The following is a 114381-nucleotide window of genomic DNA, read 5'->3' as shown; positions in this document are numbered from 1 at the left end:
CGGCTCGCCTGCGACACCGGTCTGTCCCGGGAGGGGCTGTCCCTCGTCAGGCCGCTCGGCGCGTTTCTCGGAGTCAACGGCAACCTGCACGACCACCTGGAGGTGGCCGAGTGCGGGGTGGTCCTCGCCCGTGCGCTCGGCGAGACGGGGCCGCTGCTGGACAACCAGACCGAGCTGTGCATCGCGCTGTGGGGGCTGAGCCGCTACCGGGAGGGCATCGCCGTCCTGCGGCAGAACAGGGAACTGGCCCGGAGCGTGGGCAACGCCGAGATCGAGGCCATCTGCGTGCGCGGCATCGGCGTCTTCCTCGGCGAGCTGGGCGAGTACCGGCAGGGGCTCGAACTGCTGGAACTCGCCGAGGAGATGCACCGGGCGCTCGGCGATCCCCGCCGGGTCGGCATCGCTCTGTACAACATCAGCTGGACGAGCGGGGTCCTCGGCGACTACGAGCGGGCCGCCCGTACCGCGGACGAGGCCGTCGACCTGATGCGCGGCGCCGGGGACGAGGTCCTGGAGGTGGACGCGTTGCTCAACGTGGCCCACGCACAGGCCGGCCTCGGCCGGCTGGAGGCGGGCCTCGCGGCGCTGGCCCAGGCCGAGCACCTCGTCGCCCGGCACCGCACCCGGCCACGGCTGGCCCAGCTGGCCGCCCGCTCGGCCGAACTCCTCGCCTTCGCGGGCCGTCACCGGGAGGCACGGGAACACGTCATCCGGGCGCTGCGCCTGGACCGCATGGAGAGTTCGCCGTTCCTCTCCTCGCGTGTGCACACCGCCGCCGGACTGGTGTACCGGGTGTGCGGCGAGTTCGAGGCCGCGCTCGACCACTTCCAGGAGGCGTACACCCTGGCCAGCGGCATCGGCCGCCGCCTGGGGGAGGCGCTCGCCCTTCAGGGCCGGGCCGACGCGCACGAGGCCCTCGGCGACGCCGCCCGCGCCCGGACCGACCGGGAACTGGCCCGGGCTCACTTCGAGGCGATGGGGGTACCGCGGGGGTTGCTGAGGACTTGCTGACTGAGGGCTGACCAAGGGCTGGCTGAGGGCTGACTGCGGTCAGCCGCGGACGACCGATGCCGCGACGGTCGGCGATTTGTAGCCCATCCCGGGGTCGGCGACCACGCCGTACCCGGCCGGGGAGTGCCCGTGGGAGCCGGAGGCGAACGGCAGCACGGCGGCGACGGCCAGCAGGGCGATGACGGCACGCTTGAACACGGGTCCTCCTTGGGTCGGTGAACGGCGGGAGCACGGCCGGCGTACGGCCGGCTCGCCGGCGGGAACCCGAGTGGGGTCGCCCCGCGCCACGGCGGTACCGGCATCCGGGGCGCGGGGCCCCGGGCGCCGGTTCCAGCCATGGCCGGGCCCGGGTCGCTGCCACCACCCTCGCCGTGACCTGTTCCGAAGGCGTACCGGGAGCGCTCCGCTCCTCTTCCCGGCGCCGGAGCAGGAACGGAACAGGCCTTTCCCACACTGCCGGTATGCGCACAGACCCCGTCATCGCCCGAGAGACCAGCGCCCGAGAGACCAGCGCCCGAGAGACCAGCGCCCGAGAGACCAGCGCCCGGGAAACCGTGGCCCGCGAAGTCATCGCCCGCGAGCCCGAGCCGTTGCACCACCTCGTGCACCGGCCGGGCCCCGCGCTCGGCGCCCCCGCCACGGCCGGGCCGGTCCGCCAGGAGTTCGGCCTCGCCACCGTGCTGCCGCTGCCCTCACCGCCCTTCGCCGAGGGCACCGGCCCCTGCCACGATCCGTGCGTCCCCGTCGAGATCCTGCGCAAGATGGCCCTCTTCGTCGCGCACCAGCACTTCGACGTGCCGGCTCGCCGCGAGACCGCCTTCGCCGAGGCCACCCTCGCCCTCGACCCCGCCGACGCCTGGCGGCGCGGCGCCCTGCCCGCCCAGCTGGACCTCGACCTGAGCGTCGATCCCGTCGACGTCGTCGGCGGCGTGCCCCGCGGACTGGTGTGCCGGGCCGGACTGCGCGTGGCCGACGTCCCGTGCGGCACCGCGAGCGCCCGGCTGGTGTTCCTCACCCCGGGCGTGTACCGCCTGCGCCGCGCCCAGGGCCGCTCCCGGGCCCTGGGCGGACCGGATGAGCTGGATGAGCTGGACGGGCTGGATCGGCTGGAAGGGCTGGAGGGAGCGGGTTCCCCGGTCGGTCCGGGGGACGTGGCCCGTACCGACCCCCGCGACGTGCTGCTGACCGGCGCACGGCACACCACGGACACGCTGGTCGCATACGTCCGCCCGCACCCCGGCCTCCTGCTGGGCCACATCCACGGCGTCGGCGACCATCTGCCCTCCCTGGTGCTGATGGAGGCCACCCGCCAGGCCGCCGTGCTCTTCGCACAGCGGGAGCGCGCGGTGCCCGCCGGTTCCTGCGTGCTGACGGAGTGGCAGGCCCGCTTCCATGGGTTCGCCGAACCCGACCTGCCCCTCCGGCTCGACCTGCGGGCTCGTCCCCGCGCCCCGCACCGGGCACCGGACGGACACCCCGCGCTGCTCGTCGACGTCCAGCTCACCCAGCGCACCCACCAGGTGGGGCACATCCGCATGACCGTCGTCCGGGACGGGTGAGCGCGGCCCGCAGGAGGGTCGCCGCGCACGGCCGGGCCATGGGACAACGCGCCGGAGAACGCGCCGGAGAAGAACGAGGAGACGGGGGACATGAATCGCTACCGCCTGCTGGGGCCGTTGGAGGCCGAACCGGCCACGCCGACGGCCGGAAAGGTCCGCACGGTGTTCGCCACCCTGCTGCTGCGCGCCCGGGAGGTCGTGCCCAGCAGCACCCTGATCGACGAGGTGTGGCCCGACGAGCCGCCCCGCTCGGCGTCCGGTGTGCTCCAGGTGTACGTCTCCCAGCTGCGCACCCTTCTGCTGCCGCCGGAACCCGGCTCCACGGTCCGGCCGTTGGTCCACGTACCGCCCGGCTACCGCCTGGACAGCGCGCCCGGCGACACCGACCTGGAGGTCTTCGCCCGGCTCGCCGAGCAGGGCCAGCAGGCGTACGACGCCGAGGACTTCACCGCCGCCGCCGACCGGCTCGGCCAGGCCCTCGCGCTGTGGCGCGGCCCGGCCTTCTCCGGGGTCCCGCAGGGTCCGCTGCTGTCCGCGGCGGCCGTACGGCTGGAGGAACAGCGGCTGACCGTGCTGGAGCGCCGGATCGCCGCCGAACTCCGGCTCGGCCGGCATGCCGCGCTGGTCGGCGAACTCCTCGCGCTCACCACGGAACACCCCTACCGCGAGATCTTCCACGCCCATCTGATGGTCGCCCTCTACCGCTGCGGGCGGCCCGGGGAGGCGCTGCACCGCTACGACCGGCTGCGCCACCTGCTCGCCGACGAACTCGGCACCGACCCCGGGCCCGGGCTGAGCCGGCTGTACCAGCGGATCCTGAAGGCCGACCCGGCGCTGCTCGCCACCCCGGCGGCGGACCGGGGCCCCGGCAACCGGCCCCGACTGCCGGATCGGGCATGGGAGTTCGTCGGCCGGGAGCGGCTGCTGACGGAGGCGGGTGCGCTGCTCACCGACCGTACCCGCTCCGGCCCGGCCGTGGTCCTGCTCACCGGGATGACCGGCGTGGGCAAGACGGCCGCAGCCCTCGAACTCGCGCACCGGCACGGGGGCGCGTTCCCCGGCGGTGCGGTGTTCGCGTCGGCCATGGCGGAGGAGGACCGCCCCGGTCGCGCCCTGCGAGCGATCTTGCGCGGCCTCGGCCCCGGCGCGGCCGACGGTGCGGGCGCGGATGTACGGCACCGGGTCGCGGAGGCGCTGCGCGCGCCGCGCCGCCTGCTGGTCCTGGACGGCCTCAACGGCCCCGACGCGGAAGCGGAACTCGCCGCCGTCACCGGCCTCCTCGCCGCCAACACCCTCCTGGTGACCACCCGCCACACCCTCACCGGCCCCGACGGAACCCATCGCCTCACGGTGGACCCCCTCCGCCCGGCGGAAGCGGAACGCCTGCTGCGGACGGTACTCAGCCCGGAGGCCGCAGCGGCCATGACGGAGAGCGCCCCGGCCCGTTCCGGTGGCGGCGCGTCCGGCGGTACGACGCGCCACGCCGGACCGGCCTCCGAAGACGCCTCTGCAGGTGCCTTGGCCCAGGTCGGCTCGGACTCTCTATCCGCGATGGGTTCCACCGAATTCGGTTCCGGGGATCCCGCGGTGTGCACCGGGCCGGGTTCCTCGCCTGCGGCAGGCTCCCGCAGACTCGGCCCAGGAACCTTCGCGGCCGACGCCGCGCGCGCTCCCGGATCCAGCGGCGTCGACGGCGAAGGGCTGGGGAGCGGCGCCGAGGTGGGACCGGGAGTCGTCGGCGCCGCGACCGGACCCGGAGCCGCCGATACCAGGGCAGGCATCGGAGCTACAGACTCCGAGCCGGGCCCCGGAGCCGCCGATGTCGGGGCCGGGATGGGAGTTGCTGATGCTCAGCCCGGACCGGGAGTCGTTGTCACCGGTGCTCGGCCCGGAGTTGCCGATGCTGGGTGCGGCTCCGGAGTTGGTGGTGCCGAGCGCGCGTCTGGAGTCGTCGTTACCGATGCCCGCCCCGGAGTTGCCGATGCTGGGCTCAGCCCCAGAGTCCGTGTCGCCGAGCCCGCACCCGGAGTCATGGACGCCGAGCCCGCACCCGGAGCTGCCGAAGCCGAGCCCGCGCCCGCAGCACCCGAAGCCGATCCCGGATCAGTAGCAGCCCCCGATGCCGAGGCCGGACCGGTAGCCCCCGATGCCGAGCCCGCACCCGTAGCCTCCGATGCCGAAGCCCTGCGGGAAGTCGTACGTGCCTGTGGGGGACTGCCCGTTGCCGTGCGGGCCGCTGGGGTGCGGCTGGTAGAGCGGCCGCACTGGACCCCGCGGACTCTCGCCGACGCGCTCGCGGAGCCCGGCGCCCTGCTCGACCTGCCCACCCGGGAACCGGACGCCCCCGATCTCAGGGCCCGTCTGCTCGGCGCCTGCCGGCCGCTGTCGGCTCCGGCCCGCCGGGCCTTCCGGCTCACCGCGCTCGCCCCGCGCCAGGGATTCCCGCTGTGGACGCTGGCCGCCCTGCTCGGCACCGACCCCGTCCGCGCCGCCGGCGCCGCCGCCGAACTCACCGCCGTCCACCTGCTGACGCCCCATCGGCCGGACGGCGCGGCCGAGCCGTGGTACGGCTGCCATCCGCTGCCACGCGCCCTGGCGCTGGACCTGTTGCACACCGAGGAGACGGCGCAGAGCCGCAGGTCCGCCGTACGGGGGCTGGCCACCGCCAGCGCGGCGATCGCCCGCCACGCCGACCGCCTGCTCGCACCGGGCCGTGGACCGGCGGACGAGCCCGCGCCGGAGGCGGCGCCCGGCTGGCTGGACCCGGCCCGGATCGTCGCGGGTGACCCGGCGGCCTGGTTCGCCGCGGCCCTGCCCGGCCTGACCGGTGCCGCCGCACACGCCCACGCCGCCCGGCTGTGGCCCGAGGTGTGGCGGCTGGCGAACGCGGCGAGCGGCTATCTGGAGGCCGTCGGACACTGGGACGCCTGGGCGGAACTGCTGCGCGCGGCCCGGGACGCCGGGCGCCGCGCCCGCCGCCCCGACGTGCTCGCCGGGGTCGAGCGCTCGCTCGGCGACCTGGCCTGGCAGCGCCGCCGTATCGAGGAAGCCGCCGCGCACTACCGGCAGGCCCTCGCGTACGCGGACCTCGCCGCCGGGGGCACCGAGGCGGGCCGGGCCCTGGTGGGGCTCGCCGACAGTGCGCTGAGCGTGGGGGACCTGGCCGGTGCCGAGGCACTGTACCGGCGGGCGCTGCGTCCCGTGGGGCCGGACGGGACCACCGGGGGCGACGAGCGCAGCCGTACCGACGCGCTGCGCGGCCTCGCCCTCACCGACCTGGCCGCGGGGCGGCTGCCGGAGGCGCTGCGGGGGTTCACCCGTTTCACGGAGGCGGCCGAGCGGCTCGGCGACGCCCGCTGGCTCGACTACGGCCACCGCACCGCCCGCCGCATCCTGCGCGACCTCACCGCCGCCGAACACACCCAGTACGCCGAACACACCCAGTACGCCGAACACGCCGAGCCGCCCGCGGAACCGCCCGCGCTGGAGGCCCGCCCCGGGGTCTGGCTCATCAGGGAACCCGTACCGGGCTGACCCCGGCCCGCACCGAACTCCCTCTCCTCGTCTCCCGCGATGAAGCCGGTCTGAAGCAGCCCCCGGCAGCGTGTCCGACCGGTCGCCCGTCCCTGCGGCGGGCGGCGCACCGCATCGCGGTTGACCGCCCCACCGGACAGCGCCCGACCGGACAGCGCCCACCGGACAGCGCCCACCGGACAGTGAACCGAGACACCGGGACCACGAAGGTGACCTGAAGATGACCACCGACCACACCACACTCTCCGCCGCCCCCGACCCCCGCCCCGGCGCCGATCTGTTCGCGCAGGCGCCCTGCCGCGGGCTGGACCCGGAGTTGTTCTTCCCCGTAGGCGAGGGCTTCGCCGCCGCGCAGCAGGTACGGCGTGCCAAGGCGGTCTGCGCCGGCTGCCCGGTGCGCCGCGCCTGTCTGCGCGAGGCCCTGCGGCTCGGGGACACCGAGGGCATCTGGGCGGGACTGACCGCCGCCGAGCGCCGCGAACTGCACCAACTGGCCCGTGCACAGGGGCCGCTGTCCCGCGCCGCCCGCGCGGCCGGGGAGCTGCTCGCCGGCCGCCCGGCCCGGGTGCGCAACGCCGAGCGACCCGCCGTCGCGCTCGCCCTGCTCGGCCACGGCTGGAGCGAGGAGCGCGCCGCCGGTGCCGTCGGGGTCAGCCCGCACGTGGTGCGGCAGGCCCGCGAGACGGTCCGGCAGCTGGACCGGATGCGCGATGCCGCATGAGCGGCCCGGCTCCCGTGCCCCGGCGCGTCTCGGAACTGCGTACCCGCCACCGGGTGATCCACGGCCACCGCATCGCCTTCCGCATGGCCGGCCGCGGCCCGGCGGTCCTGCTGATCCACGGCATCGGCGACACCTCCGACACCTGGGCCGACGTCCTGCCCGGGCTGGCTCGCGACCACCGGATCATCGCCCCCGACCTCACCGGGCACGGCGCCTCGGACAAGCCGCGCGCCGACTACTCGGTGGCCGGATTCGCCAACAGCATGCGCGACCTGCTCACCGTCCTCGGTATCGAACGGGTCACCCTGGTCGGCCACTCCCTGGGTGGCGGCGTCGCCATGCAGTTCGCCTACCAGTACCCGGAACGCTGCGAGCGCCTGGTCCTCGTCGGCACCGGCGGAGTCGGCCGCCAGGTCACCCCGCTGCTCCGGGCCGCCACCGTACCGGGCGCCGAACTCGCCCTCGCCGCCCTCCAGTTGCCCGGCATGCGGCTGCCGCTCGGGCTGCTGGTGCGGCTCGCCCGGCTGCTCGGCGACGGTCTCGCCCAGGACGCGCCCGAACTGCTCAGGGTCATCGAGGCGTTGCCGGACGGTCCGTCCCGGCAGGCCTTCGTGCGCACCCTGCGCTCGGTGGTCGACTGGCGGGGCCAGGTCGGCACCCTGATGGACCGCTGCTATCTGGCCCGCGGCATGCCGACGATGCTCGTGTGGGGCCGGAACGACGAGGTGGTGCCGGCGATCCACGCGGGCCTCGCCCACATGGCCATGCCGGGCAGCAGGCTGGAGATCTTCGACGGTGCGGGGCACTTCCCGTTCCGCAACGACCCGCAGCACTTCCTCGCCCTGCTGAAGGACTTCATCGCGCACACCGAGCCGGCCCGGTACAGCGCCGAGGAGTGGCGCACCATGCTCCGCGCCCGCCGCCCGCACCCGCGCAGCACCTCCGCCGCCCCACCGGCCCTCCCGCACGCCGTATGACCCGCACGCCGTATGACCCGCACACGCTGTATGGCCCGCCCGCCGCCGCGTGAAGCGGCCCTGAAGCCGCCCGGCGCAGCATCGACGCAGATCCAGGGGCAGCCCGCAGGCCCCGAGACATCCACGAGGGGAACAACCGTGCCCGCCTTCACCAACTTCACCGACCTGGTCCTCGACCGGGTCCGGCAGCACCCCGACCAGGACGCGTACGTGTTCCTGCACGACGACGGCGCCGACGTCCGGCCCGAGCACCTCACCTACCGCGAACTCGACACCGAGGCACGGCGGTTGGCCTCCTGGCTGCAAGGCCGCGGCCTGCAGGGCGAGCGGGTCCTCATGCTCTACGACCACGGGCTCGCCTTCACCAAGGCCTTCACCGGCTGCCTCTACGCCGGCGCCGTCGCCGTGCCCTCCCCGCTGCCCGGCGGCCACGGCCAGGCCTTCTCCCGGGTCACCGGCATCGTCCGGGACGCCGGCGTGCGCACCGTGCTCACCGACCGGGCCAGCGCCGAGGAGGTCACCGACTGGCTGGAGAGCGAGGGCCTCGGCGAGGTCGAGTGCCTGGTGACGGACGAGCCCGGGTACGGCGACCCGAAGGCGTGGCGGGCCCCCGAGATCGAACCGGACGACCTCGCCTTCCTGCAGTACACCTCCGGCTCCACCAGCGAGCCCAAGGGCGTGATGGTCTCCCACAGCAACCTGCTGGCCAACGAGGAGGTGCTCAGCGTGGTGCTGGGCACCGGCCCCGAGGACCGGCTCGGGTCCTGGCTGCCGTACTTCCACGACATGGGGCTGATCGGGTTCATCCTGCACGCCCAGTACCTCGGCACCACCCTCTTCCAGATGGCCCCGGTCTCCTTCCTCAAGCGCCCCCTGCGCTGGCTGGAGATGATCAGCCGCCACCGGATCACCGTCTGCGGCGGCCCCAACTTCGCCTACGACCTGTGCACCCGCCGCATCACCGACGAGCAGCTCGCCACCCTGGACCTGTCCTGCTGGAAGGCCGCCGTCAACGGCGCGGAGCCGATCCGGGCCTCCTCCATACGGGAGTTCGCCGAGCGGTTCGCGGCGGCCGGCTTCCGCGCGGGGGCCATCCACCCCGGTTACGGCATGGCCGAGGCCACGCTCGGCGTCACCGGCTCCGCGCCCGGTGTCGCCCCGCGCGTGCGGTCGGCCTCGGCCGAGCGGCTGGAACGCGACGAACTGGCCGACGCCGCGCCCGGCGAGACCAGCCGCACGGTGGTCAGCTGCGGCCGGCCGTACGGCTTCGACCTGCGCATCGTCCACCCCGAGACCCGTGAGGTGCTGCCCGAGGGCCGGGTCGGCGAGATTTGGCTGCGCGGCGCGAGCGTGGCCCGGGGCTACTGGCGTCGCGAGGAGGTCAACCAGGAGATCTTCGGCGCGCTCACCGGCGACGGCGAAGGACCGTTCCTGCGCACCGGGGACCTCGGTGTCCTCGACGACGGCGAGCTGTACGTCACCGGGCGGCGCAAGGAACTGCTCATCTTCCAGGGCCGCAACGTCTATCCGCAGGACATCGAACAGGCCGTCCAGTCGCTGCTGCCCGCGCTCGCCACCGGGCCCGGCTCGGTGTTCACCGTGGAGGCCGACGGTCGGGACGTGGCGGTGGTGCTCCAGGAGGTACGGCCCCGCGACGTGGCGGGCACCGACCTGGAGGCGCTGGTGCAGACCGTCCAGTGGGGGGTGTCCCGCGAGTTCGACGTCCCCGTCGGCGGAGTCCTGCTGGTGCGGCCCGGCACCGTCCGCAAGACCACCAGCGGCAAGATCCAGCGCGCCCTGATGAAGCAGCTGTTCTGCGCGGGCGAGATCACCGCGGTCCAGGAGGTGCTCACCCCTGAGGTGGCCCGCCTGATCGGCCGAGAGCTGCCCGCCGCAGTGGCCTAGCCGGACATCGGCACAGCCCCGCGCCCCTTCGGGGCGCGCCCGAAGCCCCTCACCGAGAGAAGGACGAACCTCGATGGACACGGTGCGGAACACCCCGGTGCGGCCCGCCCCGGCCCCGCCGGTCTCCCGGCCGGCGCCCCGGCCCGCGGGCGGTGACCGCCCCCACCCCGGTGAACTGGCCGTGCGGGAGCGGATCCGGCGGATCGAGGAGGCCTTCGGGGACCCCTGGGATCCGCACAACCCCACCGGGCACGCGGCGCTGCTGGAGGCCGATGCCCGGCGGGCCGTGCCGTGGCCGGGGCTGCGGGCGCTGGAACGGGCGGAGCTGACCGCCGATCTGGTGCCGGACCACCTCGGCGGCCGGTTCGCCCGCGCCGACGGGTTCGCCCGCATCCTGCGCCATGTCTTCCGCCGGGACGCCTCCCTCGGCGTCGGCCACGGCCTGATGTCGTACATGGCCGCGACCCATGTGTGGACCGCCGGCGACGCCCCGCAGCAGCGGCGCACCGCCCGGCTGCTGCTGGACGGCGGCTGGATGACCAACGCCTACCACGAAGTCGCGCACAGCAACGACCTGTTGCGCGAGGAGTACCGGGCCCACCGGGTCCGCGGCGGCTATCTGCTCTCCGGCCGCAAGCACGCCGTCTTCAACGGCGCCCGCGCCGACGCCCTCACCCTCATCTGCCGTACCGCCGACGGACCCGGCACCCGCAACTACTCGCTGCTGCTGGTCACCCGCGCCGGCCTCGACCCGGACCGGGCCCGGGAGCTGCCCCGGCAGCACACCCACGGCGTCCGCTCCTGTCATGTCGCCGGACTCGATCTGCGCGAGTGCCCGGTCGACGAGGACTGCCTGATCGGTGCGGAGGGCGACGGCGTCCGGCTGACCCTGCGCTCCTTCCAGGCCGTACGCGGGGTCGCCGCCTCGGCGCTGATCGGCGTCGCGGACACCGCGCTGCGCACCGCCGTACGGCATGCGCTGCGCGAGGCACCCGGCGAACGCCCCCGGCCGGTGCTGGCCGGTGCCTTCGCCGACCTGCTGCTGTGCGACGCGCTGGCGCTGGCTGCCACCCGTGCCCTGCACCTGCTGCCGGAGCAGACCAGCGTGCTGGCCGCCTGCGCCAAGTACCTGGTGCCCCGGGTGCTCGACCAGGCCCTGCACGACCTGTCCAGCGTGCTCGGCGCCCGCCGCTTCGAGCGCACGGGCGAAGCCGGTTTCTTCCAGAAGGCGGTCCGTGACCTGCCCGTGGTGGGTCTCGGGCATGCCGGCACCGCCGCCTGCCAGGCCATCGTCATCCCGCAGCTGCGGCATCTGGCGAACCGGTCCTGGCTGCGCGACGAACCGGCGCCCGCCCCGCTGTTCCGGCCCGGCGCCGATCTGCCCCCGCCGGCCGCGGCCGGCCTGCTGAGCCTGACCGCGCCCCACGAGACCGTCAGCGGCTGGCTCACCCGGGCCCGCGGGGCCGAACTCGGCCCGGCCGGGCAGGTGCTGCTCGCCGAGTTCCGCGCGCTCGGCGAGGCCTGCCGGGCCCTCGACCCCAAGGCCCCGCGGGGCGGACCGGCGCTGGCCGACCGGTATGCGCTGCTGCTCGCCGCGGCCGCGGTCGTCGCGGTGCACACCGAGAGCGACGACCCGTTCCTCGGGGACCCCGCCTGGGCCCGGGCCGCGCTCACCCGTATCGCCCACCGGCTCGGCCGCGCCGTCCCCGACCCGCCCGGACCCCGGGCGGACCGGCTCGGCGACGAACTGCTGCGGCGCGGCGCCGAGCAGCGCACCTTCGACCTCTACGCGACCCCCGTGCCCGGCTGACCTCCGCACACCCGTTTTCCGGACTCTGCCTGCCTTTTCCTGCCTTTTCCGAGGAGCCCCTTCCATGATTCCTGCCGCCACCGATCCCACCGTCGTCCACCTGCGCGGGTGGCTCACCGAACGCATGGCGGTCTATCTGCGCCAGGCCCCCGCCGACATCGGCGCCCAGGTGCCGCTGGCCACCTACGGCCTGGACTCGGTCGTCGCGCTCAGCCTGTGCGGCGATGTCGAGGACGAGTTCGGCATCGTCCTCGACCCGACCGTCGCCTGGGACTACCCGACGATCGAGGAACTCGCCGACCACCTCGCCGGGCTGGTGCCCCAACTGGCGCCAGTGACCGCCGGCCTGCCGGGGAGTGCCGTTCGATGAACGCCGTCGCCATCGTCGGCCTCGACTGCCGCTTCCCCGGCGCCCCCGGCCCGGCCGCCTTCTGGGACCTGCTGATGCGGGCCGGGGACGGCGGCGGCGAGGTCCCGCCGGACCGCTGGAACGCCGCCGACTTCCACGACCCCGAGGGCGGACCGGGCCGTACCAACACCACCCGGGGCGGCTTCGTCGGTGACGCCGACGCCTTCGACCACGAGTTCTTCGCGGTCTCGCCCAAGGAGGCGGGCGCGATGGACCCGCAGCAGCGGCTGTTCCTGCAGACCGTCTGGCGGGCCCTGGAGGACGCGGGCCAGCCCCCGCACCAGCTCGCCGATTCCGCAACCGGTGTCTACACCGGTGTCATGGCCGGCGAGTGGGGCCAGCTGCACCTGGCGCAGTACGACCACATCACCGCCCAGAGCGGCCCCGGAAACGGCTACTGCATGATCGCCAACCGGGTGTCGTACCACCTCAACCTCAAGGGCCCGAGCCTCGCGGTGGACACCGCCTGCTCGTCCTCGCTCGTCGCCGTGCACCTCGCGGTCAACGCCCTGCTGTCCGGCGAGGTGGACACCGCGGTCGCCGGCGGCGTCAACCTCCAGCTCACCCCCGCCCTCGGCATCTTCTACACCGCCGCCGGGCTCTCCGCCCCCGACGGCCGCTGCAAGCCGTTCAGCGCCGACGCCGACGGCATCGGCCGCGGGGACGGCGTCGGCGCCGTCGTCCTGCGCCGCCTTGAGGACGCACTCGCCGACGGGCAGCAGATCTACGCCGTCATCCGGGGCACCGCCGTCAACCAGGACGGCCGCAGCAACGGGCTGACCGCGCCCAGCCGCTGGGCCCAGGAGGAGGTCCTCGCCCAGGCGCTGCGCCGGGCCGGAGTCGAGGCCCAGCAGGTCGCGTTCATCGAGGCGCACGGCACCGGCACCGCGCTCGGCGACATGATCGAGTCCAAGGCGCTCGGCCAGATCTACGGACAGGGCCGTACCAAGCCGTGCGCGATAGGCTCGGTCAAGGGCAACATCGGGCACACCGAGGCCGCCGCCGGTATCGCCGGACTGATCAAGACGGCCCTCGCGCTGCACCACCGGATCGTGCCCGCGAGCCCCTTCGCCGCCCGCGAGAACCGCCGCCTCGACCTCGCCGGACTCGGTCTGAAACTGCTGAAGTCGCCGCTCAGGCTGGCCTCCGGCACCCAGTACGCCGGGCTCAGCAGCTTCGGCATGGGCGGCACCAACGCCCATGTCGTACTGGAGACCTCGCCCGTGCGCGCCCGCCGCCCGCTCGCCGCCGACGGCAGGCCCCGGCCGGTGGTGTTCACGCTCAGCGCCAACAACCCCGACGGGCTGCTGCGCAACATCCGCGCCCAGGCCGAGAACCTCTCCCGCCGCGCCCAGGAACCCCTGGCCCCGCTGGCCTGGAGCAGCAACAAGGTCCGTACGACCCTGCCGTACCGGTTCGCGGTCACGGCCCGCACGACCTCCGAGCTGGTGGACCGGCTGGGCGCCGCCGTCCGCGACGCCGAGGAACGCGCCGCGCTCACCGGCCACCCCGAGGGCCGTCACCAGGTCGCCTTCCTCTTCACCGGGCAGGGCGCCCAGTTCCCCGGCATGACCAAGGCGCTGTACCGGGACTCGGCCGCCTACCGGCGCCACCTGGACGACGCCGACGACGCCCTGCTGCCGCACGTCGGCCGCTCGGTGCGCGATCTGCTGCTCTCCTCCGACGAGGCGATCCACCGCACCGAGAACGCCCAGCCCGCGCTGTTCGCCGTCGGCTACGCCATGGCCCGCACCCTGGGCGGCCTCGGCATCGAGCCGGACGCCGTACTCGGTCACAGCATCGGCGAGTTCGCCGCCGCCGTGACCGCCGGGGCGCTGTCCCTGGACGAGGCGGCCTGGCTGGTCGCGGCCCGCGGCAGCCTCATGCAGAAGCTGCCCGAGGGCGGCGGCATGCTCGCGGTCCGCGCCGCCGCCGACGACCTCGCCGAACTCGTCGCGGCCGAGCCCGCAGTGGACGTGGCCGTGCTCAACGGACCCGAGGCCACCGTGTACTCCGGCGAACTGGAGGCGCTGAAGCGGATCGGGCGCGCGCTGCGCCGGCGCGGCGTCGACGCCACCGCGCTGCGTGTCTCGCACGCCTTCCACTCCTCGCTGATGCGGCCCATGCTCGCCGAGTTCAACCGGATCGCCTCCGCCTGCCGGCCCCGCCCGCCGCACCGCCCGTTCTACTCGACCGTGCTCGGCCGGGCCCTGGACGGCGAACCGCTGGACGGCGGCTACTGGACCCGGCACGTCAGCGACCCGGTCAGGTTCGCCGAGGCCGTCACCGAACTGGTCAAGGACGGACCGCGGCTGCTGGTGGAGATCGGACCGAAGCCCGTGCTCACGCCGCTGGTGCGCAAGCTGCGGCTCGCCGACGACCTGCTCTGCCTCAGCCCGGGCGCCGGGGAGGCGGCCGGCGGCCACGAACTCGCCGAGACCACCGCGGCCCTCTTCCGCGCCGGGCTCACCCCCCGCTGGGAGGACCTGTACGAGGAGGAGGAACGCAGCTTCCAGCGGCTGCGCCCGTACGAGTTCGCCACCGCCCACCGCTACTGGTTCAGAACCACCGGGGCGGCCGGTCCCGCGATCACGTCCGTCACCTCCGCCCCGGCACAGGGAGAGACCGTCGTCGACGGCCGTCCGGCCGGCACCACGGGGGAGCGGGTCGCCGACGCGGTGCTCGGCGCCATCGCCGAGACCGGCGGCTACGCGATGGGCGAGATCGCCCTGCGCGCCCGGCTGTACGAGGACCTCGGCTTCGACTCCGTGACGATCATGCAGCTCAAGGCGCGGGTCGAGGCGGGCCTGCCGGAGAGCGCGGAGCTGTCCGTGCAGGAGCTGCTGCCCCATCTGTCGTCGGTGGGCGCCCTCATCGAGTTCCTGCGCGAGCACACGGCCGCCACGGCCGCCTGACCTCGATCCCACCCGTCGACCCCCTTGCCCCTTTGCCACCCGAAAAGCCTCAAAGTCTGAAAGGCAGCCCATGTCCGTGACCGACGATCCGCAGGCGTACATCGCCTCGATCGGCACCGCCCTGCCCGGCGACCCCGTCGACAACCAGGACCTCGCCGCCCGCTTCGGCATCGACCCGGACTGGATCGAGGTGTTCATCGGCACCCGCACCCGGCACTTCGCCGTCGACCTCGACACCGGCACCCCCCGCCAGACCCTCGCCGAACTGGCCGCGCTGGCCGGCCACCGGGCACTGGCCGCCTCCGGCGTGGACCCCGACGACATCGGCTTCCTCGTCCTGGGCACCGCCACCCCGGACGCCCTGATGCCCGCCACCGTCAACCTGGTCGCCGACCGGCTCGGCCTGGACCATCTGCCCACCTATCAGCTGCAGTCGGGCTGCGCCGGCGCCGTGCAGGCCCTCGACCTCGGCCGCACCCTTGTCACCGGCGGCGGGCACAAGGCCGGACTGGTGCTCGGCGGCGACGTGTGCGCCAAACACCTGCCGCTGGACCAGGACTTCAGCCGCATGCCGGCCTCCGAACTGGTCAACTTCGTGCTCTTCGGCGACGGTGCGGGGGCCGCCGTCCTGACCGCCGAACCGACCGGTGCCCGGCTCGCCCTGCACCGCGTGCTCAACCTGCTCACCGGCCTGGGCCGGGAACCGGGGCAGACCGTCGAGTGGTTCGGCGTCGCCGACCGCACCTCGGACCGGCAGCCCATCCGCGAGGACTACAAGTCCATCGAGCAGGCCGTCCCGGTGATGGCCTCCGAGACCCTGTGGGAGCTGCTCGACGCGCAGGGCTGGAGCGACGACGACCTCGACTTCCTGCTGCCCCCGCAGCTGTCCGCGCGGATGACCGAGAAGATCGTCGCGCACATGGACGTCCCCGCCGCGGCCGAGGTGTCCTGCGTCGCCGACACCGGCAACACCAGCAACGCACTTCCGTTCATGCAGATGGCCCGGCTCCTGGACCGCATCGAGACCGGTCAGAAGGCGATCGGCGTGGCCATCGAGTCCAGCAAGTGGATCAAGTCGGGCTACGCCCTGGAGAAGGTCTGACCACCATGACGGAGATCACGGAACGCACCGTACGAACCGGACCGGACACCAACCCGGACGCCACCCCGGACACGAAGCCGGACACCGTGCCGCTCGACGGTGCCGGCGCGCTCGCCGCGATCCGCGGCTGGCACGCCGAGGCCCGGCTGGTCGAGCGCTATCCGCAGGTCCTCGCGCTGCTGCCGGGCCTCGACGCGGCCGCCCGCGGCTCGGTCGGACAGCTGCTGGCCCGGCTGGACGCCGAGGAGGTGCTGCGTCTGCATCCGCAGACGCCTGCCTTGACCGTGGCGATCACCGGCCACTCCACCCTGGCCGGGCTGGTCGCCCCGCTCACCGCTGAACTCGCCCGGCACGGACTGATGTTGCGTCACCGCCTGTCCGACTACGACGGCTGGGTGCGCGACCTCGGCGACCCGAAGAGCGAGGTCTACCAGGACGGCACCGACCTGGTGCTGTGCGTGCTGGACGCGGAAACCGTCTTCGACGACCTGCCGGTGCCCTGGCGGGTGGAGGACGCCGAGGCCGCCCTCACCGCCCGGCTCAGGCTGCTCGACTCACTCGCCGGCACCTACGCCGCCCACGGCACCGGCACCCTCGTCCTCAACACCCTTCCGCTGCTGCCCCGTTTCCTGCGCCGTCTGGTCGACCTGCGCTCACGCACCCGGCTGTGCATCGCGTGGCGGGAGTTCAACGCGGGCCTGCTGCGGCTGGGGGAGACCCACCCGAACGTCCTCGCCGTCGACCTCGACCCGCTGCTCGCCGCCGGCGGCCCCGCCGCCGATCCCCGGCTGAGCAGTTACGCCAAGGCCCGCCTGTCCGACGAGACCCTGGCCGGCTACGCCGTCGAGATCGGCCACCTCGCCCGCGCGCTCACCGGCCGTACCAAGAAGGTCCTCGTCCTGGACGCCGACGGCACCCTGTGGGACGGCATCCTCGGCGACGACGGCCCCGAGGGCATCGCCGCCGCCGGCAGCTTCCGCGGCGAGGCCTTCGGAGAGTTCCAGAAGGTGATCAAACAGATCGGCGCCCAGGGTGTCCTGCTCGCCGTGTGCAGCAAGAACGACCTGGAGCCGGTGCTGTCGGTGGTCCGTGACCACCCCGACATGGTGCTGCGCGAGGACGACTTCGTGCACATCACCGCCAACTGGCGGCCCAAGGACGGCAATCTGCTCGCCCTCGCCGAACGCCTCAACCTCGGCGCGGACAGCTTCGTCTTCGCCGACGACAACCCCTTCGAATGCGGCCTGGTCCGGACCAGCGTGCCCGGCGCCGCCGTGATCGGCCTCGACGACGAACCCGCCCTGCACATCGACAAGCTGCTCGCCGACGGCTGGTTCGACGTACGGGAGGTCACCGACGCCGACCGCGGCCGCGGCGCCCAGTACCGCAGTGACGCCGCCCGCCGCGACCTGCAGGAGGCCTCCGGCTCCGCCGAGGAGTACCTGACGAACCTCGGCGTCACCGTCACCTTCTCCGCGCCGGCCCCGCTGGAGATCGCCCGGGTCTCCCAACTCACCCAGCGCACGAACCAGTTCAACCTCACCACCGTACGACTGCGGCCGGAGCAGGTGCGCGAGCAGCTCGCCGATCCCGGCCGGCTGGTCCTCGCCATCCGCTCCGCCGACCGGTTCGGCGACAACGGCCTGGTCGGCGCGGTCTTCGCCCATCACGCGGACGACGGACTGCACCTGGACAACATCCTGCTCTCCTGCCGGGTCTTCGCCCGCGGCATCGAACAGGCCTGCCTCGCCGCCCTGCTGGAGGCGGCCCGCGCGACGGGGGTGCCCGCCGTGCACGGCACGTACCGGCCCACCAAGAAGAACCACCGGATGCGCGCCTTCTACCCCGACCACGGTTTCGCGACCTTCGGCGGGGACGAGGACGAACTCCGCTTCCGGCACGACCTCACCACCATCGCCCCCGCGCCCGCCCACGTCGACCTGACCGCCGACCTCACCGGCGCCTTCCACTAGGGACTGCACCCATGGCCACCCTCACCACCCAGGACGACTACCTGCTGATCCTGCGCGACCTCGTCGGCTTCCCCGTCGAGGCCGACGAACTCGACACCCCCTTCGACCGATTGCGCGGCTGGGACTCCGTGCATCTGCTCAAGCTCGTCACCGCCATCGAACGCGAGACCGCCGTACGACTGCCGGTCACCCGGGTCCTGGAGGCCCGCTGCCTCGCGGAGATCTTCGCTCTGGCGGTGACCGGATGAGCACCGGTGCCGTCCAGCGCCTCGTCCCGGAACGCCAGCGCCGGCACACCCTGTACTTCCTGGAGTACGCCTTCGCCCGGCAGCGCCCGGTCCTGATCGACACCGAGATCGACATGAGCGCCGTGGCCGGGCACCGGGCCGCCGCCCGCGCCGCGGGCCACCGGTTCTCACTGGTCAGCTATGTGGTGTGGGCGGGTGCCCGCGCGGTGGCCGCCCATCCCGAGGCCAACGCGGCCCTCACCGGCCGCCTCGCGCCGCGCCTCGCCCAGTACGAGGGCACCACCGCCAAGGTCGCCCTCGACAAGACCTACCAGGGCCGGCGCGCGGTGTTCTCGGCCCTCGTCCAGGACGCCGAACGCCTGACGCTGGAGCAGATCCAGCGGGTCGTCGACCGGCACCGCGACGGCGACGCCGAGCACTTCCCGCCGTTCGCGGGCGTCCGCAGGATCAACCGGCTGCCCGCACCGGTGGGCCGACTGCTCTTCCGCCGGCTGCTCAGCCGGCCGGCGGGCCGCCGCCGGGTCCTCGGCACCTTCTCGGTCAGCTGTCTCGGTCACCGGCCCGTCGACTCCTTCGCCGGCGCCGGCGGCACCGCCGTCACCCTCAACATGGGCCGGATGCGCGAGCGTCCGTGGGTGAAGGGCGGACGGCTGACCGTCGCCCCGGTCATGCGGCTGAACCTCACCTTCGACCACCGGGTGATCGACGGCGCACTCGCCGCCGACCTCCTGGCAGACATCAAAGCCAGTCTGGAGGGCTTTCATGACGGCACCTCCGCCGACCATCCCGCGGCCGGTACGGATCGGATCCCCCCGGTCCTGGAGCGTCGTCCATGACGACCTCGCCCGGCTGGGCACGGCGGTGCTGTACGCGCCGGCCGATGCGTGGCGACGGGACGAGCGGGACGAGACCGGTCTGCGCCGGCTGCTCGGCCGCGACTGGGACCGCTATCTGTCCTTCGGCCATCCGGGGCTGCGCCGCCAGTTCGTCGCCTCCCGCGCCCTGCTGAAGCAGGCGGCGGCGGTGGCCCTGCGGCTGGCTCCGGAGGACATCGAACTCGCCTACGGCCCCTCGGGGCGGCCGTATCTGCGCGGCTTCGACCAGATCGACCTCAGCCTCAGCCACACCGACGACATCCTGCTCGTCGGCATGACCACCCGGGGCCTGATCGGCGTGGACGTGGAGCGCTCCGACCGGCCCCTGTACGGCCCCGGTCTCGGCCGGCAGATCTGCACCCCGCACGAGCTGAAGCAACTGGCCCGGCTGCCCGAGCAGCGGCGCAACGCCGAACTGGTCCGGCTGTGGACCCTGAAGGAGGCCTACAGCAAGGCCATCGGACAGGGCATGCGGTTCCGCTTCACCCAGTTCGGCTTCGCCACCGACCCGGCCGACGGCCGGGTGCTGCGCCCCGACGGCGGGCGCGGCGGCGAGGAGTGGACCCTGCGCACCTTCGCGCTGCCTGAGGGCTACTGCGCCAGCGCGGTGGTGGAGAACGCCGGCTTCGGCCGGCTCGAGGACCCGGCCGCGGCCACCATGCTCGACCGCGACCTGGTCGTCGCCCTCACCAGCGCCCTGGCCGAACAGCCGGAGGCGGCAGCGCCCCCCGACGACGATCCCGGCAAGGAGACACCCCGGTGACCCACGATCCGCACATCCCGCATACCCCACCAGCGCACGATCTGACGGAACTGAAGAACTTCGTGCTGCTGCACGCCCGCGCCCTCGGCCTGGACGCCGAGGACGCGGTCGGCGTGCGCGCCCGCATCGAGCGCGACGACGGCAGCGGCGGTCCCGGCAGCTGGGCCGGGGAGTGGACGGCCGCCGCCGAGGCCCGTGAACGCGCCGGCGACCTGCCCGGCGCCGTCGCCCGTTACATCCTCGCGAGCTTCCCCTACCCCGACAGCCTCGCCCGGCACCGGGCCCGTACCCGGGGCCAGGAGGTCTTCGACCGCTGGCGCTCCGCCCTGCCCGGCGTCGGCCGCCTCGACGTACGCACCCCGGCCGGCACCGTCCGCTGCTACACCGCCGGCCTGGACACCGACCCGGCCCGCCCGGTGGTCGTGGTCACCGGAGGCATCGTCAGCGTCAAGGAGCAGTGGTCGCCGTTCCTGCTCCTCGCCGAACAGGCCCAGCTCGCCGTGGTCGTCGCCGAGATGCCCGGCGTCGGCGAGAACACCATGCCCTACCGCCGCGACAGCCACCATCTGTACGGCGCCGTCCTCGCCGCCCTCGACGGCCGCGCCGACACCTCCCGCGCCGTCCTGGTCGCGCTCAGCTTCAGCGGTCACCTGGCGCTGCGGCACGCCGCCCAGAATCCCGCGGTCCGCGGCATCGTCACGGTCGGCGCCCCCGTCGCCGCGTTCTTCACCGACCCGGCGTGGTGGCCGCGCATCCCCGACCTCACCCTGGACACCCTGGCCCGGCTCACCGGCGTACGCCGTCCCCAGCTGCGCGAGCACCTGCACGACTGGGCGCTCACCGAGGACGAACTGCGCGCCCTGGACATCCCCGTGACCTATGTGCGCAGTCTGCGCGACGAGATCATTCCCGGCGCGGACGCCGAGCTCCTCGCCCGGCACGTGTCCGAGCTGGAACTGGTCGAGTTCGACGACGTGCACGGCTCGCCGGGCCATGTCGACGAGGTCCGCGCCGCCCTCGCCCGTGCCGTCCTGCGCCTGACGGACCGTCAACCAACAGATGCCACGCCGACGGTGGGCTCGCTGCAGGGGAGCGGGACATGACCGAGCCGAACCCCTGCCTGCCGCACCCGCCCACCGGCGAGGCACCGCTGCGCCTGTTCTGCTTCCACCACGCGGGCGGCAGCGCGGGCGCCTTCCGCGGCTGGCCGGACCTGCTCGGGCCCGGTATCGAGATCGTGCCCGTGCAGCTGCCGGGCCGCGAGGGCCGGATCCGCGAGCCCCGCCACACCCGGCTCGACCCGCTGGTCGAGGAGGTCTCCGCAGCGCTCGACGGCCTGCTGGACGAGCCGTACCTGTTCTACGGCCACAGCATGGGCACCCTGCTCGCGCACGAGATCACCGCCCGACTCCCGGCCGGCGCCCGCCTGCCCGAACTCCTCATCGTCGGCGGCTTCCCCGCGCCCCACCTGGGCCACGCCCTGAACCTGCCGCCGGGCCTGGCCGACGCCGAGCTGACCACCCTGCTGCTCGGCCTCGGCGGGCTGCCCGCCGAACTCGCCGACAGGCCCGAGTGGCTGGAGGTGCTGCTGCCCATCGTCCGGGACGACCTCGCGGTCTGCGCCGACCACCGCCCCGCCCCGCCCGAGCCGCTGCCGGTGCCCATCCACGCCCTCGCCGGGCAGGACGACCTGCTCGTCGACGTGGACAAGGTGCTCGCCTGGCAGCGCCACACCTCCGTGTCCTTCCGCGCGGAGTCGCTGCCCGGCGGCCACTTCTTCGCCAAGGACCACCCCTCCGCCTTCTTCACCGCCCTCACCTGGGCGATCCGGGCCCGGCTGCCGCACGGCCCGGACCCGGTGCGGGCGGCGCGCTGAGCCGCCCCCTTCCGCGACCCAGGCCGGGCCCCACCCGGCCGGAACCGAGGTACTCCATGTCATCCACCTCCACCACCACCCCGGCGCCGACCGCGCCGGACCCCACGCCCGCCCCCGCCGCCGGCCCCCGCACCGTCCCCCCGCTGCGCGGGCTGAGCGGTGTCGCCCTGGCCGCGCTCGCGGTCGTGGGCCTGTTCGTGTGGATCGTCGGCGCGTCGATGAGCGCGCCCGAGCCGCACGACGTACCGCTCGCCGTGGTCGCCCCCGCTCCCGTCGCCGCGCAGGCCGCGGGCCGGCTGTCGGCCGCCCAGCCCGGCGCGCTCGACGTCAGGACGTACACCGATCCGGCGGGGGCCCGCCGGGCGCTGGAGAAGCAGGACGTGCAGGGGGTCCTCGCACTCGGCGTCCACGGGGACGAGGTGCTGGTCACGGGCGCCTCGGGCGACGCGGTCAGGCAGCTGGTGACCACCGTCGGCCAGAAGGCCGCGGCCCAGGGGCATGTGCCGCTGAAGGTGACCGACGCCGGCCCGCTGCCCAGCGGCGACCGGCACGGGCTGATCGCGTTCACCCTCATGGTGGCGCTCAGCCTGGCGGGCCTGGTCTTCCAGGGCCTGTTCGCGCTACGGCTGCCCACGCTCGGCCGCTGGACCTGGCTTGCGGCCTCGGCCGTCTTCTCGGCGGTGGCCGCAGTGATCGCCGCGAGCGTGGCGGACCTGGTCCTCGGCGCCTTCCCGGGCCGCCTGTGGCAGGTCGCCGGGGTGGCTGCGCTGCTGTCCTTCGCGACGGTGGCCACGGTGGCCGCCCTGCACCGGCTGCTGGGCATGCTCGCGTTCCCCCTGTCCACCCTGGTGCTGCTCCAGCTGGGCATCGCGACCTCGGGCGGCCCGGTACCGCGCGCCTTCCTCCCCTCCTTCTACCGCGCGCTGTCCCCGGCGATGCCCGGCGCCGCCGAGGTGCAGGCCGTACGCCGACTGGCCTACCTCCACGAGGCCCCGGTGGGCTCGTCCCTGCTCGTCCTGACGGCCTGGGCGGCGGCCGGCACGCTGATCGCCCTGCTCGCATGGCGGCTGCGGCAGGCCCCGGCGGCACGACCGGCGTCCTGAGGGGAGGGAGCACCGGTGCACCACACACTGCCGTACGACACCCGTACGACGCCCACACCCCGTCCTGGCGACGCGGCCGAGGCCCCGCCGCCGGCGCTCCTCGCGGGCGAGGACGACCACGACCCGGCCGAGGCCCACATCTGCCGCGGCATCGACTGACCGGCTGCTCCTCCGGCTCCGCCCGGACGGTGTGCACAAGGCCGTCCGGGCGGATGTCCGTTCAGCCGATCGGCGCGTAGAGGACGCCGAGCTTGTCGATCTCGTCGCCCGCGCGGCCGGTGAAGCCGACGATCTGCCAGCCGGACGGCGCGGTGAAGGTGGCGGAGTCCGAGGTCGCCGTACCGGCCGAGAGCGTGTGGCCCTTGTCCGTGGTGAACGCCGCCGAGAAGATCCGGGTACGGCCGTCCTTCTGACCCTCAGTCAGTGAAACCGAGGTGAGGTGTTCACCGGCGGCGAGGGTGAGGGAGGCGGCCGTACCGCCCGTGCCGCCGTGGCCGAGGACCGTGCCGTCGTCGTGGGTGAGGGACACCGCGTCCAGCCGGGCGCCGCAGCGCAGGGTGAGGGTGCGCGGGGAGAGGGCGGCGGGGAGGTCGCCGGCGTCGTCGAACGCCGTACCGTGCGGGCCGCCGAAGAAGTCGCTCGCCCGCAGACGGGGGTTGAGCGTGTAGGAGAAGCCGACGGTGTGCGGAAAGTGGTCGGAGAGGCTTCCGCCGCTGGAGTCGAGGAAATTCGCCCACTCGTCGTTGTAGCGGGTCGCGGTGAGCGAGAGGAGAGCGCTGCCGCGGTAGAGAACCTTGTCGACGACCTCGCAGTCATTGGTCGGCGCCGAGGTCGGGCAGAGCAGCGGGTCGGCGCCCTGCGTGGGGGCCGTGCCGCCCTTGACCAGCTGTACCCATGCGTCGGTGAGGTGGTTGCCGTCGACGAGGGTGCGGATGTTGTCGGCGGTCCGGGTGTAGCGGGTGTTGGTGTCGCCCATGACGATCACCGCGTTGCCGGCCGAGTTGGCCTGGATGAACTGGGACAGCTGCGTGATGTTGGCGCGGCGTGCGGCGAGCGCGTCGTCGGTGTCGTCGGCGTTGGGGTGGAGGTTGTACAGGTCGATGTAGACGCCTTCCGCCAGGCGCACCCGGGCCAGGGTGAAGCCCTTCGGCGTCAGGCAGTTGGTGCCCGTGCAGTCGTTCCACTTCACCCGCTCGAAGTCCTCGAAGGGGTAGCGCGACAGGGTGTTGAGGCCGTCGCCGATGCCCGCGCCGCCGCTGGTCGCCGTGCGGTAGGGGTGGTTGTCGTCCGCATACAGCGCCGCGTGGTAGTTGAAGTCCTCCTGGACGTTGACGATGTCGTAGCCCGCCAGCCGCGGTGAGATCAGCGGGGTGTCGGCCGCCGGATGGCTGGAGCTGAGGCCTTCCGGCAGGCCTGCCACGTTGTACGTCAGCACGTTGAAGGTGCCCGGGCCGGCGGCCTGCGCCGGCCCGGCGGACAGGGTGAGCCCGGCGAGGGCCAGCGCACCGGCCGCGAGGGCACCGAGGGGTCTTCTCATGGGTCGCATGCGACCCATGTTCATGTCAACTAGCCTGTTTTTGAAGGGTAGTTGAGAAAATTGTTCAACATTAATGCATGACGCCGAGGGGGGCGGCGGAGAACACGAGGGAGAACTCCGCCGGTTCGGCCCGCAGGTGGTACTGGGGCAGCGGGCCCGGACCGCAGGACTGGGAGCCGATGCCGTGCTGGCCGTGGTCGAGGTTGACCCACACGGCGTTCCCGGGGGTGAGGTCGGTGAGGTGCGTGGCGGCGTCCAGCTGCTCGGTGGTCCAGCGGCGGGCGGTCAGGCAGAACTCCGGGTCGCCCTCGATGCGCAGGCCGCCCAGCTCCGCCCAGCGGACGTCGATACGGGCACCGTTCTCCTGCGGGCGGACGTAGGGCGTCTGCATGTCGTCCACGGTCGACTGCCAGCGGCCCACCGCCGACGCCGTCCTGGTGTCCGGATACGCCTCGCCGGGACCGCCGCCGAACCACCGCACACCGTCGGCGGCGGGCAGGCCGAAGCGGATGCCGAGCCGGGGCAGCGGAACGGTCCAGTCACCCTCCGGGACGGTGGACACGGTCAGCCGCAGACGGTTTCCGTCCGACGTCCAGCGGTACACGGCCGACAGCCCCAGCTCCCGGGCGGCCGGTGCCACGCGCGTGCGGACCGTCAGGGCGTGCTCGCCGGTCTCCACCGCGTCCAGCCGGTGCCGCATCCGGTGCAGGCCGAGCGTCCGCCACAGCAGGCCGTAGCGCAGGTCGGGCTGCCACGGGGCGCCGTCGTCGTTGTCGGTGGTCGCCCGCCACACATCCAGGCCGAGCCCTGTGACAGGCACGCCGCCGACGGCCGTCAGGGCGCCGGTGCGGGCGTCGAAGGTACCGGGGCCGAGCGTGATCAGCCCGTCGCCGGACACCGGCCGGGCGGTCGCCGCGACCGGCGGCACCCGCCGCTGCGACGCCGCGACCTGGCCCCAGGCCACGACATGGCCCTTCGGCGCCCACGGGGCGTCCTCGGCGAGCGCCGCCCGGACCGTCCAGTGGGCCTCGCCGGCCGGCGCCCCGGCCGGCGGCGCGGGCAGCTTGACCTCGGCGGACTCGCCGGGCCCCAGCGCCGGCACCGACAGCACGCCGGACTCCACCGGCTCCCCCTCGACCTCGTACGCCCACGAGAACACCAGCGCCGACAGGCCGGCGAAGTCCTGCTTGTTGGTGATCCGGACCGTGCCGTCCCCGGCGTCGCCCGCGATGCCGACCGGTTCGATCACCTTCTTGTACTCCACCAGGCCGGGGGAGGGCCGCCGGTCGGGGAAGAGCAGGCCGTCGCAGACGAAGTTGCCGTCGTGCAGCTCCTCGCCGAAGTCGCCGCCGTAGGCGTAGCCCAGCTCCGGATGCGCGATGCCGTGGTCGATCCACTCCCAGACGAACCCGCCCTGCAGCCGCCCGTACGACTCGAACAGCCGCTGGTAGTCGGCGAGGCCGCCGGGACCGTTGCCCATGGCGTGCGCGAACTCGCAGAGGATGAAGGGAAGTTGCCTGCGCTTGAGTGAGCCGCCGTCCAGGCCGCGGCCGATCCGCTGGACCTCGGCGTGGTCGGCGTACATCCGGGAGTACAGGTCGGTGTCACGGCAGGTGGGGTCGCCCTCGTAGTGGACGAGGCGGGAGGAGTCCCGGCCCTTGATCCACTCGGCCATCGCGGTCAGGCCCCGGCCGGTGCCGGCCTCGTTGCCGAGCGACCAGATGACGACCGACGGGTGGTTCTTGTCCCGTTCGACCATGCGGGACGCCCGGTCGAGCAGGGCCGGGGTCCAGCGGTCGTCGTCGACGGGGTTGTCCCGCCAGCCCTGCTCGGTGAAGCCGTGGGTCTCCAGGTCGCACTCGTCGATCACCCACAGGCCGAACTCGTCGCACAGGTCGAGGAAGGCGGGGTGCGGCGGGTAGTGGGAGGTGCGGACGGCGTTGACGTTGTGCCGCTTCATCAGCAGCACGTCCTCGCGCATGGTGGCGAGGTCCAGCGCGCGGCCCGTCTCCGGATGCCATTCGTGCCGGTTGACGCCCTTGAACAGCACCGGCCTGCCGTTGACCCTGAGCAGGCCGTCCGACAGCTCCACGGTACGGAAACCGATGCGCAGCGGAACCCGCTCGCCCTCGGTGGCGAGCGTGCCCGCGTACAGCCGCGGCGCCTCCGCCGACCACGGTTCGACCGGCACGGTCACGCTGTCGCCGGTCGCGATGTCGAGGCCGAGTTCGGCAACGGTCACCCGGCCGTCCACGTCGGAGTCGACGCGCAGGGTGCCGGTGCCGGCGCGATGGTCGTAGGAGGCGTGCACGAAGAAGTCGAGGGCGGCGCCCGCCGGGCGGTGCAGCAGGGTGACATCGCGGAAGATCCCCGGCAGCCACCACTGGTCCTGGTCCTCCAGATAGGAACCGGCCGACCACTGGTGCACCCGGACCGCCAGCACATTGCCGGCCGTCTTCAGCAGATGGCCGACCGCGAACTCGTGCGGCAGCCGGGAACCCTTGAACTCACCGAGGTCGGTGCCGTTCAGCCACACCCGGGCACAGGACTCCACCCCGTCGAAGCGCAGGCTGGCACCGCCCTCGGCGAGGTCCGGCCAGTCCTCGGGCAGGTCGAACACGCGCAGATGGTCGCCGGTCGGGTTCTCGGTCGGCACCCGCGGCGGGTCGACCGGGAACGGGTACAGATGGTTGGTGTAGATCGGGGAGCCGTGCCCCTGCAGGACCCAGTGGCCGGGGACCGGGATCCGCGCCCAGCCACCGGCGTCGTACCCCTCCTCGGCGAAGGAGTCGTCCTCGGCGCCGGCCGTCGGCGACAGCCGGAAACGCCAGTTTCCGTTGAGGGACAGGGACGCGGCGTCCGAGGACGCGTACCAGGCGCGCGGTGGCAGCGCCCCGGAGCCCGGCGAGACGTCCTCGACGTAATCGGTGGCGGTGTGGGTGCGGAAAGACATCGGTCTCCTAGCTCAGCCCTTGATACCGGTCTGCGCGATCCCCTGCACCAGCCAGCGCTGGAGGAAGAGGAACACGAACAGCAGCGGCACGATGGAAATGGCGGCCGCCATGAAGATCTGGTGGAAGACGACGGTCTGGTTGGTGAGGTACGAGGAGAGCGCGACCTGGACGGTCCACGAGTTCGGATCCTGCCCGATGACCAGCGGCCACAGGAAGGCGTTCCAGCCGTTGATGAACGTGATCGTCGCGATCGCCGCGAAGAAGTTCAGCGAGTTGGGGACGACCACCCGCCAGTACGCGCCCCAGTGACCGAGACCGTCCACCCGTGCCGCCTCCTCCAGCTCCCTGGGGAACCCGAGGAAGTACTGCCTGAACAGGAAACACGTGAAACCGCTGAACAGCCCGGGAATGATCAGACCCCGGTAGCTGTCCACCCAGCCGAGGGACGACACCAGCACGAAGCTGGGCACGAAGGTCACCGAGGTCGGGACCATCAGGGTGCCCAGGACGACGTAGAAGATCTTGTTGGCGTGGCGGTACGGGATGCGGGCCAGGGCGTAGCCCGCGAGCGAGCACACGACGAGGATGCCGACGGTCATGGAGACGGCGACGACCAGGGAGTTCAGCAGCGACCGGGCGAACGGTACCGAGGGGTCGTCGAACAGCTCGCCGATGTTCCCCCACTGCAGGTGCGTGGGGAACAGCTCCCAGTGCTCCCCGGTGATCCGGGCGTCGGTGGACAGGGCGTTGCGGAGCAGCACGTAGAACGGGATCAGGAAGAGGAAGGCGGCGACACCGCTTGCGATGTAGAGGCCGGTGCTGCCCATCACTTGGCCGCTGCGTTTCGAGGTCACTTGGACTCCTCCCCCCTGCCGAAGCCCAGGATCTTGCCCTGGAACAGGGTGACGACGACGATCAGCGCGGTCAGGATGACGGCGCCCGCGCTGCCGGCGCCGTAGTCCTGCTCCTGGCCGAGGGCGGTGTAGTACAGCTCGACCAGCGGCGGTCGGCCCCAGGTCGTCCTGTCGAGCAGGTTGTAGAACTCGTCGAAGGCCTGGTACGCGGCGATGAGCAGCAGCAGGACCACCGCGGTCGATGTGGCGCGCAGCTGGGGCAGCGTGATGTGCCTGAAGGTCTGCCAGCCCGGCCTCGCGCCGTCGATGGTGGCGGCCTCGTACAGCTCCTGGGGGATGTTCTGCAGCGCGGCCAGGAAGAGGATCATGTAGAAACCGGACTGCAGCCACAGCCGCGCCGTGACGATGACCAGCCAGTACCAGGGCGGATCGGGGCTCGCCAGCCAGGCGATGCCGTCGATCCCGAACCAACCGATGACCGTGTTCATCAGACCGAAGCGCACACCGCTGAAGAGGGACATCTTCCAGATCAGTGAGGCGGCGACATAGCTGCACGCGGTCGGCAGGAAGAACACCGACCGGAAGAACGCCCGCATGAACGAGAGCCGGTTCACCAGCAGGGCGAGCCCCAGCGACACCGCCCAGGTGGTCGGCACGATGAAGGCGGCGAAGACGGTGAAGGTGCCGAGCGAATGGACGAACTTGGAGTCCGTCAGCATGTACGTGTAGTTGTCGAAACCGATGAACTTGTCCGGCGTGACCGTGTAGCGGGCGTCGAAGAAGCTGAGGTAGACGCTCCAGCCGATCGGCACGTAGATGAAGACGATCAGCCCGATGAGGAAGGGGCTGATGAAGAGCCAGAAGTTGAAGGTGCGGCTGCCCCGCAGGTGCCGCCACGTCCTGGCCGGTGCGGCCTTCGCGGGGGCAGGGCTCGCGAGGGCGGGCTTGGTGGTCGTCGACATGTCGTGGTCCGTCCGCCGGCCTATCCGAAGAGCTTCTTCAGCTCGCGGCGCACGGTCCTGTCGCACTTGCCGAGCGCCGCCTCCGGGTCGCCGTCCTTGCGGACGCAGTCGGCCATGATGTCCCAGGACGCGCTCATCATGGCCTGGGTCCAGCCGATGTTGTCGAAATGGCCGTACTCCTTGAAGAGCGTGACGCCCTGCGCGGGGAGACCGGACTTGAGCTTGGTGGCCGACGCGGCGATCGAGCTGCGCGGCGGGATGTGGAAGCCGTAGGAAGTGGCCCAGTCCTCCTGGTACTGCTTCTGGTCGATCCACAGCCACTTGACGTACTCCTTGGCCGCGTCGACGTTGCCGCCCTTGGCGTTGACGAACATCGACCAGCCGCCGTTGTAGACCGAGGGCTTGCCGGAGTCGACGGTCTTCGGGAACGGGAAGATCCCGAGGTCGTCGCCGAGCGCTTTCTGGAACTGCGGCATCGCCCACATGCCGCAGAACTGGATGGCACACAGGCCCTGGCTGAGCGAGGAGGGGTCCCAGTAGTCGGTCGGGGCGCCGAGGAGCAGATGGCCGCTGGTGAACAGCGTGCGCATCTTCTTCAGGCCCTCGACGACGCCGGGCGTGTGGTAGGCGATCTCGTTCTTGTCGTCGAGGGTGTCGGCGCCCGCCGACCAGATCAGCGGGTTGACGATCGCGTGCAGGTCGTTGCCGAGGTACAGGCCCTTGGTCGTGCCCGTGGTGAGCTTGGCGGCGGCCTCGATCAGCTCGTCGAGGGTCTTTGGGACCTTGACACCGGCCTTCTCGAAGAGCGAGGGCCGGTAGAAGAAGAACTGCGGGTCGTCGAGCATCCGGATGCCGTAGATCTTCCCGTCGACCGTGTGCGACTTGATGTCGGCCGGGTTGAAGTCGTCCTTGACCGGATCGACGAGGTCGCTCAGGTCCGCCGCCTGGCCGCTCCTGACCATCTGGATCTGCGGGTGGAACTCGAAGACGTCCGGCGCGTTGTCGGTCAGCAGCGTGGCGAAGAGCTTGCTCTCGTAGTCGGCGCTGGTGATCCACTGGGTGGACACATGGGCGTTCTTGTAAGCGGCGGCGTACCGCTTGACCGCCTGCTCCGTCCCCGGCTCGCCGTAGGCGTGGAACATCTGGGTGAGGCTCTTGCCCGAGCCGCTGCCGCCGCCCCGGCCGTTGTTGCTGCCGCATGCGGCGAGCGGGGCGGCCGCGGCCAGCCCGGCGGCGGCCCGGAGTATCGAACGACGGTCCCAGGTGCTGTTGCGCTGTGCCGACATGCTGACGTCCTTGTCTGTCGAAGTGCGGGTGCGGTGCGGGACGTTAACCTTCGGCTAATCCTTCGGCAAGGGGTTGAACGAAGTCTGTTCGAAGTGTTGTGCGCGGTTCGGGATGACGAACAGGCGTGGGAGCCAGGGGAGTTGAGGGCCGCCCCTACTGGTCGAAGACGTACGTGGTGATCGAGCGGGCGGCAAGGGTGGCGGAGACGGTTCCGTCGCCGACGGCCGGTTTCGCGGCCTTCGCCCAGCTCTCGCTCGCCGAGGTCCGCACCGCCCGCGCGGCCCGCACCGGTGCCTCGCTGCCGAAGTGCAGGTTCAGCGCGGTGTCGGTGGTGTTGTGGTTGTTCACCACGACCACCCACTGGCCGTCCCGTTCGTACGACGACACCTCCACGCCGTCCGGAGCCCCGGTCACGTCGTGCGCGACCGAGCCCGGCCGGACGAACTTGCTGTACTGGCCCAGCGCGTAGTAGCGCTTGGTGAAGTACAGCTTCTGGTTGCCGTTCGTCGCGTAGTCGGGGTCGTAGTAGATCAGGCCGTCGTTCCAGCCCTGGTCGTTGCGGGTGGCCGGATCGGCGCCGTAACCGCTTGCGAGCGCCACCCACCACTGGAACGCCGAGTCGTGCGCGGTCGCGAAGTCCTTGTAGATGATCCGCGACATCAGCAGGGCGTTGTCGACGGTCGGGTCGTACTCCTGGTTCCAGCCCGTGCCGCCCTTGCCGAAGCAGCAGATCTCGGTGGCCCAGGAGGTCCTGCCGAGCGACCTCGACGTCTCGTGGACCTTCGCGAGCTGTCCGTCGTCCGGGTTGTCGTACGTGTGGTGGGCCAGCTTGGCGACGTACCGCGCGGTGCCGGGCTGTGCCATCCACTGCGGCACTTCGCTGGTGAACTGCGTGGTCCTGCTGGACTCGTCGGCGATGATGCCGGTCCTCTGGTGCCGGGCCCGCTGTTCGGCGCCCAGCGCGCGCACGATGTCGTCGCGCTGGTCGACCGGCACCGGCATGCCCTCCTGGCCGCAGTCGGCGAAGCTGTTGTCCGGCTCGTTGAAGGGGCTGATGTAGTCGAGCCGTACGCCCTGCCGGGCGAAGTGGTCGGTCACATCGGCGACGTACTTCGCGAAATCGGTTTCGTTCTCCGCCTTCAACTGGCCGCCGCAGCTCCTGCCGTTGGTCGTCCACCGGGCCGGCGCGCTGTTGACGAAGCCGATCAGGTCCTTGACGCCGTACCGCGCGGCGTAGTCGAGGAACGTCCGGCCCCCCTTGTCCTTGCTCCAGTCGTAGGAGCCGTCGGGCTTGAGGAAGTCCTCGGCGGCCCGGGCCGGGGTGGTGACCGCGGTGCCCCCGCCGCCGATGTTGTAGCGGTACGAGCTGAGGTCCAACCCCTGCTCGGAGAAGAGGAGTCGAGCGATGCGCGCCTGGACCTTCGGGTCGAAGTGCTGGAGGTCGTTGACCCACCAGGCGCCGGACGCGCCGATGTCGTCGATCGTCTGCGCGGCGTGGGGGGAGACCTCGGCGGCGGCCGGGGTGGCCGTGGCGCTCGCGGGCGGGGAGGTGAGGAGGGCTCCGGTGACAGCCAGTGCGGCCGAGGCTGCCAGCAGCAGGGATCTCTTGCGGGAGTGAGACACGTGCATCCCTTCCGTCGTCATGAAGGCGGTGCGGTACGGCTCCTTGCGGGGACGGTGCGCTTGGCGGTGCCCTGGCGTGCCCATTCCTTTTGCGGGGCGCCCCGCTGCCCGGCGGACTGCAGCGCCCCCTCCAGCGCGAACGTGGCCGCGCCGAGGGACACCGGGTCGGTGGGGATCGGGGAGAGGACGATCTCGGTGGCGGCGAGCGGGCGGCGCAGCGCGTGCCGGGCGACGGCCTGGCGGACCTCGTCGAGCAGCGGCTCGCCCAACCGGGCGGCGACCCAGCTGCTGAGCACGACCACCTCGGGGTTGAGCAGGTTGATCAGATCGGAGATGCCGGCGCCGAGGTAACGGGCGGTGTCCTGGACCACCTTGACCGCCACCGGGTCGCCCGCGGCGACCGCGCGGGCCAGCGCCTCGATGGTGGCCGTCTGGTCCTCGGGGTGCAACAGCGTGGATCGTGGGCTCAGTTCGCGCAGATTCTGCATGATGCCGGGCGCGCCGATGTACGTCTCGACGCAGCCGTGGTTGCCGCAGTGGCACAGCCGCCCGTCCAGCACCAGCGTGGTGTGGCCCCACTCGCCGGCGCTGTTGCTCACGCCCCGGTGCAGCCCGCCGCCGAGCGCGAGACCGGCGCCGACCCCCGTGCCCAGATTGACCACGACCGCGTCCCCGCGGCCCCGCGCGGCCCCGAACCACAGCTCGGCCACCGCGCATGCGCGCAGCGGATTGTCCAGGTGCAGCGGATACGCGATGTGTTCGGCGAGCAGATCGAGCAACGGCACGTCGTGCCAGTCCCAGTTGGGCGCGTACTCGGCCACGCCGGTGTCCCGGTCCACCTGCCCCGGCACGCTCACTCCGACGCCGAGCACCCGGGCCGCCTCGATGCCGGCCTGCGCCACCACCGAGCCGACGGCGGCGGCGACATGGCCGACGACCTGCTCCGGGCGGCTCTCGCCGGGCGGCATGTCCTCGTTGGCGCGGGCCAGCACGTTCAGCGCGAGGTCGAACAGCTCGGCATGGACATAGGTCTCCGCGATGTCGACGCCGATCAACGCGCCCCCCGACGCGTTGACGGACACCAGGCCCCTGGGCCGGCCGCCGGCCGAGTCCTCGAACCCCACCTCGGTGATCATGCGGAGTTCCAGCAGCTCGCCGACGAGCGTGGCCACCGTGGCGAGACTCAGCCCGGTGGCGGCGGCCAGCTCCTGCCGGGAGGTGGGAGACTCGGCGATGATCTGGCGCAGCACCTCGTAGCGGTTCGCGGTGCGGATGTCACGTGATGTGCGCTTCACGCGGCTGCCCCTCCCATCCCGTCCAGCCGGACCAGGCCGGAGCGGTATCGGCACCGGCGCGGGCGTCAGGCTATGGGCTGGGAAGGAGTTTCGACAAGGGGTTAGGAAAGGGGATGGAGAAAGTACTGCGGGCGACCGGCGTCGTCCGTACGCCGCAAGGCGGCGGACGCGGCCGTCAGTCGGCCAGCAGATCCCGTACGAAGGCGTTGGTGAACTTGCCGGCCGGATCCAGGGAGCGGGACAAGGCGCGGAAATCGGGGACGCGTGTATACCGTCGACGGACCACCGCCGGCGGGATCTCGTACACCTTCCCCCAGTGCGGACGCGGGTCGAACCGGGCCAGTGCCTCCTCCAGCCGGCGCACCACCGGCAGGACGGTCGCCTCGTCCGGTACCCAGGTGAAGTGCACTGCCACCGAGTTCCGCCCGTGGGCGGGGCTGAGCCACTGCGTGTCGGCGGCGACCGTCCGTACCTCGCAGGTCTGCAGTACGCCGGCGACCGTCGACCGGATGCCTTCGATCGCATACAGCGCGTCCACCGCCGCCGACCGCGGCAGCAGATACTCAGACTGGATCTCCGCCCCGCTGCTCGGCGTGAACTCCGCCCGGAAGTGCGGCAGTCGCTCGTGCCACGGCCCGGGCACGCCCAGTTGCTCGGTGCAGTTGCCCGCGGGCATGCCTGGCACCGGGTGCAGCGGCACCGCCGCGGGCGCGGCCCACGGGAAGTCCACCGCCGGCTGGTCCGTGCGCCGCTTGACCCATACCTGCCGAAAGCCCGGCTCCCGCCAGTCGGTGAACAGGCTCACGCTGTAACCTGCCGCGGCCACGGCGGCGAAGTCCAGCCCGTCCAGCGGGAGTTCGGTGAACACGTGCTGCGCCACCTCGTACGCCGGCTCCAGGCCGAGCGTCAGCGCGGTGACGACGCCGAGCGCGCCGAGCGAGGTCACGGCACCGTCGAACCGCGCGTCACCCCGGCCTATCGTCACGGTGGAGCCGTCCGCGACGACCAGCTCCACCTCCTGGACGGCCGCGGCCAGCGGCCCGTTGCCGACGCCCGAGCCATGGGTGCCGGTCGCCACCGAACCGGCCACCGAGATGTGCGGCAGGGACGCCATGTTGGGCAGGGCGAGCCCGTGCGCGTGGACCGCGCGGGCCAGTTCGGCGTAGCGCACCCAGCCCGCCACCCGGACCGTGCGCGCGGCCGTGTCGACCTCGATCACCGGGGGCAGCCCGGCGGTGGACAGCAGCACGCCGTCCGGGCCCGGGTCGGCGATCCGGCTGAAGGAGTGCCCGCTGCCCAGCACCCGCACCCGTGTGGCCCCGGCGACCAGCGCCGCGAGCACGTCGGGTGTCGCCGGGCGGTGGAACTCGCGCGCGGTGTACGCGATGGTGCGGGCCCAGTTGGTGACCGCTCCGGCGGTCTCGGCCGTCCCTGTCATCCGTGCGTCCCTCTCGGAGAGTACGTGGGGGAGTACGTCTGCGCCGACCCTCTCATCCGCCATGGCTCGACAGGGAGGCGTGATACGGATTTCGTTGCCAAAGTCGATCTGAACAACGTAATCGATATCTCGCTGGCCTTCTGGGAGCGGTATCGGTACGTTTTCGGTCCATGACTCAGGAACCGCTTCCCGCCCGGCTGCCCGTCACCGACCGCACCCGGCACCGCCGGCTGCGCGAGCAGGGCAGCCTGGAGCGGGCGGAGCTGGAGGCGATCCTGGACGCGGCCTTCGTCTGCCATCTCGGCGTGCTGGTCGACGGACGGCCGGTCGTCGTGCCGACGGTGTACGGACGGGACGAGCATCGGCTGTATCTGCACGGTTCCGTGGCCAGCCGCAGCCTCGCCGGCGACATCCCGGTCTGCATGACCGTCACCCACGTGGACGGGCTCGTGCTCGCCCGGTCCGTCTTCGAGCACGGCGTCAACTACCGCAGCGCCATGGTCCACGGCACGGCCCGCAGGGTCACCGACCCGGAGGCGAAGCTCGAAGGCCTGCGCCGGCTGAGCGAGCACTCCGCACCCGGCCAGTGGTCGTACGCCCGCCGCCCCAGCCGCAAGGAACTGGCCGCCACCACCCTCCTCGCGCTCTCCCTCCAGGAGGCCTCCGTCAAGATCCGCACCGGCGCCCCGGAGGACGGCGACGGACCCGACGCGGCCCTCGGGCTGTGGGCCGGGGTGCTGCCGCTGACCACGGTCTGGGGCACCCCGGAGCCCGACCCGGCGCTGCCCGCCGGGACGGCCGTACCGGAACACATCGCACGCCGTGCGGGGACCCGGCACGGCTGAGCCGCAGACGGGGGCATACGGTGTGAGGCGTACGCCTGAGCCGGGAGGAGACAGACGGATGGGCAGTCGTACCGCGCTGGTCGAGGATCTGATGGAGCGCTTCCCGCAGGTGCCACGGGAAGCCGTCTTCAAGGAGGACCTGCTGCGCGGCGGGGTCGCCTTCGACCCGTCCGCCCTCAGCGACAACGAGAGCGGCGAGGTCAAGCCGAAGTCGTACTTCATCTTCTCCTTCGACCACGGCACCCTGCCCGAGCTGGGCGAGGCGGCGCTGAGGCGCCCGCCGGAGGAGATCATCCTCACCGGCGGCCCGTACGACCTGCGCCGTACCGTCGTCTCCGTACGGGTGAACCCGGCCTCGCCGTACCGGGTGGCCGCCGACGACGAGGGGCTGCTCGGGCTCTACCTCGACGGAAAGCGCATCGCCGACGTCGGCGTGCCGCCCATGCCGGAGTACTACCGGCACACCCTCTCCAACGGAAAGTCCGTGATGGAGGTGGCCCCGACCATCCAGTGGGGCTACCTGATCTATCTCACCGTCTTCCGGGTCTGCCAGTACTTCGGCGCCAAGGAGGAGTGCCAGTACTGCGACATCAACCACAACTGGCGCCAGCACAAGGCGGCCGGGCGGCCGTACACCGGCGTGAAGGACGTCGAGGAGGTGCTGGAGGCCCTGGAGATCATCGACCGGTACGACACCCAGAAGGCCTCCACCGCGTACACGCTGACCGGCGGTGCCATCACGAAGACGGTTGCCGGGCGTGACGAGGCCGACTTCTACGGCCACTACGCCAGGGCCATCGAGGAGCGCTTCCCGGGGCGGTGGATCGGCAAGGTCGTGGCCCAGGCGCTGCCGCGTGACGACGTACAGCGGTTCAAGGACTACGGCGTACAGATCTACCACCCCAACTTCGAGGTCTGGGACCGCCGGCTGTTCGAGCTGTACTGCCCCGGCAAGGAGCGCTACGTCGGCCGCGACGAGTGGCACAGGCGGATCCTGGACTCCGCCGAGGTGTTCGGCGCGCGCAATGTGATCCCCAACTTCGTGGCGGGCGTGGAGATGGCCGAGCCGTTCGGCTTCACCACCGTCGACGAGGCCATCGCCTCCACCACCGAGGGCCTGCGCTTCTTCATGTCGCACGGCATCACGCCCCGGTTCACCACCTGGTGCCCGGAGCCCACCACCCCGCTCGGCAAGGCCAACCCGCAGGGTGCGCCGCTGGAATACCACATCCGGCTGCTGCAGGCCTATCGCCGGACGATGGACGAGTTCGGGCTCTCCTCCCCGCCCGGCTACGGCCCGCCCGGACCGGGCCGCGCGGTCTTCTCCGTCAGCTCCTTCATGGACAGCCTGCCCGCCGGCGAACCGGCGGCGGCCGCCGAGGAGGCACCGGCCCAGGCCTGATCCGGTGCGCTGAGACGAACGGCGCCCGCATCCGTACGGGAGGGTGAAGTTGCGGGCTCGTCGCGTCACGCATCCGCGTCACCACCAACGGTAACCGGATGTGAACAGGGCGCTTGTCAGTTGTGTCGAGGACGTGAAAGGCTCTGTGTCTGCCGCGAGGTTTCCTGCAACTCCCTTCCCCCTGTGGTGAGTTGACCTCGCTCGTGGATGCAGGAGTCCTATGCCCGACCTGCCGACGCCCAAGGACGCCACTGAGACCGCGCTGTTCTCGGAGGGCTGGGACGCGGTGCTCAGCTACGCCGACCTGTGCACTTCCGGATCCCTGACGGCCCATCAGCTGGCGACCGAGGCGTTCACGCTCGGCATGCGCGAGGTCCGCGCCGCCGCACGCACCCATGTGCGCGGCGCGGGCCGGCGTACCGCACGACTGCCCACGATCCCGGCGCTGCTCACCGCCGTACGCGACACCGCCGCCGCCTGGGAGGCCGACGGGCAGGGCCACCGGCTCGACCCCGACCTCAGGCTGTGGCTCAACTCCGCGCAGGCCGCCCGCTATACGAGCCGGCCCCTGGAGCGTCCGGTCGCGCTGCGCGGCCTCAGGGACATGCAGGAGGCGGACGCCTCACTGCTGTGGCTCGCCGAGGTGGAGGCGCTGCCCCTGCCCGCCGTCGCCCGCCGGCTCGGCCTGGACCCGGCCGCCGTCGCCGACGAACTCGACCAGGTCCGCACCCTGTTCCGGGACCGCTGCCACCGCGCCCACCTCGACAGCCCGATGGACGCGCGGTGCCGCTCCTACGCACGGCTGCTGGACGCGGTCACCCGCTCGTCGGCCGCCGACACCCCCGACGACCTCTCCCGGCACCTCGCGACCTGTGTGCGCTGCGCCGAGGCCGCCGCCTGTCTGCGCCTGCACGGCGGCGGGCTGCCCGCCGCGCTGGCCGGCGGGGTCATCGGCTGGGGCGGCCTCGCCTATCTCGAACGCCGCCGCCGCGCCGCCGAGGTCCGCCTCGGCGCGGGCCGCCCCGCCGCCGGCCCCGGCGACCCCGAGGAGGGTGCCGGCCGCAGCCGCGTCCTGCGCGGCGGCCTGCTCGCCGCCGCCGTACTGCTCTCGGCGCTCGCGCTCGGCGTGTCGATGATGCCGTTCGGCGGCTCCGGTGCCGACACCGCGGCGGCCCGCGACGACACCGCCGCCCACGACGACGGCCGGCCGGTCACCGACCCCGGCGTCCCGCACGCCGCCCCCCGGCGGCCCACCTCGCCCACGGTGTCCGCCGCCACCCCCTCCGCGGCGCGTACGACGGCGGGCTCCGGCCGCCGGGACACCGACCCCGAACCGCAGGGCACCTCCTCGGCCACGCCCGAGCCCGACCCCGACCCCGGCCGCGGCACCGCCTCGCCCGCCGCGTCCTGCCAGGTCGCCTACCACCTCGTCAACCAGTGGCCCGACGGCTTCCAGGCCACCGTCACCGTCACCACCGACCGGCCCCTCGCCGGCTGGAAGGTCTCCTGGACCTTCCGCGACGGCCAGCGGGTCGGCCAGATGTGGGACGCCACCGCCCAGCAGAACGGCTCCCGCGTCACCGCCACCGCCGCCGACTACGACACGACCGTCGCCGCGCACGGCACCCTGTCCTTCGGTTTCCTCGGCACCTGGCAGGGAAGAAACCGGTCCCCGTACGATTTCACGCTCGACGGAGCATCCTGCACGGCCGGTTGAGCGTGCCGCAGTCTGCCCGGTTGCTTCAGCGCTGATCTCTGTTGGTACTCCGTGCTCGACACGGCGGTCCACAGCAGTCGGCTGATCCGCGACCATGTGCCCGCCCACGTCGACTGCGACGTCCTCTTCGTCACCGCGACCCGTGATCGCGCGCCCGACGCGGCCAGGGCACGGGATGTCTGGCTTCCCCACGTCGGCGGGGCGTTCCGCGAGGTCGAGGTCGACTGCCGCCACGCCGACCTGCTAGGTCCGCAGGCGCTCGGCGAACTCGGCCCCGTGGTGGCCGCCGCGCTCGACCCCGCCGGTAGGAAGTGACGGCTCATGGGACGACTGCTGGCCGACCGCACCGTGCGGTGGTTCATCGCGGGACAACTGTGCGCGGTGCTCGGGGACACCATGCTGTGGCTGGTGGCGGGCATGGTCCTGTGCGGCGCGAGCATGCCGTGGATCGCGGTGGGCCTGACCACGGTCGGGCTGCGGCACACCGCTCCCGAGCTGGTCGGCCGGGTGTACTCGGGCTTCAACCTGATGATGGTCCTGCCGCAGATGCCCGCCATGGCCTGCGGCGCGGCTCTGATCGCGGTGCTTGACTTCAGGGTGATCCTGGTGGTCATGTCGGCGGTTGTGACAGCGGCGGCCTGCTGTCTGTTCACCCGCAAGGAACAGCGGTGGACGGCGAAGGCGCCGGCCGACGAGCGGATGGCCGGGGAACCCCGCCACGAACCGGATCGGGTGTGAGCCACGTGAGCGACCAGGGGCGGGCCGACGGGAGCAGCCGGGCGAGCGGGCTGAGGAAACTGCCGCGCCCGGCTCGCGTCGCCGTCCTGTTCATGGCGGCCGGCATGGTCTACGGAGCGCTCGTGCACCTCGTCGCCGTCGTGCAGTGGGGTGCCTACTCCCGTGCCTGGGCGCCGAGTTGGCTCAACATGTTCTGGAACTCACTGATCGTGCTCGACCTGCTGCCCGCCGCACTGCTCCTGAGAGGGCGCCGGCTGGGACTCTACGCCGCGTGCCTGGTCATGGCGGCGGACCTGGCATCCAATCTCTACGCCGTCTACGGGGTGCGCTCCGGCGACATCGGCAGCGCGTACGACGTACAACTCCTGCTGCTTTTCGGCCTGTTCGTCTTCACCGCGACGCCCTGGCTGCGCCGCCACACCGACTGAGCGGAAAATGAGTGGTGCCGGATTTCGGGCACCGCTAACCTGAGGGGGATTCGTGCGGCGGCCATGGGCTGCCGCTGTGTCCTGAGCGAGGAATTGGAGGTGTGCCCGATGACTGTCTCTGTGATGGGCGCTGCCCGCGACCAGAAGTTCATCCACGCCGCCTCCGTGGTCACCGGCTGACAACTCACCTACAGGCACGTCGACGCGTGCCCGCCGGGACCACCCTTGTGAAGGGTCTCCCTTGAATCTCTCCTCTCTTTCGGCGTCATCGGATTCGGCGCATCCTCTCGCCCGCTTCGGCTGGGACGAGGGGTGGGTGTCGCAGTTCGCTCCCTACGCCGAGCAGGGCTTCCTGCCCGGTCGTGTGGTACGGGTCGACCGCGGCCAGTGCGACATCGCCACCGCCGACGGCGTCGTCCGCGCCGACACCGAGTTCGTCGTTCCCCGTGACCCGATGAAGGTCGTGTGCACGGGCGACTGGGTCGCCGTCGACCCCGACGGTGATCCGCGGTATGTCCGCGCGTATCTGCCGCGCCGCACCGCGTTCGTGCGCTCCACCTCCTCCAAGCGGTCCGACGGGCAGATCCTCGCCGCCAACGTCGACCACGCCGTCGTCGCCGTGTCGCTCGCCGTGGAGGTCGACCTCGGCCGCATCGAACGCTTTCTCGCCCTGGCCTGGGAGTCCGGCGCCCAGCCCGTCGTCGTCCTCACCAAGGCCGACCTCGTGCCGGATCCGGTCACCCTCGCCCACCTGGTGCAGGACGTCGAGACGAGCGCGCCCGGCGTGCCCGTGCTCACCGTCAGCGCCCTGCACGGCGAGGGCCTCGACGTCCTCGTCGCACTCGTCGGCTCCGGTACGTCCGTGCTGCTCGGCCAGTCCGGCGCCGGCAAGTCCACGCTGGCCAACGCCCTCGCCGGCGCGGACGTCATGGACGTACAGGCAGCGCGGGACGTCGACGGCAAGGGCCGGCACACCACGACCACCCGCAACCTGCTCGCCCTGCCCTCCGGCGGTGTCCTCATCGACACACCGGGCCTGCGCGGAGTCGGCCTGTTCGACGCGGAAAGCGGCGTCGGTCAGGTGTTCTCCGAGATCGAGGAACTGGCCGGGCGATGCCGTTTCCACGACTGCGCCCACGAGACCGAGCCGGACTGCGCGGTGCGCTCCGCCGTGGACAACGGGGAGCTTCCCGTGCGACGGCTGGAGAGCTACCGCAAGCTTGTGCGGGAGAACCAGTGGATCGTCGCGAAGACCGATGCGCGGGTCCGCACGGAGCTTCGGCGGGACTGGAAGCGGAAGGGCGCGGCGGGGAAGGCGGCGATGGAGGCCAAGCGAGGGCGTCTTCAGTAGGCACCCTGTGCTGGATGCGCCGGCCCTGATCGAAGACGCAGGCCAGCTCCGTGTCCGTTTTCCGCTGGCCCGTCCTCGGCCGACGTCCCACACTGGACCACGTGATGGACGAGGACAGCAGGTACGAGGCGGTGCGCAGCCGGGACGGGCGGTTCGACGGGGCGTTCTTCTTCGCCGTCGAGACCACCGGGATCTACTGCCGGCCCAGTTGCCCGGCGGTGACGCCGAAACGGCACAACGTGCGGTTCTTCCCGACGGCCGCCGCCGCGCAGGGCTCGGGGTTCCGGGCCTGCCGGCGGTGCCGGCCGGACGCCGTGCCGGGATCGGCGGAGTGGAACGTGCGGGCGGATGCCGTCGGGCGGGCCATGCGGCTGATCGCCGACGGCGTCGTGGACCGGGAGGGCGTCGCCGGGCTCGCCGCGCGGCTCGGCTACAGCGCGCGGCAGGTCCAGCGGCAGCTCACCGCCGAGCTGGGCGCCGGGCCCGTGGCGCTCGCCCGGGCCCAGCGGGCGCACACCGCGCGGGTGTTGCTGCAGACCACCGGCCTGCCGGTCACCGAGATCGCCTTCGCGTCCGGGTTCGCCAGCGTGCGGCAGTTCAACGACACCGTCCGGGAGGTGTACGCCTCGACACCCACGGAGCTGCGGGCCGCCGCTCCCGGCGGCCGGGGTGCCGCTCGGGGGCGCGATACCGCCGGCGGGCGTGGTGCCGGGCGCGCCGCCCCGGGCGCCGGGATCCCGCTGCGGCTCGCCTATCGCGGCCCGTACCAGGCCGCCGCCGTCTTCGACCAGCTCGCGAAGGAGGCGGTGACCGGTGTCGAGGAGGTTTCCGGCACCCCCGGCGACCGCACCTACCGGCGCACGCTGCGGCTGCCGTACGGCACCGGAATCGCCGCCGTCGACGAGCGGACGCGGACCGTGAAGACCGGCACCGGCACCCGCCCGGGCGGCTGGCTCGACGCGAGGCTGCACCTCACCGACCCCAGGGACCTCACCACGGCGGTGCAGCGGCTGCGGCGCCTGTTCGACCTGGACGCGGACCCGTACGCCGTCGACGAACGGCTCGGCGGCGATCCGCGGCTCGGACCGCTGGTCGCGGCCCGGCCCGGACTGCGCTCGCCCGGCGCCGTGGACCCGCTGGAGCCCGCCGTCCGCGCCCTGGCCGGGAGGGAAGGCGCGGAGGAACTGGTGCGCCGGTACGGCAAGGTGCTCGACTCGCCCTGCGGCAGCCTCACCCATCTCTTCCCCGAGCCCGCCGCGCTCGCCGAGGCCGAGCCGCACGGCCCGCTGGGCGCCCTCGCCGCCGCCCTCGCCGACGGCACCGTACGGCTGGACCCGGGCGCCGACCGGGACGACGCACAGGAAGCCCTGCTCGCCCTGCCCGGCATGGACCCCGCCACGGTCGCCGCCCTGCGGGTGCGCGCCCTCGGCGATCCGGACGTCGCCCCGCCCGGCGCCGAGCTGCCCGACGACTGGCGGCCCTGGCGCTCGTACGCCGTCCAGCATCTGCGCGTGGCAGGGGAGTGGAGTCGATGACGACCGGATACTGGACCCAACTGGACGCTCCCGTAGGCCGGTTGCTGCTCACCGCCGACGCGGACGGGGCGCTCTCCTCGCTCTCCGTGCCCGGACAGAAGGGCGGGCTGACCGTGCGGAGCGCGGGGGACGACCGGCGGCAGGACGCCGGACCGTTCCGCGCCGCCGCGGACCAGCTCGCCGCCTACTTCGCCGGTGAACTCAAGGAATTCCAGCTTCCGTTGAGTCCCCACGGTACCGAGTTCCGGCAACGGGTGTGGGCGGCGCTGGACGAGGTGCCGTACGGCTCCACCGTGACGTACGGGCAGATCGCCGCGCGTATCGGCGCATCCCGTGCGGCAGTTCGCGCGGTGGGCGGCGCGATCGGCGCCAACCCCCTGCTGATCGTGCGCCCTTGCCATCGCGTCATCGGCGCCGACGGGTCGATGACCGGGTATGCGGGCGGGGTCGAACGGAAGGTGTGGCTGCTGACCCTGGAGGGCGCACTCGCCGCCTAGGCCGCCCTGGACGGTGTCCGTTTTCTGGGGGGCGTTTCCCCCGGCCGGAAGATCTGGTCCAGGCGGTAGTCGAGGACCACGGTCGCGGATTCCGTGCTGCGCTGGCCCACCAGGACGCCGGTGCCCACGCGTGGGCGTCCACCCCGGGCCGGAGCGGCCCGGTGACGGTGGCCTCGGCGGCGTCGGGGTCCTTGACGAACGGCTGGGCCGCGAGCGCCTCGTCGGTCACCGACAGCACGGCGTAAGCGGTGTAGAGGTGATGGAAGAGTCGGCTCTCCTCGTCGACCGGCAGGGCCGCAGTCAGGCCATGAGCCCGGACACGCCGCGCGATGGCTGGACGAGGCGCCCCGAAGGTGCCACGGTCCGCTCCGGGGTCCGCGCCCACCGTATCCGCCGACGGGTGCCGCAGCCCCTGTCCGAAGACCAACTGGCCGCTGTCCGCACGCCGTTGTACCTGCTGCCGACCGACCACGCGGAGCGGGCCAACCGGCTGATGCCGGATTTCATGGACTCCGCCGAGAGCGGCCTGCCGACGCCGCGCTAGAACGCCGTTCCTCCGGCCGTCGGGGCAGCTGTCCCGCCACGTCGTCACCCCTCTGCTCCGCGATGTGGCCGAGTCGCGCACCCGCCAGGGCCGTACGGGCGCGGTGCGACGAGGCCCGCAGAGTTGGCCTGCGGCCGCCTGTGCGGGGCGGTCTTGGTCGTGCAGCCTCGTCGAGGGCCGGTGCCGGTGTGCGGGGCGACGGTCGCCGGCTACCCCCGGGTTGCGCCGAGCGGGTGGACCGCGGCCGAAGGTGCGCCGGCCCGGCGCGGCCGTGTGGCACGGTCTGCTCCGACGAGCAACGGGGAAGGGCGGGTGCGGAGATGGCCGAGGTCAGACGGGTCCTCGCGGTGCTGCTGCTGACGATGCTGCCGGGCACGACCGCACCGGCGGTCGCGGAACCCGTGCCGCCGCCCTGGACCGGCAGCTGGGAGACCGCGCCGTCGGGAACCGCTTCCGCACTGCCCGGCGCCGCCGTCCGCAACGTCGTCCATCTCAGCGTCGGCGGCACCGCCGTGCGCATCCGGCTCAGCAACCGTTTCGGAACCGCACCGCTACGGCTCGGCGCGGTCACCGTCGCGCTGCGCCGGGCGGCCGGCCCGGACGCCGTACCCGGCACCCTGCGCACCGCCACCTTCCAGGGCGCGCCGACCGTCACCCTCCCGCCCGGCCAGGACATGGTCACCGACCCGGTGCCGCTGCCCGTCCCGGCCGCCGCCGATCTCCTCGTCACCGTGTACACCCCCGGCGACGACGGCCCCGCGACCTTCCACCAGACCGCCCTGCAGACCAGCTACGTCGCTCCGGCCGGGGCGGGCAGGGCCGCCGACGAGGCGGGCGCCGCCTACACCACCACCATCAACCGCTGGTACTACGTCACCGGCGTCGACGTCCTCGGGGACGCCGCGGGCAGCGTCGTCGCGTTCGGCGACTCCCTCACCGACGGGAACGGTTCCACCCCCGACACCAACCACCGCTGGCCCGACCGGCTCGCCGAACAGGTCCGCGCGGACCGGCTCGGCGTCCTCAACGCCGGGATCTCCGGGAACCGTCTGCTGCGCGACGGCGCGGGCCCGAGCGCCCTCGCCCGCCTGAACGCCGACGCCCTGGACCGGGCCGGCGTACGGGTCGTGGTCGTCCTGGAGGGCATCAACGACATCAAGGGCACACCGACGGCCGACGACGTCACCGCCTATGCCGACGCCTACCGCGCGCTCGTCGCCCGCGCCCACGCCCGGGGCATCCGGGTCGTCGGCGTCACCCTCACCCCGTACCGCGGCTTCTCCGCCTACACGGACGCCCGCGAGGCGGTACGGCAGCGGGTGAACGCGTTCATCCGCACCGGCGGCGCCTTCGACGCGGTCGCCGACGCCGACGCCGTCCTGCGCGACCCGGCCGACCCGACCCGCCTCCTGCCCGCCTACGACCCCGGCGACCACCTGCACTTCAATGACACGGGCATGGCACAGATCGCGGACACGGTGCGCCGGGCACTCGGAGCGACGGGGTCCCGGTCGGCCGGGGCCCGGTGAGGGCGGCGCAGGCATGGCCGGCCGGGTCCCGGCGACGGCTCAGCCCCACAGGACCGCCCCCAGCCAGGCCCCCGCGATCAGCAGACAGGCGAACAGTTCCGCCAGCACACTGGAGCCGCCCGAGCGCATCGCCGTGCGCAGGGCGGCCATCGCCTCGCCGTGCCGGCCCAGGCGCAGCCGCTCGTGCAGATAGATCCCGGCCATGAACCCCGGCAGCGCGCCGAGCACCGGCAGCAGCACGAAACCGAGGAACGCCCCCGCGCCCGCGTACACCCCCATCTCCGGCGTGGCGCCGCTCTGCCGCAGCCGGCGCGGCGGCAGCGCGGCACGCACCGCCAGCGACAGCAGCAGTACCGCGGTGGCGCCCACCAGCACGGCCCAGGCCACCGGCCGCGGATCCGTCAGCGCCCACCACAGCACCGCGGCCCACACCAGCCACGACCCCGGCACCCCGGGCACCAGCACTCCGCACAGGCCGAGCCCGATCACCACGCCGACCAGCAGGAGTTCCGACACTCCCATCTGCCCAGAGTGCCGGAGAACCCAGGAAACGGCAGACCCGTGCCGGACCAGGGCAGCGGGCGGCTACGAGCGGGTGACCCAGCCCCGCTCGTACGCGTACCAGCCCAGCTGCAGCCGGGTCGTCACACCGGCCAGCTCCATCAGCCGCCGCACGCGGCGCTGCACGGTCCGCAGGCCCAGGTCGAGCTGCTTGGCCACGCTCGCGTCGGTCAGCCCGGCCAGCAGCAGCGACAGCACCTCCAGATCGGTGGCGTCCGGGCCGTCCGGCCGCTCCTCGGCCACCCCCGCCGCGTCCACCCGCAGCGGCAGCGCCTCCCGCCACACCGACTCGAACAGCCCGGCCAGCAGCTCCAGCAGCCCGCTGGCGTGCACCACCAGCGCGGCCGGCTCCGCCGTCCTCGAGGTCAGCGGCACCATCGCGAGCGAACGGTCGGCGATCACCAGCTTCGTCGGCACCCGGTCCACCGCCCGCACCTGCTCGTTCCGGCCGAGCGCCGCCGTCAGCTCGGTCAGCCCGTGCGGCAGATCCAGCACCGCGCGCTCCACCACCACCCGGTAGCGCACCCCGCGCCCGGCCGCCTGTTCCTCCGCCTCGTTCTCCAGGCCGGACACGACCACCGGATTGCCGGTCACCAGCGCGCACACCTCCTCGGCCGCCCCCAGCTGCAGCTGCAGAAAACGCTGGGCGACCGCCGCGGGACCGGTCACCACCTCCACCAGGTCGTGTACGGCCGGCTCGGCCGCCGCCGCCCGGTACTCCTCCGCGAGCAGCGCCGCCGCCAGCTCCGCCTGCTCCAGCTCGTGCCGCTGCTGCGTGAGCAGCGCGCCCAGCGCCACCCCGGGCGGCGCCGCCACCCAGCGGCCCGGCCGGGCCGGTGACTGGGCGGCGAGCCCGTGCCCCTCCAGCCGGCGCAGCGCCCGCTCGGCGTCCGGCTCGGCCAGTGCCAGGCGCCGCGCCAGATCGGACACGTCGGCCGCGCCCACGGACACCAGCGCCCGGTAGGCCGCCTCGTGCGTCTCGTCCAGCCCTATCGCTGCCAGCATCGGCCTAAGCCCCTCCCTGGAACGGACCTGGGACCAGGCCCGAGAACACGCCACCGACAAGCCGCCACGACGGGTACGCCCTGGCGGAAACCGGCCACGGCGCAAACCCGCCGCGGGACATCATCGCCGTAGCGGAGGGGGGTCTGCCAAGGTGGCAGCACCGCGGGACGCGTGATGTGCGCTCGATTCACAGCTGCGTCCCAGGAAACCAAGCCATAATCCGGCCATCCGACCGGTGCCTGACAGAGGCCCGGTCGCCCGGACGGTGGCCCGGGCCCGGACGTGTGCGAGCCACGCGAAGGGGATCCGGGGCCGGGTCACTTCTGACGTCGCCGGGCGGTCCTCCCGTGGGGGGTGGGGCTGCCCGGCGGCCATCTACCGGCTTTCGCACGGCCGTTCACTCCGTCACACGCACGCGGTTCGAAGTAACCGGGTACGCCGGATTTTCCCGATGCCCCGTTTCCACACGGCCCGTGCGGTGGACAATTAGGGGCATGAGCCAGCAGGGGGGAAGGCCCGCCCGTCCCGAGGACGACTGGTGGGGACAGCTGTACGACGACTCCACCGAGGACACGGGCCCCACGGCCGCGCCCGACACCCTGGACGACCGGTTCGCCTCCGCGAAGTTCACAGTGACGGACCTGCCGATCCGACCACCGGGCAAGCGCGCGGGCGGTGACGCGGGTGGCGGCGGAGGCGCCGGTACGGGCCTCGGCGTCGGGACAGGCGGCGACGGAGTTGCGGAGCGAGGTGCCGCCCCGGGCCGAGACCTGGGCACGGGCGGAGGCATTGGCGCGGGTGGCGGCGGAGGCGCCGGTACGGGCCTTGGCGTCGGGACAGGCGGCGACGGGGTTGCGGGCCGAGGTGCCGACCCGGGCCGAGACCTGGGCACGGGCGGAGGTGTCGGCGGGGGCGGTGACGCGGGTGCGGGCCGGGGCATCGGCACCGGCCGAGGCGCTGGCGCGGGCACGGACGCCAGCGCGACGCGACGCGGGGACAGTGACCCGTGGACAACGGTTTCGGACCGGCCCGCGGTACCGCCACAGCGCACGACCGACACCCCGTCCGCCCCACCGCCTCCCGCTCCCACCCGCGCCGCGTCGACCGACACACCGCCCCGCCCGCGGACCCCCTGGGAACCGCCCCCGGCCCCGCCCGAGCCACCCCGGCCGACCGGGCAGCAGCAGCCCGCGCCCCCCGCCGAACGCCCGGCGCCCATGCCGCCGACGGCCGCCGAGCCCCCGGCCGAGCGCCCCGCACAAGGCCTGCCGACGCCCGCCGCGCCGCCCGACCCACGGGACGCGTCCTCGCCGGTCCTGCCCCGCCAGCCGTGGGATCTGCCGGTCCCCGGCTCACCCGCCGAACCACACAACGCGCCGACCTCCGCCCCGCGCCCGCAAGACCTTCCAGCCGCCACCACCCCCGACCCCACCGAGCCCATCGCAGCCGCGCCCGCGCCTCCATCCGCGCCCCTTCCCCCGCCTGCACCTCCAGCCGCCACCATCGCCTGCCCCACCGAGTCCACTCCAGCCTCGCCCGCGCCCCCATTCGCGCCCCTTCCCCCGCCCGCATCCCCAGCCGTCACCGCCCCCGGCTCGACCGAGCCCATCCCAACCCCGCCCGCGCCCCTTCCCCCTCCTGCACCCCCAGCCGTCACCACCCCCACCCCGGCCCAGCCCGCCCCATCCGCGCCTGCTCCCTCGACCGTCGCCACGTCCGGCCCCGCGGAGCCCACCCCAACCCCGCCCGTACCCCCAGCCGCCACCACCCCCTGCTCGGCCGAGCCCATCGCAGCCGCGCCCGCGCCCCAATCCGCGCCCCTTCCCCCGCCCGCCCCCCCAATCGTCCCCACGCCCACCTGCACCCCCGGCACCCCCGGCATCCCCGGCATCCCCGGCCCCGTCGAGCCCGCCCCCGCCCAACCCTCCGGATCGGGGCGGTTCGTGGCTCCGTCCTCGCCTCCTTCCGCCGTTGACTTCGTCGGTTCCGGGCCGCCCACCTACGACCCCGAACCGACCGCGTTGCCCGGTGCCGATCCGGATGGGCTGGGGGAGTTGGTCGCGGACACCGTGCTGGACGGTGCCCGGTACGGGGCGTGCACGCTGCGGGCGGTGTCGCTGCGCGGGGACTCGGGCCGGTACCGGGGCGAGCCGCGCCGGGACGCCCTGCTCACCGCCCGGTTCGGGACGGGGGAGCAGGCACTGCTGCTCGTCGCGATGGCGACCGGGGTGCGGGGCGTGCCGGGCGCGCATCTGGCGGCGGCCGAGGCGTGCCGGTGGATCGGGCGGGCCGTGGGCCGCAGCCATCACCGGCTCGTGGAGGACATCCGGGCGGCCCGGCGCGGCGATCTGAAGTCGGGGCTGCAGCGACTGACCGACCGCAGCCTCGGCAGGCTCCGGGCGAGCGCCGCCGAACAGGGCGTCGACCCGGAGGAGTACACGGCGAGCCTGCGCTGTCTGCTGCTGCCCGCCGACCCCGACTGCCGTACGCGCGTGTTCTTCGGCGTCGGCGACGGCGGCCTGTTCCGGTTGCGGGACGGCTCGTGGCAGGACATCGAGCCGCGCGTCACGCCGGACGACACCGGCGGCGCGTCCGCCCTCGGTTTCGGCTCCCCACCCGCGAAGACGTTCGCCGAAACAGCCGAGGGCGACCGGCTCACCATGGACCTCGGCATCCCGACCCCGCCGAGCCCCTTCGAGCCGGCCCTGGAACCGCCCCGCGAGCCGTTCCGGTTCCGTGCCTCGGACGCCCGGCCGGGTGACGCCCTGGTGATGTGCAGCGCGGGCCTGGCCGATCCGCTGCGCGGCGAGGCCGCCCTCTGCGCCTACCTGGCCCGCCGCTGGTCCGGCCGTACCGCGCCCGGCCTCGCCGCGTTCCTCGCCGACGCCCAGGTGCGGGTGAAGGGCTACGCCGACGACCGTACGGCGGCGGCCGTGTGGGAGGCGTAACCGCTTCCCCTGTGGATTGATGGAACCGAGGACCACGGAGGCAGTCGGGACCATCGAAGGGGCAGACAAGAGAACATGGCCAAACAGAACGTTGCCGAACAGTTCGTCGACATCCTCGTCCGCGCCGGCGTACGCCGCCTCTACGGCGTGGTCGGCGACAGCCTCAACCCGGTGGTGGACGCCGTGCGCCGCAACTCCGCCATCGACTGGATCCATGTGCGCCACGAGGAGACCGCCGCCTTCGCGGCCGGTGCCGAGGCGCAGATCACCGGGAAGCTGACCGCGTGCGCCGGCTCCTGCGGCCCGGGCAATCTGCACCTGATCAACGGCCTGTACGACGCCCACCGCTCCATGGCCCCGGTGCTCGCGCTCGCCTCGCACATCCCGTCCAGCGAGATCGGCCTCGGCTACTTCCAGGAGACCCATCCCGACCGGCTCTTCCAGGAGTGCAGCCACTACAGCGAGCTGATCTCCCACCCGAAGCAGATGCCCCGGCTGCTGCAGACCGCCATCCAACACGCGGTCGGGCAGCGCGGGGTCAGCGTGGTCGCGCTGCCCGGTGACATCGCCTCCGAACCGGCCCCGGAGAAGTCCGCGCAGAGCGCCCTCGTCACCTCCCGGCCGACCGTCCGTCCCGGCGACGCCGAGGTCGACGCGCTCGTGGAGATGATCGACGAGGCGCGCAGGGTAACCCTTTTCTGCGGCAGCGGCACGGCGGGCGCGCACGAGGAGGTCATGGAGTTCGCGGAGAAGGCCAAGTCGCCGGTGGGGCATGCGCTGCGCGGCAAGGAGTGGATCCAGTACGACAACCCGTACGACGTCGGCATGAGCGGACTGCTCGGCTACGGCGCCGCCTACGAGGCCACCCACGAGTGCGACCTGCTGATCCTGCTCGGAACCGATTTCCCGTACAACGCCTTCCTGCCCGACGATGTGCGGATCGCCCAGATCGATGTGCGGCCCGAGGTGCTCGGCCGCCGCTCGCGGCTCGACCTCGCCGTGTGGGGCGATGTGCGCGAGACGCTGCGCTGTCTGATCCCGCGGGTGCGGGAGAAGACGGACCGGCGTTTCCTGGACCGGATGCTGAAGAAGCACGCCGACGCGTTGGAGGGCGTGGTCAAGGCGTACACCCGCAAGGTCGACAAGCACGTCCCGATCCACCCCGAGTACGTGGCCGCCGTCCTCGACGAACTCGCCGACGACGACGCCGTGTTCACGGTCGACACCGGGATGTGCAATGTGTGGGCCGCGCGCTACATCTCGCCCAACGGCCGCCGCAGGATCATCGGTTCGTTCTCGCACGGCTCGATGGCGAACGCGCTGCCCATGGCGATCGGTGCCCAGTTCACCGACTGGCACCGCCAGGTGGTGTCGATGTGCGGCGACGGCGGCTTCTCGATGCTGATGGGCGACTTCCTGACGCTCGTGCAGTACGACCTCCCCGTCAAGGTCGTCCTGTTCAACAACTCCTCCCTCGGCATGGTCGAGTTGGAGATGCTGGTCGCCGGACTCCCCTCGTACGGCACCGCCAACGTCAACCCCGACTTCGCCGCCGTCGCCCGCGCCTGCGGTGCCCACGGGGTGCGGGTGGAGAAGCCCAAGCAGCTCGCCGGGGCACTGAAGGACGCCTTCAGGCACCAGGGACCGGCGCTGGTGGACATCGTCACCGACCCCAACGCGCTGTCCATCCCACCGAAGATCAGCGCCGAGATGGTCACCGGATTCGCGCTGTCCGCCTCGAAGATCGTGCTGGACGGCGGCGTCGGCCGCATGCTCCAGATGGCCCGCTCAAACCTGCGCAACGTGCCGCGGCCTTAGCGAGTCGGTTTCCCGCGACCCGATTCGCTGGACGGGCGCTGGCCCCGCCCCTCGCGGGGACCGTGCACCGGGCCGTAAGGGGATGGATTTCGGCCACTTTCACGGCGCGTGACGGTGTGCCGACGGCCGATGCCGCGCGCATCTGCCTTGCCGTTCCGGGACGTCCGTGGCGCCCAGCGCCCTGCGGGGAGCCGGAGATCCCGGTGCGGCGGGGCCCGGTGGGCGGCCCGGACGGCGTACCGCCGTGGCCGAACCGCCGGTCATCGGGCATACGTCATGACTGGCTGTGTGCGCGCTGGGCAAGCATCCCCCGTGAACGTGTTCGACCAGGAGGGGCAGGGTCCAGCGGCGTGCGGGCGGGGGTCATGAAAAGTCAGGCACGAGGGGGCGGTCCCGCGGTCGTCGGGGACTCCTCGGCGACGACGGGGGAAGAGGCCGGCACCATCACGGAACACGCGCACCGGCTCCGGCGCAGGCTGGGGCGGGCGGATCTCAGGGCGGTGCCCGAGGCCCGCCGGGAGTTGCGCGAACTGCTGCGGCACTGGGGCAAGCCCGGCCGCTCGGAGATCGCCGAACTGCTCACCAGCGAACTGGTCACCAACGCGCTCGTCCACACCGACGACGACGCGGTCCTCACGGCCGTCGTGGAGCCTGGCGGACTGCGCGTGGAGGTAAGGGACTTCGTGGCCCGGAGACCGGACCTGAGAGGCCCGGACACGGACGACGACACCCATGGGCGGGGCCTGGTGCTGGTGCAGTCCCTCGCGGACGCCTGGGGCGTACGGCCGCACGGGGTCGGCAAGTCGGTGTGGTTCGAACTGGGTGCCGAGGCCGCGTGAGGCCGCGGGCGGGTACACCACGGGCCGGGGTGTGACCCGCGCGGTCACGCCCCCGGCCCGTCGCCATGTCAGGGTCCCGGTCGGTTCTAGCCGAACTGTTGCTCCAGGTCCTTCAGCTTGCGCTCCAGCGAGTCCAGGCGCGGCAGGGCCATGGTGTCGTCCTCGGCGGTGAGGTCGACGGTCACCTGCTCAGCGGATCCGCTGCGGACCGGCTGCAGGGAGGGACGGGCGCGTACGGGCAGTTGCTCCGCGCTGGATATGGCAGGCTCCGCGGTCATCTCGGCGGGGGCACGCTCCACCGCCTGTACCTCGACCTGCCGGCCGCCGCGCCCGACGAAGCCGCGGTGGCCCCGGCTGATGGCCTTCAGCTGGGCCCGCTCCAGGCGGTGCTGCTCGCGCCGGCGCTGCCGCGTCTCCTCCTTGTGCCGCTTGTCGTCGCGGACCTCCTCGACCGCCTCGTCCAGGCTGCGCACCCCTTCGAGGAGCATCAGCGACCAGGCCCTGTAGGTCTCGCGAGGGGCGCGCAGCCAGCGCACGATGCGGATCTGCGGCAGCGGGCGCGGCACCAGGCCCTGCTCGCGCAGCGCGGCCCGGCGGGTCTGCTTCAGCGCCCGGTCGAACAGGACGGCCGCGGACAGTGACATACCCGAGAAGAACTGCGGGGCGCCCGCGTGGCCGGTGCCGCGGGGCGCGTGCACCCAGTTGAACCAGGCCGCCGCCGCGGCGAACATCCAGACGAGGATCCGGGAACCGAGTGCGGCGTCACCGTGGCTGGCCTCGCGCACCGCGAGGACGGAGCAGAACATCGCCGCTCCGTCCAGGCCGAACGGCACCAGGTACTGCCAGCCGTCGGCCAGCCCCAGATTCTGTTCGCCGAAACCGACGAGGCCGTGGAAGGACAGGGCGGCGGCAACCGCCGCACAGCAGAACAGGAGCACGTAGGAGGCCGTGCCGTAGATGGCCTCCTTGCGTCTGCGGCGCTCCTCGCTGCGCTCCCAGGAGTCGTCCGTGCTCGCGTTCTCCCCGGAGGAGCGCTTGCCGCGCGCGAGCACCGCCACCGCCGCCAGCATGCCCAGGAGCAGTACGGCGCCGGGAAGCAGCCAGTTCAGCGATATGTCGGTCAGTCTCATCAGGGGTCCCTTGCATTGGGATAGGGCGTAACGCCCGCCATAGTGGCCCACTCCCGAGGACCCTCAGGGGGTTTCGGGGCAAGAGGCCGCCAATGAAGTGCAAGGGGATGCCCAGGGCGGCGTTCTGCTCGAACTGCCGCTTGAGGGGCGGGAGTTGAGTTCGAATAAGACTACCCGTACGGAGGGTTCCCCGGAAAGTTCCCGAGACGGGTGGGGAAGTTGTGAACTCCCTGTCCGGGGGCGGGCGGCCCGGTCGCGACGATCTTAGTGGCCTTGAAGGCGTGCTCCGGACCTTGAGCACGATCTATTAATAAGGCAAGGCTAACCTTACTGCTACTTCAGGGAGTTTGACCTGTCGCCCCGGACGCCTAAGGTGCTTGACGTACAGGTGACAACCCACCGTTAATGACCCAAGTGCCGACAAGCCGCCAGGAGGACCCGTGAAGCAGAGCACGCAGGGCTCCGCCGAGGCGGGGACACCGGGGCGCCGCACGTCCGGCGGCCCCCGGGTGCCCGCGCAGGCGCGCGTGCCGGGCGCCCTCGACGGCGTCCGCGAGCGGGACACCGCCGTACCCGCCGCGCGCGGCGAGCATACGCACGGTGAGCGGCCGATTCCAGGGCCGCGGCCGGCGGTGCAGCGCTGCTCGGTGCGCGGGCAGATCCTGGACGCGCTGCGTACGGCGCTGGCGACCGGGGAGCTGCGGCCGGGCGAGGTCTACTCGGCGCCGGTGCTCGGCGAACGGTTCGGCGTCTCGGCCACGCCCGTGCGGGAGGCCATGCAGCAGCTCGCCCAGGAGGGCGCGGTCGAGGTCGTGCCCAACCGGGGCTTCCGGGTGGTCGAGCGGGGGGCGCGGGAGCTGGCCGAGCTGGCGGAGGTGCGGGCGCTCATCGAGGTGCCGGTGATGCTGCGGCTCGCCCGTACGGTGCCGGGCGAGCGGTGGGCCGAACTGCGTCCGCTCGCTCAGGACACGGTACGCGCCGCGGCCGACGGCTGCCCGGCGACGTACGCGGAGTCCGACCGGGCCTTCCACCGCGCCCTGCTCGCCCTGTCGGGCAACGAGCAGCTGGTCGGCGTCGCGACCGACCTGCACCGGCGCTCCCAGTGGCCGCCGGTGCGGCAGGGCCGCGCCTACCTGGTCGCGGACGCCGCGGAACACATGACCCTGCTGGACGCGCTGATCGCGGGGGACGTGGATGCGGTGCGGGGGCTGGTGACGGGGCACTTCGCCGGCAGCTACGGCGCGCATGCGGGTGCGGCGACCGCAACCCCCTAGGGGCGCGGGGAACTGCGCGAACAGCCCCCGCTCACCCGCACCCGGCAAGGACCCGCACCCACCCGCTCCTAAGCCGTCGCCACCCCCGGAGCCGGTGGAGTCAGCTGCCGCGCCAGCCACGTAGGAACACCGCCGAGCAACCGGAACAACCGTCGGGCCTCCTCGCGGAGGCGGGACGCCTCCGGCTCGGACTCCGCGTCGGCCAGCGAGGCGAGCGCGGGCGCCGTACCCACCAGATAGCCCAACTCCTCCCGGATCCGCAGGGATTCGGCGAAGCCCTGGCGCGCCTCCGCCAACTCGCCGTCCCGCAGGGCGAGTCCGGCCAGATGGCGCCAGGTGAAGGAGAGCAGGAGCGGGTCGGCGTGCGCCGTGGCCCCCGCATGGGCCCGGCGGTAGGCCGCCCGCGCCGCCTGCGGTGAACGGGTCAGGTTCTCGGCGATCAGGCCCCGGCGGAAGTCCAGCAGGGCCCGGCCGGGCGCCCCCGGCGGGATCAGCGCCGCCGCCCGGCCCAGCGCGGCCCGCGCCTCGTCCACGCGGTCCCGCACCCCGTGCAGCGTGGCCGTGTAGGCGAGTTGACCGCGTTCGCAGGCGGCGGCCCCCCGCTCCTCGTCGCTGTGCGCGAGCGCCTCCGCCGTCCGCAGGGCGTCCTCCGCCTCCTCCCAGCCCCGCTCGGTGTACAGGCACCGTTCGACGAGCAGTGCGGCCCGCTGCAGGGCCGTGGCGGGGGTGTCGGGCGGCAGCAGGGCCGCCGCGTCCGCCCAGCAGGCCCGCGAGCGCAGCCGCCATACCGCGGTCTGGAGCGGATCGTCACCGGGGGTCGTTCCGTTACCAGACATGGCGGTATGCGCCACGTTGCCCTCCCCGAGCACGCCATCGAGCTGTTGAGTGGTGGCGGCATTCCAGCATCAATCGCAGGGCCGGGCCAAGAGGGTGGGTGAAAGATTTCACAAAGTGGTGGGGTAGGGGCGCGACCGGGTTTGGCCGGTGCGCGCCCCTGCTGACCTCAGCTCATCCGCAGGGCGAGGAAGAAGTCGAGCTTGTCCTCCAGGCGGGAGAGGTCACGTCCCGTCAACTGCTCGATCCGGCCCACCCGGTAGCGCAGCGTGTTGACGTGCAGGTGGAGCCGGGTGGCGCAGCGGGTCCAGGAGCCGTCGCAGTCCAGGAACGCCTCCAGGGTCGGGATCAGCTCGGCCCGGTGCCGGCGGTCGTAGTCCTTCAGCGGGTCCAGCAGACGCGCGGTGAAGGCGCGGCGGACGTCGTCGGGGACGAAGGGCAGCAGCAGGACGTGGCTGGCCAGTTCCTGGTGGCCGGCCGCGCAGACCCGGCCGGGGCGGGCGGCGGCGACCCGGCGGGCATGCCGGGCCTCCTCCAGGGCGCCGCGCAGGCCCTCCGCCGAGTGCACGGCCGCGCTGACGCCCAGGGTGAGCCGCCCGTCGTCGTTCAGGCCCGCCGAGAGCGTCTCCCGCACCGACCGCAGCAGGGCATCGGCCAGCAGGCCCGTCTCCGGGCCGTCGTGCTCGGAGGAGACCGCCGGCAGCGGCACCAGGGCGATCGCCTCGTCGCCGGTGTGCGCGACCGCGATCCGGTCGGACGGCTCCGGGCCGGTCGCCATCGGGTCGACCAGCACCTCCTCCAGCAGCGACTGGGCGACCGGGCCGCCCTCGACCTCGCTGTCGTCCCACTCCACGCGGGCCACCACGACCTGCCAGTGCGGGGCCGTGCCGAGCCCGGGCAGCAGCACCGGGGCGGCCACCCGCAGGCGGGCCGCGATCTCGGCCGGGGCGGCACCCGTCTGGACCAGCTCCAGGACCTCCTGGGCGAGCCGGCGCCGCACCGTGCGTGCCGCGTCCCGGCGGTCCCGCTCGACCGCGATCAGCTGGGTGACGCCCTGCAGCAGGTCCAGGCGCTCCTCGGGCCAGTCGCCGGCGTCCGCCTCGACGGCCATCAGCCAGTCCGACAGGACCGTCTCGCGCACATCGCGGGCGGCCTGCGGGGAGCGGCCGGAGGAGCGGATCGGGAACAGCGAGTACGTCGCGGAGCCCAGCAGGACCCGGTGCGGGCCGCGGCGGCCGGTGCGGGTGGCCGCCAGGTGCTCGGCGGCGAGCTTCGCGCAGGCCTCCGCGGGCAGCTCCGGGCCCCCGACCTTGGAGCCGGCGATCAGCCGGCCGGTGGGCGAGAGCACCCAGGCGCGCAGGTCCAGGTCCGTGCCGAGCAGGTCCAGGACCACGTCCGGGCCGCCGCCCGCCGGGCCCGAGGTCATCATCCGCCGGTGCCGGTCCACGACGGCCGCCAGATCCCCGGCGCGCTCACTGGAGACCTGCCGTACGACATGCTCGGTGATCGTGGCGAAGGCCACCGACTCGTGCACCGCGAACAGCGGCAGCCGGTGCCGGGCGCAGGCGAGAACCAGGTCCTCCGGTACGTCGCCCAGCTCCGCCTCACCGGCCGCCAGCGCCGCCACCCCGGCCTGCACCAGGGTCCGTACGAACGGCTCGGAGTCGTCGGCGTCCCGGCGCCAGGCCAGGCCGGTCAGCACCAGCTCGCCCCCGGAGAGATACCGGCTGGGGTCCCGCAGGTCGGTGGTCATGACTCCCCGCACCGACCGGTCCAGCTCCTCTTCGCCGCCGAGCAGCCGCAGGCCCAGCACATCGGTGTCCAGAAGTGCGCGCAGCCGCATCTCGTCGCCGCCGTTCTTTGTCTCGAAACCTACGATGGATCATGGAGGGTGACGGGATGGGCCCGGCACGGGGCCGCACAGGGCACTCTCCGGGGTCTCCGCACTGTTTCCTGCGTTTCCCCAGGAAAACGGAGAGGTTACCGATGACCTCCGTTCATACGAATCTACAAGATGCCCACCGTGGCCAGCCAACTCCTTCATGGTTTCGGTGACTGACCCCGCCGGAGTGCTGGGCGGTGTACTGAGTCCACTCCGCGTTAACAGGACATGAACGAGCCGGGCCCGCCGCACACGGATTGGCTCAATCTGTACGACCCACGAGACGAAGAAGAAGAGAGCCGGTCATGGACTTCCTTCGCCCCGCCAGCTGGGAGGAGGCGCTCGCCGCGAAAGCCGAGCACCCCACCGCTGTGCCGATTGCGGGTGGCACCGATGTGATGGTCGAGATCAACTTCGACCACCGCCGGCCCGAGTACCTGCTGGACCTCAACCGCATCGGCGACCTCTGCGAGTGGGAGGTCGGCGAGGAGAGCGTACGGCTGGGCGCCTCCGTCCCGTACACCAAGATCATGGAGAATCTCCGTGCCGAGCTGCCGGGCCTCGCGCTCGCCTCGCACACGGTCGCCTCCCCGCAGATCCGCAACCGCGGCGGCGTCGGCGGCAACCTCGGCACGGCCTCGCCCGCCGGTGACGCCCACCCCGCCCTCCTCGCCGCCGGCGCCGAGGTCGAGGCGGAGTCCGCGGCCCGCGGCACCCGGCTCATCCCGATCGACGAGTTCTACACGGGCGTCAAGCGCAACGCGCTCCAGCCCGACGAGCTGATCCGCGCCGTCCATGTCAAGAAGGCGGACGGACCGCAGCAGTACTCGAAGGTCGGCACCCGCAACGCCATGGTCATCGCCGTGTGCGCCTTCGGTATCGCGCTGCACCCCGAGACCCGCACGGTGCGCACCGGCATCGGCTCGGCCGCCCCGACCCCGGTCCGGGCCAAGGCCGCCGAGGAGTTCCTGAACGCGGCGCTCGAAGAGGGCGGTTTCTGGGACAACGGGAAAATCATCACCCCGTCGGTCGCCAAGCAGTTCGCCGACCTGTGCTCGGCCGGCTGCAGCCCGATCGACGACGTCCGGGGCACCGCGAGCTACCGCCGCCACGCGGTCGGCATCATGGCCCGCCGGACGCTCACCTGGACCTGGGAGTCGTACCGCGGCGCCCGCCGCGCATCTGAGGGAGCTGCGTAATGCGCGTCAACTTCACCGTCAACGGACGTCCGCAGGAGGCCGACGACGTCTGGGAGGGCGAGTCCCTGCTGTACGTCCTGCGCGAGCGCCTCGGCCTGCCCGGTTCGAAGAACGCCTGTGAGCAGGGCGAATGCGGCTCCTGCACGGTCCGCCTGGACGGCGTGCCGGTGTGTTCCTGCCTGGTCGCGGCCGGCCAGGTCGAGGGCCGTGACGTCGTGACCGTCGAGGGCCTCGCCGACTTCGCCCAGCAGCGCGCCGAGGGCGGCTGCGCGACCGGCGCCTGCGGGACCTCGCTGGACGCGGCCAAGGGCTGGAAGGCCAAGGGCACCGACTCGCAGACCGGCGAGGGCACCGAACTCTCCCCGATCCAGCAGGCGTTCATCGACGCCGGCGCCGTCCAGTGCGGCTTCTGCACCCCGGGTCTGCTCGTCGCCTCGGACGAACTGCTGGAGCGCAACCCGAACCCGTCCGACGCGGACATCCGCGAGGCGCTGTCGGGCAACCTGTGCCGCTGCACGGGCTACGAGAAGATCATGGACGCGGTCCGCCTGGCGGCCGCCCGCCAGTCCGAGGAGGTCTGACGATGCCCACCAACGGCGCCCCTACGAAGATCACGCAGGGTTCCCAGACCAAGGGCGGCATCGGCGAGTCCACGCTCCGCCCGGACGGCACCCTCAAGGTCACCGGCGAGTTCGCGTACTCGTCCGACATGTGGCACGAGGACATGCTGTGGGGCCAGATCCTGCGCTCCACCGTCGCGCACGCCGAGATCGTCTCGATCGACATCTCCGAGGCGCTCGCCATGGCGGGTGTGTACGCCGTGCTGACGTACGACGACCTGCCCACCGCGGTGAAGAACTACGGCCTGGAGATCCAGGACACCCCGGTCCTCGCGCACGGCAAGGTGCGCCATCACGGCGAGCCGGTCGCGCTCGTCGCCGCCGACCACCCGGAGACGGCCCGCCGTGCCGCCGCCAAGATCAAGGTCGACTACAAGGAACTGCCCGTCATCACCGACGAGGCCTCCGCGACCGCGCCGGACGCGATCCTCGTCCACGAGGGCCGCGACGACCACCACTGCGGTCACGTCCCGCACCCGAACATCGTGCACCGCCAGCCGATCATCCGCGGCAACGCGGACGAGGCCGCCAAGCGCGCCGATGTGATCGTGAAGGGCGAGTACACCTTCGGCATGCAGGACCAGGCCTTCCTCGGCCCCGAGTCCGGCCTCGCCGTGCCGGAGGAGGACGGCGGCGTCCACCTTTACGTCGCCACCCAGTGGCTGCACTCGGACCTCAAGCAGATCGCCCCCGTCCTCGGCCTGCCCGAGGAGAAGGTGCGGATGACGCTGGCCGGCGTCGGCGGCGCGTTCGGCGGCCGCGAGGACCTGTCGATGCAGATCCACGCCTGCCTGCTCGCCCTGCGCACCGGCAAGCCCGTCAAGATCGTCTACAACCGGTTCGAGTCCTTCTTCGGACACGTCCACCGGCACCCGGCGAAGCTCTACTACGAGCACGGCGCCACCAAGGACGGCAAGCTCACGCACATGAAGTGCAAGATCGTCCTGGACGGCGGCGCCTACGCCTCCGCCTCCCCGGCGGTCGTGGGAAACGCCTCCTCCCTCTCGGTCGGCCCGTACGTCATCGACGACGTCGACATCGAGGCCATCGCCCTCTACACCAACAACCCGCCCTGCGGCGCCATGCGTGGCTTCGGCGCGGTCCAGGCGTGCTTCGCGTACGAGGCGCAGATGGACAAGCTGGCGAAGCAGCTGGGCATGGACCCGGTGGAGTTCCGGCAGCTCAACGCCATGGAGCAGGGGACCATCATGCCGACGGGCCAGCCCGTCGACTCGCCCGCCCCGGTCGCCGAACTGCTGCGCCGGATCAAGGCGATGCCGCTGCCGCCCGAGCGCCAGTGGGAGTCCAGCGAGGGCTCCGACGTACGGCAGCTGCCCGGCGGTCTGTCCAACACCACGCACGGCGAGGGCGTCGTCCGCGGAATCGGTTACGCGGTCGGCATCAAGAACGTCGGCTTCTCCGAGGGCTTCGACGACTACTCCACCGCCAAGGTCCGCATGGAGGTCATCGGCGGCGAGCCGGTGGCGACCGTGCACACCGCGATGGCGGAGGTCGGCCAGGGCGGTGTCACCGTCCACGCGCAGATCGCCCGCACCGAACTCGGCGTCACCCAGGTCACCATCCACCCGGCCGACACCCAGGTCGGCTCGGCGGGTTCGACCTCGGCCTCCCGGCAGACGTACGTCACCGGCGGCGCCGTGAAGCACACCTGCGAACTCGTCCGCGAGAAGGTCCTGGAGATCGGCCGGCGCAAGTTCGGCTCCTACCACCCGGCCTGGGCGACGGCCGAACTCCTGCTGGAGGGCGGCAAGGTCGTCACCGACGGCGGCGAGGTCCTCGGCGACCTGGTCGACGTCCTGGAGGACGAGACCGTGGAGATCGAGGCGGAGTGGCGGCACCGGCCGACCGAGGCCTTCGACCTGGTCACCGGCCAGGGCGACGGCCACGTCCAGTACTCCTTCGCCGCGCACCGCGCGGTCGTCGAGGTCGACACCGAACTCGGCCTGGTCAAGGTCATCGAACTGGCCTGCGCCCAGGACGTGGGCAAGGCGCTCAACCCGCTCTCCGTCGTCGGCCAGATCCAGGGCGGTACGACCCAGGGCCTGGGCGTCGCGGTGATGGAGGAGATCATCGTCGACCCGAAGACCGCCAAGGTCAGGAACCCCTCCTTCACGGACTACCTGATCCCCACGATTCTCGACACGCCGACCATCCCGGTCGATGTGCTCGAACTCGCCGACGACCACGCCCCGTACGGGCTGCGCGGCATCGGCGAGGCCCCGACCCTGTCGTCGACTCCGGCCGTCCTCGCGGCGATCCGGAACGCGACCGGGCTGGAGCTCAACCGCACTCCGGTACGGCCCGAGCACCTCACGGGGACCGCGTAACACCGAAAAGCTCTCCGGGCGGCGCAGGGAACGTCACACACTCCGCCGCGCCGCCCGGAGGAACCCTCTTTGAGTTCCGCACCGCTCGCGGTCCTCGAAGTACCAGGAAATTTGTTCGTCTCGGGCCGTCCCCCGGGTCGTCCATTCCCCAAATCCCGTGACCGTCAGGGCGGTTGCACGGGTGCCCCTGTGAACCTTGGGAGATGGCACCATGACCCAGCAGTCAGTGGAGCCCACGAACACCGCCGAAGACGCGGGCGCGGGTTCGCGTCCGCCGGCCGGTAGGTCGTGGCTCGACCGGTATTTCCACATTTCTGAAAGAGGATCCACCGTCGCGACCGAGGTCCGCGGTGGCATCACCACCTTCATGGCGATGGCGTACATCCTCCTGCTCAACCCGGTGATCCTCAGTGGCGCGGACAAGTCCGGCGACTCTCTGGGGCAGAAGGCGCTCATCACGGCCACCGCGCTCGGCGCGGCGGGCACCACTCTCCTCATGGGCTGGTTCGGCAAGGTGCCGCTCGCCATGGCCGCCGGACTCTCCGTCTCCGGTGTGCTGGCCGGTCTGGTCATGGGAACCAAGGACCTGACGTGGGCCCAGGGCCTGGGCATGTGCGTCGCGTACGGCGTCGTGATCATGCTGCTGGTGGTCACGGGCCTCCGTGAGATGATCATGAACGCGATCCCGCTGCCGCTCAAGCACGGCATCACGATCGGCATCGGTCTGTTCATCGCGTTCATCGGCCTGGTCAAGGCCGGGTTCGTGCACGCCGGTACGGCGACACCGGTCACCCTGGGCAACGGGGGCGAACTCGCCGGCTGGCCCGTCCTGCTCTTCGCCGTCACGCTGCTGCTCATCTTCGCCCTCCAGTCGCGCAACGTCCCCGGCGCCATCCTGATAGGCATCGTGACCGGCACCGTCCTCGCGGTGATCGTCAATGCGGCGGGCCTCGTCGGCGACAAGGGCTGGGCCAACGGCGACGGCCCCGCGCTGCACGGCAGCGCCGTGTCGATGCCGGACTTCGGGCTGATCGGCAAGGTGTCCTTCAGCGGCCTGGGCGGCGTCGGCTACATGACGGTCACCTTCATCGTCTTCACGCTGGTGCTCGCCGGCTTCTTCGACGCGATGGCCACCATCATCGGCATCGGTACCGAGGCCAACCTCGCCGACTCCCAGGGCCGGATGCCGGGCCTGTCCAAGGCGCTGTTCATCGACGGTGCCGGCGGCGCCATCGGCGGTGTCGTGGGCGGCTCCGGCCAGACCGTGTTCGTCGAGTCCGCGACCGGCGTCGGCGAGGGCGCCCGCACCGGGCTGGCCTCGGTCGTCACCGGTGGTTTCTTCGCCCTCTGCCTCTTCTTCACGCCGATCACGGCGATCGTGCCGCGCGAGGTGGCCTCGGCCGCCCTCGTCACCATCGGCGCGATGATGATGATGAACGCCCGCCACGTGGACTGGGGCGACCGCTCCGTCGCGATCCCGGTCTTCCTGACCGTCGTGATCATGCCGTTCACCTACTCGATCACCCCCGGTGTCGCCGCCGGTGTGATCTCGTACGTCGTCATCAAGCTCGCCCAGGGCAAGTGGCGGGAGATCGGCCCCTTCATGTGGGGTCTGACGGTGCTCTTCCTCGTCTACTTCTCCCTGCATCCGCTCCGGGCCGCCCTGGGCGTGCACTGACGCCCGGGACCCTCCACGCACCCCCTTGACCTGATCAGGAGGCCGAACATGCTGGACATCGCCGACGAGTTGAACCGGTGGGTCGAGCAAGGGCGTGACTTCGCCGTCGCCACCGTGGTGGCCGTCGGCGGGAGCGCCCCGCGCCAGCCCGGCGCCGCCCTCGCGGTGGACGCCGAGGGCACGGCCATCGGTTCGGTCTCCGGAGGGTGCGTGGAAGGGGCTGTGTACGACCTGTGCCGGCAGGCGCTGGAGGACGGCGAGACCGTCCTGGAGCGCTTCGGGTACAGCGACGAGGATGCCTTCGCCGTCGGCCTGACCTGTGGCGGCATCATCGACATCCTCGTCACACCGGTCCGGGCGGACGGTCCCGCCCGGCCGGTGGTCGCGGCCGCGCTGGCCGCCGCCGCCCGTGGGGAGGCGGCGGCGGTCGCGCGGATCACTCAGGGCCCGGCGGACCTGATGGGCCGTGCCGTCCTCGTCCGTACCGACGGTTCGTACGAGGGCGGCTTCGGCGCCCACCTCGAACTGGACCGCACCGCGGCCGAGGAGGCCCGTGCGATGCTCGACGCCGGCCGGACCGGCACCCTGCAAATAGGAGAGAGCGGATCGCGCTGCGGCGAACCCCTCACCCTCCTCGTCGAGTCCTCCGTCCCCGCCCCCCGCATGATCGTCTTCGGCGCCATCGACTTCGCGTCCGCGCTGGTCCGTGTCGGCAAGTTCCTGGGCTACCGGGTGACCGTGTGCGACGCGCGCCCCGTCTTCGCCACGAAGACCCGTTTCCCCGACGCCGACGAGATCGTCGTCGAGTGGCCCCACACGTACCTGGAGCGCACCGAGACCGACGGCCGTACGGTCCTGTGCGTCCTCACCCACGACGCCAAGTTCGACGTCCCCCTGCTGAAGCTCGCCCTGCGCCTGCCCGTCGCCTACATCGGCGCGATGGGCTCCCGGCGCACCCATGAGGACCGCAACAAGCGCCTCCGTGAAATCGGTGTCACCGAGCTGGAGCTGGCCCGGCTGCGCTCCCCGATCGGCCTCGACCTCGGCGCCCGTACGCCGGAGGAGACGGCCCTGTCCATCGGCGCGGAGATCGTCGCGAACCGGCGCGGCGGCAGCGGGGTCGCGCTCACCGGCGCGCACACCCCCATCCACCACGACGCGGTGCCCCGGACGCCCGCACGGATCGGGTCGGTGGCCTGAGCGGTCCGACCGGAGACCGTAGCCGGGCGCCGGTGCCGCGTATCGACACGGCGGTCCCGCGCCCCCTGGGGCGCTCACGCCCGCCGGAGCAGATGGTTCACGGCGCGGCCGAACATCACGCGTGCCGTGCGTCGCAGTACGCCGTCGAAGGCGCGGGGCAGGAACCGTACCCGCAGTTCCTCCCGCCACACGACCCGGCTACGACCCCCGGGGCCCGGCCCCACCTCGATCTCCGCCCAGCCCCGGACCACCCGGCCGCGTTTCTCCAGGCGGCACAGTCCGGGCTCATCGGCGGTGGGCGGGCGCCAGAGCGTCACCTCCATGACGTCGTCGAAGGCCAGCGGCCCGATGCCCGTACGGGCCACGAACCGTGTGCCCGTACGAGTCGGTGCGGGCGTGAGCACCTCGATCCGGGTCAGCGGGACCGCGTCGGCGTGGCGCGGCCACGCGGTGAGCCGGCGCCACGCCTCGTCGAGAGGCAGCGGGACCGTACGGGTGAAGGAGAAGGTCGGCACGGCATGATCGTAGGCACTGCGCGCCACTGATCCGGACCGGGAGCGAGCCCGGTCCCTTGGCGGGTGTCAGGGCCGGTACACCTTGCCCGGTTCCGCCTTGCCGGGCGCCAGCAGCTGAGGCACCGTCACGAAGACGTATCCACGTTCCTTCAGCGCGTCGATGATGCCGGGCACGGCGGGCACGGTGCCGGGGTAGATGTCATGCAGCAGGATGATCCCGTCCCGGGACGACTGGTCGAGGACCCGCTTCTCGATGAGCGCCGAGTCGTTCGTCGTGTAGTCCTTGGCGGTCACGCTCCACAGCACCTCCGCCAGGCCCAGCTCCTTGGCGATCTTGTGCACATTGGAGTCCGTACGGCCCTGCGGCGGGCGCATCAGCGTGGGCTTGCGCCCGGTCAGCCGCTCGATCGCGTCGTTCGGCCGCTTCAGCTCCTCGCGTATCTGGGCGTCCGATATCTTCGTGAGGATCTTGTGGTCCCAGGTGTGGCTCGCGACCTCGTGCCCCTCGGCGGCCATCCGCTTGACCAGCTGCGGGTACTTCTCGATGTGCCGCTGGCCGAGCAGGAAGAAGGTGGCCGGGACCTTCTTCTCCTTGAGGATGTCGAGCAGCCGCGCCGAGTTCTCGCTGGGCCCCGCGTCGAAGGTGAGCGCGATGCACTTGGCCTTACGGCAGTCGACGGTCCCGAACTTCGCCGGCGCCCCGTGTGCCGCCGCGGCCCGCGCGGCGCTCGGCGAGGTCGTGTCGACCTGGGCGCACCCGGACAGCGTGAGCGCCAGGCCGAGCGCGGCCGAGGCGAACGCGGCCGGACGCAACCTTCGGGCGGCCCCGCGCATCTTCATGAGTGCGGGCGCCCTCCTGGTCGCGTCATGCGGAGTCGGGATCTTGCCGGTCGAAAAAGGCATACTGCAACTATACACTCGGTGTATAGATCGTTCGTTCGACCTCTGCCGGGAACGCCCGACCGGGAGCACCATGGAAGGAGGGGCTCCGCGGAGGAGGACGAGCCATGCGCTTCCGGGACCGTGCCGAAGCCGGGCGGGAACTCGCCGGACTGCTGAGCGAGCTGCGCGATCAGGGCGCCCTGGCCGACCCTCTCGTGCTCGCGCTGCCACGCGGCGGCATCGCCGTCGCCGAGCCGGTCGCCCGTGCCCTCCGCGCCCCGCTCGACGTGCTCGTCGTCCGCAAGATCGGCGCCCCGCACCACCAGGAGTTCGCCGTCGGCGCGCTCGTCGGCGACGACCCTCCCCTCTTCGACGCGCACTCCCTGGGCCTGCTCGGGCTGACCGAGGAAGCCCTCGCCCCGGTGGTCGACCGCGAGCGGCGGGAACTGCGCCGCCGCGAGCAGAGCTACCGCGGTGACCGCCCGGCCCCGGACCCGGCCGGCCATACGGTGATCGTCGTCGACGACGGTCTCGCCACCGGCGCCACCGCCCGCGCGGCCCTGCGCCATCTGCGGCGCCGCCGGCCCGCGCAGCTCGTCCTGGCTGTTCCCGTGGGCGCCCCGGACTCCCTGGACCTCCTCACCGGCGAGGCCGACATGATCGTGTGCCCGCACCGGCCCGCCGGCTTCAGCGCGGTGGGGCAGTGGTACGAGGACTTCGAGCAGCTGACGGACGCGGATGTGCTGGCCGCGTTGGAGTTGCGGCGGGCCTGAAGGGACCCTGTGGCCCAGTGCCGTCGGGGTGCCCCGCCGTCAGGGTGCCTCACCGTTGCCCGGCGCGGGTCCGTCGTGGCTGACCGCGCAGTTCCCGCGCCCCTTGGGCTGGTTGCGCCGTCCCGGCCTCGAGGAGTGCGGGCAGGGAACGGCTCCACCGGACACGGCGGCGAAACCCGTCAGTTCACGGGCCGGCCCCACGGGACGGTCAGTGTGCGGCCCTGGGCGCGGCCGGCCTCGGCGGCCGGGATGCGGGTGGCCGGGTCCAGCGGGTTGTCGCCGATGGCCGCCGCCGACGCCTCGTCGGGGGCGATGACCACCACCTCGGCGCCCTGGGCGCGCAGTTCCCCGACGGTACGCTCCAGCGGCTGCTCGCTGGGGAAGGGCTCGGTGGTGCCCAGCGGCACGATCACCAGCACCCGGTCCGCGCCGGCGGCGAGGTCGGCGTTGGCGATCGAGCGCACCCCGCCGTCGACGTACCGGCGTTCGCCGATCGTCACCGGCGGCCACACGCCCGGCACGGCGCAGCTCGCCGCGACGGCGTCCACCAGGGGGACGCCCGAGGTGCGTTGGAAGACAACCGGTTCGCCGCTGTCCGCGTCCACCGCGACGACCTTCAGCGCACGCTCCGGCCAGCCGTGCGCCGGCAGCCGCGACTCGATCACCGCGCGCCGGGTCCCCTCGGACACGGTCCGCGCCCCGAGCGCCACCCGCCCGACCGCGCGGCGCAACTCCGGCACCGAGGCGGCGGAGCCCATCGCGGCGCCGAACTCCGCCGCGAACTTCTCCAGATCCATCTCGGCCATGATCTCGGCGGCCTGCAGCGCGGGATCCGTCTGCCGGGCGTACAGCGCCTCCAGGCTCAGCCCGCTGCCCACCTGGGCGGCCACGGCGGACCCGGCGGAGGTCCCCACGAGCAGATCGGCCCCGCTGACGTCCTGCCCGGCATCCGCGAGCCCCGCCAGCAGCCCGGTCATCCAGGCGATCCCGCCCACCCCGCCGCCGCCCAGCACCAACGCCTCGGTCATCTCAGCTCCTTGAACGTCTTGATCTCCGCCGGCGGCAACGCGCGCGGGGCGGAGAACCATTCCCGCGGTGGCGGAGTGACACGTTCTTGACCTCCTGATCTCCGTGTTCTGCTGCCGGGTGACCAGGGTCGCGTTGGCCGTGACGATCTCGGTGAGGGCCTGACGGAAGCCGTCCACGCGTTCGCTGACGTGAGTGACGTGGTCGGCGACGTCCCGCAGACAGTGCTGGAGTTCCGCCGCGGAACACCTCGGTCTCGATCTCGTCGGCGTCGGTCTGCACGCCCGAGACCACCGGGGCGTAGCCGTCGACGACCGCGTACAGCACCGCCTCCGGACCGAGTTCGAGCGGCTCGGGAGAGGACCGTGATGTCGAAGTCCGGGCCGACGAACACATGCAGTTCGCCGAAGTCGACCTCCTCCGGCGCGTCCTCCACCGACAGCTGGTGCAGGCCGAACTCGGCGGCCAGGGAAAGGGGTTCGTGGGACAGGGTCCCGCCGCCGTACAGGGTTGGGTGAGCATCGCGGACAGAAGGTGTCCGCGATCCGGGCTAGCGTGCGGACATGACGAAGAGCGGTCCGAAGACCAACGCGAAGAGCAACGCGAAGAGCAGTGCGGCCACGGTGCCCGTGCTGGACGCCCGTGCCCTCAACCGCGCCACCCTGGAACGGCAGTTGCTGCTGCGCCGCTCGGCGCTGTCCCCCCGGGACGCCGTGGCGCACCTGCTCGGTCTGCAGGCGCAGAACGTCACACCGCCGTACTACGCCCTCGCCGCCCGCCTCGACGGCTTCGCACCCGAGCGGCTGTCCACCCTCATGGCCGACCGCGAGGTCGCCCGGATGGTCACCCTGCGCTCCACCCTGCACACCCACACCGCCGACGACTGCCTCACCCTGCGGCCCTTCGTCCAGCCGGCCCGGTACCGCGAGCTGGCGGGGTTCCGTACAGGCCTGGCCGGTGTCGACCTGGACCGCCTGGCCGGCCTCACCCGCGAGCTGGTCGAGGCCGAGCCGCGGACCATGGCGGGGTTGCGGCAGGAACTGAGCGTCCACTGGCCGGACGCCGACCCGCAGGCGCTCGCCGTCGCCGCCCGCTGCACGCTGCCCCTGGTCCAGGTCACCCCGCGCGGGCTGTGGGGCCGCAGCGGCCAGGTCGCCCTGACCACCGCCGAGCACTGGTTCGGCCGCCCGGCCGAAGAGGCCCCGGCGCCCGAGGCCGTGGTCCTGCGCTACCTTGCCGCCTTCGGCCCGGCGTCCGTCAAGGACATGCAGGCCTGGGCCGGACTGACCCGGCTCCGGGACGCCTTCGCACGGCTGCGCCCGAAGTTGCTGGTCTTCCGGGACCCGAGCGGCACCGAGCTGTTCGACCTCCCCGACGCTCCGCGACCCGACCCGGCCACCCCGGCCCCGCCGCGCTTCCTGCCCGAGTTCGACAACCTCCTGCTCTCCCACGCCGACCGCGGCCGTGTCGTACCGCCCGTCCATCAGGGCCGCAACTGGCGCGGCAACCAGGCGTTCCGCACCCTCCTGGTCGACGGCTTCCTGGCCGGCCTGTGGAAACTGGACACCGGCACCCTCGTCATCGAGCCCTTCACCCCGCTGACCAGGGCCCAGCGGGACGAGGTCACCGCGGAGGGCGAGCGGATGCTCCGCGTCCTGCACCCCGAGGCGTCGTACGACATCCGCTTCGGGACGGTCGTGGAGCGGTGAGCCGCACACCGGGATGCCCGGCCCCTCTACAGTCAGCCTCATGGAACTCCGCCAGCTCAGCTATTTCGTCGCCGTCGCCGAGGAGTTGCACTTCGGACGGGCGGCCGAGCGGCTGCACATCGTGCAGTCGGCCGTCAGCCAGCAGATACAGCGGCTGGAGCGGGAGCTGGGCGCCGAACTGTTCGACCGCTCGCCGCGCCGGGTGCGGCTGACCGGGGCGGGGGAGCGGCTGCTGCCCGAGGCGCGGGCGGTGCTCGCGGCGGCCGAGCGGGCACGGGCGGTGGTGGCGGCGCCCGCCGGGCTGCGCCTCGGCACCAGCACCGGGCTCGGCGAGCATCTGGACCGGGTGCTGGCCCGCTTCGCCGCGCGGGCGCCCGAGGTGCCGGTGGAGCTGTTCTCGCTGCCGGCCGGCGAACGGCTCGCCCGGATCGCGGCCGGCCGGCTGGACGCCGCGTTCGTCCGTTCGGCCGAACCCCCGGCCGGAGTGACGGTGCTGCCCCTGTGGTCCGATCCGCTGGTCGCCGCCCTGCCGGCCACGCACCCGCTCGCGGGGCGGGACGAGATCGACCTCGCCGACCTCGCCGCCCTGCCGCTCGCCCTCGCCCCGCGCCGGGTCAACCCCGCCCTGGTCGACCTGGTCGTCGGCGCCTGCCACGCGGCCGGGTTCGAGCCGGTGCCCGGACCGACCGGCGGCACCCTGCACGACACCCTCGCCACCATCGGCGCCCGGCCCCTGTGGACCGTCGTCTACGCCTCCCACGCGCGCGTGCTGGCCACGCCCCGGGTGGCGTACGTCCCCTTCCGCGCGCCCGGGCTGGCCCTCGCCACCGGTCTCGCGGTGTCCGCCACCGCCCCCTCCCCGCACCTGGAGAAACTGCTCCTGGCCTGCGGTGATCACGAAGGCTGATCGCTGCGGTCGCGGACTGCCGCTTGGTCGGGGGCGCCCGCCGCGATGGACTGGACCCACCGAACGGGAACACCACTCAAGGGAGTTCAGCCATGCCGATCGTCACCATCCAGCAGGGTCCGCGCGATGTCGAGCTGAAGCGGGAGCTGGTCAAGCGGGTCACCGACGCCTTCGTCGACGCGTACCGGATCCCGGCGGAGACCGTGCAGGTGTGGATCCACGAGGTCCCGGCGGACAGCTGGGGCGCGGCCGGGAAGCTCACGGCCGACAAGTAGCCCCCCGTCCCACGGGGGTGGACGTGGAGAGGGAGGCGTTGCGGGCCGCTCGTGGTGGCTCGCAACGCCCCCCTGGCATCTACCCGAGGGGTGCTCGGGAGGTCTTCCGGGTCACGAGTTGACCTGCGCGGTCACGAGGTCCGAGAAGGTGGTCAGCCGGGTGTAGACACCCGGGTAACCGGCCTCCGCGCAACCCTCGCCCCAGGAAGTGATCCCTGCCAGGACGCCCCCGATGAGCAGGGGACCGCCGCTGTCGCCCTGGCAGGTGTCTATGCCGCCGGTGGTGAGTCCGGCGCACACCATGTCGGACTGGACGAAGTCCGAACCGTAGGAAGTCTTGCAGCTGGTGTCGGCCACGATCGGGACGGTCGCGGTCCGCAGCTGGTTGGAGGAGCTGCCGTTCTCCGAGGTGGTCCCCCAGCCGAGTATCCGGGCCGTGGCGCCCGCCGCGTACACGTCCGCCTGGGAGGAGGAGACGTACTTCACCGGGGTGTACGGCAGTGCCGTCTCCAGGGTCAGCACGGCCACGTCGTCGCCGTTGGTGGCGTCCGTGTAGTCCGGGTTGACCCATATCTTGCTGACGTTGCTGACTGTGCCGTCGGTGCCGTTCAGATAGGTCCGGCCGCCGACCACGCGGATGCTGCCGGTGGACTCGCCGGCCATGCAGTGCGCGGCCGTCACGACCTTCTTGGCAGCCACCAGGGTGCCGCCGCAGAACTGGTTGCCGGACGCGTCCGTGATCTGTACGACGAACGGGTACTCCGTCGTGGTGGTGGTCGTACCGCCGACGACGGGCTGCGGGGCGGCGCTCGCAGTGGGGGAGGCGAGCAGCGCGGTCGCCGCGGTGGCGGCGGTGGCCACCAGGGTCGCGGCGGTCTTTCTGGCACGTCTGAGCCCGAACATGAGTCTCCTCAGTGGGGGTTGCACCGGTGGGGGGTCGCACGGGGCGGGGGCGGAACGCGAAGGTCGCGGGACCGACCCCCGTGTGCCCGGGCGAGCGGCACGCCCCTTACGCTAGGACCCGGAAGCCTCGGCTCCCAATGAGGGAACCCCCTAGGGGATGGGGTGAGGGAAAACCCTCGGTCCGGTTCAGTTAACAAGCGTGGCGCTCACTTCGCGCGGCGAGCTGCCGCCAATCGGACGATATCCACGCGGGACCGGATCCCCAGCTTGCGGTAGACCCGGGTCAGCGTCGCCTCCACCGTCTTCACGCTGATGAACAGCCGGGCGGCGATCTCCCGGTTGGTCGCACCCTCCATGACCAGCGCGGCGACCTGACGCTCCATCGCGGCCAGCACCTGAAGCCCGTCCAGCGCGTCCGGCACCGCGAGCGCCGGTTCCGGTTCGGCGGTGCTGAGGGATTCGTCCACTTGGCGCAGCCAGGGCAGTGCCCGGCAGCGCCGGAACATCCGGGTGGCCTCGTCGTACGCCGTCGAGGCCGTGCCGGTGCGGTTCTCCGGGGCGCCGAAGCCCGTGGCCGGGCGTCTGGAGCGCAGCCGGGCGAGCGCGAACGCGGCCCGCGCCTCCTCCAGCCCATAGCCGAGCTTGCCGAGCCGGTCCTGAGCGGACGTCAGCTGGGTCAGGGCGGCCTCCAGCTCGCCCTGGGCGGCCCGGACCAGGGCCTCGGAGCGGTCCAGCACGGCGAGGACGCTCTCCCGGCCGAGCCGCAGCGCGTGCGCCCGGCTCGTGTCGAGGACGTCCTGCGCCTCGGCCGGTTCACCGATACGGACCAGCGCCTCGGCGAGGTCGCCCTGCCATCGGCCGCGCGCCGGGTCGGTGATGCCGAGCCCCAGCTCCAGGGTCCGCACCCGGCGCAGCGAGCGCACGGTGCCGGCCGGGTCCCCGGCCACCAACTGGGCGTACCCGAGCGCGCCCAGGGCCCGGGAGAGGTACATCTGGTCGCCGTCCTCCTCGGCGTGCTCCACCGCCTCCCGGGCGAGGGCGAGGGCCCGGTCCACATCGCCGCCGGAGGCCTCCGCGAGCGAGGTGAGCATCGCCGAGGCGGTCTCGCCGATCCCGGAGTCCCGGGCGAGGCGCAGGCTGTCGCGGGCCAGCTCCAGGGCGCGCCCGCAGTGCCCGGCGCGCAGCTCGGTCTCGGCGAGGCCGCGCAGGAAGTGCACCTCGCTCTCCACCGAGCCGCGCCGGCGCACCTCGCGCAGCAGCGCGGTGACCGTCGCCCGGGCCTCGGTCAGCTGGTCGCCCATGACCAGCCAGCGGAACCGGGCGCTGAGCGCCCCGTTGTGATGCCAGGCCACCCGGGGGTCCTGAGGCTCCTTCAGGGCGCGCTTGATGGTCCTCGGCGCCTCCGGGTGGCCCATCAGGGTCTCGGTCTGGGCCTGGAAGGCGAGCGAGAGCAGTTCGGTGCGCCGGTCCTTGCCGCGTGCGGCCAGCTCCGCGGCGTGCGCGGCGGCCTCGCGGGCCTCGGTGAAGCCGCCCTCCACGATCAGCGCCCGCCAGGCCAGCTGGTAGTGGACCAGGGCCAGCAGCCGGGGGTCGTCGCCGGCGTCGGCGAGGGCCTGCGGGAAGACCGCGTCGACCTCGGCCATGGTGTGGCCGGCGCTGTCGATGACGATGATCCAGGCGCGCACCCGGTCGGCGGGCACACTCGTCCGGGAGAGCACCTCGCGGGCGATGTCCCGGGCCAGGTCGAGTTCGCCCGCGGTGATCGCGTCCTCGGCGGCCTGCAGCCGGCGCTCCTCCTGGCTCGGCATGCCGTCGGCGGGGGTGTGCCGGGCGGCCAGCAGCCCCAGATGGGCGGCGACCGAGGGGGCGCCGCGGTCCCGGGCGAGGGCGGCGGCCTCGGCGAGCCGGGCGGCGACCTCCGGGTCGGTGCCGCTGCTGGCCAGGGCCAGGTGCCGGGCCCGTTCGATCGGGTCGGAGGCGGCCGTGGACAGGGCCGCGTGCGCGGCGCGCCGCTCGTGCGCGGGTGCCTCCGCGTACAGCGCCGCCGATATCAGCGGGTGCGCGAACCGTACGGCCGGGGCGTCGGGCGCGGTGGCCAGCAGCCCGAGTTCGGCGGCCTGGGCGCACTCGGCCTCGGCGTTCTCCCGGCCGGCCGAGTGCAGCAGCGCCGGGGTGGGGCGGGCACCGGCACTGGCCACGAGCAGCGTGCGGCGGGCCTCGACGGAGAGCATGTCCAGGCGGCTGAGCACCAGGGCGCGCAGCGAGGTGGGCACCGGCAGCGACTCGCCCGGCCGGGGCGGGGTGGGGCTCTCGGCGAGGGCGCGGCCCAGCTCCAGGGCGAACAGCGGATTGCCGCCGGACGTGCGGTGGATCTCGCGGACGGTGGAGCGGGGCAGGCCGCCGTGGCCGCGGTGGTCGAGCAGCTGGGCCACCTGGGTGCGCGAGAGCGGGCCGAGCCGGACCGCGAGGGTGCCCGGCGGGCAGGCCCGCAGATGCCGGTCGTACTCCTGGCTCTCCTGGCCCTCGGTGCGTACCGCGCACAGCAGCTGCACCGGGGTGCCCTCCAGGCGCCGGGCGGCGAAGCCGAGCAGTTCGGCGCTGGCCGGGTCCAGCCACTGCAGATCGTCGGCCACGACGAGGACGCCGCCCTGCGCGGCCAGCGCGCGCAGCGCGGAGAGCACCGCGAGGCGCAGGGCGAGGCCGTCGCGCTGGAGGCTGGACTCGCCGCGGCCGGTGAGCGCCGACTCCAGGGCGGTGCGCTGGGCGGCGGGCAGCCGGGGGGAGACCTCGTCGAGGACCAGGCCAAGGAGGTCGGCGAGGGCCAGGAACGGAAGGTGGGATTCAGACTCGGTGGCGGAGCAGCGCAACACGGTGCGCGCGCTGCCGCCGTATTCCTCGGCCAATGCCCGCAGGACGGTGGATTTCCCTATTCCGGCGGGACCGTGGAGCAGCACACTGCCGCCCGAGGCGAGTTGGTCACGGGCGCCGGTGAGCAGGTCGCCGCGGCCGATGACCAGGTCGGGGCGGCACCTGGCAGGCTCCTGGAAGTCCCGTCGCACGGTCACCGCTCCCCTCGTGTGTCGTGTCCGGGCCAAATTCTAGGCAACGATCCTTGAAATTCAGACGGAAGCTGTGGTGAGGGAAATAACAAACGGTCAAGCATAGGGAAATTCAAGGCGTCTCCGCTTGAATGGGCAGGTTCCCTCACGGCCTGGCGCCACGGCGGCAGAGTGCCCGGCGTCATGGCAGCAGCCCCGCCCTGCGGGCCGCGGTCACCGCCTCCCCTCGGGTGTGCGCGCCCAGCTTCCGCATCGCCGAGCGCAGATAGCCCTTGACCGTCTCGGGGCGCAGGCCCAGCCGCTCGGCCACCGCCGCGTTGGTCGCCCCCGCCGCCACCCAGGACAGCACGTCCAGCTCACGCGGCGCCAGGGTCACGCCCCCGGTCCGCCGCGGCGCGGCCAGCAGACCGCAGGCCGCGAGCAGTTCGCCCCGCAGGCCCGGATCGGTGATCCGAGGCGCCAGGGCCCGCAGCGCCGCATGCGCCTCGCGTACCTGCTCCCAGGCGGCGCCCTGGTCGCCTCCGGCGCCCTCCGGCCGGGCCGCCGCCAGCAGCCCGCGCGCCTCGTCCCGCACGACCAGCGCCTGCTCCACGTCCCGCGCGGCGGCCATGGCCGCGCCCAGCGTGCGGTCGCCGAGCGGCTGGGCCGAGCGCAGCGCGCCGTAGAGCACTCCGCGCACCCGGCGCCGTACCACCACCGGAACCGCGAGCACCGAGCGGATGCCCTCCGCGGCCACCGGGACGTCGTACTCGTGGCTGATCTGCCGGGAGTTGGAGTAGTCCGTCACCCAGCACGGCCGGGCCAGCGCCACCGCCTTGCCGCCGAGCCCGTTGCCGGAGGTCACCGCGAGCGAGCGCAGCGCGGCCGTGGTGGTGCCGCTCAGTTCGCTGATCCGGATCTGCGGCCGGCCGGACTCGACGAGGCCGCCGAAGGCGACGGGCAGCCCCGTGGAGTACCGCAGCCGGGCGAGCGCACCACGTATCTCCACCGCCGCCACGGCCTCTGCTGTCACCTTCTCGCTCCTTCGGCACGGCTCACCTGCGGACTGCACCCCCGTTCGGGGGTAGTGAGACCTGCATCACGGATTAGACGATGCCAGAGAGCCGCCCGGCAATGGTCCGGAACAGCAAGGAGTATGTGATGACGCTGGCGACTGAGGTGTTCCGCAACGCCCGGGACTTCCTGCTGGAACACCGGGAGGACTATGCCGCGGCCCACGAGGGCTTCGCCTGGCCGCGGCCCGCGCACTTCAACTGGGCGCTGGACTGGTTCGACGTGATCGCCGCCGGCAACGACCGGACCGCGCTGCACATCGTCGAGGAGGACGGCACCGAGACCCGGCTGTCCTTCGCCGAGCTGGCCGAACGGTCGAACCGGGTGGCGAACCGGCTGCGCGCGCGGGGCGTCGCCGCCGAGGACCGCATCCTCGTCATGCTCGGCAACCAGGCCGAGCTGTGGGAGACCGCGCTGGCCGCGATGAAGCTGCGCGCGGTGGTCATCCCGGCCACCCCGCTGCTCGGGCCCGCCGATCTGCGCGACCGGGTGGACCGGGGCCGGGTGAAGCACGTGATCGTACGGGCCGAGGACACCGCGAAGTTCGCCGACGTGCCCGGCTCCTACACCCGGATCGCGGTCGGCGGCCCGCCCGAGGAGGGCTGGGAGCCGTACGAGGACGCCTACACCGCTTCCGCCGCGTTCCTCCCCGACGGCCCCACCCTGGCCGACGACCCGCTGATGCTCTACTTCACCTCCGGTACGACCGCCCGGCCCAAGCTGGTCGAGCACACCCACACCTCGTACCCGATCGGGCATCTGGCGACCATGTACTGGATCGGCCTGAAACCCGGTGACGTGCACCTGAACATCTCCTCGCCGGGCTGGGCCAAGCACGCCTGGTCCAATCTGTTCGCGCCGTGGAACGCCGAGGCAACCGTCTTCCTGTTCAACTACACCCGCTTCGACGCGGCCCGGCTGATGGCCGAGATGGACCGGGCCCGGGTAACCACCTTCTGCGCCCCGCCGACCGTGTGGCGCATGCTCATCCAGGCCGACCTCGGTCTGCTCGCCACCCCGCCGCGCGAGGTGGTGGCCGCCGGCGAGCCGCTCAACCCCGAGGTCATCGAGCAGGTCCGGCGGGCCTGGGGCGTCACCATCCGGGACGGCTTCGGGCAGACCGAGACGGCCGTGCAGGTCTCCAACAGCCCCGGTCAGGTGCTCAAGACCGGTTCCATGGGCCGGCCGAGCCCCGGCTACCGGGTGGAACTCCTCGACCCGGTCTCCGGCGCGGCCGGCGCCGCCGAGGGCGAGATCGCCCTCGATCTGTCCGAGCGGCCGGTCGGCCTGATGACCGGCTACCACGGCGACCCCGACCGCACGGCCGAGGCCATGGCGGGCGGCTACTACCGCACCGGGGACATCGCCGCCCGCGACGAGGACGGCTACCTCACCTACGTCGGCCGCGCGGACGACGTCTTCAAGGCCTCCGACTACAAGATCAGCCCGTTCGAGCTGGAGAGCGCACTGCTGGAGCACGAGGCGGTGGCCGAGGCCGCGGTCGTGCCCGCGCCGGACGAGCTGCGGCTCGCGGTGCCGAAGGCGTATGTCGTCCTCGCCGAGGGCTTCGAGCCCGGCCCGGACACCGCCAAGGTCATCTTCGAGCACTCCCGCCAGGCGCTCGCCCCCTACAAGCGCATCCGCCGGCTGGAGTTCGGCGCGCTGCCCAAGACGGTCTCCGGCAAGATCCGCCGGATCGAGCTGCGCGAGGCGACGGCCCGGGGCTCGGCGCACGAGTACCGCGAGGAGGACTTCCGGTGACCGCTCGGCTGTCGTACACGCACGGAACCGGTTCCACCGCCCTGCTCGGCGACACCATCGGCGCCAGCCTCGACCGGGCGGTGGCCACCTGGCCGGACCGCGAGGCCCTGGTCGACGTACCCTCCGGGCGGCGCTGGACCTACGCCCAGTTCGCCGCGGACGTGGACCGGGTGGCGTACGGGCTGCTCGCGAGCGGCGTCGCCAAGGGCGACCGGGTGGGGATCTGGGCGGTCAACTGTCCCGAGTGGGTGCTGGTCCAGTACGCCACCGCACGCATCGGCGCGATCATGGTCAACCTCAACCCGGCCTACCGCACGCACGAGGTCGAGTACGTCCTCGACCAGGCCGGGATCCGCCTGCTCATCGCCTCTCTCCGCCACAGGGCGAGTGACTACCGGGCGATGGTCGGGCAAGTGCGCCGCAGCTGCCCGCAGCTGACGGAGGCCGTGTTCATCGGCGACCCGAGCTGGGACGCGCTGATCGCCTCCGGGACGCCGGTGCCGTACGAAGACCTGTCCTGCGACGACCCGATCAACATCCAGTACACCTCGGGCACCACGGGCTTCCCCAAAGGGGCGACCCTCTCCCACCACAACATCCTCAACAACGGTTACTTCGTGGGGGAGATGATCGCCTACAGCGAGCAGGACCGGATCTGCATCCCCGTGCCCTTCTACCACTGCTTCGGCATGGTCATGGGCAACCTCGCCGCCACGTCCCACGGCGCCTGCATGGTGATCCCGGCCCCCTCCTTCGACCCGAAGGCCACGCTGGAGGCCGTCCAGCGGGAGCGCTGCACCTCCCTGTACGGCGTCCCGACCATGTTCATCGCGGAGCTGGACCTCCCCGGCTTCGCGTCGTACGACCTCTCCTCGCTGCGCACCGGGATCATGGCCGGCTCGCCCTGCCCGGTGGAGGTGATGAAACGGGTGGTCGGCGAGATGAACATGGCCGAGGTGTCGATCTGCTACGGCATGACGGAGACCTCGCCCGTCTCCACCCAGACCCGGCGCGACGACGACCTGGAACACCGCACCGCCACCGTCGGCCGGGTGCTGCCGCACCTGGAGGTCAAGGTCGTCGATCCCGCCACCGGGGCCACCCTGCCGCGCGGCACGGCGGGCGAGTTGTGCACCCGCGGCTACAGCGTGATGCTCGGTTACTGGAACGAGCCCGAGAAGACCGCCGAGGCGATCGACGCGGGGCGCTGGATGCACACCGGGGACCTGGCGGTGATGCGCGAAGACGATTACGTCGAGATCGTCGGCCGGATCAAGGACATGATCATCCGAGGCGGCGAGAACATCTACCCGCGCGAGATCGAGGAGTTCCTGCACACCCACCCGGAGATCAGGGACGTGCAGGTCGTCGGGGTGCCGCACGAGAAGTACGGAGAGGAGGTCCTCGCCTGTGTCATCCCGCGCGATGCGGCCGACTCGCCCACCCTTCAGGAGCTGCGCGCCTTCTGCGAGGGCCGGCTCGCGCACTACAAGATCCCGACCAGGCTGCGCATCCTGGACGCCTTCCCGATGACGGTGAGCGGAAAGGTGCGCAAGATCGAACTGCGGGAGGAGCACGCGACGCCGGACGCGGCGGTCGAATGACCCTGTGCGCTCAGGCTCCGTCGGCGCTCAGCTCGCCCGCCGGCGCGTTGACCGGGCGGGGCGTGCCCGTGAGGTCGAGGACGAACAGGGGGACGCACAGGGTGTCGGCCCGGCTGCGGGCGTCGTCCGTGTAGCCCGCCAGGGAGAAGTACACGCACTCCGCGGACTCCGTCATCGCCGTCAGCCACAGGCACTCCACGTCCCGGGGCGCCGCCGGGCGGACGGTCGGGTCCACCTGGGCGAGCAGTCCGTGGGCGGCGAGCCCGATGCCGTTCGGCGGGCGCTGGTCGGCGCGGCGGATGTCCTGGTAGCCGAGCCAGCGCAGATAGAGCGCGGCGGTGGTGACGGCGTCCCGGGCGGTGCGGATGGTACGCGGCTGGAAGGCGGGGCGGGCGGCGGGGGCGGCGGGCGCGCCGTGGGTCCCGGACGCGGTGGCCGACGCCGACGCCGACGCCGGGGTCTGCGTCGACTGGGGCGCCGACGCGGACGTGGGCCGCGGTGTGGGCGGCGACGCGGCTCCCGGCGTCGCGCCCGGTTCCGGCGCCGGCGCTGCTCCCGGCGCCCCGGACCCCGTCGCAGGCGCGCCGGACACCGGGATGCGCAGGACCGTGCCGCAAGGGCAGCCCAGTTCCGGGTGCGGCCAGTGGTTGCCGCGGCCGCAGTGGGCGCACCGCAGCGGGATCCATTCGTCGTCCCAGGACCGGTGCTCCGCCACCACCGGCGCCGCGGCCGGATCCAGCCGCAGGGCGGTGGGTGCGCCGCACGCGCACGGATAGACCGGCGCGGTGTAGACGTGCTCGCGCCGGCAGGCCGGGCAGCGCACCGGCACGCTCTCGGGCATGGCCCACCCCCAGGCGTCGCGTCGGGACAGCGCCCCCATCGTCCTCCTCTTCCACCTCGCTTGTCCGGCGCTTGCCAGGTCTCCGTCTCTCTTGACGACATTGGCCTGCGCTTCTACATTGATTCCAGATAGTAGAAGTTAAATTCCGCAATGCGGAATTTTGAAGTTCTGGAGATGTGCTCACCGCGGGGCGCGACGGGAGTACGCATCCGACAGCCGAAGCAGGAGTACTCGATGGCTCGTATGACCGCTGCCCGCGCGGCAGTTGAGATCCTCAAGCGCGAGGGCGTCACCGACGCCTTCGGTGTGCCGGGCGCGGCGATCAACCCCTTCTACAAGGCCCTCAAGGAGGGCGGCGGGATCAACCACACCCTCGCCCGCCATGTGGAGGGCGCCTCGCACATGGCCGAGGGGTACACCCGCACCAAGCCGGGGAACATCGGCGTCTGCATCGGCACCTCCGGCCCGGCCGGCACCGACATGATCACCGGCCTGTACTCGGCCATCGGTGACTCCATCCCGATCCTGTGCATCACGGGCCAGGCGCCCACCAGCGTGATCCACAAGGAGGACTTCCAGGCCGTCGACATCGCCTCGATCGCCAAGCCGGTGACGAAAATGGCGGTCACCGTCCTGGAGGCCGCGCAGGTCCCCGGCGTCTTCCAACAGGCCTTCCATCTGATGCGCTCCAGCCGTCCCGGCCCGGTCCTGATCGACCTGCCGATCGACGTCCAGCTCACCGAGATCGAGTTCGACCCGGAGACGTACGAGCCGCTGCCCGTCTACAAGCCGGCCGCGACCCGTGCCCAGATCGAGAAGGCGATCTCCTTCCTGCTGGCGGCCGAGCGCCCGGTCATCGTCACCGGCGGCGGCGTCATCGGCGCCGACGCCGCCGACCTGCTGGTGGAGTTCGCCGAGCTGACCCAGACCCCGGTCATCCCGACCCTGATGGGCTGGGGCACGCTGCCCGACGACCACGAGCTGAACGCCGGCATGGTGGGGGTGCAGACCTCGCACCGGTACGGCAACGCCACCTTCCTGGAGTCGGACTTCGTCCTCGGCATCGGCAACCGCTGGGCCAACCGCCACACCGGATACAAGCTCGACGTGTACCGGCAGGGCCGCAAGTTCGTCCACGTCGACATCGAGCCCACCCAGATCGGCAAGATCTTCCCGCCGGACTACGGTGTCGTCTCCGACGCCAAGGTCGCGCTGGAGCTGTTCGTCGAGGTGGCGAAGGAGCTGAAGGCCGAGGGCAAGCTGCCCGACCGCGCCGACTGGGTCGCCTCCACCCAGGAGCGCAAGGCGACTCTGCTCCGCCGTACGCACTTCGACAACGTCCCGATGAAGCCCCAGCGGGTCTACGAGGAGATGAACAAGGCCTTCGGCCCCGACACCCGGTACGTCACCACCATCGGCCTCTCCCAGATCGCCGGCGCGCAGATGCTGCACGTCTACAAGCCGCGGCACTGGATCAACTGCGGCCAGGCCGGCCCGCTCGGCTGGACCATCCCGGCCGCGATCGGCGTCGCCAAGGCCGACCCGGACGCCCCGGTCGTCGCCCTGTCCGGCGACTATGACTTCCAGTTCATGATCGAGGAGCTGGCGGTCGCCGCCCAGCACCGGATCCCCTATGTCCACGTGCTGGTGAACAACGCGTACCTGGGCCTGATCCGGCAGGCGCAGATCGGCCTGGACATCAACTTCCAGGTCAACCTGGAGTTTGAGAACATCAACACTCCGGAGATCGGTGTCTACGGCGTCGACCACGTCAAGGTCGCCGAGGGCCTCGGCTGCAAGGCGATCCGGGTCACCGAGCCGGACCAGCTGGGCGCGGCCTTCGAGCAGGCGAAGAAGCTGGCCGCCGAGTACCGGGTGCCGGTCGTCGTCGAGGCGATCCTGGAGCGGATCACCAACATCTCGATGAGCCGCACCATGGACATCAGCGACATCTCCGAGTTCGAGGACCTGGCCACCGAGCCGGGCCACGCGCCGACGTCGATCAAGCCGCTGAAGGTCTGACCGCTGAAGGTCTGACACCGCCACGCACACACCAAGGGCGGCCCGTCCACTCGGACGGGCCGCCCTTTCGCGTCCCCCGTGCGTTCCCCGTGGATCCCCCGTGCGTTCCCCCGTGGGTCCCCCGTCGCGGGGCCCGCCGCCCCCGTGCCGGCGGGCCCCTGTTGCCCCTAATCTGCCCTGTGGCGGGGGCAGTTGATGCGTCCTTCGCGGTCTTCAGAGGTTGATTTGAGGATGGCGTAGTCCGGCTACGACCGTTGCCGTACACCCAGCCGTTACAGCTCGTGCTCCGACAGCCCGGGCCAGTCGTCGGGCCCGCCGCCCTGCCACTCGATGAGATCGCTCTCCTCCACCTCGATCCGGTCCAGGTCGGCCAGCCGCAGGATCTCCACGACGTCGTCCAGGTGCGAGGCGATGCCCAGGGTCACGTCCCCCTCGGTGACCCGCCGGGAGCCGTCCAGGGCGGGGGAGTGGACCACGATGTGCGGGTAGTGCGTCGGATTGCCCATGGGTTCAGCGTCCTGCGGATGGGGCGGCACCGCACGCCGAGACCCCGCACGCCGAGACCCCGCACAGCGCGAACACAGCACGAAGCGCTCCCCCCGGCCGGGGAGAGCGCTTGGTGTCCGTATGGTGACCGTCCGGCGGCGCGAGGCTGGGCGCGACAGGTCGTTCGCGCCGCCGGACGGAGCGGGTGGCCCCCGTTCGGGGGCTGGGTGGGACCGCGGCGGATGCGACGGAACCGGGGGTTCCCTTCCCTCTGGTCGAGAAGGGGGCCCGGTCCTTCACCACCGCACTGGCTCGCATGCCGCCACGGTCCTCGCCCTGCCCGCGCCCACCGCCGTACGACCACCCCTCATCCGGGCCGTACGGCGTGCCGCGCGGGCCGCGTGCGGAATCCTGACCTCCCGTCAGCTTCCGTACGCTGCTTGCGGGTTACCGGCTCAGTCCTCGCGCAGGGCGCGGACCGCCTGCTCCACGCGCTTGCCGTACTCCGGGTCGGCGGCGTGGAAGTGGGCCAGGTTCTTCTCGATCACGTCGTCGCGGGAGACCTGCGAGAGGCCGCCGGCGATGTTCGCGACGAGGCGGGACTTCTCCTCCTCGGACATCAGGCGGTACAGCTCGCCCGCCTGGAAGAAGGCGTCGTCCTTGGTGTGCAGCGGCGCCTCGTGGTTGCCCGTGTAGCCGGAGACCGCCAGCGGAGCCGAGAGCGGGCGGCCGGTCTCCGCCGGGCCGTCGTACGAGTTCGGCTCGTAGTTCTTGGCGCCGCGGCCCTGGCCGTTGACCGCCATGAAGCCGTCGCGGCCGTAGTTCTGCGCGGTGGTCGCCTTCGGGGCGTTCACGGTGAGCAGGGTGTGGTTGACGCCCAGGCGGTAGCGGTGCGCGTCCGCATAGGCGAACAGGCGGCCCTGGAGCATCTTGTCGGGGGAGGGGCCGATGCCCGGAACGAAGTTGTTCGGGGAGAACGCGGCCTGCTCGACCTCGGCGAAGACGTTGTCCGGGTTGCGGTCGAGGACCAGGCGGCCCACGCGCTGCAGCGGGTAGTCCTTGTGCGGCCAGACCTTGGTCAGGTCGAACGGGTTGAAGCGGTAGTCCGCCGCCTCGGCCGCCGGCATGATCTGGACGTAGAGGGTCCAGGACGGGTGCACGCCCCGCTCGATGGCCTGCAGCAGGTCCGTCTGGTGCGAGTTGGGGTCCTTGCCCGCCAGCTCCGCGGCCTGCTCGCTGCTCAGGCAGCGGATGCCCTGGTTCGTCTTGAAGTGGTACTTGACGAAGAAGGCCTCGCCCTCGGCGTTCGTCCACTGGTAGGTGTGCGAGCCGTAGCCGTTCATGTGCCGGTACGACGCCGGGATGCCGCGGTCGCCCATCAGCCAGGTCACCTGGTGCGTGGCCTCGGGGGCGTGCGCCCAGAAGTCCCAGACGTTGTCCGGCTCCTGCTTGCCGGTGAACGGGTCCCGCTTCTGCGAGTGGATGAAGTCGGGGAACTTGATCGGGTCCTTGATGAAGAACACCGGGGTGTTGTTGCCGACGAGGTCGTAGTTGCCCTCCTCGGTGTAGAACTTCAGCGCGAAGCCGCGCGGGTCGCGGACCGCGTCCGCGCCGCCGAGGGAGTCGGCGACCGTGGAGAAGCGCAGGAAGACCTCGGTGCGCTTGCCGATCGTGCTCAGGAAGTCGGCGTGGGTGAAGGCGGTGACGTCGTCGGTCACCTCGAAGTGGCCGTAGGCGCCGGAGCCACGGGCGTGCACCACGCGCTCCGGGATCCGCTCGCGGTTGAAGCGCGCGAGCTTCTCCAGGAGCTGCTGGTCCTGGATCAGGAGCGGGCCGCCGACGCCGGCGGAGGCGGAGTTCTGGTTGTCGGCGACCGGTGCGCCGGACTCTGTCGTGAGCACGCGCTTCGACATCGTGGACCTTCCGTACGAGGGGCAGCGGAAAACTGTTTCCGCTTTGTGGAGCCTAAGTTCGGGCCTTCCGAGCGTCAACAGTTTGTTGAAGCCTGGGGCTGAGGGATGTGTTCCGGGCCGCGGCGGCGCCTGGGCGCGACAGGACAGGTGTCAGCGTCGCCGCGACCCGGAAGCCTTGGAGGTGTCAGACCTGGGCGCCGGAGAGGCGTTCCACGGCCCGCAGCAGGGCGGAGTGGTCCAGGCCGCCGTCGCCCTGGGCGCGCAGCGAGGCGACCAGCTGGGCGACCACGGCGCCGACCGGCAGCGCGGCGCCGACGTTGCGCGCGGCGTCGGTCACGATGCCCATGTCCTTGTGGTGCAGGTCGATGCGGAAGCCCGGCTTGAAGTCGCGGTTCAGGAAGTTGTCCTTCTTGCGCGTGAGCACGGTCGAGCCCGCGAGGCCGCCGTTGAGGACGTCCAGCGCAGCCGCGAGGTCCACGCCCGACTTCTCCAGGAAGACCACGGCCTCGGCGCACGCCTGGATGTTCACGGCGACGATCAGCTGGTTGGCCGCCTTCACGGTCTGGCCGGAGCCGTGCGGACCGCACAGCACGATGGTCTTGCCGAGCGCCTCGAAGATCGGCTTGGCGATGTCGAAGTCGGCCTGCTCGCCACCGACCATGATCGACAGTACGGCCTCGACGGCGCCGGCCTCACCGCCGGACACCGGGGCGTCGAGCACCCGGATGCCCTTGTCCTTGGCCGCGGCGGCCAGGTCGACGGAGGTCTGCGGGGTGATCGAGGACATGTCGATCAGCAGGGCGCCCTGCCTGGCGTTCTCCAGGATGCCCTCGGGGCCGTAGGAGATCGCCTCGACGTGCGGGGACGCGGGCACCATGGTGATCACCACGTCGGCGTCGCGCACGGCCTCGGCGATCGAGGAGGCGACGGTGCCGCCGGCGGCGGCCAGCCGGTCCAGCTTGTCCTGCTCCAGGGTGAAGCCGGTGACGTCGTAGCCCGCCTTGATCAGGTTCTCGGACATGGGCGAGCCCATGATGCCGAGGCCGATCCAGGCAATCGCCGGGCGGGTCGGGCGGGAAGAATCGGCGAGGTTGCTCATGATTGGGGGTGCCTCTCTCAACTGCTGTGCAAAGTCAGGGGGTTCAGCGCGCGGCGCGCGCTTCGCGCGGGAGCCAGTCGAAGGCCTCGGCGCTCGGGCGGTCGCCGGCCTTGTACTCCAGGCCGACCCAGCCGTCGTAACCGGCCTTCTTCAGCTGGTCGAGCAGCTCCTCCAGCGGGAGCGAACCCGTCCCGGGGGCGCCGCGGCCGGGGTTGTCGGCGATCTGGACGTGGCCGGTCTTCGCCGCGTACTGCTCGATCACCGACGGCAGGTCCTCGCCGTTCATGGACAGGTGGTACAGGTCCATCAGGAACTTGGCGTTCCCGAGGCCCGTCGCCTCGTTGACCTTGTCCACGATCTCGATCGCCTTGGGCGCGCTCACGATCGGGCACTTCGGCGACTCGGGCTGGTTGAGGGCCTCGATCAGGACCGTCCCGCCGACCTGGCCGACGGCCCGGGCCGCGAGGACCAGGTTCTCCAGGGCGAGCGCGTCCTGCTCGGCCGGGTCCGCTCCGTCGGCGCGGTTGCCGTACAGGGCGTTGAACACCGTGCAGCCGAGGGACTGGGCGAAGGCGATGGCCACGTCGATGTTGGCGCGGAACCTCTCCGACTCCGCGCCGGGGACCGACAGGGCGCCGCGGTCCGGGCCCGGCAGCTGTCCGGCGTAGAAGTTCAGGCCCGTGAGCTGGACGCCCGCGTCCTCGATCGCCTTCTTCAGGGCGTCGAGCTCGGACTGCTCGGGGGTGGGGGAGTCGACCCAGGGCCACCACAGCTCGACCGCCGTGAAGCCCGCCGCGGCCGCGGCCGCGGGACGCTCCAGGAGCGGGAGTTCCGTGAAGAGGATCGACAGGTTGACGTTGAAGCGCTGGTCTGCGAATCCCATTCGGGCCGCGCTCCCTTCCGTGGTCGAGATTCCGTATTGCGGAAGTTCGTTTCTGCTTAATGGAAGATTGCCGTCGTGTGTCGGCGCTTGTCAAGGGGGGTCGGTCACCGGCCGCCCGAAAAACGCCGACGGGCGCTAGGTTGAGCGCGTGCGATTGAGAGTGGAGTTCACGACCGAACCCTTCGACCTGGACGAGGCGCCCGCGCACGCCCTGGTGGCGCGGGAGGTCATCGAGACGGCCGAACTGGACGCCGTCGACGTCGGGCCCTTCGGCAACACGGCCGAAGGCGGCGCCGACCGCGTTCTCACCGCCGTGGACGCGCTGCTGCGCAAGAGCCTGGAGGCCGGCGCCACCCGGATCTCGCTCCAGGTCAACGTGGTCGACGACGGGATCGGGGAGGGCGGTAGATGAGCGCGGACGAGCCCTTCATCACGGCTGTGAAGCCGCTGGTCGACGCCATGGGCGGGGAGCTGATCCCGCCGGACGAGGCCGGCCCCGAGGATGTCGTCCTCGCCTGGGAGGGCGTCGACGCCGTCGCCGTACGCCTGCCCCAGCTCGCGGACTCCCTCGATCACATCCTGGCCGCCATGGAGCGCAAGGAGGGGCGGCCGCTGGCCGACCTGGACCGCAGGGCCAAGCAGGAGGTCGTGCGCATACTGGAAGCGCGCGGCGCCTTCGCCGTACGGCACGGTGTGGAGACCGTGGCCGGCGCGCTCGGTGTGAGCCGCTTCACGGTCTACAACTACCTCAACCGGGAGAAGGGTGCCTGATCGGCCAAGGTGACGGGGCGGTCGTAGCGCCCACGGACCGGCCCGGCTTGTTACGCGGATTTTTCAACAAAGTGTTGACGTGGCGTTTCCGGGAGCGTTAGCTATCGGCAGCCCGTTCAGCACGAAGGCCGAATCCGGCCACGGAGGCTCCCGTGACTTCGACTTCCACGCCCCCGGGCCTGGCCCGGTTCAATGACCTGGAGGAGCGCGCGGCCCTCGCCGCCCTCCACGAGGCGTGTGCCTCCACCGAGTGGGCCCGGCGGCTGCTCGCCGCCCGTCCCTGCGCCACCGCCGAGGACCTGTACGCCGCCAGCGACGCCGCCATGGCCGAGCTGGGCACCGCGGACCTCGAAGAGGCGATGGCCGGACACGCGCCGATCGGGCGCCCCAAGCCCGGCGACCCCACCTCCGCGCGGGAGCAGGCCGGCATGGCCGGCGCCGCCGAGGAACTCAAGGCCGAGATGCTCGAACTCAACCTGGCCTACCAGGACACGTTCGGCCATGTCTTCCTGATCTGCGCCACCGGGCGCACCGGTGAGCAGATGCGGGACGCGCTCAAGGAGCGGATCGGGAACTCGCCGGAGCAGGAGCGGGAGATCGTCCGCACCGAGCTGGGCAAGATCAACCGCATCCGACTGGCCCGACTCGTCGAAGAGGACGCCTGACACCATGAGCACCAGCACCACCGCCTCCGTGTCCACCCACATCCTGGACACCTCGATCGGCCGCCCCGCCGAGGGCGTCGCCGTCCAGCTCTCCGCCCGCAGCGGGCAGGGAGGGGACTGGCAGGCGCTCGGCGGCTCCGCGACCGACGCCGACGGCCGGTGCAAGGACCTTCCGGCACTGCCGGAGGGGACGACACACGTGCGGCTCGACTTCGCGGTCGAATCGTATTTCGAGAAAAAGCAAGCCGATGCGCAGCAGGACGCCCCCGCGAATCGGGACAGCGGCGCCGTGTTCTTCCCCGAGGTGGCAATCACTTTCGCCGTGAACCCCGGGGAGCACTACCACGTGCCGCTGCTGCTCAACCCGTTCGGCTACTCCGTTTACCGAGGGAGCTAGCAGAAACATGCCCACGATCCTGGGACAGAACCAGTACGGCAAGGCCGAGAACCGAGTCGTAAAGATCACGCGGGACGGCGCCACCCACCACATCAAGGACCTCAACGTCTCCGTCGCCCTGAGCGGCGACATGGACGAGGTCCACTACTCCGGCTCCAACGCCAACGTCCTGCCGACCGACACCACCAAGAACACGGTGTTCGCGTTCGCCAAGGAGTACGGCATCGAGTCCGCCGAGCAGTTCGGCATCCATCTCGCCCGTCACTTCGTCACCTCGCAGGAGCCGATCCACCGCGCCCGGATCCGGATCGAGGAGTACGCCTGGGAGCGGATCGAGACCTCCGACGCCAACTCCAAGTTCATCGGCGCGGACGAGGTCAAGCACTCGTTCGTCCGCAAGGGCCAGGAGACCCGCGTCACCCAGATCACCTACGACGGTGATAAGTGGGAGGTCGTCTCCGGTCTGAAGGACCTGGTCGTGATGAACTCGACGAACTCCGAATTCTGGGGTTACGTCAAGGACAAGTACACGACCCTGCAGGAGGCGTACGACCGCATCCTGGCCACCCAGGTCTCCGGCCGCTGGCGGTTCAACTGGACCGACGACGAGCAGAAGATGCCCAACTGGGAGAAGTCCTACGAGCAGGTCAAGAAGCACATGCTGCAGGCCTTCGCCGAGACGTACTCCCTCTCCCTGCAGCAGACGCTGTACCAGATGGGCGCGCGCATCATCAACAACCGCAGCGAGATCGACGAGGTCCGCTTCTCGCTGCCGAACAAGCACCACTTCCTGGTCGACCTGGAGCCCTTCGGGCTCAAGAACGACAACGAGGTCTACTACGCCGCCGACCGGCCCTACGGCCTGATCGAGGCGACCATCCTCCGGGACGGCTGCGAGCCGAAGATCCCGGTCGACATGACCAACCTCTGACGCGGGCCGCGTGTCCCCGGTCCCGCCACCCGGGCCGGGGACACGCCACACCGGAGGGAACCCTCATGGCACAGCGCGAGGTCTGCGCACCGACGGCCGTGGCGTTCGGTGCCGGCACCAGTGCGGGCGCGCTCGCAACGGCCCTGCTCAACCCGTTCTTCCATCATCTCGGCACCCGGCGCCGTCACCCGGCTCCGGCACTCAAATCCTCCTAGGGTCCTGCCGTGCCCTCCCCGTGGACACCCCTTCGGCCCACGGCCCGCCACTGAAAGACAAGGAAGCACCATGGCAACATCGGCAGCCCAGCGCATCGTCATCGAGAACTGCGCGATCGCGACCGTGGACGCGGGCGACACCGAGTACGCCTCCGGGTACCTCGTCCTCGCCGGCAACCGCATCGAGTCGGTCGGCGCGGGCCAGGCCCCCGAGGGACTGGAGAACGTGGTGCGCCGGATCGACGCGAGCGGCCATCTGGCCACGCCCGGTCTGGTCAACACCCACCACCACTACTACCAGTGGATCACCCGGGGCCTGGCCACCGACCACAACCTGTTCAACTGGCTCGTCGCGCTCTACCCCACCTGGGCGCGCATCGACGAGCAGATGACCTACGCGGCCGCGCAGGGTTCCCTCGCCGTGATGGCCCGCGGCGGAGTCACCACCGCCATGGACCACCACTACGTCTACCCGCACGGCTCCGGCGACCTGTCCGGCTCGATCATCCGGGCCGCCGCCGAGATGGGCGTCCGCTTCACGCTGGCCCGCGGCTCGATGGACCGCAGCGAGAAGGACGGCGGCCTGCCGCCGGACTTCGCCGTCGAGACGCTGGAGGGCGCGCTCGCGGCGACCGAGGAGACCGTCAGGAAGCACCACGACGCCTCGTTCGACGCCATGACCCAGGTGGCCGTGGCCCCCTGCTCCCCGTTCTCGGTCTCCACCGAACTCCTCAAGCAGGGCGCCGAGCTGGCCCGCCGGCTGGGCGTACGGCTGCACACCCACGGCTCGGAGACCGTGGAGGAGGAGAAGTTCTGCCACGAGCTGTTCGGCATGGGCCCGACGGACTACTTCGAGTCCACCGGCTGGCTCGGCGAGGACGTGTGGATGGCGCACTGCGTCCACATGAACGACTCCGACATCGCCGCCTTCGCCCGTACGAAGACCGGTGTCGCCCACTGCCCGTCCTCCAACGCCCGCCTCGCCGCCGGTATCGCCCGCGTCCCCGACATGCTCCGGGCGGGCGTCCCGGTCGGCCTCGGCGTCGACGGCACCGCCTCCAACGAGTCCGGCGAACTCCACACCGAACTGCGCAACGCGCTGCTGATCAACCGCCTCGGCGCCCACCGCGAGGCCGCGCTGAACGCCCGCCAGGCGCTGCGGCTCGGCACCTACGGCGGCGCGCAGGTCCTCGGCCGGGCCGAGCAGATCGGCTCGCTGGAGCCCGGCAAGCTGGCCGACGTGGTGCTGTGGAAGATGGACACCCTCGCCCACGCCTCCATCGCCGACCCGGTGACCGCGCTGGTCTTCGGCGCGGCGGCGCCGGTCACGGCGTCGTTCGTGAACGGCGAGCAGATCGTGGAGAACAACCGCCTGCTCACCGTCGACGAGGACGCCATCGCCCGCTCCACCCGCGAAGAGGCCCAGCGCCTCGCCCGGATCGCCGCCCAGGCCTGATCCCACCCACGCCGGAGGCCGGCCCCTCCCACGGCCGGCCCACCGGACGCCTTCGGTGAAGCCGCCCGGCGCGGCCACACCGAAACACGGCGAAGCAACCGACGGCCGCCGAGCACGAGTGGCCCGTCGACAAACTTGGCGGTCACCCCGTACGGGTGGCTCGTCGACAAACTTGGCGGTCACCCCGTACGGGTGGCTCGTCGACAAACTTGGCGGTCGCCCCGTAAGGGCGGCTCGTCGACATACTCGGCGGTCGCCCCGTACGGGCGGTTCGCCGGAGGTCTCGGCAGGCCGGATCATGCGGTCGGTCTGCCGGAAACGCTCCGGTCGGGAGGGACGGCTCCCGACCGGGGTCCGTGGACCCGAGCGGGGCCCACGGCAGCCGCTCCGGGGCGCGTGTGAACGCACGCGCCCCGGAACGGTCACCGCTCGACCCGCTCAAGCGCCACCTCCGTCCCCGGTCCCGCACGACCACACGCACCACCTCCATGAAACCCGCGTTGACGACGACGTGTTACCCGACCGGAGGAGCCGCAGTGGCCGCCCATCCCGTAGACGAGAAACTCCCCGCCCTCAAAATGGCGACCAGTGGCCTGCAGCATGTGGCCGCCATGTACGCGGGAGTCGTCGCCCCACCCCTGATCGTCGGTGCGGCCGTAGGCCTCTCCGGCACCGACCTCACCTTCCTCACCGGAGCCTGCCTCTTCACCGCCGGGCTCGCCACCTTCCTGCAGACCCTCGGCATCTGGAAGATCGGCGCCCGCCTCCCCTTCGTCAACGGCGTCACCTTCGCCGGTGTCGCCCCCATGACGGCGATCGTCGCCTCCGCCAAGGACAGGTCCGACGCCCTGCCGATGATCTTCGGCGCGGTCATCGTCGCCGGTGTGCTCGGCTTCATCGCCGCCCCCTTCTTCAGCAAGGCCGTCCGCTTCTTCCCGCCCGTCGTCACCGGCTCGGTCATCACCCTGATCGGCGTCTCCCTGCTCCCGGTCGCCTTCGGCTGGGCCCAGGGCCCGAATCCCGCCGCGCACGACTACGGCTCGACGACCAACCTCGCCCTGGCCGGCATCACCCTTCTGATCGTCCTGCTGGTACGCCGCTTCACCCGCGGTTTCGTCAAGCAGATCGCGGTCCTGCTCGGCCTGATCCTCGGCACGCTCATCGCGATACCCTTCGGCGCCACGGACTTCGGCCCCGTCGCCCACGCCGACATGATCGGCTTCCCCACACCGTTCCACTTCGGCGCCCCGACGTTCCACATCGCGGCGATCCTGTCGATGTGCGTGGTCATGGTCGTCTCCATGACCGAGTCCACGGCCGACATGCTGGCGCTCGGCGAGATCGTCGAACGCCCCGCGGACGAGAAGACCATCGCGGCCGGCCTGCGCGCCGACACCCTCGGCTCCGCACTCAGCCCGCTGTTCAACGGCTTCATGTGCAGCGCCTTCGCCCAGAACATCGGCCTGGTCGCCATGACGAGGATCCGCAGCCGCTTCGTCGTCGCCGTGGGCGGCGGCTTCCTGGTCCTGATGGGCCTGTGCCCGATGGCGGCCTCGCTCATCGCGGTCGTGCCCCGCCCGGTCCTCGGCGGCGCCGGCGTCGTCCTGTTCGGCTCGGTCGCCGCGAGCGGCATCCAGACCCTGGTCCGGGCCGGACTGGAGAAGGACAACAACGTCCTGATCGTCGCCGTCTCCCTCGCGGCCGGCCTCATCCCGATCACCGCGCCCGGCTTCTACCACGCCTTCCCCGACACCGCGAAGATCGTCCTGGACTCCGGCATCTCCACCGGCTGTGTCGCCGCCGTCCTGCTCAACCTCGTCTTCAACCACCTCGGCAAGGGCAAGGAGGCCGAGGACGTCACCCACCCGATGGAGGCGGGGGAGGAACTGACGCCCGCGCACTGAACACCCGCGCGGGGCACGGCGGATGCCGCGCCCCGCGCGCCGGGACCAGCCCGCACCATGCGCCTGTTCAGATGCGCGGGCCCGCCTGGCAGGGCGTGAGCGCGGGCAGCCGGCCGGTGATGTACGAGCGGGGCGGGACACCCATCAGGGCGCGGAAGTCGGACGTCATGTGCGACTGGTCGAAGTAACCGGTGGCGGCGGCCAGTTCGGACCAGCGGGCACTGCCCGCCCGGGTGGCGACCGTGCGGACGCGGTCGATCCGGGCGTAGTGCTTCGGGGAGACACCGACGCCCTCGGCGAACAGGTTCCGCAACTGCCGCTCGCTGACGGCCAGTTCCCGGGCCACGTCCCGGACCTGCGCGGGCGCCCGGTCCAGCCGTACCGACAACGCCTCCACGCCCGCCCGCAGCAGCGCCGTCCGGGCCGGATCCACGGCGGCGGACAGCAGCCCGGGCAGCACCTCGCCGATACGCGGCAGAGCTTCCCGCGGGTCCAGCCAGCGCACCTCGCGCGCGAAGCGGCGCGCCACCCCGCCCGGCAGCGCGTCCAGCGACACCACCCGGCCGACCAGCCCGGCGGCCGGAACACCCAGCAGGGGCCGGGCCGTACCCGGCGCGAGACGCAGCTCCACGCACGAGATACGGCCCTTGCCCTCGTGGTAGGTGGCCCGCACCCGCGGCCCCACGGCCAGTACGTCACGCTGTCCGTCCGCCGTCACCCGCAGCACCACCTTGGTCATCGCCTCGGGCAGATGGATGAACGTCCCCGAGGGCGGCTCGGCGAAGGACAGGGTCCGCACCCCGGCGACCCAGGGGCGCAGCGCCTCGGGCGCGGTGGGCGGCGGCTCGGCGATGGTCATCGGCACCCCTCCACCGTAAGCGCCCGGCACGGGCGTCCGGGTGGGCCGGCCGTGCCGGAATTTCCAAGAGTCCGGCATCCCCCGCGGCCCATCGTGGACCGCATGATTCTGGTGACGGGTGCCACGGGCACCACCGGCAGTGAAGTCGTACGACAGCTCACGGCGCGCGGCGAGAAGGTGCGCGCCCTGACCCGCGACCCGGAAAAGGCCCGGACGCCCTCCGGGGTGGAGACGGTCCGCGGGGACTACGCCGACCCGGACTCCCTGGCGGCGGCGATGGCCGGGGTGACCGGCGCGTACCTGGTGTGCCCGCCCGGTCCCGGCGCCGCGCACGACGCGGCGCTGGTGGCGGCGGCCCGCGCGGCGGGGGTACGGCGGCTGGTGAAGCTCTCCGCCATCGGCACCGACGACCCCGCGACGGGTCCTTCCGGGACCTGGCACGGGGAGGGCGAGCGGGCGGTGCGGGAGAGCGGGGCGCAGTGGACGGTCCTGCGGCCCTCGTCCTTCGCCTCCAACACGCTGACCTGGGCGGAGGCGGTCCACCGCGGCGAGCCGGTGCCGAACATGACCGCCGACGGGGCGTCGGGCGTGATCGACCCGCGCGACATCGCCGAGGTGGCGGTGCGGGCCCTGCTCGCCGACGGGCACGCGGGGCGGACGTACACCCTGACCGGGCCCGCCGCGATCAGCGTCCCGGACCAGGTCGCCGTCCTCGCCGAGGTCCTCGGCCGCCCGGTCACCGCCCGGAATCTGACGCCGGACGAGACCCGCGAGTTCCTCCGCACCGCCTGGGGCTTCGACGAGACACGCGCGGAGGGCGTCCTGACGGGCCTCGCCTACGTCCGTGACGGCCGCAACGCGACGGTCACCAAGGACGTACCGGATGTGCTGGGCCGGCCGGCCCGCTCGTTCAGGGAGTGGGCGCAGGACAACGAACGGCTCTTCCGGGCGAGTTGACGCGAGACGAGCCGAGGCGCCGCACCGCTTGCCGACCGGACTGGCCGACCGGGCGGTGCGGGCGCCTCACCGGCTCTCCGACCGCAACGTCACCCCCGCCAGCACCAGTGCCGCCACCGCGATCCCGGTCGCCGCCCGGAACGCCAGGCGGTAGCCCTCCGCCGTGGCCGGGATCAGCTCTGCGCCCCGGTCGAGGAGACCGGCGGTGCGGCCCGCCGCCAGCGTGCTCAGGCCCGCCAGACCCAGCGAACCGCCCACCATCTGCGTGGTGTTGAACAGCCCGGACGCCAGCCCCGCGTCCTCCTCCCGCGCCCCGGACATCGCGAGCCCGGTCAGCGCCGGCATCGCCGCGGCGAACCCGGCCGAGAGCAGCAGCAGCGGCGGCAGCACGTCCACGGTGTAGGAGGCGCCGACCGGTGCCCGGCTCAACAGGGCCATACCGGCGGCGATCAGCACCAGCCCGGCCAGCAGCACCCGGTACGCGCCGTACCGGGCGATCGTCCGCGCGGACATGCCCAGCATCAGCAGCCCGATCGCGACCGGCGCGGGCAGGAACGCGGTGCCGGTCGCCAACTCGCCGTAGCCCAGCACCTTCTGCAGATACAGCGCGCCGAGGAACTGGAAACCGTACATCGTCGCGATCATCAGGATCTGGACCGTGTTGGCGCCGGTCAGCAGCCGGGAGCGGAACAGGCGCAGCCGCAGCAGCGGGCGGGCCGCCCGGGCCTGGCGCAGGGTGAACGCCGCGAACAGGGCGAGAGCGAGGACCGCGAGCAGCGCGGTGCCGGCCGGAGTGCGGTCACCGGCGCCGACGATGACGTACACCGTGAGCATCAGCGCGCCCGTGACCAGCACGGCCCCCGGGTAGTCGGCGCCCCTGCCGAGTCCCGCGCCGCGCTCCGGCGCGAGGACCCGCATCGCGGCCAGCCATGCGACGATCCCGATCGGCAGATTGATCAGGAAGATCCAGTGCCAGTTCAGCGCCTGGGTCAGCGCGCCGCCGAGAAAGGTGCCGAGCGCCCCGCCGGCGGACCCGACCGCGCTGAACGCCGCGATGGCTCGGGCCTGTTCGCGCGGCTCGGGGAAGAGGGCGACCAGCATCCCGAGGACCACCGCCGAAGCCATCGCCCCGCCGGCCCCCTGCAGCGCCCGCGCCGCGATCAGCAGCCCCTGGCCGGTGGAGAGCCCGGCGAGCACCGAGGCCGCGGTGAAGACGGCCAGCCCGGCCGTGAACATCCGCTTGCGGCCCACCAGGTCGCCGAGGCGGCCGACGAGCAGGAGCAGTCCGCCGAAGGCGATCAGATAGGCGTTGACGACCCAGGCCAGCCCGGGCCCGCTGAAGCCCAGGTCGCTCTGGATGGCGGGCATCGCCACGGTGACGATGTTGCCGTCGAGGATCGTCATCAGCGTGCCGGCGCACAGCACGGCCAGAGACGCCCAGCGGGAGTACGGTCGTCGCGATGTCACCGGCGCCGGTGACCGGCTGCTCTCGATGGTGGCCGACATGGCTTTCCCCGTTCTTCATGGTTCTTCATGTGCACCTTGGTGCACGACTTGTAACGGGGATCATCGTGAGTGACCATGGAGGCCGGCGTAAGGAGGCAGTCCGATGTCCCAGCGGAACACCGGTGTTACCGTCCAGGCAGTGAACGCGCAGGCCTGCCCTGTCCGCGAGGTTCTTGACAGGGTGGCCGGCAAATGGAGCGTGCAGATCCTCGTCGCCGCTTCGCACGGACCGGTCCGGTTCACCGAACTGGAGCGCGGCATCGAGGGGATCAGCCGCCGGATGCTCACCCTCACCCTGCGCAATCTGGAACGCGACGGCCTGGTGACCCGCACGGTATATCCGACCGTGCCGCCCAAGGTGGAGTACGAACTCACGCCGGTCGCCCATGAGTTGAACGAAACTCTGCAGCGACTGACCGGCTGGGCCGAGCAGAACCGGATGTACATCGCCGAGGCGCGTGCAGCCTACGACGCCGAGCACCGGCCGGAGCTGCTCGACGCGTAGGCCTGCGGCGCCTACAGGCCGAACAGGGCGAGGTCCTGGGTCAGCACCTTGAACACCTCCCGAGGGTCGGCGACCAGCTTGCGCTCCTTGAGATCCAGCAGGCCGCCCACCCCGCTGACCTCGGCCGCCAGGGTGCCGTCGGTCTTGCGTATCCGCTGCACGATCCGGAAGGTCCTGCCGCCGCCCCACTCAAACTCACAGGTCACATCGACCTCGTCGCCGGCGAGCAGTTCGCGCCGGAAACGGATGGTCGTCTCCAGCGCCACCGGGCCGATGCCCCGGCCCATCAGCCGGGCCTGGCTGATGCCGGCCGCCTGGAGCAGCGACCAGCGGGCGTGCTCCGCGTAGTTGAGGTACACGGCCTGGTTGAGGTGTCCCTGGGCGTCGGTCTCGTAGCCACGGACGGTCACCCGGACGGAAAACGGTTCGGCCACTGCTTGCCCTTCTCGCGTTCTGAACTCCGGTCGGTGCCCCGGTCGGTACTCCGATTGATCGATCCTGGCATGCCGTTCACACCCGGCGCGGTGAGGCGAGAAGATAGCGCGCTCTCGTCCGCGGCTCGGTGTACTCGCCGGCCTGCCAGCCGGCCCGCTCCAGGGTGGCCGTGCAGGCGGTCAGGCTCGCCGCGTCCGGGGCGTACACGGCGACCGCCTCCGGCTGCGGGGTAGCGCGCACCCGGTAGCCGTCCGCGTCCCCGCCCGCCGGACGGTGCCCGGCGGCCTCCAGGGCGAGCGCGGCGGCCCGGACCAGATGGGTGCGCTCCCAGCCGCACGGCCGGTCCACGGCGCCATCGGGATTGGTCATCCTGCGCAGTTCCAGCAGCCCCTGCCAGGCACTGTGCACCTCGCGCAGGCGCGCCGCACCGTCCGCGGGCTCCTCCTCCGCACCGCCGACCCGAGCCGCGAACACCCCCGTGTCCGCCGCGGCCTCCTCCTCCGCCGCCGCGTCCGCGGCCTCCCGTATCCGATGGCCCGCCGGGGTCAGAAAGTGCTCGTGCGGCGGCCGCGGGTGCCGGAAGGCCAGCCCCCGCTTCACCAGCGCCGCCAGCTGCGCCTGCGTACCGCGCAGCCGCCCGGTCACCGGATCGGCACCCTCGATCACATGCCGCTGCGCGGCACTCACCGGTCGGCCCACAGCACCCTCCTCCCACCCCGGATCACCCATGAGAACGCCCCACCCGCAGAGTACGACCGGGCTCTGACAACGCCCGGGCACGCGGCACGAGGCCTGTACGGGATCCCCTGTGCTCCTACGCCCGCGGCCGAATGTTCCACCCCGCCACCACTGGTCGGCCGTGTTCCGTGCCCAGGCGGCACAGGGCGCCCGTGGCCAGCTGGAAGAGGGCTCCTTGCTCGGGCGGTAGGCCGAGGCGGCGGGCGGTGAGGACGCGCAGGAAGTGGCCGTGGGCGATCAGGACGACCACCCCGTCGGTGTTGGCGAGGGCGGCGTCCGCCTTGGCCAGCATGCGGTCGGCGCGCTCGCCGACCTGCTCCGGGGTCTCGCCAGGATGCTCCGGCGGCCCCGGCGCGACCCCGTCCGTGAACAGGAACCAGCCGGGCCGGGTGCGCTGGATCTCCACGGTGGTCACGCCCTCGTACCCGCCGTAGTCCCATTCGCGCAGGTCGGCGTCGACCCGGGCGTCATCGATCCCGATCAGCTCGGCGGTCTCCCGGGCCCGCTGCAGCGGGCTGACGAACGCGGCCCCGATCCGGTGCGAGCGGATCAGCGGCACCAGTCGGCGCGCCTCCTCCCGCCCGTGCTCGGTGAGGGGTACGTCGGTCCAGCTGGTGTGCCGTCCGGACCGCGACCACTCGGTCTCACCGTGCCGGACGAGAAAGAGGTCACCCACGTCCGCGCCTTTCCCGCTCGCCTGCCAGCACCGTGTCACAGGGAACCGGCCGCCCGCAGGACGGACTGCGCCAGACGGCCGTTCTCCAGGGCGGCGCCCATCCCCGAGGGGAAGCCGAACCGCGTTGCCCACCCCGCCCGCTCCTTCAGTAGCGCGGCCTCCTCCGGGGTCGGCACCAGCGGCTGCACGTCAACCCACCGCGCCCCGCCGGGCATTCCCGCTCGGCCGTGCGTGCCGTCGGTCAGGTCAGTGCGGCTGATCCCCCTCGTACGGCGGCAGGTCGGTGGGCGGGTCCTGGTTCGCCACCGCGTAGGACAGGAGGTCGGCGGCCTCGTCGCCGAACGCGGGGGCGTAGCTGACGTAGTCGACGTCGGAGTCGTTGCCGCCGCCGTGGTAGCCACCGAGGTTGCCTATGACATGGCCGGTGCGCCCGTCGTCCTTGTAGTCGGTGATCCACGGACTGCCGGACACGCCGCCGTAGTAGCCGCCGCACGTCATCGACATCTGCCGGTAGCCGGCGAGCTGCTGGGTCGGCACGGTGCACTTCACGGCGCGTCCGGCGCTGTTGTGGTTGTGCGAGGGATAGCCGACGACGGTCACGTTCTTGTGGGCGTAGCCGGAGGCGCGGGTGAAGGTCAGTCCGCCGCCGACCGCGTCCTGGAGGGTCTGGCCGCGCTGGTTGGCCGAGACCCTGGCGAACGCCGTGTCCAGGTCCGACCAGGGCTTCTTCGTGGTCGTCGACCCCTTGTCGGGCACATAGCGCGGGTCGAGGAACAGCCGCTGGATGTGGAAGATCCCGTACGGCTGGCGGTCGGGACTCGCGCCCTTCGCGAACTTGGGGACGAAGACGTAGTCGCCCTTCATGTTCAGCGCGCAGTGGGCCGCGGTGAGGACGACGTTGCGCACCTTGGTGTCGATCACGCTGCCGGTGCAGTGCCAGGTGGTGCCGCCGGGCCCGTCGGATCCGAAGAACGTCCCGATGACGCGGGTCCCCGGGAACAGCGTGCCCTGCGGCCGACCGGCCGCCACGGCCGACTGACCGGTTCCGCCCGGCGCCGTACGCACGTCGTCCAGCGGCTGTGCGTCGTCCATGCGCTGCGCGGTCCAGAACCGGGCCGCCTGCCGGGCCTCCTGCCCGGCGGAGGGGCCGGGCTGCGGTGATCCGGCCTGCGCGCCCGGAGCCGATTCCATCACGGCCGCCGCGGACAGTACGGCGACGGCCGTCCGTCGTATTCGATCCGAGAACAAAGCGCTGCTCCCCGTGGTCTGCTGGGACGGGACCAGGGAGAACAACGGCGCGGCGCTGGTCGGGCGTGCGCCGAGGGCCTGTGTGCCTGCCCTGTGCGAACGTCCCCCGGGTCGTGCGATGTGATCCTCGCACGAGCCCGCCGCACGGGCCAACACGGGCAAGTCGCCCATGGCGCCGGGCTCTCCATGCCGGTTTCGCCGCGGACCGGGGCCGGCGCCCGCCAGGAACGGGGCCGGCCGGAGGCTGCCGACGGGGTGACGGATGTCGGCCGTCAGGGTGGTGGCGGTTGGGCCGATCGGAGCAGCGGCACAGTGTCCGCGCGGCCCCCATGAGGGCGTCGGTGCCGTTACTGCGGTTACTGCCGGTACCCGCCGAGGAACCGGCCGATGCGGCCGATCGCCGCCTCCAGGTCCTCCGCGTACGGCAGGGTGAGGATGCGGAAGTGGTCGGGGAAAGGCCAGTTGAAGCCGGTGCCCTGGACCACCTGGATCTTCTCGCGCAGCAGGAGGTCCAGGACGAACTTCTCGTCGCTGTGGATCTTGTGGACCTTGGGGTCCAGGCGCGGGAACGCGTACAGCGCCCCCTTGGGCTTCACGCAGGACACGCCGGGGATCTCGTTGAGCTTCTCCCAGGCCACCGTGCGCTGCTCGTACAACCGGCCGCCGGGCCGGGTCAGTTCCCGGATGGACTGGCGGCCGCCGAGCGCGGCCTGGATGGCGTACTGGGCGGGAGCGTTGGCGCACAGCCGCATGGAGGCCAGCATGGTCAGGCCCTCCAGATAGTCCTTCGCGTGCTGCCGGGGACCGGTCACGACCAGCCAGCCGGAGCGGAAGCCGGCGACCCGGTACGTCTTCGAAAGGCCGCAGAAGGTGAGGACGACCAGGTCGGGAGCGAGCGCGGCGGCCGAATGGTGGACCGCGTCGTCGTACAGGATCTGGTCGTAGATCTCGTCGGCGAACACCATCAGGCCGTGCCGGCGGGCGAGGTCGAGGATGCCCTCGACGACCTCCTTCGGATACACCGCGCCCGTGGGGTTGTTGGGGTTGATGATGACCACGGCCTTCGTGCGGTTCGTGATCTTCGAGGCCATGTCGGCCAGGTCCGGGTTCCAGTCGGCCTGTTCGTCGCACAGGTAGTGGACCGCCTTGCCGCCCGCCAGGGTCGTCGCTGCCGTCCAGAGCGGGAAGTCCGGGGCGGGGATGAGGATTTCGTCGCCGTCCTCGACCAGCGCGGTCACGGCCATGGAGACCAGCTCCGAGACGCCGTTGCCCAGGAAGACGTCGTCCACGCCGACGTCGAGGCCGAGGGTTTGGTAGCGCTGGGCGACCGCGCGGCGGGCGGAGAGGATGCCGCGGGAGTCGGAGTAGCCGTGTGCCTGCGGGAGCATCCGGATCATGTCCTGGAGGATCTCCTCCGGCGCCTCGAACCCGAAGGCCGCGGGGTTGCCGGTGTTCAGGCGCAGCACGCTGTGGCCCGCCTCCTCCAGCGCGTTGGCGTGCTCGATCACCGGGCCGCGGATCTCGTAACAGACCTCGCTGAGCTTGTTCGACTGCCGGAACTCCATGCGCCCCTCCGGAAACTTGTGATGCTTGGTTTTACCAAGTGGGAGCTTGGAAAGTCCAACAACGCGTCTAGACTGCGTCGCATGTCACCACGCCGAAGCTACGACCAGTACTGCTCCGCAGCCCGCGCCCTCGACCTCGTGGGCGACCGCTGGACCCTGCTGATCGTCCGGGAGCTGCTGGCCGGCCCCCGCCGCTACACGGACCTGCACGCGGATCTGCCCGGCGTGAGCACGGACGTCCTCGCCTCCCGGCTGAAGGACATGGAGCGCGACGGCCTCGCGACCCGGCGCCGGCTGCCCCCGCCGGGCGCGGCCTACGTCTACGAACTCACCGATCGCGGGCGGGAGTTGCTGCCCGTACTGCAGGCGCTGGGCAGCTGGGGCGAGGCCGAGCTGGGGGAGCGGCGGCCCACCGACGCCGTGCGCGCACACTGGTTCGCCCTGCCGCTGCTGCGCGGCCTGGACGGGGAGGGGCTGGTCGAAGTCCGGCTGGAGGAGGGGGACTTCCATCTGCGCCTCGGCGCGGAGGAGGGGCCGGTGTACGGCGACGGACCCGCGCCCGGTGCGGCCGACGCCCGCCTGACGATGGACGTGGCGACCTGCCAGGCCGTGGCCCGGGGCGAACTGGGCATGACGGAGGCGGTACGGCTCGGGCGGGTGACGGTGACGGGGGACGGCACCCTGGCAAAGGCGCTGCGGGAGGGGTGAAAGGGCCTGGCCGGGGCGCTACGGGAGGCGAAACGCCCCGCTCCGGCTCGCGGCAGCCTTTCCGGCCGACCGAGCGTCATCGCCCCCCGGCTCAAGCTTTCCAGCCGACCGTGCGCCACCTGGCAGCTGACTGAGTGTCATTCCCCCGGCTCAAGCCGTCCAGCCGATCGAGTGTCATCGCCCCCCGGCTCAGGCCCTCCAGTCGACCGAGCCCCAACGCCCCGGCCTCGACCTTCGAGCCGACCGCGCGCCAATGCCCCGCCTCGTCCGTTCAGCTGACTGAGTGTCATCGCCCCCTGGCTCAGGCCGTCCAGCCGACCGCGCGCCAACGCCCCGGCCTCGACCTCCCAGCTGACCGAGTCGGGTGGGCGGGTGGGCAAAGAGGAAGGCCCGCCGGCAGGCGGGCCTTCACTGTGGTCGGTCAGACGCCCGGCGGCACCCGCGACGGCCGCCCCGACCCCCGCGTCAGCGCATACCCCCCGATCCCGGCGAGAGCCGCGAGCACGGCACCGATCCCGGTCCACACCCACCGGTCGGACCACCACCCGGAGGACCAGCCGTCGTGCGAGCCGAAGCTGGACAGCACCGCCGCCTTCGAACCGTCCGTCTTCTCCTCGGACTTGACGGCGATACCGGGCACCAGCGGTTTGCCCAGCGAGCCGTCCGCCGCGGCCGAACCGCCGATGTCCTTGGAGTCGACGCGCACCTCGGCGCTCACCGGCTGGCCGAGGTCGGTGGCGCCGAGGTCCACGACGGTCAGCCGGATGTAGTACGTGCCCGGCAGCGGGTCGTCGGCCCACGGCTCCGCCCAGCCGCGCACCGTACGCAGCACACAGGCCAGCTCGACCGAGGAGGCGTCCGGCGTGGCGGTACGGGTGTTGGCGCCGTACTGGCAGGCCTGCCGGCGCCGCAGCCCGTCGTACACGTCGAGCTGCCAGGTCTGCCCGCCGTGCGTCCGCGGGAGCTTCACCGTCGCCTTGACGGTGGGCCGCCGGCCGATGTCCGCCGGGAACGACCAGTACAGGTAGTCACCGGTGGAGCCGGCCGCGGTGGCCTGCTGCCCCTGCTCCAGCTCCGTCGCCGTACGGAAGGAGGTGCCCGCCTTGGTGGGCGCCGAGCCGTCGGCGGACGCGCTCGGCGAAGGGCTCGGGGTGTCGGCGGCGGCCGGCCCGGCGGCCAGGCCCAGCGCCAGCAGCGCGCCGCCCAGTACACGAGTGATCCGCATCAGTTCGTCCTCCAGACCGCGACCCGCCAGCGCGACAGCCAGCCCCACAGCAGACCCGCCAGGAAGCCGATCAGCACCAGCGTGCCGAGCAGCCACCAGCCGCGGCCGAGGCCGAAGGACGCCACGTCGTGATGGCCCGACGGCCCGTCCACGACGTCCACGGTCAGCTCCAGCGGCAGGCCGGGCGTGGTCTTGACGCCGGCGGCGGCCGAGAAGGAGTTGGTGACCTGCAGGCACACCGTCTCCGCGGGCGCGTTGTCGTCGTCGCTGTCCGCCTTCGGATAGCGCAGACCCGTCGAGATCACATCCGTACGGCCCGTGCCGGCGGCCTCGCCGCGCACGATCTCCCGCCCGTGCACGGTCACCGCCCGCAGCAGCACCCCGTAGTTCGGGCCCACGGCGCGGTCGTCGGCCACGCTCACCGAGGCGCGCAGCTCCTTGCCGGGGTCGACGTCGACCTTGTACCAGCGCTGCTGTCCGAACTCCTCGCGGTCCGTGAACAGCCCGGACTTCAGCGTCGGCGCCTTCTCGCACTGCGCGGCGCCCTCGGTGGCCACCGGTGTCACCACCGGATCGGCCGCCCGGTCCACCAACTGCCCCACGCGGCCGCTCAGCTGCTCCTTGTGCCGCACGTCGGTGTAGGTGCCGCCGGTGGCGTCCGCGATACAGCTGAGCTGGTCGCGGGTCTTGGCGTCCGGCACCAGGCCGAGGGTGTCGATGGTCAGCCCGACGCCCTTGGCCGCTATCTCGCGGGCCACCTCGCACGGGTCGAGCGGCTGGCAGGTGTCCTCGCCGTCGGTGATCAGGACGATACGGCGGGTTCCGTCGCCGGCGTTCAGGTCGTCGGCCGCCTTCAGCAGGGCGGGCCCGATCGGCGTCCAGCCGGTGGGCTGGAGCGTTGCCACGGCCGTCTTCGCGTCGGTCCGGTTCAGCGGGCCGACCGGGTAGAGCTGCGCGGTGTCCTTGCAGCCCTCCTTGCGGTCGTCGCCGCGGTAGTTGGCGCCCAGGGTGCGGATGCCGAGCTGGACCTCCTGCGGAGTCGCGTCCAGCACCTCGTTGAACGCCTGCTTCGCCGCGGCCATCCGGGAGTCGCCGTCGATGTCCCGGGTCCGCATCGAACCGCTGACGTCCAGCACGAGTTCGACCTTCGGAGCGGCCGTCTGTGTCTCGTCGGCGACGGCTCCGCCGGGGAACGCGATCCCGGCCGCCAGGGCGGCGAGCAGGGCACAGACTCCCGCCGCCAGCCGTTTTCTTGTGATCATCGCCGGATCCTATTGATCGGACGGGCCGGGCTCCAAAACGAGCGGATTCGGCAGGGACGCCCACTGGTCGCCGGGGGTCTGCGGGGACAGCCGCATCAGGGTCAACGCCTTGGCCGGCAGCGGGCCTTCACACAGGGCGCGCAGGTCCGCGGTGTCCGCCAGGTCCGGTACGGCGGCGGACAGCGCCGCTCGCAGCGCCGGCCCGGAACCCGCCGTACCGGCCAGGGCGCCCGCCACCAGGGACCCGAACAGCTTGCGGCGCAGGGCCGCTTCGTCGTCGGTGATCAGACGGCCGGTGAGCGGCGGCGGGGTGATGCCGTGCCGCCGCAGGCGGGCCGGGCTGATCCGGATGTCGGCCAGATCGCGGTAGACCAGCCGCACCGGGGTGCCGTCGGCCGCCAGGATCACCAGCAGGTTCTGGCCGTGCGCCTCCAGTGCCACGCCGAGGTCGAGCAGCCGCAGGCCCACGGTCAGCGCCAGCCGGGTGAACGCGGCCATCCAGCCCGGCGCCTCCGGCAGACCGGTCGTGGCGAGCGCGGCCACCGGAAGGACCCGCTCGCCCGGTCCCGCGCACATCTGGGGTGACTCCCGCAGCAGCGCGGCCAGATCGGGGGAGTGGGCGCAGACCGCGCCCAGCGTGCGGGTGATGTGCAGCAGGCCGGCACTGCGCGCGACCAGCTCCTCGGCCAGGTCGGCGAGCGGCGCGGCGGCCCGGACCGAGTACGCGGATATGTCCCGCACGGAGGACGTGAGACGGGTGCTCAGTGCGGTCTTCACATGCGGGCCGTCCTCCGGCAGCGCGAGGGTGCGCAGGGACAGCAGGGGACGGGCCGGGCGCCAGCGGTCGTACGACCGGTTCAGGACGTGCTCGGCCTGCCAGGGGTGCACGGGCAGCAGCAGCCGTTCACCGTCGCGCAGTTCCTCGGGCCAGCCGCCGCTCACCAGGCACCCGTCCGCCGGCACCGGCACCGTCCCCAGCTCCACCACCGGCCGGTGCTCGGGGCCGTACGCCAGCTGGTCCGCCACGGAGAGACCGGGCCGAGAACGGCAGCCCGGGTGGAACGGATGCCCGTCGGTCACCCGCTGCTCCCACTCCCAGTCCCGGTCCGGCCACTCCTTCGAGTGATCCGCGTCGGCCCGGGACAACGCCAACGAGGCGGCGCTGTCCGCCAGTTCGGCGGCGAAGGCCGCGCCGTGCGGCACCGCCAGGGCGGTCATCAGCACGGCCGGATCCACCTGGCGCTCGCGGTCCAGGCGCACCCCGGTGACGTACGCGCTCGTGGCGTACGGGTCCGCGTGCGGCCCGTACAGCGTCCGTCCGTCGGCGAGGCGCAGGGCGAGGCTGTGCGCGCCCCGCACCCGGCCGGATATCCAGGGCAGCGGCTCATGGGCCAGCGCCCGCCACAGCCGGGTCAGCACGGCGGCGCGGGCGCCCGGCAGCTCCGCCGTGTACCGGGGCAGCAACGCGGGCCGGACGGCGGCCAGCTCCTCGGCGACCTCGGCCTCGGTGGCGGGGGGACGGTGCACGGTCGGCTCCTCGGGTACGCGGGCGGCGCAGGACGATCGACGATGGTCGGGGACGGGCGATTTCCCGGAACGGGCGATCGCAGGGACGGGGTTGATTCTCGGGGACGGGCGGGGACGGATGATTGCCGGGGACGACAGACATACTGAGCGCGACGACCCTCGACGAAACGAACGGATCGCGTGGACCTCACACCCACCGCCGACGCCGTCGGCCGCCGCGCCGACGCCTACGCGGCCGCGCCCCTGCTGAACTGCCTGCTGCGCGAGGTGGCCGAGCCGCTCGCCGCCCCCGGTGAGCTGCGGCTCCACCGGCTGCCGAGCGGGCGGTTGCTGAGGGTGCGCGCCGGCCGGTGGCCCGCCGCCCCCGAGGTGTGCGCCGCCGGGACCTGGCACCCGGCGGGCCACACCGAGCTGGTCAAACTGGTGGCCGAGGAACTGCGCCGGCACACCGGGTTGCCGGGCGGCGATCTGCCCGCCGAGATGGTCGACAGCCGGGACGCGGTCGCCGCGCTGCTCACCGCCCGCGCCCGGGCCGCGGCACCCGCCGATCCCTATCTGCGCTCCGAGCAGTCCCTGATCACCGGCCACCCCTACCACCCGGCGCCCAAGGCGCGCGGCGGTGGCCCGGTCGGCTCCTGGCTGCCGTACGCCCCCGAGGCGCACGCCCGCTTCCCGCTGGTGCTGCTCGGCGTCCGCGAGGACCAGGTGGCCGAGGAGGGCGACACGAGCGCCCTGGACGCGCTCGGCACGGCACCGCCCGGCTACCGGCTGCTGCCCGCCCACCCCTGGCAGCTGGAGCTGGTGGGCCGGGAGCTGGCGGAGGCCTTCGCGGACGGCCGTCTGCTCCGCCTCGGCACGACCGCCTTCGACACCTGGCCGACGGCGGCGATCCGCACGGTGTACGAGCCCCGGCGCGATCTGTTCCTGAAGTTCAGCCTGGATGTCCGCATCACCAACGACATCCGCCGGCTGTGGCGCCACGACCTGCGCCGACTGCGCCGTACCGACACCGCGGCCGGGCACGCCTTCGCGGCGATGGGCCGGTCCGCCGCCTGGCTGAGCGACCGCGGTTACCGCACCGCCGCCTTCGCTTTCGAGGAACTGGCCGTCCTCGTCCGTGACGGGCTGCGCGGCCATCTGCTGCCGGGCGCCACCCCGCTGCTGGCCGCCGGGCTCGCCGAGGGCTTCGACGGCAGCCCACTGGCCGCCACGGCCGACCCGGCCGCCTGGTGGGAGGCGTATCTGCGCCAGGTCGTCCCGCCCGCGCTCAGGGCGTTCGACGACCACGGGGTCGTCCTCGAAGCGCACCTGCAGAACACCCTCGTCGCCGTCGACGCGGCCGGCACGCCCGTCCAGGCGCTGTTCCGGGACGCCGAGGGCGCCAAGCTGCTGCCCGACGTGACCCGGGCGGCGGGCTGGGAGCGGCTGCTGTACTGCCTGGTCGTCAACCATGTCGCCGAGATCGCCGCCGCCCTCGCCGAACACCGTCCGGGCCTCGACCCCTGGCCCGCAGTCCGCCGCGAACTCGCCCGGCACGACCTGCCCGAGATCCCGGCCCTGCTCACCGCCCCCACCCTGCCCGGCAAGACCAACCTGCTGCTGCGCTGGACCGGCGCGGACGGCGCGGCCGCCCGCTACCAGCCCGTGCCGAACCCGCTAGCGGAGGGCTGAACCCGCTTGTCAGCGGGCGGTGCCGAAGTCCTGGGTCCAGTAGCTGCCCGGCTGTGCGAGACCGATGCCGATCTCCTTGAACGAGCAGTTGAGGATGTTGGCCCGGTGCCCCGGGCTGGACATCCAGCCCGCCATGACCTCGTCCGCGGTGGCGTAGCCGTAGGCGACGTTCTCGCCGTACTCGCTCCAGGAGTAGCCGGCCCGCGTGATGCGGTCGCCGGGGGACGAGCCGTCGGATCCCGTGTGCGACATGTTCCGGTGGGCCGCCATGTCCGCGCTGTGCGCCTGCGCGGCCTTGGTCAGCGTCGGGTTCAGGGTCAGGGGGTGGCACCCCACCTTGGCGCGCTCGGCGTTGACGAGCTGCAGGATGCGCGCGACGACCCCGGACGCGGTGGCGGTGGGCTTCGGGGTGCTCGGTGCGGCAGGGGCCTGGGAAGCGGCGGAGGTGGCTTTCGGGGAGGCGGTCCGCACGGGCTCGTGGGCCGTGGTCCTCTTCGCGGCGCTCGGGTGAGTGGTGGCCTCGGGCTTCGCCGACGCGGTGGGCTGGGGGGAGTGGTGGTGGTTGCGATGGTGATGCCGGTGGCCGTGGTGCTCCTGCTGCCGGGGCGTGCTCGTCGCGGCGACGTCGGCCTGGTCCGTCGTGCCGTGCGGCCAGTCGGAACAGGCGAGCGCCACGGACGGTACGCCCACGGCGACGGTGGCGACGGTGCCGATGACTATGCGCCGGAAACGCTGCGTCTTGCGGTGCTTGGACATACGTGAACCTCACTCGGTGATCGCCGAGCGCCCATTTTCGGAACGGCTTCACATGGAGCGCAAAGGGCGCTATCTACTAACGCGCATCGTAGCTTCGGACGGCTCTTGCCAGGCGAGCGGAGAGATGCCGCCTTCGCGGCCGCGATGTTTGCTGGAAACAGATGCTCTGTCAGAAGGCCCCTGAGCGCGGTGAATAGGCGAAGGTGCCGGGCGCGCGCCCCGAGGCCGCCCGTGCGGCGCCGCATGTCCACGGCAAGCCGGACAAATCCCCTATTGTCACTGGAGCCGCGTCTACTATCCACCGCACCTAGTTGCCGAGTTGACTGTGATGGATGTCACGCCGGAAAAAGCAACCGATCCGGCTCTCGCGGTGGAGCGCATACGCTGATCGATGTGCTGCGCGACGTGACTGCTGTTCGATACGTGACCCCGCTGCGCTCCGGCGGCTCCGTGCCCGGAGTCGTCGAGGCCGATGACGACGGCACCTATGTCGTGAAGTTCACGGGTTCGGCGCAGGGGCACAAGGCGCTGGTCGCGGAGGTGATCGTCGGGGAACTCGCCCGCGCGCTCGGCCTGCGCTTCCCCGAGCTGGTCCTCGTCCACTTCGACCCCGCGATCGCCGACTCCGAACCGCACCAGGAGGTGCGGGAGCTGCACGGCGCGAGCGCGGGCGTCAACCTCGGCATGGACTATCTGCCGGGCGCCCGCGACTTCACTCCGCAGCTGGCGAAGACCTTCCCCGTGGACCCGCTGGAGGCCGGCCGGATCGTCTGGCTGGACGCGCTGACCGTCAACGTGGACCGCACCGTCCACAGTTCCAACCTCATGATCTGGCCCACGCTCGGCACCGCGCCGCCGCGCCTGTGGCTCATCGACCATGGCGCCGCACTCGTCTTCCACCACCGCTGGGACACCACGACCCCGGGCAAGAGGTACGACTTCCGGCACCACGCCCTCGGCCACTACGGCCCCGATGCGCGCGCCGCCGACGCCGAACTCGCCCCGCGTGTGACCGAGGAACTGCTGCGCGCGATCGTCGCCGAGGTCCCGGACGCCTGGCTCGCCGAGGACGCGGGTTTCGCGGCCCCGGACGACGTACGCGCCGCCTATGTGGACTACCTGCTGGCCCGCGTGCGCCTGTCGTCCGAGTGGCTGCCCACCGACTTCCCGAGCGGCGAGCAGCTCGCGGCCGAGGAGGCGGCCCGCACGGCGAGGACGCAGGCGGGCCGCCCGGCCTGGCTGAAGACGGTCCCCGACCTGCACGGCAAGCCGGCGGCGGAACAGGACTGGTCGGCGCACCTGGGCTGAGAAACGGCCGAGCGGCCCTGGGGAGGTCCCGGGGCCGCTCGTAGGCGAGGCTCAGCCCTTGAGCTGCTCGTACGCGGGCAGGGTGAGGAAGTCGGCGTAGTTCTCGTCCAGGGAGACCCGCAGCAGCAGGTCGTGGGCCTCCTGCCAGTGGCCTGCGGCGAAGGCCTGCTCGCCGATCTCCTGGCGGATGTCGGACAGTTCCTCGGCGGCGACCTTGCGGGCCAGCTCGGGCGTGGCCGTGTCGCCGTTCTCGAACTCGACGCCCGCGTTGATCCACTGCCAGATCTGCGAGCGGGAGATCTCGGCGGTGGCCGCGTCCTCCATCAGATTGAAGATGGCGACCGCGCCGAGCCCGCGCAGCCAGGCCTCGATGTACCGGATGCCGACCTGGACGGCGTTGACGAGTCCTTGGTACGTCGGCTTCGCGTCCAGCGAGTCGATCGCGATCAGGTCGGCCGCCTCGACGTGGACGTCCTCGCGCAGCCGGTCCTTCTGGTTGGGCTTGTCGCCGAGGACCTTGTCGAAGGACTCCATGGCGATCGGCACGAGGTCGGGGTGGGCGACCCAGGAGCCGTCGAAGCCGTCGTTCGCCTCGCGGTCCTTGTCGGCGCGGACCTTCTCGAAGGCGACCTTGTTGACCTCCGCGTCCTTGCGGGACGGGATGAAGGCCGCCATGCCGCCGATCGCGTGCGCGCCCCGCTTGTGGCAGGTGCGGACGAGGAGTTCGGTGTACGCCCGCATGAACGGGGCCGTCATCGTGACCGCGTTGCGGTCCGGCAGGACGAACCGGGCGCCGCCGTCACGGAAGTTCTTGACGATGGAGAACAGGTAGTCCCAGCGCCCGGCGTTCAGTCCGGCGGCGTGGTCGCGGAGTTCGTAGAGGATCTCCTCCATCTCGTACGCGGCCGTGATCGTCTCGATCAGGACGGTGGCGCGGACGGTGCCCTGCGGGATGCCGACGTAGTCCTGGGCGAACACGAACACGTCGTTCCACAGCCGCGCCTCCAGGTGCGACTCGGTCTTCGGCAGGTAGAAGTACGGGCCCTTGCCGAGGTCCAGCAGCCGCTGGGCGTTGTGGAAGAAGTACAGGCCGAAGTCGACGAAGGCTCCCGGGACGGCGCGGCCGTCGGCGTCGGCCAGATGCCGCTCGTCCAGGTGCCAGCCGCGCGGGCGCATGACGACCGTCGCCAGCTCCTCGTTCGGGCGCAGGGCGTACGACTTGCCGGTGCGCTCGTCCGTGAAGTCGATGCGGCGAGTGTAGGCGTCGATCAGGTTGGCCTGGCCGAGGACCACGTTCTCCCAGGTGGGCGCGGAGGCGTCCTCGAAGTCGGCGAGCCAGACCCTGGCGCCCGAGTTGAGCGCGTTGATGGTCATCTTGCGGTCGGTGGGACCGGTGATCTCGACGCGCCGGTCGTTCAGCGCGGCCGGGGCAGGGGCGACCTTCCAGGAGTCGTCCGCGCGGATCGCGGCGGTCTCGGGCAGGAAGTCGAGCGTGGAGGTGCGGGCGATCTCGGCGCGGCGCTCGGCCCGGCGGGCGAGGAGTTCGTCACGGCGCGGGGTGAACCGCCGGTGCAGCTCCGCCACGAAGGCGAGCGCCGCGTCCGTGAGGACCTCTTCCTGCCGGGGCAGGGGCTCGGCGTCGACGATGGCCAGCGGGGACGGCGCTGGTGCGGACATGAGCTGTCACTTCCTTCAGCGGTGGCACCGGGTGCCTAGTGGCACGAATAGGGCAAACAGCGCCGACTGTGCGGGCAGGCGCTTCTGAACAGTGGATAGTAGTTTCCTCATTGTGGAACTTCAATGGTTTGTTGATGTCGAGATTCTCTGAGTCGAGGCAAGATGGCGCCCAGTGCCACCCTCCTCACTCAAGGTGGCGAAGGTCGGCCTCGGTGTCGATGTCATAGGGCTCGGCCACGTCCGCGCATTCCACGAGCCGGATCCGCGCCGCGTGCTCCTGCAGATAGGCGCGGGCCCCGCGATCCCCGGTCGCGGTCGCGGCGATGCCCGCCCAGTGAGCCGCGCCGAACAGCACCGGATGCCCGCGCACTCCGTCGTAGGCGGCCGAGACCAGCGATTTCTCGTCCTCGAAGGCGCCGAGCACCCGCGCCACGGCCGCCGCCCCGATGCCCGGCTGGTCGACCAGGCTCACCAGGGCGGCCCGCGCACCCGTACCGTCGAGCGAGGCCAGCCCCGCCCGCAGCGAGGAACCCATGCCCTCGGCCCAGTCGGGGTTGTCCACGAGCACGCAGCCGTCCAGGTCGGCCCGCGCCCGCACCTCGTCGGCCCGGGCCCCCAGCACGACGTGCACCCGCGTACATCCGGCCGTGCGCAGCACCCCCACCGCATGCTCGACCAGCGGCCGCCCCCGGTGCGTCAGCAGCGCCTTGGGCCGCCCGCCGAGCCGTCTGCCCCCGCCGGCGGCGAGCAGCAGCCCGGCGACCTCCTCGTGATGGTTCTCCGTCATGCGTCCTGCATACCTGACGGGGGCGGAGACGGCCCGATTCCCTTGGGCTGAATTTCGGTCCGCGCTGTGGCGCTCCCGGACGCTGTGGCGTTTACTGGCCCGCGCACGACGGCGTGTGAGGGGGAGGGCTGTGTTGCGGAGCTTGGGGCAGAGAGCGGTGGCCGGCAGCGACGAGGACCCCAGAGTGGCGGAGCTGCGGACCGCGGTGTCCCGGCTGCGCCGCGAACTCGCCGCGCTCCCCTCCGAGTTCCCCGACCGCGCCATAGCCGAGGACGAACTGGCGGCCCTCGCCGCGATGGCCTCCGGCGGTTCACCGGAGATCCCCCGCCTGCGCGGCTCCCTGTTACTGATCGCCGGGGCGATCGGCTCGGTGAGTGCCCTGGCGAGGGGTCTGAGCGGGGTCCGGGAGGCGGTGGACCTGTTCGGGCCTACGCGGAGGGGCTGAGTGCGACCCCCTGGGGGTGCGGGGAACGCCCGCGCGCCGAACGTACTCCCCCTCAGGCGCCAGAACTGGCCAACGCCTCAGACAGCTCAAGGGCGATCTGCTGCAGCACCGGCACGATCTTGTCAGTGGCCGCCTCGGTGACCCGCCCGGCGGGCCCGGAGATCGAAATCGCCGCAGCCGTCGGAGACTCCGGCACGGACACCGCCAGGCACCGCACTCCTATCTCCTGCTCGTTGTCGTCGACGGCGTAACCGGTCCGCCGCACATCCTCCAGCGCCGCCAGGAACCCCTCAGGCGTGGTGATGGTCTTCTCGGTGGCGGCCGGCATGCCCGTACGGGACAGCAGTGCGCGGACCTCGTCATCGGGCACGCCCGCCAGCAGCGCCTTTCCGACGCCGGTGGAGTGGGGAAGCACCCGTCGGCCCACTTCCGTGAACATCCGCATCGAGTGCTTCGACGGCACCTGCGCCACGTACACGATCTCGTCGCCGTCGAGCAGCGCCATGTTCGCGGTCTCGCCGGTCTCCTCGACCAGCCGGGCGAGATACGGCCGCGCCCAGGTGCCGAGCAGCCGGGACGCCGACTCGCCGAGCCGGATGAGCCGGGGGCCGAGCGCGTACCGCCGGTTCGGCTGCTGGCGTACGTAGCCGCAGGCGACCAGGGTGCGCATCAGCCGGTGGATGGTCGGCAGCGGCAGCCCGCTGGTCGCGGACAGCTCGCTCAGGCCGACCTCGCCGCCCGCGTCCGCCATCCGCTCGAGCAGGTCGAAGGCGCGCTCCAGGGACTGGACACCGCCCGCGGCGGAGGGCTTGGTGGAGTCGGTGGTGCTGGCGCTGGACGTCGGCACGGCGCGTTCCTTTCGGGACTGGCAGGAGTGCAGAAGCCTACCGGGCAGTCGGTTGACTGCCTGCTTGTACGTAGCTACGTTCTGCTTGCTGGAATTCTAATTCCGCTTTGTGGAAACGTCCAGAGTGTATGCGGGTTGCGCGCTGTCCGGAAGTGTGCCCCTTGACGGCGGAGAAGTGGGAGTGAAGACTCCTTCAACAGAACGTTGAATTCCGTTACGTGGGTGTAAATCCCGTTTCCTGGGCGTAAAACGGCGGTACAGAGAGGGGTTCGGGTGTCCGACGCTGAACTGGTCCTGCGCTCGACGCGCGTCATCACTCCGGAAGGGACGCGCGCCGCCTCGGTCGCCGTGTCCGCCGGGAAGATCACGGCCGTCCTGCCGTACGACGCCGAGGTCCCGGCCGGTGCACGGCTGGAGGACTTCGGCGACCACGTCCTGCTGCCCGGCCTGGTCGACACCCACGTGCACGTCAACGACCCGGGCCGCACCGAGTGGGAGGGCTTCTGGACCGCCACCCGCGCGGCGGCGGCCGGCGGCATCACCACGCTGGTCGACATGCCGCTCAACTCCCTCCCGCCGACCACGACCACGGACCACCTGCGGGTGAAGCAGGACGTGGCCTGCGACAAGGCCCACATCGACGTCGGCTTCTGGGGCGGCGCCCTGCCCGACAACGTCAAGGACCTGCGCCCGCTGCACGACGCCGGTGTCTTCGGCTTCAAGGCGTTCCTGTCCCCGTCCGGCGTCGACGAGTTCCCGCATCTCGACCAGGACGGGCTCGCCCGGTCCATGGCGGAGATCGCCGGCTTCGACGGCCTGCTGATCGTGCACGCCGAGGACCCGCACCACCTCGCCGCCGCCCCGCAGCAGGGCGGCCCCAAGTACGCCGACTTCCTCGCCTCGCGCCCGCGCGACGCCGAGGACACGGCCATCGCCTCCCTGATAGCGCAGGCCAAGCGGCTGCACGCACGCGTGC

Annotated in this window: 99 protein-coding genes and 3 pseudogenes (2 of these 102 running past the window's edge); 60 read left to right on the top strand and 42 right to left on the bottom strand. The window is 72.3% G+C overall.

Annotated elements, in window-relative coordinates; genetic code table 11:
• Positions 1-1011: the end of a BTAD domain-containing putative transcriptional regulator gene (locus tag AB0L75_RS02260; protein WP_365174114.1), read on the top strand. 2079 nt of this gene lie to the left of the window's left edge; 1011 of the gene's 3090 nt are visible here — the last part of the coding sequence; its start codon lies beyond the left edge, outside the window; it ends in the stop codon at positions 1009-1011.
• A 39-nt stretch (positions 1012-1050) separates the two neighbouring features.
• Here the strand turns inward: AB0L75_RS02260 and AB0L75_RS02255 are convergent, their stop codons facing one another.
• Positions 1051-1209, bottom strand: a complete 159-nt coding sequence (locus tag AB0L75_RS02255) for a hypothetical protein (RefSeq protein ID WP_365174112.1) — start codon at positions 1207-1209, stop codon at positions 1051-1053.
• 263 nt (positions 1210-1472) lie between these two features.
• On the opposite strand from AB0L75_RS02255, the gene AB0L75_RS02250 reads away from it, so the two are divergent.
• From AB0L75_RS02250 to AB0L75_RS02170, 17 genes are all read left to right on the top strand, one after another.
• A complete protein-coding gene (locus AB0L75_RS02250; protein ID WP_365174109.1) occupies positions 1473-2570 on the top strand; it encodes an AfsA-related hotdog domain-containing protein in 1098 nt (365 codons plus the stop codon).
• Positions 2571-2660: 90 nt separating this feature from the next.
• The gene (locus AB0L75_RS02245) at positions 2661-6104 is read left to right on the top strand and encodes a BTAD domain-containing putative transcriptional regulator (protein ID WP_365174107.1); all 3444 of its coding nucleotides are present in this window, start codon (positions 2661-2663) and stop codon (positions 6102-6104) included.
• Positions 6105-6324: 220 nt separating this feature from the next.
• On the top strand, positions 6325-6825 hold the full coding sequence (locus AB0L75_RS02240) for a WhiB family transcriptional regulator (protein WP_365174105.1): 501 nt from the start codon (positions 6325-6327) through the stop codon (positions 6823-6825).
• Positions 6822-7802 (top strand): alpha/beta fold hydrolase, encoded by a 981-nt coding sequence (locus AB0L75_RS02235; RefSeq protein ID WP_365174103.1) that lies wholly within the window; start codon positions 6822-6824, stop codon positions 7800-7802. The genes AB0L75_RS02240 and AB0L75_RS02235 overlap by 4 nt, the downstream gene beginning before the upstream one ends.
• 138 nt (positions 7803-7940) lie before the next feature.
• Positions 7941-9707 carry a fatty acyl-AMP ligase gene (locus AB0L75_RS02230; RefSeq protein WP_365174101.1) on the top strand — a complete coding sequence of 589 codons (1767 nt, stop codon included), beginning with the start codon at positions 7941-7943 and terminating at the stop codon, positions 9705-9707.
• 73 nt (positions 9708-9780) lie between these two features.
• A complete protein-coding gene (locus AB0L75_RS02225) occupies positions 9781-11517 on the top strand; it encodes an acyl-CoA dehydrogenase (protein ID WP_365174099.1) in 1737 nt (578 codons plus the stop codon).
• Positions 11518-11581: 64 nt separating this feature from the next.
• Positions 11582-11887: an acyl carrier protein gene (locus AB0L75_RS02220; RefSeq protein WP_365174097.1), complete on the top strand. Its 306-nt coding sequence runs from the start codon at positions 11582-11584 to the stop codon at positions 11885-11887.
• Positions 11884-14841: a type I polyketide synthase gene (locus AB0L75_RS02215; protein WP_365174095.1), complete on the top strand. Its 2958-nt coding sequence runs from the start codon at positions 11884-11886 to the stop codon at positions 14839-14841. The genes AB0L75_RS02220 and AB0L75_RS02215 overlap by 4 nt, the downstream gene beginning before the upstream one ends.
• A gap of 70 nt (positions 14842-14911) precedes the next feature.
• Complete coding sequence (locus AB0L75_RS02210; protein ID WP_365174093.1) at positions 14912-15943, top strand: 3-oxoacyl-ACP synthase III family protein; 1032 nt, start codon at positions 14912-14914, stop codon at positions 15941-15943.
• 5 nt (positions 15944-15948) lie between these two features.
• Positions 15949-17916 carry an HAD-IIIC family phosphatase gene (locus AB0L75_RS02205; RefSeq protein ID WP_365174091.1) on the top strand — a complete coding sequence of 656 codons (1968 nt, stop codon included), beginning with the start codon at positions 15949-15951 and terminating at the stop codon, positions 17914-17916.
• Between the two features lie 11 nt (positions 17917-17927).
• Positions 17928-18164 (top strand): acyl carrier protein, encoded by a 237-nt coding sequence (locus tag AB0L75_RS02200; protein ID WP_365174089.1) that lies wholly within the window; start codon positions 17928-17930, stop codon positions 18162-18164.
• Positions 18161-19000, top strand: coding sequence for a 2-oxo acid dehydrogenase subunit E2 (locus AB0L75_RS02195; RefSeq protein ID WP_365174087.1), 840 nt, complete (start codon positions 18161-18163; stop codon positions 18998-19000). Before AB0L75_RS02200 ends, AB0L75_RS02195 begins: the two co-directional genes overlap by 4 nt.
• A complete protein-coding gene (locus tag AB0L75_RS02190) occupies positions 18927-19802 on the top strand; it encodes a 4'-phosphopantetheinyl transferase superfamily protein (protein ID WP_365174085.1) in 876 nt (291 codons plus the stop codon). Before AB0L75_RS02195 ends, AB0L75_RS02190 begins: the two co-directional genes overlap by 74 nt.
• Positions 19799-20905, top strand: a complete 1107-nt coding sequence (locus AB0L75_RS02185) for an alpha/beta hydrolase (RefSeq protein ID WP_365174083.1) — start codon at positions 19799-19801, stop codon at positions 20903-20905. The genes AB0L75_RS02190 and AB0L75_RS02185 overlap by 4 nt, the downstream gene beginning before the upstream one ends.
• Entirely contained in the window at positions 20902-21678 is a 777-nt protein-coding gene (locus AB0L75_RS02180; protein ID WP_365174081.1) for a thioesterase domain-containing protein, read from the top strand. The genes AB0L75_RS02185 and AB0L75_RS02180 overlap by 4 nt, the downstream gene beginning before the upstream one ends.
• 56 nt (positions 21679-21734) lie before the next feature.
• Positions 21735-22781, top strand: coding sequence for a hypothetical protein (locus AB0L75_RS02175; protein WP_365174078.1), 1047 nt, complete (start codon positions 21735-21737; stop codon positions 22779-22781).
• A gap of 15 nt (positions 22782-22796) precedes the next feature.
• Positions 22797-22940, top strand: coding sequence for a surface protein (locus tag AB0L75_RS02170; RefSeq protein ID WP_365174076.1), 144 nt, complete (start codon positions 22797-22799; stop codon positions 22938-22940).
• Positions 22941-23001: 61 nt separating this feature from the next.
• Here the strand turns inward: AB0L75_RS02170 and AB0L75_RS02165 are convergent, their stop codons facing one another.
• The 8 genes and pseudogenes from AB0L75_RS02165 to AB0L75_RS02130 form a co-directional block, all read right to left on the bottom strand.
• Entirely contained in the window at positions 23002-24318 is a 1317-nt protein-coding gene (locus AB0L75_RS02165) for a jacalin-like lectin (RefSeq protein ID WP_365174073.1), read from the bottom strand.
• A gap of 70 nt (positions 24319-24388) precedes the next feature.
• Positions 24389-27271, bottom strand: a complete 2883-nt coding sequence (locus AB0L75_RS02160) for a glycoside hydrolase family 2 TIM barrel-domain containing protein (protein ID WP_365174071.1) — start codon at positions 27269-27271, stop codon at positions 24389-24391.
• Positions 27272-27283: 12 nt separating this feature from the next.
• Positions 27284-28099, bottom strand: coding sequence for a carbohydrate ABC transporter permease (locus AB0L75_RS02155; RefSeq protein WP_365174863.1), 816 nt, complete (start codon positions 28097-28099; stop codon positions 27284-27286).
• A gap of 23 nt (positions 28100-28122) precedes the next feature.
• On the bottom strand, positions 28123-29088 hold the full coding sequence (locus AB0L75_RS02150; protein WP_365174069.1) for a sugar ABC transporter permease: 966 nt from the start codon (positions 29086-29088) through the stop codon (positions 28123-28125).
• A gap of 20 nt (positions 29089-29108) precedes the next feature.
• Positions 29109-30374, bottom strand: coding sequence for a sugar ABC transporter substrate-binding protein (locus AB0L75_RS02145; RefSeq protein WP_365174067.1), 1266 nt, complete (start codon positions 30372-30374; stop codon positions 29109-29111).
• Positions 30375-30531: 157 nt separating this feature from the next.
• Positions 30532-32004: pseudogene (locus AB0L75_RS02140) on the bottom strand (glycoside hydrolase); the annotation flags it as partial.
• An 11-nt stretch (positions 32005-32015) separates the two neighbouring features.
• Positions 32016-33293: an ROK family transcriptional regulator gene (locus AB0L75_RS02135; protein ID WP_365174064.1), complete on the bottom strand. Its 1278-nt coding sequence runs from the start codon at positions 33291-33293 to the stop codon at positions 32016-32018.
• Positions 33294-33468: 175 nt separating this feature from the next.
• Positions 33469-34731 carry an FAD-binding protein gene (locus AB0L75_RS02130; RefSeq protein WP_365174061.1) on the bottom strand — a complete coding sequence of 421 codons (1263 nt, stop codon included), beginning with the start codon at positions 34729-34731 and terminating at the stop codon, positions 33469-33471.
• 170 nt (positions 34732-34901) lie between these two features.
• Here AB0L75_RS02130 and AB0L75_RS02125 point away from each other — a divergent pair, with 170 nt between their 5' ends.
• The 9 genes from AB0L75_RS02125 to AB0L75_RS02085 all read left to right on the top strand — a co-directional run bounded on the left by AB0L75_RS02125 (position 34902) and on the right by AB0L75_RS02085 (position 43244).
• Positions 34902-35576 (top strand): pyridoxamine 5'-phosphate oxidase family protein, encoded by a 675-nt coding sequence (locus AB0L75_RS02125; RefSeq protein ID WP_365174059.1) that lies wholly within the window; start codon positions 34902-34904, stop codon positions 35574-35576.
• Between the two features lie 58 nt (positions 35577-35634).
• The gene (locus tag AB0L75_RS02120) at positions 35635-36978 is read left to right on the top strand and encodes a radical SAM protein (RefSeq protein ID WP_365174056.1); all 1344 of its coding nucleotides are present in this window, start codon (positions 35635-35637) and stop codon (positions 36976-36978) included.
• A 220-nt stretch (positions 36979-37198) separates the two neighbouring features.
• Positions 37199-38695 carry a cellulose-binding domain-containing protein gene (locus tag AB0L75_RS02115; protein WP_365174054.1) on the top strand — a complete coding sequence of 499 codons (1497 nt, stop codon included), beginning with the start codon at positions 37199-37201 and terminating at the stop codon, positions 38693-38695.
• Between the two features lie 51 nt (positions 38696-38746).
• Complete coding sequence (locus AB0L75_RS02110; protein WP_365174052.1) at positions 38747-39010, top strand: hypothetical protein; 264 nt, start codon at positions 38747-38749, stop codon at positions 39008-39010.
• Between the two features lie 6 nt (positions 39011-39016).
• Positions 39017-39433, top strand: coding sequence for a hypothetical protein (locus tag AB0L75_RS02105; RefSeq protein WP_365174050.1), 417 nt, complete (start codon positions 39017-39019; stop codon positions 39431-39433).
• 5 nt (positions 39434-39438) lie between these two features.
• Positions 39439-39861 (top strand): hypothetical protein, encoded by a 423-nt coding sequence (locus tag AB0L75_RS02100; RefSeq protein WP_365174048.1) that lies wholly within the window; start codon positions 39439-39441, stop codon positions 39859-39861.
• Between the two features lie 241 nt (positions 39862-40102).
• On the top strand, positions 40103-41212 hold the full coding sequence (rsgA, locus tag AB0L75_RS02095; RefSeq protein WP_365174045.1) for a ribosome small subunit-dependent GTPase A: 1110 nt from the start codon (positions 40103-40105) through the stop codon (positions 41210-41212).
• A gap of 104 nt (positions 41213-41316) precedes the next feature.
• A complete protein-coding gene (locus AB0L75_RS02090; protein ID WP_365174860.1) occupies positions 41317-42747 on the top strand; it encodes an AlkA N-terminal domain-containing protein in 1431 nt (476 codons plus the stop codon).
• Entirely contained in the window at positions 42744-43244 is a 501-nt protein-coding gene (locus tag AB0L75_RS02085; RefSeq protein ID WP_365174042.1) for a methylated-DNA--[protein]-cysteine S-methyltransferase, read from the top strand. The genes AB0L75_RS02090 and AB0L75_RS02085 overlap by 4 nt, the downstream gene beginning before the upstream one ends.
• On the opposite strand, the pseudogene AB0L75_RS02080 reads toward AB0L75_RS02085, so the two are convergent.
• Positions 43241-43548: pseudogene (locus AB0L75_RS02080) on the bottom strand (TetR/AcrR family transcriptional regulator); the annotation flags it as partial. The gene AB0L75_RS02085 and the pseudogene AB0L75_RS02080 overlap by 4 nt on opposite strands.
• Here AB0L75_RS02080 and AB0L75_RS02075 point away from each other — a divergent pair.
• Positions 43504-43788 carry a hypothetical protein gene (locus AB0L75_RS02075; protein ID WP_365174896.1) on the top strand — a complete coding sequence of 95 codons (285 nt, stop codon included), beginning with the start codon at positions 43504-43506 and terminating at the stop codon, positions 43786-43788. The pseudogene AB0L75_RS02080 and the gene AB0L75_RS02075 overlap by 45 nt on opposite strands.
• 320 nt (positions 43789-44108) lie before the next feature.
• On the top strand, positions 44109-45317 hold the full coding sequence (locus AB0L75_RS02070; protein WP_365174039.1) for an SGNH/GDSL hydrolase family protein: 1209 nt from the start codon (positions 44109-44111) through the stop codon (positions 45315-45317).
• Between the two features lie 39 nt (positions 45318-45356).
• On the opposite strand, the gene AB0L75_RS02065 is transcribed toward AB0L75_RS02070, so the two are convergent.
• Complete coding sequence (locus AB0L75_RS02065) at positions 45357-45839, bottom strand: DUF456 domain-containing protein (RefSeq protein WP_365174036.1); 483 nt, start codon at positions 45837-45839, stop codon at positions 45357-45359.
• A gap of 63 nt (positions 45840-45902) precedes the next feature.
• Positions 45903-46883: a helix-turn-helix domain-containing protein gene (locus AB0L75_RS02060; protein WP_365174034.1), complete on the bottom strand. Its 981-nt coding sequence runs from the start codon at positions 46881-46883 to the stop codon at positions 45903-45905.
• 494 nt (positions 46884-47377) lie between these two features.
• Between AB0L75_RS02060 and AB0L75_RS02055 the strand changes: the two genes are divergently transcribed.
• From AB0L75_RS02055 to AB0L75_RS02045, 3 genes are all read left to right on the top strand, one after another.
• Positions 47378-49831: a protein phosphatase 2C domain-containing protein gene (locus AB0L75_RS02055; RefSeq protein WP_365174031.1), complete on the top strand. Its 2454-nt coding sequence runs from the start codon at positions 47378-47380 to the stop codon at positions 49829-49831.
• A gap of 75 nt (positions 49832-49906) precedes the next feature.
• On the top strand, positions 49907-51649 hold the full coding sequence (locus AB0L75_RS02050; protein WP_365174029.1) for a pyruvate dehydrogenase: 1743 nt from the start codon (positions 49907-49909) through the stop codon (positions 51647-51649).
• A 365-nt stretch (positions 51650-52014) separates the two neighbouring features.
• Complete coding sequence (locus tag AB0L75_RS02045) at positions 52015-52488, top strand: ATP-binding protein (RefSeq protein WP_365174026.1); 474 nt, start codon at positions 52015-52017, stop codon at positions 52486-52488.
• A gap of 86 nt (positions 52489-52574) precedes the next feature.
• Here the strand turns inward: AB0L75_RS02045 and AB0L75_RS02040 are convergent, their stop codons facing one another.
• A complete protein-coding gene (locus AB0L75_RS02040; RefSeq protein ID WP_365174024.1) occupies positions 52575-53618 on the bottom strand; it encodes a DUF2637 domain-containing protein in 1044 nt (347 codons plus the stop codon).
• A gap of 440 nt (positions 53619-54058) precedes the next feature.
• Here AB0L75_RS02040 and AB0L75_RS02035 point away from each other — a divergent pair, with 440 nt between their 5' ends.
• Positions 54059-54892, top strand: a complete 834-nt coding sequence (locus AB0L75_RS02035; protein WP_365174021.1) for a GntR family transcriptional regulator — start codon at positions 54059-54061, stop codon at positions 54890-54892.
• A gap of 68 nt (positions 54893-54960) precedes the next feature.
• Here AB0L75_RS02035 and AB0L75_RS02030 read toward each other — a convergent pair whose 3' ends face one another.
• Both AB0L75_RS02030 and AB0L75_RS02025 read right to left on the bottom strand, forming a co-directional pair.
• Positions 54961-55728, bottom strand: coding sequence for a hypothetical protein (locus AB0L75_RS02030; RefSeq protein ID WP_365174018.1), 768 nt, complete (start codon positions 55726-55728; stop codon positions 54961-54963).
• A gap of 167 nt (positions 55729-55895) precedes the next feature.
• Complete coding sequence (locus AB0L75_RS02025) at positions 55896-57569, bottom strand: PucR family transcriptional regulator ligand-binding domain-containing protein (RefSeq protein ID WP_365174016.1); 1674 nt, start codon at positions 57567-57569, stop codon at positions 55896-55898.
• A 344-nt stretch (positions 57570-57913) separates the two neighbouring features.
• Between AB0L75_RS02025 and AB0L75_RS02020 the strand changes: the two genes are divergently transcribed.
• The 5 genes from AB0L75_RS02020 to AB0L75_RS02000 all read left to right on the top strand — a co-directional run bounded on the left by AB0L75_RS02020 (position 57914) and on the right by AB0L75_RS02000 (position 64653).
• A complete protein-coding gene (locus AB0L75_RS02020) occupies positions 57914-58807 on the top strand; it encodes an FAD binding domain-containing protein (RefSeq protein ID WP_365174014.1) in 894 nt (297 codons plus the stop codon).
• Positions 58807-59388, top strand: a complete 582-nt coding sequence (locus tag AB0L75_RS02015) for a (2Fe-2S)-binding protein (protein WP_365174011.1) — start codon at positions 58807-58809, stop codon at positions 59386-59388. Before AB0L75_RS02020 ends, AB0L75_RS02015 begins: the two co-directional genes overlap by 1 nt.
• Before the next feature lie 2 nt (positions 59389-59390).
• Positions 59391-61775 (top strand): molybdopterin cofactor-binding domain-containing protein, encoded by a 2385-nt coding sequence (locus tag AB0L75_RS02010; RefSeq protein ID WP_365174008.1) that lies wholly within the window; start codon positions 59391-59393, stop codon positions 61773-61775.
• Positions 61776-61986: 211 nt separating this feature from the next.
• Entirely contained in the window at positions 61987-63453 is a 1467-nt protein-coding gene (locus AB0L75_RS02005) for an NCS2 family permease (RefSeq protein ID WP_365174006.1), read from the top strand.
• Positions 63454-63501: 48 nt separating this feature from the next.
• Positions 63502-64653, top strand: a complete 1152-nt coding sequence (locus AB0L75_RS02000) for an XdhC/CoxI family protein (protein WP_365174004.1) — start codon at positions 63502-63504, stop codon at positions 64651-64653.
• 74 nt (positions 64654-64727) lie between these two features.
• Here the strand turns inward: AB0L75_RS02000 and AB0L75_RS01995 are convergent, their stop codons facing one another.
• Both AB0L75_RS01995 and AB0L75_RS01990 read right to left on the bottom strand, forming a co-directional pair.
• Positions 64728-65168: an SRPBCC family protein gene (locus AB0L75_RS01995; protein WP_365174002.1), complete on the bottom strand. Its 441-nt coding sequence runs from the start codon at positions 65166-65168 to the stop codon at positions 64728-64730.
• A 66-nt stretch (positions 65169-65234) separates the two neighbouring features.
• Complete coding sequence (locus AB0L75_RS01990; protein ID WP_365174857.1) at positions 65235-66002, bottom strand: polysaccharide deacetylase family protein; 768 nt, start codon at positions 66000-66002, stop codon at positions 65235-65237.
• Positions 66003-66175: 173 nt separating this feature from the next.
• On the opposite strand from AB0L75_RS01990, the gene AB0L75_RS01985 reads away from it, so the two are divergent.
• Complete coding sequence (locus tag AB0L75_RS01985; RefSeq protein ID WP_365173999.1) at positions 66176-66823, top strand: phosphoribosyltransferase family protein; 648 nt, start codon at positions 66176-66178, stop codon at positions 66821-66823.
• Positions 66824-67002: 179 nt separating this feature from the next.
• On the opposite strand, the gene AB0L75_RS01980 is transcribed toward AB0L75_RS01985, so the two are convergent.
• Both AB0L75_RS01980 and AB0L75_RS01975 read right to left on the bottom strand, forming a co-directional pair.
• Complete coding sequence (locus AB0L75_RS01980) at positions 67003-67851, bottom strand: patatin-like phospholipase family protein (protein WP_365174854.1); 849 nt, start codon at positions 67849-67851, stop codon at positions 67003-67005.
• Between the two features lie 93 nt (positions 67852-67944).
• Positions 67945-68330, bottom strand: a pseudogene (locus tag AB0L75_RS01975) (transporter); the annotation flags it as partial.
• An 82-nt stretch (positions 68331-68412) separates the two neighbouring features.
• On the opposite strand from AB0L75_RS01975, the gene AB0L75_RS01970 reads away from it, so the two are divergent.
• The 3 genes from AB0L75_RS01970 to dmpI are packed head-to-tail and all read left to right on the top strand — an operon-like array spanning position 68413 to position 70740.
• Positions 68413-69558, top strand: coding sequence for a winged helix DNA-binding domain-containing protein (locus AB0L75_RS01970; RefSeq protein ID WP_365173997.1), 1146 nt, complete (start codon positions 68413-68415; stop codon positions 69556-69558).
• A gap of 40 nt (positions 69559-69598) precedes the next feature.
• Positions 69599-70465, top strand: a complete 867-nt coding sequence (locus AB0L75_RS01965; RefSeq protein WP_365173995.1) for a LysR family transcriptional regulator — start codon at positions 69599-69601, stop codon at positions 70463-70465.
• A 50-nt stretch (positions 70466-70515) separates the two neighbouring features.
• Positions 70516-70740: a 4-oxalocrotonate tautomerase DmpI gene (gene dmpI, locus AB0L75_RS01960; protein WP_365174852.1), complete on the top strand. Its 225-nt coding sequence runs from the start codon at positions 70516-70518 to the stop codon at positions 70738-70740.
• A 111-nt stretch (positions 70741-70851) separates the two neighbouring features.
• On the opposite strand, the gene AB0L75_RS01955 is transcribed toward dmpI, so the two are convergent.
• The 3 genes from AB0L75_RS01955 to AB0L75_RS01945 all read right to left on the bottom strand — a co-directional run bounded on the left by AB0L75_RS01955 (position 70852) and on the right by AB0L75_RS01945 (position 75714).
• Entirely contained in the window at positions 70852-71643 is a 792-nt protein-coding gene (locus AB0L75_RS01955; RefSeq protein ID WP_365173992.1) for a serine protease, read from the bottom strand.
• Positions 71644-71849: 206 nt separating this feature from the next.
• Positions 71850-74708 (bottom strand): AAA family ATPase, encoded by a 2859-nt coding sequence (locus AB0L75_RS01950; protein ID WP_365173989.1) that lies wholly within the window; start codon positions 74706-74708, stop codon positions 71850-71852.
• 175 nt (positions 74709-74883) lie between these two features.
• Complete coding sequence (locus AB0L75_RS01945) at positions 74884-75714, bottom strand: helix-turn-helix transcriptional regulator (RefSeq protein WP_365173987.1); 831 nt, start codon at positions 75712-75714, stop codon at positions 74884-74886.
• A gap of 128 nt (positions 75715-75842) precedes the next feature.
• On the opposite strand from AB0L75_RS01945, the gene AB0L75_RS01940 reads away from it, so the two are divergent.
• Positions 75843-77516: an AMP-binding protein gene (locus AB0L75_RS01940; RefSeq protein WP_365173985.1), complete on the top strand. Its 1674-nt coding sequence runs from the start codon at positions 75843-75845 to the stop codon at positions 77514-77516.
• Positions 77513-79120, top strand: coding sequence for an AMP-binding protein (locus AB0L75_RS01935; protein WP_365173983.1), 1608 nt, complete (start codon positions 77513-77515; stop codon positions 79118-79120). The genes AB0L75_RS01940 and AB0L75_RS01935 overlap by 4 nt, the downstream gene beginning before the upstream one ends.
• A 10-nt stretch (positions 79121-79130) precedes the next feature.
• Here AB0L75_RS01935 and AB0L75_RS01930 read toward each other — a convergent pair whose 3' ends face one another.
• Positions 79131-80000, bottom strand: a complete 870-nt coding sequence (locus AB0L75_RS01930; RefSeq protein ID WP_365173981.1) for a hypothetical protein — start codon at positions 79998-80000, stop codon at positions 79131-79133.
• A 195-nt stretch (positions 80001-80195) separates the two neighbouring features.
• Between AB0L75_RS01930 and gcl the strand changes: the two genes are divergently transcribed.
• Positions 80196-81983, top strand: coding sequence for a glyoxylate carboligase (gene gcl / locus AB0L75_RS01925; RefSeq protein ID WP_365173978.1), 1788 nt, complete (start codon positions 80196-80198; stop codon positions 81981-81983).
• Positions 81984-82255: 272 nt separating this feature from the next.
• Here the strand turns inward: gcl and AB0L75_RS01920 are convergent, their stop codons facing one another.
• The 4 genes from AB0L75_RS01920 to AB0L75_RS01905 form a co-directional block, all read right to left on the bottom strand.
• Entirely contained in the window at positions 82256-82489 is a 234-nt protein-coding gene (locus tag AB0L75_RS01920) for a hypothetical protein (RefSeq protein ID WP_023545789.1), read from the bottom strand.
• A gap of 435 nt (positions 82490-82924) precedes the next feature.
• On the bottom strand, positions 82925-84382 hold the full coding sequence (locus AB0L75_RS01915; RefSeq protein ID WP_365173975.1) for a catalase: 1458 nt from the start codon (positions 84380-84382) through the stop codon (positions 82925-82927).
• A 184-nt stretch (positions 84383-84566) separates the two neighbouring features.
• Complete coding sequence (locus tag AB0L75_RS01910) at positions 84567-85481, bottom strand: 2-hydroxy-3-oxopropionate reductase (protein WP_365173973.1); 915 nt, start codon at positions 85479-85481, stop codon at positions 84567-84569.
• A gap of 43 nt (positions 85482-85524) precedes the next feature.
• Positions 85525-86364, bottom strand: a complete 840-nt coding sequence (locus AB0L75_RS01905) for a TIM barrel protein (protein WP_365173971.1) — start codon at positions 86362-86364, stop codon at positions 85525-85527.
• Positions 86365-86512: 148 nt separating this feature from the next.
• Here AB0L75_RS01905 and AB0L75_RS01900 point away from each other — a divergent pair, with 148 nt between their 5' ends.
• From AB0L75_RS01900 to AB0L75_RS01865, 8 genes are all read left to right on the top strand, one after another.
• Positions 86513-86776, top strand: coding sequence for a hypothetical protein (locus tag AB0L75_RS01900; protein ID WP_365173969.1), 264 nt, complete (start codon positions 86513-86515; stop codon positions 86774-86776).
• Positions 86773-87135 (top strand): helix-turn-helix domain-containing protein, encoded by a 363-nt coding sequence (locus tag AB0L75_RS01895; protein WP_365173967.1) that lies wholly within the window; start codon positions 86773-86775, stop codon positions 87133-87135. Before AB0L75_RS01900 ends, AB0L75_RS01895 begins: the two co-directional genes overlap by 4 nt.
• A 152-nt stretch (positions 87136-87287) precedes the next feature.
• A complete protein-coding gene (uraD, locus tag AB0L75_RS01890; RefSeq protein WP_365173964.1) occupies positions 87288-87800 on the top strand; it encodes a 2-oxo-4-hydroxy-4-carboxy-5-ureidoimidazoline decarboxylase in 513 nt (170 codons plus the stop codon).
• A gap of 4 nt (positions 87801-87804) precedes the next feature.
• The gene (gene uraH, locus AB0L75_RS01885; RefSeq protein WP_365173961.1) at positions 87805-88197 is read left to right on the top strand and encodes a hydroxyisourate hydrolase; all 393 of its coding nucleotides are present in this window, start codon (positions 87805-87807) and stop codon (positions 88195-88197) included.
• A 7-nt stretch (positions 88198-88204) separates the two neighbouring features.
• Entirely contained in the window at positions 88205-89128 is a 924-nt protein-coding gene (gene pucL / locus AB0L75_RS01880; protein ID WP_365173959.1) for a factor-independent urate hydroxylase, read from the top strand.
• Positions 89129-89193: 65 nt separating this feature from the next.
• Entirely contained in the window at positions 89194-89343 is a 150-nt protein-coding gene (locus tag AB0L75_RS01875) for a hypothetical protein (protein WP_365174894.1), read from the top strand.
• A gap of 70 nt (positions 89344-89413) precedes the next feature.
• Positions 89414-90799, top strand: a complete 1386-nt coding sequence (locus tag AB0L75_RS01870; protein WP_365173956.1) for an 8-oxoguanine deaminase — start codon at positions 89414-89416, stop codon at positions 90797-90799.
• 536 nt (positions 90800-91335) lie between these two features.
• Positions 91336-92703 carry a nucleobase:cation symporter-2 family protein gene (locus AB0L75_RS01865; protein ID WP_365173954.1) on the top strand — a complete coding sequence of 456 codons (1368 nt, stop codon included), beginning with the start codon at positions 91336-91338 and terminating at the stop codon, positions 92701-92703.
• A gap of 67 nt (positions 92704-92770) precedes the next feature.
• Here AB0L75_RS01865 and AB0L75_RS01860 read toward each other — a convergent pair whose 3' ends face one another.
• A complete protein-coding gene (locus AB0L75_RS01860; RefSeq protein WP_365173951.1) occupies positions 92771-93562 on the bottom strand; it encodes a helix-turn-helix domain-containing protein in 792 nt (263 codons plus the stop codon).
• 93 nt (positions 93563-93655) lie between these two features.
• Here AB0L75_RS01860 and AB0L75_RS01855 point away from each other — a divergent pair, with 93 nt between their 5' ends.
• A complete protein-coding gene (locus AB0L75_RS01855; RefSeq protein WP_365173949.1) occupies positions 93656-94519 on the top strand; it encodes an NAD(P)H-binding protein in 864 nt (287 codons plus the stop codon).
• Positions 94520-94585: 66 nt separating this feature from the next.
• On the opposite strand, the gene AB0L75_RS01850 is transcribed toward AB0L75_RS01855, so the two are convergent.
• On the bottom strand, positions 94586-96025 hold the full coding sequence (locus AB0L75_RS01850) for an MFS transporter (protein ID WP_365173946.1): 1440 nt from the start codon (positions 96023-96025) through the stop codon (positions 94586-94588).
• 103 nt (positions 96026-96128) lie between these two features.
• Here AB0L75_RS01850 and AB0L75_RS01845 point away from each other — a divergent pair, with 103 nt between their 5' ends.
• The gene (locus AB0L75_RS01845; protein ID WP_365173943.1) at positions 96129-96530 is read left to right on the top strand and encodes a helix-turn-helix domain-containing protein; all 402 of its coding nucleotides are present in this window, start codon (positions 96129-96131) and stop codon (positions 96528-96530) included.
• An 11-nt stretch (positions 96531-96541) separates the two neighbouring features.
• On the opposite strand, the gene AB0L75_RS01840 is transcribed toward AB0L75_RS01845, so the two are convergent.
• From AB0L75_RS01840 to AB0L75_RS01815, 6 genes are all read right to left on the bottom strand, one after another.
• Entirely contained in the window at positions 96542-96964 is a 423-nt protein-coding gene (locus tag AB0L75_RS01840; protein ID WP_365173941.1) for an acyl-CoA thioesterase, read from the bottom strand.
• A 76-nt stretch (positions 96965-97040) separates the two neighbouring features.
• Entirely contained in the window at positions 97041-97664 is a 624-nt protein-coding gene (locus AB0L75_RS01835) for a hypothetical protein (protein WP_365173939.1), read from the bottom strand.
• Between the two features lie 115 nt (positions 97665-97779).
• Complete coding sequence (locus AB0L75_RS01830) at positions 97780-98379, bottom strand: histidine phosphatase family protein (protein ID WP_365173937.1); 600 nt, start codon at positions 98377-98379, stop codon at positions 97780-97782.
• A 35-nt stretch (positions 98380-98414) separates the two neighbouring features.
• Positions 98415-98567, bottom strand: a complete 153-nt coding sequence (locus tag AB0L75_RS01825; RefSeq protein WP_365173935.1) for a hypothetical protein — start codon at positions 98565-98567, stop codon at positions 98415-98417.
• Positions 98568-98625: 58 nt separating this feature from the next.
• On the bottom strand, positions 98626-99627 hold the full coding sequence (locus tag AB0L75_RS01820; protein ID WP_365173932.1) for a trypsin-like serine protease: 1002 nt from the start codon (positions 99625-99627) through the stop codon (positions 98626-98628).
• A gap of 356 nt (positions 99628-99983) precedes the next feature.
• Positions 99984-101192 (bottom strand): pyridoxal phosphate-dependent aminotransferase, encoded by a 1209-nt coding sequence (locus tag AB0L75_RS01815; RefSeq protein ID WP_365173930.1) that lies wholly within the window; start codon positions 101190-101192, stop codon positions 99984-99986.
• Positions 101193-101273: 81 nt separating this feature from the next.
• Here AB0L75_RS01815 and AB0L75_RS01810 point away from each other — a divergent pair, with 81 nt between their 5' ends.
• Entirely contained in the window at positions 101274-101900 is a 627-nt protein-coding gene (locus AB0L75_RS01810; protein ID WP_365173927.1) for a winged helix-turn-helix transcriptional regulator, read from the top strand.
• A gap of 421 nt (positions 101901-102321) precedes the next feature.
• Here the strand turns inward: AB0L75_RS01810 and AB0L75_RS01805 are convergent, their stop codons facing one another.
• Genes AB0L75_RS01805 through AB0L75_RS01795 form a run of 3 tightly spaced genes read right to left on the bottom strand, consistent with a single transcriptional unit; the run spans position 102322 to position 105914 of the window.
• The gene (locus AB0L75_RS01805; RefSeq protein WP_365173925.1) at positions 102322-103125 is read right to left on the bottom strand and encodes a hypothetical protein; all 804 of its coding nucleotides are present in this window, start codon (positions 103123-103125) and stop codon (positions 102322-102324) included.
• Positions 103125-104387, bottom strand: a complete 1263-nt coding sequence (locus tag AB0L75_RS01800) for a VWA domain-containing protein (protein ID WP_365173923.1) — start codon at positions 104385-104387, stop codon at positions 103125-103127. The genes AB0L75_RS01805 and AB0L75_RS01800 overlap by 1 nt, the downstream gene beginning before the upstream one ends.
• Positions 104388-104396: 9 nt before the next feature.
• Entirely contained in the window at positions 104397-105914 is a 1518-nt protein-coding gene (locus AB0L75_RS01795; protein WP_365173921.1) for an IucA/IucC family protein, read from the bottom strand.
• Positions 105915-106094: 180 nt separating this feature from the next.
• Here AB0L75_RS01795 and AB0L75_RS01790 point away from each other — a divergent pair, with 180 nt between their 5' ends.
• Positions 106095-107585, top strand: coding sequence for an IucA/IucC family protein (locus AB0L75_RS01790; RefSeq protein ID WP_365173918.1), 1491 nt, complete (start codon positions 106095-106097; stop codon positions 107583-107585).
• A 9-nt stretch (positions 107586-107594) separates the two neighbouring features.
• Here the strand turns inward: AB0L75_RS01790 and AB0L75_RS01785 are convergent, their stop codons facing one another.
• Positions 107595-108341 (bottom strand): CAP domain-containing protein, encoded by a 747-nt coding sequence (locus tag AB0L75_RS01785; protein ID WP_365173915.1) that lies wholly within the window; start codon positions 108339-108341, stop codon positions 107595-107597.
• Positions 108342-108734: 393 nt separating this feature from the next.
• Between AB0L75_RS01785 and AB0L75_RS01780 the strand changes: the two genes are divergently transcribed.
• The gene (locus AB0L75_RS01780) at positions 108735-109649 is read left to right on the top strand and encodes a HipA family kinase (protein WP_365173913.1); all 915 of its coding nucleotides are present in this window, start codon (positions 108735-108737) and stop codon (positions 109647-109649) included.
• A gap of 51 nt (positions 109650-109700) precedes the next feature.
• Here AB0L75_RS01780 and aceB read toward each other — a convergent pair whose 3' ends face one another.
• Together aceB and AB0L75_RS01770 are read right to left on the bottom strand one after the other, a co-directional pair.
• Entirely contained in the window at positions 109701-111326 is a 1626-nt protein-coding gene (gene aceB, locus AB0L75_RS01775; protein ID WP_365173911.1) for a malate synthase A, read from the bottom strand.
• Positions 111327-111510: 184 nt separating this feature from the next.
• On the bottom strand, positions 111511-112113 hold the full coding sequence (locus AB0L75_RS01770; RefSeq protein WP_365173909.1) for a nucleotidyltransferase family protein: 603 nt from the start codon (positions 112111-112113) through the stop codon (positions 111511-111513).
• Positions 112114-112243: 130 nt separating this feature from the next.
• Here AB0L75_RS01770 and AB0L75_RS01765 point away from each other — a divergent pair, with 130 nt between their 5' ends.
• Positions 112244-112558, top strand: coding sequence for a DUF5955 family protein (locus tag AB0L75_RS01765; RefSeq protein ID WP_365173907.1), 315 nt, complete (start codon positions 112244-112246; stop codon positions 112556-112558).
• 52 nt (positions 112559-112610) lie between these two features.
• On the opposite strand, the gene AB0L75_RS01760 is transcribed toward AB0L75_RS01765, so the two are convergent.
• The gene (locus AB0L75_RS01760; protein WP_365173905.1) at positions 112611-113405 is read right to left on the bottom strand and encodes an IclR family transcriptional regulator; all 795 of its coding nucleotides are present in this window, start codon (positions 113403-113405) and stop codon (positions 112611-112613) included.
• A gap of 273 nt (positions 113406-113678) precedes the next feature.
• Here AB0L75_RS01760 and allB point away from each other — a divergent pair, with 273 nt between their 5' ends.
• Positions 113679-114381, top strand: the 5' portion of a protein-coding gene (allB, locus tag AB0L75_RS01755; RefSeq protein WP_365173902.1) for an allantoinase AllB. Its footprint extends 638 nt past the window's final position; the window shows 703 of its 1341 coding nt (coding positions 1-703); it begins with the start codon at positions 113679-113681; its stop codon lies beyond the right edge, outside the window.

It is taken from the genome of Streptomyces sp. NPDC052101 (assembly GCF_040680235.1).
In the GTDB taxonomy this organism is placed as follows: Bacteria; Actinomycetota; Actinomycetes; order Streptomycetales; family Streptomycetaceae; genus Streptomyces.
Note: the sequence above shows the minus strand (reverse complement) of the source record. Positions and strands in the feature narration are given on the sequence as shown.

Excerpts from the sequence above, each read along its gene's own strand:
- AB0L75_RS02250 (WP_365174109.1), top strand. The coding sequence starts at position 1,473 with ATGCGCACAGACCCCGTCATCGCCCGAGAGACCAGCGCCCGAGAGACC.
- AB0L75_RS02245 (WP_365174107.1), top strand. The coding sequence starts at position 2,661 with ATGAATCGCTACCGCCTGCTGGGGCCGTTGGAGGCCGAACCGGCCACG.
- AB0L75_RS02240 (WP_365174105.1), top strand. The coding sequence starts at position 6,325 with ATGACCACCGACCACACCACACTCTCCGCCGCCCCCGACCCCCGCCCC.
- AB0L75_RS02235 (WP_365174103.1), top strand. The coding sequence starts at position 6,822 with ATGAGCGGCCCGGCTCCCGTGCCCCGGCGCGTCTCGGAACTGCGTACC.
- AB0L75_RS02225 (WP_365174099.1), top strand. The coding sequence starts at position 9,781 with ATGGACACGGTGCGGAACACCCCGGTGCGGCCCGCCCCGGCCCCGCCG.
- AB0L75_RS02220 (WP_365174097.1), top strand. The coding sequence starts at position 11,582 with ATGATTCCTGCCGCCACCGATCCCACCGTCGTCCACCTGCGCGGGTGG.
- AB0L75_RS02215 (WP_365174095.1), top strand. The coding sequence starts at position 11,884 with ATGAACGCCGTCGCCATCGTCGGCCTCGACTGCCGCTTCCCCGGCGCC.
- AB0L75_RS02210 (WP_365174093.1), top strand. The coding sequence starts at position 14,912 with ATGTCCGTGACCGACGATCCGCAGGCGTACATCGCCTCGATCGGCACC.
- AB0L75_RS02205 (WP_365174091.1), top strand. The coding sequence starts at position 15,949 with ATGACGGAGATCACGGAACGCACCGTACGAACCGGACCGGACACCAAC.
- AB0L75_RS02200 (WP_365174089.1), top strand. The coding sequence starts at position 17,928 with ATGGCCACCCTCACCACCCAGGACGACTACCTGCTGATCCTGCGCGAC.
- AB0L75_RS02195 (WP_365174087.1), top strand. The coding sequence starts at position 18,161 with ATGAGCACCGGTGCCGTCCAGCGCCTCGTCCCGGAACGCCAGCGCCGG.
- AB0L75_RS02190 (WP_365174085.1), top strand. The coding sequence starts at position 18,927 with ATGACGGCACCTCCGCCGACCATCCCGCGGCCGGTACGGATCGGATCC.
- AB0L75_RS02180 (WP_365174081.1), top strand. The coding sequence starts at position 20,902 with ATGACCGAGCCGAACCCCTGCCTGCCGCACCCGCCCACCGGCGAGGCA.
- AB0L75_RS02175 (WP_365174078.1), top strand. The coding sequence starts at position 21,735 with ATGTCATCCACCTCCACCACCACCCCGGCGCCGACCGCGCCGGACCCC.
- AB0L75_RS02165 (WP_365174073.1), bottom strand. The coding sequence starts at position 24,318 with ATGAGAAGACCCCTCGGTGCCCTCGCGGCCGGTGCGCTGGCCCTCGCC.
- AB0L75_RS02160 (WP_365174071.1), bottom strand. The coding sequence starts at position 27,271 with ATGTCTTTCCGCACCCACACCGCCACCGATTACGTCGAGGACGTCTCG.
- AB0L75_RS02155 (WP_365174863.1), bottom strand. The coding sequence starts at position 28,099 with ATGGGCAGCACCGGCCTCTACATCGCAAGCGGTGTCGCCGCCTTCCTC.
- AB0L75_RS02150 (WP_365174069.1), bottom strand. The coding sequence starts at position 29,088 with ATGTCGACGACCACCAAGCCCGCCCTCGCGAGCCCTGCCCCCGCGAAG.
- AB0L75_RS02145 (WP_365174067.1), bottom strand. The coding sequence starts at position 30,374 with ATGTCGGCACAGCGCAACAGCACCTGGGACCGTCGTTCGATACTCCGG.
- AB0L75_RS02130 (WP_365174061.1), bottom strand. The coding sequence starts at position 34,731 with ATGACAGGGACGGCCGAGACCGCCGGAGCGGTCACCAACTGGGCCCGC.
- AB0L75_RS02125 (WP_365174059.1), top strand. The coding sequence starts at position 34,902 with ATGACTCAGGAACCGCTTCCCGCCCGGCTGCCCGTCACCGACCGCACC.
- AB0L75_RS02120 (WP_365174056.1), top strand. The coding sequence starts at position 35,635 with ATGGGCAGTCGTACCGCGCTGGTCGAGGATCTGATGGAGCGCTTCCCG.
- AB0L75_RS02115 (WP_365174054.1), top strand. The coding sequence starts at position 37,199 with ATGCCCGACCTGCCGACGCCCAAGGACGCCACTGAGACCGCGCTGTTC.
- AB0L75_RS02105 (WP_365174050.1), top strand. The coding sequence starts at position 39,017 with ATGGGACGACTGCTGGCCGACCGCACCGTGCGGTGGTTCATCGCGGGA.
- AB0L75_RS02090 (WP_365174860.1), top strand. The coding sequence starts at position 41,317 with ATGGACGAGGACAGCAGGTACGAGGCGGTGCGCAGCCGGGACGGGCGG.
- AB0L75_RS02085 (WP_365174042.1), top strand. The coding sequence starts at position 42,744 with ATGACGACCGGATACTGGACCCAACTGGACGCTCCCGTAGGCCGGTTG.
- AB0L75_RS02075 (WP_365174896.1), top strand. The coding sequence starts at position 43,504 with ATGGAAGAGTCGGCTCTCCTCGTCGACCGGCAGGGCCGCAGTCAGGCC.
- AB0L75_RS02070 (WP_365174039.1), top strand. The coding sequence starts at position 44,109 with ATGGCCGAGGTCAGACGGGTCCTCGCGGTGCTGCTGCTGACGATGCTG.
- AB0L75_RS02065 (WP_365174036.1), bottom strand. The coding sequence starts at position 45,839 with ATGGGAGTGTCGGAACTCCTGCTGGTCGGCGTGGTGATCGGGCTCGGC.
- AB0L75_RS02060 (WP_365174034.1), bottom strand. The coding sequence starts at position 46,883 with ATGCTGGCAGCGATAGGGCTGGACGAGACGCACGAGGCGGCCTACCGG.
- AB0L75_RS02055 (WP_365174031.1), top strand. The coding sequence starts at position 47,378 with ATGAGCCAGCAGGGGGGAAGGCCCGCCCGTCCCGAGGACGACTGGTGG.
- AB0L75_RS02050 (WP_365174029.1), top strand. The coding sequence starts at position 49,907 with ATGGCCAAACAGAACGTTGCCGAACAGTTCGTCGACATCCTCGTCCGC.
- AB0L75_RS02045 (WP_365174026.1), top strand. The coding sequence starts at position 52,015 with ATGAAAAGTCAGGCACGAGGGGGCGGTCCCGCGGTCGTCGGGGACTCC.
- AB0L75_RS02040 (WP_365174024.1), bottom strand. The coding sequence starts at position 53,618 with ATGAGACTGACCGACATATCGCTGAACTGGCTGCTTCCCGGCGCCGTA.
- AB0L75_RS02030 (WP_365174018.1), bottom strand. The coding sequence starts at position 55,728 with ATGTCTGGTAACGGAACGACCCCCGGTGACGATCCGCTCCAGACCGCG.
- AB0L75_RS02025 (WP_365174016.1), bottom strand. The coding sequence starts at position 57,569 with ATGCGGCTGCGCGCACTTCTGGACACCGATGTGCTGGGCCTGCGGCTG.
- AB0L75_RS02020 (WP_365174014.1), top strand. The coding sequence starts at position 57,914 with ATGGACTTCCTTCGCCCCGCCAGCTGGGAGGAGGCGCTCGCCGCGAAA.
- AB0L75_RS02015 (WP_365174011.1), top strand. The coding sequence starts at position 58,807 with ATGCGCGTCAACTTCACCGTCAACGGACGTCCGCAGGAGGCCGACGAC.
- AB0L75_RS02010 (WP_365174008.1), top strand. The coding sequence starts at position 59,391 with ATGCCCACCAACGGCGCCCCTACGAAGATCACGCAGGGTTCCCAGACC.
- AB0L75_RS02005 (WP_365174006.1), top strand. The coding sequence starts at position 61,987 with ATGACCCAGCAGTCAGTGGAGCCCACGAACACCGCCGAAGACGCGGGC.
- AB0L75_RS02000 (WP_365174004.1), top strand. The coding sequence starts at position 63,502 with ATGCTGGACATCGCCGACGAGTTGAACCGGTGGGTCGAGCAAGGGCGT.
- AB0L75_RS01990 (WP_365174857.1), bottom strand. The coding sequence starts at position 66,002 with ATGCGCGGGGCCGCCCGAAGGTTGCGTCCGGCCGCGTTCGCCTCGGCC.
- AB0L75_RS01985 (WP_365173999.1), top strand. The coding sequence starts at position 66,176 with ATGCGCTTCCGGGACCGTGCCGAAGCCGGGCGGGAACTCGCCGGACTG.
- AB0L75_RS01980 (WP_365174854.1), bottom strand. The coding sequence starts at position 67,851 with ATGACCGAGGCGTTGGTGCTGGGCGGCGGCGGGGTGGGCGGGATCGCC.
- AB0L75_RS01970 (WP_365173997.1), top strand. The coding sequence starts at position 68,413 with ATGACGAAGAGCGGTCCGAAGACCAACGCGAAGAGCAACGCGAAGAGC.
- AB0L75_RS01965 (WP_365173995.1), top strand. The coding sequence starts at position 69,599 with ATGGAACTCCGCCAGCTCAGCTATTTCGTCGCCGTCGCCGAGGAGTTG.
- AB0L75_RS01955 (WP_365173992.1), bottom strand. The coding sequence starts at position 71,643 with ATGTTCGGGCTCAGACGTGCCAGAAAGACCGCCGCGACCCTGGTGGCC.
- AB0L75_RS01940 (WP_365173985.1), top strand. The coding sequence starts at position 75,843 with ATGACGCTGGCGACTGAGGTGTTCCGCAACGCCCGGGACTTCCTGCTG.
- AB0L75_RS01930 (WP_365173981.1), bottom strand. The coding sequence starts at position 80,000 with ATGGGGGCGCTGTCCCGACGCGACGCCTGGGGGTGGGCCATGCCCGAG.
- gcl (WP_365173978.1), top strand. The coding sequence starts at position 80,196 with ATGGCTCGTATGACCGCTGCCCGCGCGGCAGTTGAGATCCTCAAGCGC.
- AB0L75_RS01920 (WP_023545789.1), bottom strand. The coding sequence starts at position 82,489 with ATGGGCAATCCGACGCACTACCCGCACATCGTGGTCCACTCCCCCGCC.
- AB0L75_RS01915 (WP_365173975.1), bottom strand. The coding sequence starts at position 84,382 with ATGTCGAAGCGCGTGCTCACGACAGAGTCCGGCGCACCGGTCGCCGAC.
- AB0L75_RS01910 (WP_365173973.1), bottom strand. The coding sequence starts at position 85,481 with ATGAGCAACCTCGCCGATTCTTCCCGCCCGACCCGCCCGGCGATTGCC.
- AB0L75_RS01905 (WP_365173971.1), bottom strand. The coding sequence starts at position 86,364 with ATGGGATTCGCAGACCAGCGCTTCAACGTCAACCTGTCGATCCTCTTC.
- AB0L75_RS01895 (WP_365173967.1), top strand. The coding sequence starts at position 86,773 with ATGAGCGCGGACGAGCCCTTCATCACGGCTGTGAAGCCGCTGGTCGAC.
- uraH (WP_365173961.1), top strand. The coding sequence starts at position 87,805 with ATGAGCACCAGCACCACCGCCTCCGTGTCCACCCACATCCTGGACACC.
- pucL (WP_365173959.1), top strand. The coding sequence starts at position 88,205 with ATGCCCACGATCCTGGGACAGAACCAGTACGGCAAGGCCGAGAACCGA.
- AB0L75_RS01875 (WP_365174894.1), top strand. The coding sequence starts at position 89,194 with ATGGCACAGCGCGAGGTCTGCGCACCGACGGCCGTGGCGTTCGGTGCC.
- AB0L75_RS01870 (WP_365173956.1), top strand. The coding sequence starts at position 89,414 with ATGGCAACATCGGCAGCCCAGCGCATCGTCATCGAGAACTGCGCGATC.
- AB0L75_RS01860 (WP_365173951.1), bottom strand. The coding sequence starts at position 93,562 with ATGACCATCGCCGAGCCGCCGCCCACCGCGCCCGAGGCGCTGCGCCCC.
- AB0L75_RS01850 (WP_365173946.1), bottom strand. The coding sequence starts at position 96,025 with ATGTCGGCCACCATCGAGAGCAGCCGGTCACCGGCGCCGGTGACATCG.
- AB0L75_RS01845 (WP_365173943.1), top strand. The coding sequence starts at position 96,129 with ATGTCCCAGCGGAACACCGGTGTTACCGTCCAGGCAGTGAACGCGCAG.
- AB0L75_RS01815 (WP_365173930.1), bottom strand. The coding sequence starts at position 101,192 with ATGGAGTTCCGGCAGTCGAACAAGCTCAGCGAGGTCTGTTACGAGATC.
- AB0L75_RS01810 (WP_365173927.1), top strand. The coding sequence starts at position 101,274 with ATGTCACCACGCCGAAGCTACGACCAGTACTGCTCCGCAGCCCGCGCC.
- AB0L75_RS01805 (WP_365173925.1), bottom strand. The coding sequence starts at position 103,125 with ATGCGGATCACTCGTGTACTGGGCGGCGCGCTGCTGGCGCTGGGCCTG.
- AB0L75_RS01800 (WP_365173923.1), bottom strand. The coding sequence starts at position 104,387 with ATGATCACAAGAAAACGGCTGGCGGCGGGAGTCTGTGCCCTGCTCGCC.
- AB0L75_RS01785 (WP_365173915.1), bottom strand. The coding sequence starts at position 108,341 with ATGTCCAAGCACCGCAAGACGCAGCGTTTCCGGCGCATAGTCATCGGC.
- aceB (WP_365173911.1), bottom strand. The coding sequence starts at position 111,326 with ATGTCCGCACCAGCGCCGTCCCCGCTGGCCATCGTCGACGCCGAGCCC.
- AB0L75_RS01770 (WP_365173909.1), bottom strand. The coding sequence starts at position 112,113 with ATGACGGAGAACCATCACGAGGAGGTCGCCGGGCTGCTGCTCGCCGCC.